This is a genomic window from Streptomyces sp. HUAS 15-9 (genome assembly GCF_025642155.1).
GTDB lineage: Bacteria > Actinomycetota > Actinomycetes > Streptomycetales > Streptomycetaceae > Streptomyces.
This window is the reverse complement of record NZ_CP106798.1, coordinates 339,600-451,510: the sequence shown is the minus strand read 5'-3', so window position 1 is coordinate 451,510 and position 111,911 is coordinate 339,600. Positions and strand designations below refer to the sequence as shown.

Below are 111,911 nucleotides of genomic sequence, written 5' to 3'. Positions count from 1 at the left end.
CTGTTCCGTGAGCGTGAGCGCCCGGGTGATGCCGTCGGCGAAGACCGGCACGTCCGGAACGGCCCAGATCCCCTGGCCGAGGGAGAGCGCACCGCACTTGCGCAGCTCCCGCCAGACCCCGACCCGGTGCCGGGTCGGCTCCGCGGGAAGTTTGATCACGAGGACGAGCCAGCGGCTCCCTGGTTCCATGTCCGCCACAAGAGCGAATGTAGCAGGCGTTACATCTACGCGCCGCTGTGAGCGTGCGGGGGCGTCGCGTGGTGCATGCGGATACGGCCTTTGCCCGCGGCCTTGGCCGCATACATGGCCAGGTCGGCCTGGTGCAACAACTGGTCCGGAGTGATGTCCGGTACCGCCACCGCTATGCCGATGGAGGCCGACACCATCACGTCCTTGGTGCCGATCGGGTACGGCTGTGTCAGCGCGGTCAGGATGCGCTGGGCGATGTCCTGTGCGCTCGAGGGATGTGCCCCCGCCTCCCGCTCCAGGAGGGCCGCGAACTCGTCGCCGCCGAGCCGGGCCACGGTGTCGCCCGCCCGTACGGATGCCTGGAGCCGACGAGCGGTGTGCCGCAGGAGGGCGTCCCCTGCGGCGTGTCCGGCCGAGTCGTTGACCGCCTTGAAGCCGTCCAGGTCGAGGAAGAGCACCACGGGCCCCTCCGCGCCGGGCGTCCGCTTCCGCAGGGCGCGACTGACCCTGTCGGTGAACAGGGCCCGGTTGGGCAGGCCGGTCAACGCGTCGTGGAAGGCGAGGTGTTCCAGTTGCACCTGCTGGGCGACGCGCTCGCTCACATCGCGGCTGATGAAGGTCATTCCCTCGGGGTGGTGACTGATCGTCGACTCGACGTGCCGCCATGTTCCGTCGGCGGCCATCACCCGGAACGACACCCTGAGGGCGGGCCCACGGGTGTCCGACTCGGCTTCCTGCCGCAGCGTCCGGACCGCTTGCATCAGTGTCTCGAGGTCGTCCGGGTGGCAGTACAGGGGCAGGCGAGCGCCCACGAGGTCCTCGGGTCGGTAACCGAAGACGGACAGGGCGGCCGGGCTGACGTAGAGCAGAAGCCCGTCCAGGGAGACGATGGTGATCACGTCGGAGGTGCGGTCGACCAGCGTTCGGTAGTGAGCCTCGCGCGCCGCGGACTCATGTGTGATCCGCAGGTGGTCGGCGTGGATGACGCCCTGCCGGACGCCGAGCGCGAGAAGGACCGAACCCGCCAGACCCGACATCACCGTATCGAGGGGACCTCCGGTGAGCGTATGCGCCGTGATGGCCAGCGCGCAGACGACCACGGGCACGAACGCCGCCACCACGCCGATGACGGGCATCATCCGCTGGTCGAACCCCACGACACTGACACCGCCCGGCAGCCAGGGCGCCGCGGCGACGAGGATCAGCCCCGTCACCGAGCATGCGGCCGTGAGGGGGACCGCGTGCCACATGTCCGGCCCGGGCCGCAGGACGCGAAGCACGTCGCCCGTGGTCAGGACCGCGAGCGCCAGGGCGGCCACCGTGGTCGCCGTGCGTTCCGCGTGCCGCAGGCCGAACCGCAGCGTGACCAGCAGGCCGAACACGAGGATGTCCGCCACCACGTGGGCGAGACCGAGAAACGATGCCGATACGTCGCCGCCGCGGTCGGCACGACGGAGCAGCAGGACCCAGCCCACCGTGAACAGGGACCCCGCGATCAACCAGCCGTCCAGGAGCCGCCGTAATCGGATCAGGGCCGTACCGTTCTCCGCGGCGGCCATGACCAGCGCGGCGACCGCGGCCCCCAGGCATACGGCGATCCCGGCGCATGCCGGCACCCGGACGAGAGGTTGGAGGTCACCCGCGGGAAGCGGTCGCGAGGCACCCACCTGATCTGCGAGGGCGTAGTGCAGTCCGCCTGTGGTCACCGAGATGACCGACAGCCTGAGGCGCAGACGGACTCTTCCCGTGACGGTCTGGGCGCGCGCGAGGAGGGACACGGCGGCTGCCACGTGCGCCGTCGGTACGGCGATGCCCGTCGGCACCACGAGGGCCACCAGCACGCCTGCTCCGACGGCGAACGCGACCGCGGCGCCCTCGGACAGGGCCCTGCCCGCTTTCGCGACATGCGTGCGGCCGACGCGAGCAATCCGGCCGAGACAGCCTCGACCGGCCCACGCCTGCATCATGCGAACCCCCCGACGATGATCGAGCCTGAAGAGCAGAGGCACACGACGTCCGGGACTGCTCGAGCGGTTACGAGAGTAGGACGATCACTTCGCGCGCCGCGCGGTCGACCGTAGGGTTTTCACCTGAAGTAGCGACAACTCGGCACGCTGGGCATGGCATTGCCCGGACACGGGTAACCGGGGTAATTCCACTGGCACTTGACATCTGACGTGCCGCACCGGCCCCCGCCTCGGGGTCCCGACGGATGAGATGGGCGGCATATCATCCATTCGGAGTAATCCGATCGTCTGCCGAGTCGCATGTCACCCATTCGGAGTGGTCGACGGGGAGAGACTCGCACGAGGAGATGGTCAGGAGCGCAGAACGCCGATTCCGTCCCCGAGGAGCTTCAGCCCGAACACGAAGAACAGAACGGCCATGACAGCCGTGTTGTGCCGCGCCGCCCATTCCTTCCAGTTGCCCAGCATGCTCTTGGCCCGCTCACCCATGACCAGGAAGACCCCGAGCGGAGTCAGCAGCCCGAGGGAGGCGATGACGACGAAGATCGCCAGCGTGGCGATCTGCTCCGCGACCGGCAGCCCCGACGCGCTGATGGACGCTGCCGCGGCAATGGTCAGCGGGGCGTTCTTCAGGTTCCCGGCCGACAGAAGAAGGGCGAGGAAGAAGATCTTCACCGGTGTGAAGCGATCGAGCGCGGCCATCCATTTGGGCAACTGCGCCTGTGTGACATCGGCAGGGCGATGACGCCACAGCCTCGCGGCAAAAAGAGCCAGCGCCACCCCCAGCGCGAGCTTGAGGACGCCGACCCAGTCGGCGGGCTGCCCGTGGGAGGTGGAATTCCCATGGCTGCCGATGGCCAGCATCACCGCGCCCAACGCCGACAGACCCACCACCCAGCCGAGGGCGAACACCAATCCGTTCACGCGTCCCCGAGGCGTGGCCAGCACGATGATGATGGCGATGATCGGAAGAGGACTGACGGCGACGCCGGCCGCCAAGCCCAGCACATCACCCAGTACCTCGCCCATGCGTGCCTCCGGCCCATCCAAGAACTGCACTCAGCGGTCTCTAAAGAATCAACGACAGTGCACGGTTCTCGCCGCATGGGCGCGCGGCGCACGAGTGAATGACGGTCACGGCCGCCGACCGGCTCCGGCACCGAATCGGCAGGGCGGCCCCTTTACCTTCCCGGGGTGCGGGTGATGTGCCTGCGGGATAGGCTTTTGACGGTCAGGTCAGGTTTTCTGGGCGGTTTCACAGACGCCGGTCGCCTTGTGCGCGACGATCAATTCCTTCCGTGGAGACCCGACGAGCGCGGTGCGCCCCTCGAACTTCCCAGGCGTGGGCAACGGCCGAATCCCATCTCTCGCAGCCCATCTCCCGCAGCCTGTCTCGCGCTTGGCGCGCCGGAGTGGCACCGGCTCCAGGGTCCGCGGCTTGCAGTCCCTGTGGAGGTCGGGATGAGAATTGTCGTTGATCTTTCCCGATGCGAAGGGTATGCGCAGTGCGCGTTCCTCGCTCCGGACGCGTTCCGGATGCACGGTGAGGAAGCGCTGATGTACGACCCGAACCCCGATGACAGCCGGCGCGAGCAGGTCCTGCGCGCCGCGGCTGCCTGCCCGGTCCAGGCGATTCTGGTCGACCAGCTGGAGGGACGGGACGTACCGGTGGAGGCGTCGACGTCATGACCAGCGCCGACACCCTACGAGCGTTCAAGCGCGACGGCCGCATCGTGGTCGTCGGGGCGTCACTGGCGGGACTGCGGGCCGCCGAGGCTCTGCGCGACGAGGGATTCACCGGATCGTTGACCATGATCGGTGACGAGTCGGGCGAGCCCTATGACAGGCCTCCCTTGTCCAAGCAGGTACTGACCGGGTGGGTGCCGGCCGACGGCACCACGCTGCCGCGACGCCGTGACGTCAACGCGGAGTGGCTGCTGGGCGTACCCGCCAGCGGGCTGGACCTGGCGACCAACCAGGTGCGTCTCGCCGACGGACGCGAGGTTCCCTTCGACCGGGTGTTGATCTCCACCGGGGTACGGGCCCGGCCCTGGTTCGTCGAGAGCGAGGCCGCCCTGGACGGCGTGTTCGTCGTGCGTACGCGCGAGCACGCCGAGGGCCTGCAGCGAGCCCTTGCCGCCGGGCCCTCGCGCGTCCTGGTGATCGGCGCGGGATTCACCGGCTCCGAGATCGCCTCCATCTGCCGAGAACGGGACATCCCGGTGACCGTCGCGGAACTCGCGCCGGCCCCGCTGGTCGGGGCGCTCGGCGCCATGATCGGTGAGATCGCGGCCGACATGCAGCGCGCTCACGGTGTCGACCTGCGCTGCGGTGTCAAGGTCACCCGGCTGGAGGGCGACGCGCAGGGGCACTTTCGCCGCGCTCACTTCGACGACGGCAGCACCGTCGACGCCGACGTGGCGGTCGTGGCACTCGGAGGCATCCGCAACACCGAGTGGCTGCGGGGCTCGGGACTGGCGGCCGGCGTCTGGGGCATCGCCTGCGACACGGGGTGCCGTGCCCTCGACCTCAACGGTCTGATCACCGACGACGTCTTTGTCGCCGGAGACGTGGCACGCTGCCCGAATCCGGTCTACGAGTACCGGCTCATCTCGCTCGAGCACTGGGCCAACGCCGTGGAACAGGCCGAGGTCGCCGCGCACAACATGGTCAGTGGCCAGGCGGACCGCTGGCCCCACCTGTCGATCCCGCTGTTCTGGTCGATCCAGTTCGGCGTCAACATCAAGTCCGTCGGCGTGCCGACCTTCGCCGACGAGGTGGTCGTCACCCAGGGCTCGGTGTCCGACCACCGTTTCGTCGCCGCATACGGCTATCGGGGCCGTGTCACCGCGGCAGTGAGCTTCAACAACGCGAAGTGGCTCGACCACTACCGGCAGTTGATCGAGACGGCCGCACCCTTCCCGCCGCCCTGCCCCACGCCGGACCAGCCCGTCGACATGAAACCCGTGCCCGTCGACTTCCCCGGCCCCGTCCTGCTCGCCCAGGGAGCCACCGTGGTCGTCACCGGTCACGACCCGGGTGAGCGGCGCGTCACGGCCGTACAGCAGCACCGGTAGGAGGGAAGGCGAGATGACCACGACCGAGATGCCCGACACGCTGCACCGGATCCTCGACTACTCCTCCCGGGCCGACCCGTACCCGCTGTACGCCGAACTGCGCGAGACGCCGGTGGCCCTCCAGGACGACGGCAGCTATGTCGTCAGCACCTATCGCGAGATCACGGACCTGCTGCACGACCCGCACCTGAGCTCCGACGTCCGCAATCTGTCACATCCGATGCCCGGGGCCGAGACAGGGGCCACACCCGCGTTCATCAACCTCGACCCGCCCGAGCACGACCGCCTGCGGCGCATGGCGATGCGCCACTTCGGCCCCCCGCACACCCCGGGGCTGGTGACCGGCCTGGAACCCGACCTGACCGCCATCGTCGGCCGTCTCATCGACGACTTCGCGGGCAAGGAACAGATCGACATCGTCGACGACTTCGCCTACCCGTTCCCCGTCACGGTGATCTGCCACCTGCTCGGCGTGCCACGCGAGGACGAACCGACGTTCCGCCTGTGGGTGAACGACATCATCAACTCGATCGACTACGACCCCAGGACCGACCCGAAGGAAAAACTGGACAACGGCGTGCAGGCTCGCCAAGCCCTGCGCCAGTACCTCGGCGGGCTGCTGGAGCAACGCCACGGCCGACCGGGTGACGACCTGTTGACCCGGCTGGCCAACGACGACGGGCCGGACGGGCGGATGACCGACGAGGAAATCATCAGCACCGCGAACCTGCTGCTGATCGCCGGCCACGAGACCACCGTCAACCTCATCACCAACGGCATGCTGACGCTGCTGCGCCACCCCGAGGTGCTCCAGCGACTGCGCGACGAACCGGGTCTGGTTGTCGCACTGGTCGAGGAACTGCTGCGCTACGAGCCCCCCGTGCACATCATTCCCTGGCGGGCGGCCTACAGCGACATCACCGTCGCCGAGACCGTCATCCCCAAGGGCTCGCAGATCATGCTCATGCTGGCCTCGGGCAGCCGCGATCCGAACCGCTTCCACGATCCCGACCACTTCGACCCCGATCGACGGGACAACCAGCACCTCGGCTTCGGCAGCGGTATCCACCTGTGCTTCGGCGGCCCGATGGCCCGGCTGGAGACCCAGATCGCACTGAGCGAACTGGCACGCCGCCTCGACGGGCCCAGCCTGGTCGCCGACCCACCGCCGTACCGGCGCAGCCCCGTTCTTCGCGGCCCGATCCATCTGCACATCGAGCAGACCTAGGGTGTCGTTCCGCAAGTCCTCGGAAATCGCGTAGGCATATGGAGCATGATCGAAATGCGGTGAGCGCCGCCCGCCTCGAGGATGGCGATGAAGGGCGGAGCACGAAGCTTGTGACGGCCGAGCGCTCTGCCGAGTCATGCGTCAGAGAAAGAGGAGAACATGACGGCAACGACGGAGACTCCCACCCGGGAAAAAGCAGGGGCAGGCGAGGAAGAGTTCGGCGAGGAAACCGGCTTGGGTCCGCTCCTGCTGGCAGCGATGCTGGCCCGTCATGAGGAGCGTGGTGAGGAGCCGATCATCGAGCACCCGCTTCTCCTCGCTGCGTTGATGCGCGGCCGTGAGGAGCGCGGTGAACCGCTGATCCAGCACCCTCTCCTGCTCGCCGCGCTGATGCGTCGTCGTGAGGAGCGTGGTGAGGGATCGATCATTGAGAACCCGCTTCTCCTCGCAGCGCTCATGCGCCGCCGTGAGGAGCGCAGTGAACCGCTCATCCAGCACCCCCTCCTCCTTGCTGCGCTGATGCGTCGTCGTGAGGAGCGCGGGGAGGAATCGATCATTGGACACCCGCTTCTCCTCGCTGCGCTGATGCGTGGCCGTCAGGAGCGCGGCGAATCGCTGATCCAGCACCCTCTCCTGCTCGCCGCGCTCATGCGCTGATGAGAAATGGTGACATCCCTGCCCTCCGGTTGTTGCGGTCGTCAGCACCGGAGGGCAGGTCCCGTACGACAATGGAAGACTTGAGGAGCCACAATGGCAGCTGAGTCCGGCGGAGAATCGGAACGGGACCCCGTGGAGGCCTTCATCGACGAGGTCTTCGAGGAAATTGTGCGCGAGGCCGGAATCCCGCATACCGGCATCGGCGTCAGGCATGGGAAGGACCCGCTGGCGGGAGCCCTGATGGAAGCGGCCGTGGCATCCCTGTCCCAGCCGCCCTCCCGTTCCTCGGAACTGGAAAGGGTGCTGTTCGCGCAGACCCTCGCGACCGCATTGGCGGAATCTCTCGCACCCGCCCTGGCGGACGCGCTGTCCTCGGAGATCATGAAGGTGCTGACCCAGCACGCCGCCTCTCAAGGCGGAGGCACCCACGAATCCGTCGGCGGGGCCGGCCGCAGCCACCGGGCTTCCGGCGGAAGCGGACGCTCCTGACCGACCGTCGGCCCGGCGCCCACATCACCGTCCACCCGCGCCCACCACTTCACAGGTGCGGGAGGGCGGTATCGGGCTTGCGTTGCCCGGCACTTGGGTCTGCCGTCGTGCGAGGGTGATGACAGCGCGGCCCGCGTAGCGCGCGGACCCGGACCCGGTACGTGGAGACGCTGAACAGGGGTGGTTGCGTACGGCGCGGGGACCGTGGCCCGCTACGATGCGCTGCCGGTCGCGCCCAAGGTGGCGCGGACCCGTTTCCGGAGGGGGATCACCTGTGTTCGTGCTGTCCATCCTGCTGCTCATAGCAGCGGTCGTGCTCTTTCTCGTCGGCCGCGCACGCGACGCCGGGAGCTGGAAGCTCGGTGCGGTGCTCAGCGCCGTGGCGGGCGTGCTGGCCGGCATCTTCACCTGCGTCCATGTCGTGAGTGCCTATGAGGTCGGCGTGCCGGTGACCTTCGGCAAGGTCGGTACGCCACTGTCCTCCGGCATCCACTTCAAGTCGCCCTTCACCGACGTCACGTCCTACTCCACCCGCCCGGTGGACCTCAACCTCTACGACAAGGACGTGGTCGAGGTCCGCTCCTCGCAGGGAGGCGTCCTGTACGCGGACGTCACCATCAAGTGGGCGGTGGTGCAGGGGAAGGCGGTCGCGCTGTACCGGCTGGCGGGCAGCGAGGAGTCGATCCAGGCGCGCCTGGTGCTGCCGGACAGCCGCGAGATCATCCGCAATGTCTTCGCGAAGCACACCAGCGAGGAGGGCTACGCCTCCGCCCGCGAGCGGATCGGCTCGGAGATCGAACGCCTCATCAAGGAGCGCCTGGCACCGCGCGGGATCGACGTCACGGCCGTCAACCTGCGCAATGTGAGGCCGTCGGACAAGCTGCAGGACCAGATCGACAAGAAGATCCAGCAGGAGCAGGCCACCGAACGGGCTGTCGAGGCGTCACGCACGGCCAAGGCGGAGGCGGAGCGCAAGCGGATCGAGGCGGAGGGCATCGCCCGCGCCAACAAGATCATCGAGACGTCGCTGAGCGACAAGGTGCTGTACAACCAGTGCCTGGAGGCCTACAGGGAGGCCGCCAAGGCCAACCCGGTGTACGCGGTGCCGTGCGGTACGGACTCGAACGGCACACCGGTCATCGTCGACAACGGCAAGAACTAGGACGTCGGCAACGGAAGACGGCCGGGCACGATCCGTGCCCGGCCCTCTCAACAGCCCGCGCTGTAGTGGATGCAACCGGATGACGGGGAGTGGTGGTTGTCCCACTCGTGCCGCGCGACCGCCAGCACCTGGCCTGTCAGGAGGGCCACCAGCAGGTGTGCGATCACAGTCCAGCGGGCACGGAACATTCCGGCGACAACTGCCAGGACGAGTACGGCGATCTGCAGCATCCGTACCCGCTCCATGTGCGCGAGGCCGGCCGCATCGATCCGCGCTCGGTCGCCTTGCGCTGCCCATACCTCCAGGCCGTGACCGTATGTCCAGTCCAGCACGAGCCACGCGGTCTCCAACAGGAACAGGGGGATCGCGAGGGCGAGGTCCACGCCCAGGCGTGTTCTGTGCGACCAGGGGAGTCGGCGTTTCGGGGCTGAAAGGGTGTCGGTCATGGGTGCAGGGTGCCGCGGCCGGTGCTGATGCGCATGAGCACGCGTACTCAACTCTGGCGTGACCTCGCTCTTGCTGTTCGGTGCTTGGCATGATCGACGCGTGACGAGTGAACCTGCGCGGCCCGGCCGCACGAAGTACGTCTTGTTCGATGTCGACGGTACCTTGATCGACGCGGTGAGCAACCAGCGCCGGATCTGGGGAACCTGGGCGCAGCGGTATGGACTGGATGCGGACGAGGTCTACCAGGTGGCTCTGCGGACACGGCCCATGGAGACCTTCGCCCAGGTCGCCGCGGACCAGGATCCGCGCGCGTGCTTGGCCACACTGCATGAGCTGGAGGACGACGACGTCCGGTCCGGCGTCTACGCGGCCTTCGACGGCGCATCGGAGTTGCTGCGCGGCCTGCCGCCGGGGTCCTGGGCACTGGTGACCTCGAACTACGAGCACCGGGTGCGCGGCCGTTTCCTGCGGAAGGGCTTGCCGGTGCCGGGCGTGATCGTGGACGCGGCCGCTGTCGAGGAGGGCAAGCCCTCTCCCGTTCCGTACCTGCGGGCCGCTGCGCGGCTCGGCGCCGAGCCGGGAGACTGCCTGGTCATCCAGGAACAGGGGGATCGCGAGGGCGAGGTCCACGCCCAGGCGTGTTCTGTGCGACCAGGGGAGTCGGCGTTTCGGGGCTGAAAGGGTGTCGGTCATGGGTGCAGGGTGCCGCGGCCGGTGCTGATGCGCATGAGCACGCGTACTCAACTCTGGCGTGACCTCGCTCTTGCTGTTCGGTGCTTGGCATGATCGACGCGTGACGAGTGAACCTGCGCGGCCCGGCCGCACGAAGTACGTCTTGTTCGATGTCGACGGTACCTTGATCGACGCGGTGAGCAACCAGCGCCGGATCTGGGGAACCTGGGCGCAGCGGTATGGACTGGATGCGGACGAGGTCTACCAGGTGGCTCTGCGGACACGGCCCATGGAGACCTTCGCCCAGGTCGCCGCGGACCAGGATCCGCGCGCGTGCTTGGCCACACTGCATGAGCTGGAGGACGACGACGTCCGGTCCGGCGTCTACGCGGCCTTCGACGGCGCATCGGAGTTGCTGCGCGGCCTGCCGCCGGGGTCCTGGGCACTGGTGACCTCGAACTACGAGCACCGGGTGCGCGGCCGTTTCCTGCGGAAGGGCTTGCCGGTGCCGGGCGTGATCGTGGACGCGGCCGCTGTCGAGGAGGGCAAGCCCTCTCCCGTTCCGTACCTGCGGGCCGCTGCGCGGCTCGGCGCCGAGCCGGGAGACTGCCTGGTCATCGAGGACGCCCCGTCCGGGGTGCAGTCCGGGCTGCGGGCCGGGATGACGGTGTGGGGAGTGAATGCCCCTGCCGCGGTGGAGGGCGTGCACCGCCATTTCGTCAGTCTGCGCGAGGCGGTCCCGCACATCCTGGCCCGCGTGTCAGGCCCTCACGGGACTGCCGCGGCCTGATCCCATCAGCGCCGCGGGGCCCGGTCGATCGCCCGCGCTTGGTCGGTGGCCGGTACGGACCGCGTGATCGTGCGGCTCACTTGATGCCGTCGTCGTCCTTGGTTGCCTCGACCAGCGCGTCCTGCACGGCGTCCTCGGCCGCCGCGAAGTCGGCTCCGCGGCGCACGAGAACGGCGAGCACACTCGGCGTGAGGCTCCGGAGCAGGGCCTGGTTCATCCGAGATGTCACTCCGTGATGGTGGGCGGCTCGGTGAAGAACGGGCGCACCTCGAGCCACTCGTGGATCGGCTTCCCGCCCGCGCCCGGAGCGGCCGACAGCTCCCCGGCCAGCTCGACGGCGCGTTCGTAGCTGTCGACGTCGATCACCATCCAGCCGGCGATGAGGTCCTTGGTCTCGGCGAACGGTCCGTCGGTGACCGGCGGGCGCCCCTCGCCGTCGTACCGGACCCAGGTCCCCTCGGGGGCGAGTGCCTGACCGTCGACGAACTCGCCGGTCTTCTCCAGCCGGGCCGCGAAGTCCTGCATGTACTGCATGTGCGCCGAGATCTCCTCCGGCTTCCACTGGTCCCTAGGCACGTCGCTGACCGGTGCCGGGGCGCCGCGGTAGTGCTTCAGCAGCAAGTACTTGGCCACTCGTACGACCCATTGTGGTCGCGTTCACCACGGGGACGGAGCCGCCCCCGGGTTCTCGACATCGCCGTCCGAAGTTTTTTGGGATCTCGTGAGACGCGGCTCGGGGAGCTTCGGTGACCAGGGGCTGCTCTCCCCTCTGACCTGCGGCGGTGGGTTCTTCCTCGATGCACGTACCGCCACTGCCCCAAACGGACGGCGGCGAACGGGTGGTCTCGCTGTGCGTGGAACGTGCCCCCAGCCGGCCCGTCGGCCGATACGGCAGCCGGACTCCGGCGGCGCTCCCGAGCGCGTGACCGTTCCCGCTGTGCAACTCGACTGCCACTCGAAAAGCTCAACGAGACATGTCGTCCGAAAGGCCCAACAAAAGTTGCGTCACTCGAACGCCGGACCTGCCATGCGGATAGTTGCCGCGCCGGGAAGCCTAGGATCCGTCACCGACAACGGGTCATCGTCCGCCGTGCCTGGGACGGGCGGGAGAATTGACGACTGAAGGAGACGGGATGTCGCATCGCGCAGGCAGAACTCGTTGGAGGCGCTTCGCGGCAATTCTCGTTCCCGGCGTCGCAGCCAGTGCAACTATTGCCGTCGCCATGGCACAGGGAGCACTCGCCGCGTCGTTCCTCATCTCCGGCCAGAAATTCCAAGTCTCGGCGGACACGATGACCGCCCGCGGAGTCAGCATCTATGGCATGGTCGACGTGACCCGGAAGGGTAAACTCGTGCCCGTCGTGGTCACAGGCACCCGGCACGCATCGATCACCGGCCTGTGCCAGTCCGTTGTGGTCGACATCCCGGTGATCGGCCCGTACACACTGAGAGTCACCGGCGGCAATGAACGGCCCGCCGAGGCGTCGAACCTCTTTCTCGACGCGACAAGTCAGACGGCCGACGAGGTGAAATTCAGGGACCTCGACATCGGAATCGCGCAGGGGGCGATCACCAAGGGCCCGATCAATCCCGGGGACAGGCACTCGCGATTCTTCGACCCCGATGGCGTCGGCCAGCAGGCCGAGTCGTCCACCCTGACCAATGTGCGCTGGACCACGGTCGCGGTCACCGCCGGCACATTCAGCATTCCCGGTCTGTTCACTCGGCTCAAGCCGGGCCTCCACGAATGCTTCTGATCCCCGGGCGGGCCGTGCAGCAGATCAGGACAGGACACGTGATCACCAACTTCTCCGGCAGACAACGCGAACTGCGCGCCGTAGTGGCAGACGCCCGGTGCACGTTCAGAGCCTGGCGTGGTGTACGCCCCTTCTGGGCCGGGCTGTTCACGCTCCTGGCCGGCCTGCCGATCCTTTACTGGCCGTACGCGAACATGGACTTGAGCGGAATTCCGCTGGCTCTGTCGACCACATCCGGTGCCGGATCACTGGTCATCGGAATTCTCCTCATGGCCCTGGGAATCACTCTCTGGTATCGCCCCGCTGTTCGCGTGTTCGCCGGGATCGCCACTCTGCTGCTCGCTCTCATCTCCTTTCCCGTCGCGAACTTCGGTGGCCTGTTCCTCGGACTGATCTCCGGCCTGATCGGCGGCTCACTGGCTTGTGCCTGGCTGCCACCCGTTGTCGACGATTCGGAGGCCGGGCTCAGGAGCGGGCCCTGAGGAATTCGATGAGGGCCGTGTTCACCTCCCTCGGGCGTTCCTGCTGAGTCCAGTGTCCGCAGCCCGCGAGCTTGAGGGGATCGCGCGACAGGTTGGGCATCAGGGCGGGGAGTCTGTCGATGAGTTCGGGCGTGCCGGGGAAAGCGGGGACGGCGTCGCGGTCGCCGTAGATGTACAGGCTGGGCCGGGTGACGACGGCGCCGTGCCAGGGAGCGGTCAGTTCCCAGTTGCGGTCGAGGTTGCGATACCAGTTGAGTGCCCCGGTGAAGCCCTTGGAGAAGCTCTCGGTGAGTGCGTCGAGATCGTCCTCGGTGAACCACTCCGGCAGGACCTCGGGGTCCGGCATGGTCGCCAGCCAGCCGCGCTCGGGATCGACGAGTGGCTGCTTGCCCTCGCCCGCTCCGGGAGCGTCACCGGAAGCCCCGTAGAAGAACTTCCGCAAAGCGGTGCGCGTGTCCTTCGCGAACTCGGCGTCGGCGACGCCCGGGCGGTTGAAGTAGTTCCAGTAGAAGCGCCCGCCGAATTGTTTGTCCAGGGCGGCCAGGGGAGGCTCTGTCCCCCGGAACGGGGGCGGCACGCTCAGCCCGGTCACCCCGAGCACCATGTCCGGTCGTAGCAGCGCGGTGTGCCACGCGACGGGCGCGCCCCAGTCGTGCCCGACGACGTACGCCTTCGCCTCACCCAGCGCCTGGATCAGTGCGACGACGTCGCCGACCAGGTGGAGGATGGTGTACGCGTCGACGTCGGCGGGATGGTCGCTGCGTCCGTAGCCACGCTGGTCCGGGGCGACCACTCGGAAGCCCGCGTCCGCCAGCGGCCCGAACTGGTGGTGCCAGGAGTGCCATGACTCGGGGAAGCCGTGCAGGAGCACCACCAGGGGACCGCTGCCCTGCTCGGCGATGTGAAGCCGAATGCCGTTCACATCGACCATTCGATGCTCAACCATGTGCATGAGCGTATGCGTCGTGATCTTCGGCCGGCGGTGTCGGCCCTGGGTCGGTCGCGAGCCTCCCCCGTTTGTCTCACAGAGGGTGCCGTGGGCTCGCCGCCTTCATACGGTGACATGCTGCGGTGCGCTCGACGTGATGTCGTATGCCTCGGGGTCGAATTCGGCCAGGCGCCGCCGCATACGACCGGTCGACCAGGGCCAGCTGAAGCTGTTGCGGCCGTTGTCGTCGAGGTAGTAGCTGGAGCATCCGCCCGCGTTGTAGACGGTACGCGGCAGAGCCTGCTGGACCTCGGCGCTGAAGGCGGCCTGGACCTCGGGGCGTACGTTCATGCTCGTCCAGCCCGACGCGCGGAAGTGACGCACCGCGGCTGTGACGTGGTCCAGTTGTGCCTCGAGGATCGTGTAGGCGGAGGAGTGCCCGGTCCCGAGGTGTGGGCCGAGCAGGACGAACGCGTTGGGGAAGCCAGTGACCGTGGTGCCCAGGTAGGCGTCCGGGCTGCCCTTCCAGTGGTCGTCGAGGCTGGCGCCGGCGGCGTCGAACACCCGGTGGGCGATGGGCATGTCGAGGATGTGGAAGCCGGTTCCCAGAATGATGGTGTCGACGTCCGCGTCGCTGCCGTCGGCGCCGATGACACGGCTGCCGCGGACGGCCGCGACAGCCGTGGCGTGGACGGTGACATTGGGCCGGGTCAGTGCGGGATAGTACGTGTTCGACAGCAGCAGCCGCTTGCAGCCCAGGGTGTAGTCGGGTGTCAGGGCCTGGCGCAGCCGCGGGTCCCTGACTGTCGCTCTGAGGTGGAGCGTGCCCACCTTCTGCACCGCGCGCAGGAGGGACGGGTGCCGGAAACCGACTCCCAGGGTCTCCAGCGCCGCGTATTCCACGTTCCGCAGGGCCCGTTGGGCTGCCGGAAGGCGTCGCATCAGCCATCGCTCGGCACGGGGCACATAGTGGTCGGGCTTGGGCAGCACCCATTGGGCGGTGCGCTGGAACAGGTGAAGTCGCCCGACGTGTGGCTGGATGGCCGGGACGAACTGGACGGCTGACGCGCCGCTGCCGACCACGGCGACACGTGTGCCCGTCAGGTCGTGGTCGTGGCGCCAGCGCGAGGAGTGGAAGACCTCGCCGGGGAAGTCGGCCAGGCCGGGGATGTCGGGGAGCAGGGGTTCGTGCCAAGGGCCTGCCGCCGCGATCAGGAAGCGGGCCGTGTAGCGGTCCCGGTTGGTCTCGACATGCCAGCGGGCCTGGTGGGGGTGCCATTGGGCACGTATGGCCTCGGTGCCGAAGTGGATGAGCGGGGTGATGCCGTACCTGGCCGCGGTGTCACGGAGATACGCGCGTATCTCCGGCTGGCCCGCGAAGGCACGCGTCCACTCCGGATTGGGTGCGAACGAGTACGAGTAGAGGGCGGAGGGGACGTCGCAGGCGCAGCCCGGATAGGTGTTGTCCCGCCAGGTGCCGCCGAGGTCGTCCGCCTTCTCTACAAGGACGAGGTCGTGGACCCCCGCCTGGCGCAGTCTGACGGCGGCTCCGATGCCGGACAGACCGGTGCCGATGATCAGGACCTCCACGTCGCGGATCTCGCCGGTGCCGGTTGCCGCTGGAGCGTTGGGCTGGGGCATGTCAGGCTCCCCTCCGAGCGTCGAGGCCGTGGGCGGCGGGGGTGTGCGGAGCGGGTAGGCCGGCCGACCGGAGGGCATCGCGGACGGTGGCTCGCGTCGTGCGCAGGGCCGTCTCGAGGACCGTCGGACGACGTCGGCCGTTCATGAAGTTGCCTCCCATCACCTTCAGGTCGGCGGCGGTGGGCTCGATCCGGATGACCCGTGTGCCCGCTGCCCGCAACGCGGCGCATTCGGCGTTCAGCGTGCGGGTCATGACGCGGCGGAGCAGCGCCTCCGCGCGGCCGAGCCCGGTGCGTGGTGCGGGGGAGAACGAACTCATCGGCGCCACGACGTACACCTCGTCGAGGCCACGGGACACCAGGAGGTCGGCCGAGGCGGTGGACATGATGCCGCCGTCCGCGTAGCGCCGTCCTCCGACGCGTACGGGTGGAAACCAGCCGGGGACCGCCCAGGACGCGCGCAGAGCGTCACGCAAGGCGACCGGCGGGGTGTCCGGGTGTCCGAAAACGGTACGTCGCCCCGTGTCGAAGTCGGTCGCCACCAACCAGGTCGCGGGATGGGCGACCCAGCCTCCGGCCGGGGCGAGGTAGTCCGCCAGGGCTGCCAGCCATTCCGCCGAAGCACGCCCTTGCGGCAGCAAGCCCGACAGGCCGGCGAGCGCGGGAGCCCTGCCGCCCAGCGCGCGGCGCGTCAGCCGGGGTGATCCGGGGAACAGCGCGGGCCGGGGCGGCAGGCCTCGGGGAGGGGACGCGAAGTGGTGGCGAAGTTCGGGTCGGGCGTCCGGGTGGCCGAGTTGGGCGGCGAGGAGTTGTGCCACGCCGAGGCCGCTGCCGAGCATGGCCGCCAGCTCCGCCCCGGCCGACGTGCCCACCAGGACACCGGCGTCGCGTGGGTCCCACTGCGCGATCTGCTCGAGTGAATGCAGAGCGCCGATCGTCCAGGCCGCGCCGAGCGTTCCGCCGCAGCCCAGCACCAGTCCGCGGGAAGGGGTCGTTCGCCTGCCAGTCATGGTCACTGAGTACTCCGCCCAATCGGGACATCGGGACATGGGGGACATGGGGCATCGGGACATGGACATCGGGAAACCGGCGAGATCGGGATACCAGTGGTATCTGGATTTGGGATACTAGCGGTATCCGAGCGGGGTGGACAGCCCGAGTCGGGGATAGGATCCGAGGAGTTCAAGAACGGCAGAGCCTGCTGGGCGAGCCGCGCAGGACGGGAGAGGGAACAGAGGCATGGCCCGTCTCAGTCGCGTCGAGAGCCAGGAGCGCACGCGTGAGCGACTCGTCGCCACCGCGCGGGACCTGTTCCTGCGCAACGGCTACGGCGCGACGTCCCTCAGCGAAGTGGCGGAGGCGGCCGGGTATTCGAAGGGCGCCGTCTACTCCAACTTCCGTAGTAAGGGCCACCTGTGCCTGGCCGTCCTCGATGACATCCGTGCCGAACAGCTGACCCTGCTCACCGACTCCGTCATGCATGACGCCCGGATCGACGACCGCCTGGCGGCGTTCACCGCGTGGGGCGAGGCGCACATCGGTGACGAGGCCTGGACCACGCTCGAGGTCGAGTTCCTCACCCAGGCCCGCCATGACGACGAACTCCGGCACGAGATCACGGCGCGCACCGTCGCGATCCGCGGGGCACTCGCTCACCTGCTCGAGGCCTTGGCCGAGGAGTTGGGTGCCTCCCTGGCCATGCCCGCCGAGCAGGCCGCGATGACTCTGCTCAGCCTCGGCATCGGACTCGGCGTCCAGCGGATCACCGACCCGGCCGTTCCCACCGGAGTCCTCACCGACACGCTGCGTCTCATCCTGCGCTGATGGCGGTGTGCACCGCGGTTGCTTCTGCGGTGCCCGGTGCGACACGGCTCCCGGCCTCCGGGTGAGGGCGCCGTCCGTGCCGTCCCGCGCCGAGCATGCAAACGAGTGGTCCGCAGTGACGTCGAGTGCCTCGTGGCCGTTCGCGTTGGTGGTGTCGCCGCGCCCGGATCGGCCCCTTTTTTCCTAACATCTGCTTGTGCGCAAAACCTTGCGGCGGCGGCCGCGCCATACCTAAAATGCTTTCGCTTCACCTCGCATTTGACGAAAGATATTCGGTGAACGGCTATCGGGAGTAGGTGTCTCCATGACGGTTGCTGCTGCGTCGACGGTCCATCCGGACGAGGTGCACGAGCGGCTGAGCCGCTATGTGCTGACCGACGGTTTCAAACTTGTGCTCGACCCGCTTGCCAGTCGCGGCTCGTGGATCGTCGATGCGCGCACCGGTGAGAAGTTCCTCGACCTCTACTCGTTCTTCGCGTCCGCCCCGTTGGGGCTCAACGCGCCGGGCATCGTGGACGACCCGGCGTTCATGACCCTGCTCGCGCAGGTGGCGGCGAACAAGCCCGCCAACCCCGACATCTACACCACGCACTACGCAGAGTTCGTCGAGACGTTCGTCCGCGTGCTCGGCGATCCCGACCTGCCTCGACTGTTCTTCGTCGAGGGCGGGGCTCTCGCCGTCGAGAACGCGCTCAAGACAGCGTTCGACTGGAAGAGCCGCCACAACGAGGCCGCGGGCCGCTCACCCGAACTCGGCACCAAGGTGCTCCACCTGCGGCGGGCGTTCCACGGCCGCAGCGGCTACACCCTCTCGCTGACCAACACCGAGCCCAACAAGACGGCCCGCTTCCCGAAGTTCGACTGGCCGCGCATCGACGTACCCGCCGTGCGATTCCCCCTCGAGAGCCACCTCGCCGAGGTCGAGGAGGCGGAGGGACACGCCCTCGAGCAGGCGCGCCGAGCGTTCGAGGACAACCCGCACGACATCGCCTGCTTCATCGCCGAGCCGATCCAGGGCGAGGGCGGCGACAACCACATGCGCCCGGAGTTCCTGCGTGCGATGCAGGCGCTCTGTCACGAGTACGACGCGCTGTTCATCCTCGACGAGGTGCAGACCGGGGTGGGAATCACCGGTACCACCTGGGCCTACCAGCAACTCGGCCTCGAGCCGGATATCGTCGCCTTCGCCAAGAAGGTCCAGCTCGGCGGCATCATGGCCGGCCGCCGGGTCGACCAGGTACCCGACAACGTCTTCCAGGTCTCCGGCCGGATCAACTCCACCTGGGGCGGCGGTCTGGTCGACATGGTCCGGGCACGCCGCATCCTGGAGATCATCGAAAGGGACGACCTGGTGGCCCATGCCGCTGCCGTGGGATCGTGGTTCCTGGCCGAACTGCGTGATCTGGAAGTCCGGCACGCATCGGTGGCGTCCAACGCGCGGGGGCGTGGACTGATGAGCGCCATCGATCTGCCCGACAGCGGCGTCCGCGACGAGGTGGTACGCCGGTTGCGAACCGAGGAGCAGGTGATCGCATTGCCGTGCGGTGAGCGTTCGGTGCGCTTCCGCCCTGCCCTGACCATCACCCAGGACGAGCTCGGGATCGCCCTGCGGGCTCTCGACCGGATCCTCGCCGGTCTGCAGTGACCCCGAACCACCCGACAAGGAGCAAAGTCATGGCCCGTTCCGTCGCCTCGATCGTTGCCGGCCGCGTGGTCGCCGGCGCACCCGGCGGGACTCTTCAGCGCCCCAATCCCGGTCGTACCTCCGAGCTGGTCTCCGAGGTCTCACTCGGTGACGCCTCGACGTTCGTCGAGGCCGCCAAGGCCGCGAAGGCGGCTCAGCGGTCCTGGGCGGACATCCCGGCGCCGGTGCGCGGATCCGCGATCGGAAAGATCGGCCGACTCGTCGAAGCCAACAAGGACCGGCTCGCCCGCATCGTGACCGAAGAGATCGGCAAGCCGTACGCAGAGGCACTCGGCGAGGTCCAGGAGATCATCGACACCTGCGACTTCTTCCTGGGCGAGGGCCGTCGGCTGTACGGGCAGACGGTGCCTTCGGAGATGCCCGACAAGCAGCTGTTCACCTTCCGCAACCCCGTCGGCTCGGTTGCCGTGATCACCGCGGGCAACTTCCCGGTGGCCGTGCCGGCCTGGTATCTCGTGCCGGCGCTCGTGACCGGCAACACCGTGGTGTGGAAGCCCGCCGAGTACGCCGCCGCGAGCGCCCAGGCACTCTTCGAGCTGTTCGTCCACGGAGGCGGCCTGCCCGACGGCGTACTCAACCTCGTACTCGCCGACGGAGAGCAGACCTATGCCGGTCTGGAGGCCTCCCTCGAAGCCGGGCTGGTCGACAAGGTCGGCTTCACGGGGTCCTCGGCCGTCGGCCAGAAGATCGGCGCCCTGTGCGGAAGCCATCTGCAGACCCCGTGTCTGGAGCTGGGCGGCAAGAACCCCCAGGTGGTCACCCCGAGCGCAAACCTCGACCTGGCGGTCGAGGGGGCGTTGTTCTCCGGGTTCGGCACCGCGGGACAGCGCTGCACCTCCCTCGGGACGCTCATCATCCACGAGTCGGTGAAGGAGGACTTCCTCGCCCGCTTCGACGCCGCGAGCCGCGCGGCCCGGATCGGCGACGCGTTCGAGGACGTGCTCTACGGCCCGATGCTCGACGAGCGGTTCGCGCAGCGCTACGAGACCTTCCTCGGGTGGATCAAGGACCACCACCGGACGTACGGCTCCGACGGCATCGGGCGGATCACGGCCGACAACCCGCGCAAGGGCTTCGTCGGGGACCCCGAAGCGGGCATGTTCTACCACCCGGTGATCGTCGACGGAGTGCGCCGCGACGACGAGCTGTTCCTCAACGAGACCTTCGGCCCCCTCGTCTCGGTGACCACCTACCGGGACTTCGACGAGGCCCTGTTTCTCGCCAACGCCCCCGGCTACGGCCTGTCCGCCGCCATCTACACCACCGATCCGCACGACGTGTGGACGTTCCGGCGCGGCATCTCCGCGGGCATGGTCAGCGTCAACAACACCACCTCCGGAGCCGAGGCGCACCTCCCGTTCGGCGGCAACGGCAAGTCGGGCAACGGCAGTCGCCAGTCGGGGCAGTGGGTGCTCGACCAGTTCACCCGCTGGCAGTCCATGAACTGGGACTACTCCGGCCATCTGCAGAAAGCGCAGATGGACGTGGGCACGCTCGAGCCCGACATGGCCTTCCGCCTGTGAACGGCGTCGAGGACCTGGACCGGCACTTCCGCGAGGAGGTGACCGGTCTCCGGTCCGCCGCCCGCGCCGCCGGCCCGGTGGTGCCGCGGGCGGTGCCGCCGGTTCCGGGCCGCTCGCCGGGAGCGCGGACGCGGCGATCCAGCCGCACCCCGGCGCGCTGGACAGCCGTACCGCACTGGACCTGTTCGACGCCCAGCTGGAGAGCCGGCACGCCGACGCCGCTGCGCGCTGGATGCAGCAGCAGGGCCGTGGCTACTACACCATCGGATCGAGCGGGCACGAGGGCAACGCCGCGGTCGCCCTCGCGTTGCGCCCCACCGACCCGGCATTGCTGCACTACCGGTCCGGCGCCTTCTACTGCGCCCGCGCCCGGCAGGCCGGCGGCATCGACGCGGTCAGGGACATGCTGCTGGGGGTGGCCGCCGGGGTCGACGAGCCGATCGCCGGTGGACGGCACAAGGTGTACGGGCGCCGCGAACTGGCCGTCATCCCACAGACGTCGACCATCTCCTCCCACCTGCCGCGGGCAGTCGGGGTGGCCTGGAGCATCGCCCGCGCCAAGCGGCTCGGGACCGAGTGCGCCTGGCCCGACGATGCCGTCGTCTGCTGCTCCTTCGGCGACGCCTCGGCCAACCACTCCACGGCGGCAGGCGCCATCAACAGCGCCTGCCACGCGGCCTACCAGGGCCTTCCGATGCCAGTGCTGTTCGTCTGCGAGGACAACGGCCTGGGAATCAGCGTGCCGACCCCGCACGACTGGGTGCGGCGCGCCTACGGCAACCGGCCCGGGCTCGCCTACTTCGCGGCGGACGGGTGCGATCCGTCAGCCGCCTTCGACGCCGCGCGCGAGGCAGTGGCCCATGTCCGCAAGAGCCGTAAACCCGCGTTCCTGCACCTGTCGACGGTGCGATTCCTCGGCCACGCGGGCTCGGACGCCGAAGCCGCCTACCGGATGCCTTCCGAAGTCGCCTCGGACGTGCGGCGCGACCCGCTGCTGGCCACGGCCCGGCTGCTCACAGCGACCGGCGTCCTGACACCGCAGGAGGTTCTCGAGCGGTACGACGAGGTGGCCGGGCGGGTGTTCGCCGTTGCCAAGGAGGCCCTCGACAGCGAGCCCCTGACCACCGCCGCGGAGATCGCCGCGCCCGTCGCCCCACGCCGTCCCGACCTCGTGGCGGCGGCGGCACGCCGTACGAACGACACACCCACAGCGCCCGTGGGCGAGCCCGTCACCGTCGCCCAGGCCATCACCCACACACTCGCCGACCTGCTCGGCAGCTACCCGGAGATGGTCGTCTTCGGCGAGGACGTCGGCCGCAAGGGCGGGGTCTACGGACTGACCCGGGGACTGCAGCGGCGTTTCGGTACGGCTCGGGTCTTCGACACCCTGCTCGACGAGCAGGCCATCCTCGGCCTCGCGCTGGGGGCGGGACTGTCCGGGCTGCTGCCGGTGGCAGAGATCCAGTACCTTGCGTATCTGCACAACGCCGAGGACCAACTGCGCGGCGAGGCCGCGACGCTTCAGTTCTTCTCCCAGGGTCAGTACCGCAACCCCCTCGTGGTCCGTATCGCCGGCTACGGCTACCAGCGCGGGTTCGGCGGTCACTTCCACAACGACAACGCGCTGGGCGTCCTGCGTGACATTCCCGGTCTGGTCATCGCCTCCCCGTCCCGCCCCGACGACGCCGCCGCGATGCTGCGTACCTGTGTGGCGGCCGGCAAGGTGGACGGAACGGTCAGCGTCTTCCTCGAGCCGATCGCGCTCTACCACACGCGAGACCTCCACACGGAGAAGGACAACGGCTGGCTCGCCGCATATCCGCCACCCGAACAGCACGTACCGATCGGCCGGGCACGCACCTATGGCACAGGTGCGGACCTGACCCTCGTGACCTTCGGCAACGGCCTGCCCATCTCGCTTCGAGCCGCACGCCGGCTGGAGCAGCAGGGCATCGCCTGCCGGATCGTCGACCTGCGCTGGCTGTCACCCCTGCCGGTCGACGACCTGCTGCGCGAGGCACGTGCGACGGGACGCGTCCTCGTGGTCGACGAGACCCGCCGTACGGGAGGAGTCTCCGAGGGAGTCGTCACCGCCCTGGTCGACGCCGGATTCACCGGTGCCGTCCGGCGGGTCGCCAGCGCGGACACCTTCATCCCGCTGGGGAACGCGGCGCAGTTGGTGCTCGTGTCCGAGTCCGACGTCGAGCGCGCCGCCGTCGAACTGCTCTCGGCGGACTCGTCTGCTCACCGGTGACGGTTGGTCAGTCGCGGCATCGCGTGGGCCCTCAACGGACGTACAAGCCCTCCAGCAGCGAGGTCAGATAGCGGCGGGCGGTCTCGACGCGGACTGCGGGGGTGCCGTGGACGTTGGCGGCGTAGGCGATGCCGCACATCAGCGGGACCAGATCGTCAGAGGTCAGGTCGGCGCGTACGACCTCGGCATCGCGAGCCCGCTCGAGCAACTGTCTGCCGACCGACGACAGGGTCCGCTTCAGTTCGGTGGTGCGCGGCAGGGCGTCCGTGGGGGCCGCGGTGACCGGGGACAGGGACGCATCGGTGACCTGCGCTTCGATGGTGCGGGTGAGAAAGCCGGCGAGGGCGCGCCCGGGGTCGCCGTCGGCCAGCGCCTGCTCGCCGTGGGCGGCGAGTGCCTCCAGGCTGGGGGTGGCCACGGTTTCCAGGAGTGCCTCGGCGGTGGGGAAGTGGCGATAGACGGTGCCCACGCCCATGCGGGCACGGCGGGCGATGTCGTTGAGCTGCAGTGGTGTGCCTTCGTCGACGAGATCGCGAGCCACAGCGACGATTCGTTCCCAGTTGCGGGCTGCGTCCTTGCGCAGGCGGGCGGCCGTCATGTGCGAAGTCTAACTGGATGGCTCATCCGAATCGCTGCGGAACGCGATCCGGATGAGCCACCTGTTTCCACTTCCGAGCGGCCTCGTGCTGACGCCGCGAGGTGGGCGCGAGGTGTTCACTGAGGTGGCGGACGGCTTCGGCGATGCGGGGGATCCGTTGCCGGGAGGAAGGGGGCGACCGGATGTGCCTGGGGTCCGATGACGACGCCGGTCCGGCCCGTCAGTGAGTCGTCGGTCGCGGCGAAGATCGAAGGCTCGGCCGCCAGGGATGCCGGGCCCGAGGCCGAGCGCTCGAACTTGCGCCGTAGCAGCGGCCAGAGCAGCCGCAGCCCCGGCGAGACGATCTTCGGATCGCGCATGGTCCCGTTGGTCACGTCGGTCGCGGCGCCACCGGGATCCGCCGCGAAGACCGACACGCCCGTGCCGTCCAGCCGGCCGGCCAGATCAAGCGTGTAGGCGAGGTTGGCGAGCTTGGCGCGGCCGTACCGGTGAAAGCCGTAGTAGCCCCCCGGCGGCTCAACGGAGTCGAAAGCGCGCTTCGCGACACCGGTCGCTCCCGAGGTGACGTTCACGATCCGGCTCGGCGCACCGGCTCGCAACGTGGCAGCAGTTCGGTGAGCAGATACGGCGAGAAGTGATTGACGGCGAACGTCGCCTCGATCCCGTCGGCCGAGTCCTGCCGGTCGGGGAACATTGCTCCGACGTTGTTGACCAGCACGGTGAGCGGGCCATCTGCGGCAATGCGGTCGGCGAGGGCGCGGACCGCGTCGAGTGAAGAGAGGTCGGCGGCCAGGAACCGGGCGGAGTGCAGGGGCGCCGTCGCGTTGATCCGTTCGACGGCACGGGCACCGCGCTCGGCGTTGCGCCCGACCACGGTGACCGCAATGCCGGCTTTGGTCAGCCCCAAGGCGGTCTCCAGCCCGATTCCCGCTGTCCCTGCCGTGACGACCGCTGTCTGCTTCATTGCGCAACCCGTTCTGTGTATCCGGATGAATTATCCGGTTGATTGATGCCGCCGTCGCAGATGCGGATGACCTATCCGGTTTGACGAGAGTGTTGTAGAACCCGCCCCCTGGGCCCTCGTCGTCGGGCTCGGTTGGTGGTGCCGGGGTCAGCCCAGACCGGGCAGGCTGCGCAGTTCTCCTATGCGCAGGAGTCGGGCGAGGAGGAGGAACAGCAGGGTCATCGTGATGGCGCCTGCTGCCAGCGCGATGGCCGGTGTCCAGGAGGTCGCTGCGGGGTTGTCGTTCAGGGCGCGGGTGATCAGCCAGCCGGCGGTCCCGGCGCCGGTGGCGGCCGTGGCCAGTTTGGCGTAGGTGCGGCAGATCCGGCGGCCGTCGAGCAGTCCCTCGGTGCGCCGCCTCAGACGCAGAGCCGTCAGCAGCAGGCCGATGCCGTAGGACAGGGCATAGGCCGCGGCCATCCCGGTGACGGCCCAACGGGGGGACAGCAGAAGATGGCAGGCCACAGCGAGCGCGATGTTGATACCGCCGATCCACAGCGCCATGCGGAACGGCGTGCGGGTGTCCTCGAAGGCGTAGAAGCCGCGCAGCAGGAGGTACTGGGCGGAGAACGGGATCAGTCCCAGGCCGAAGGCCTGCAGCATGTGCCCCAGAGGGACGGTTGCCGTGGCGTCGGCGGCCCCGTGGGCGAACAGCAGCTGTGCGATCCGCGGGCCGAAGACGACGAAGAAGAACGCCGCCGGGACGATGACGACGCCGCTGACCCGGAGCGCGCGGGACAGATCGGCGCGCAGGTCGTCGAGACGATGCTCGGTCACGGCCCGGCTCATGCGCGGCAGCAGCGCGGTCACGAGGGAGACCGTGACGATCGACTGGGGGAGCATCCATATCTGCTGGGCGTAGCTGTAGGCGGTGTAGCCGACGCCGTCGCGGGGCAGGGCGGCGTCCGCAGCTGAGGCCAGGCGCGTGACCACGGTGCTCGCCACGAGGTTGGCCAGGACGAACAGCAGGGTCCAGCGGGCCGCGTTCACGCTCTTGCGCAGCCCGGCGCCCCGCCAGTCGAAGCGCGGCCGCAACCGGAAGCCGGCCGCGTGGGCGTACGGGATCAGGGCGAGAGCCTGGAGGGCCAGGGCGAGGGTGGTGCCGATGCCCAGCAGTTCTACCTGGGCGTCGGTGATGTCCGAGACGTTCTCGGGGGCGGTCATCATGCCGAGGTAGAGGCCGAACATCGTGATCAGGACGAGGTTGTTCAGAACCGGGGTCCACATCATCGCCCCGAACCGGTTCCGGGCGTTGAGGACCTGCCCGAAGATGCTGAACACGCCGTAGAAGAAGATCTGGGGGAGCAGGAAGCGGGCGAAGACCACGGTCAGCTCGAACGCATCGTGCGTGGCGGGTGTGTCGCGCTGGTAGATGCTGATGATCTCGGGAGCGGCCCAGGTGGCCAGCGTGGCGCCGACACCGAGGACACACAGCACCAGGGTGACCAGGCGCTGCTCGAACGCGGCCCCGCCGTCGGGGTCCTGTGTCCGGGCCCGGACCAGTTGCGGGACCAGTACGGAGTTCAGCGCGCCGCCGATCAGCAGGAAGTACAGGCTGGTGGGCACCGTGTTGGCCTGGTTGTACGTGGTGGCCAGCAACCCGGTGCCCAGGGCGGCGGCTTGCAGTACTTGCCGGATCAGTCCGGTGACGCGCGAGACCAGGGTTCCGGCGGCCATCAGCGCGGACGACCGCCGTACTGTGCCGGCCTTGGCCCCCTTGGGGGCAGCGTGCTTACCGCGTCTCGTACTTGGGCGCTCCAACCGCTGGGGCGACGTCTCCTCGATCATGGGACCAATCTACGTCTGCCTTGACCGGACGGGCCTTGAGGTGGCGTGACGCGTGCGGTGCCACACGCCAGTCAGGATGCGTTCAGGTGTCCGGTGGCACGGTCGCTCTCCATGACCTACGAAACGTCTGAGACTTCCGCCGTCTCCGCGGCCGACAGGCCCGTCGCACCGGGGCAACGTCGGCTGCGCTGGAACAAGGTGCCCGAGGTCACTGTCTACTTCTGGATCATCAAGGTGCTGTGTACGACGGTCGGTGAGACCGCGGCCGACCTGTTGAACGAGAAGGCCGGCCTCGGCCTGACCGGTGTGTCGGTGCTGATGAGCGCGTTGCTGGCCGTGGTGCTGGTCGTGCAGTTCCGTACGAGCGCCTACCGGGCGGGCGTGTACTGGCTCGCCGTGGCCCTGATCAGCGTCGTCGGTACGCTGATCAGCGACAACCTCACCGACAACATGGGCGTGCCGCTGGAGCTGAGCACCACGGTGTTCGGGCTCGTTCTCGCGGTCGTGTTCGTCGTCTGGTACCGCCGTGAGCGGACGCTGTCCATCCACAGCATCGACACCGTCCGCCGCGAGTCGTTCTACTGGCTCGCCGTCCTGTTCACCTTCGCCCTGGGCACCGCGGCCGGTGACCTGGTCTCCGAGCGCATGGATCTCGGCTACTGGCTGTCCGCCGTGCTTTTCGCCCTGGCCATCGCCGCAGTCGCCGTCGCACACCGCGCACTCGGTCTCGACGCGGTCTGGAGCTTCTGGATCGCGTACATCCTCACCCGGCCGCTCGGAGCCTCGATCGGCGACTACCTCTCCCAGCCGACCGGTGACGGCGGAGCGGGTCTGGGCACGGTGATCACCAGCGTGCTGTTCCTCGCGGTCATCCTCGGTCTGGTCGTGTACCTGGCCGTCACCCGAAAGGACGTCACCGAGCCGGAAGGGGCCGCACGACAGGCAGTGTGACCTGCGATCCGCCTGTGTTCAGGATGCGTTCAGGATCTCTGTGCCACGGTCGAAGATCACGGCCGCCGCCGGCGGCCGACTCATCTCACAGGGCGCTCGTCCCGGTTCCTCAGGGGCGAGCGCCCTGTCGTTCGACCGGACAGGAGAATCCGAGTTGGAGAAATCCGAGGTCCTCACCGACCTCGACGTGGCGAGCACGTCGAAGACCAAGTCGGTGATGAAGAAACTGCCCGAGGTGACGCTGGCCTTCTGGATCATGAAGATCGCCGCGACGACCTTGGGCGAGACGGCGGGCGACCTCTTCGCGCAGACCCTGAAGCTGGGCTACTTCCTCACCACGATCGCGCTGTTCCTGGTGTTCGTGGTGACGCTGGTGGTCCAGCTGCGATCCAGTCGCTACAACCCGTTCTGCTACTGGACCGTGATCCTGTCGACCAGCATGGCGGGCACCACGATGTCCGACTTCATGAACCGCGACGCCAGCGCCAAGTTCCTCTCGAACGGCGCGACCAGGCTGGGCTGGGGCCCACAGGGCCTTGGCCTGGGCTACCCCGCCGGAGCGGCGATCCTGATCTCCGTCCTCCTGGCGATCTTCCTCGCCTGGAAGCTGAGCGGGATGACGTTCCAGATCCGCGACATCGTCACCTTCAAGGGCGAGGCCCTGTTCTGGTCGGCGATCCTGGTGTCGAACACCCTCGGCACCTCGATGGGTGACTTCCTGTCCGACAGCTCCGGCCTCGGCTACGCCGGTGGCGCGCTGCTCGTGACCGGGATGCTCGCCGTACTCGTAGCGCTCATGAAGGTGCCCACGGTGCCGAACGTGCTGCTGTTCTGGATCGCCTTCGTCCTGACCCGCCCGCTGGGCGCCACCGCGGGCGACTTCCTCACCAAGCCGGTCGCCAAGGGCGGCCTGGATCTGGGTACCGTGGGCTCGTCCGCCGTACTGCTCGTCGTTCTGTTCGGCCTGATGGCCTACGCCCACCAGCAAGAGCGTCGTACCGCCGCTGGACGGGGCCGGGAGGAGCGGGAATAGGTCACCCGGAAGGGACGCTGACCGTGAACCTGGCCCCGGGCGCATGCCCGGGGTCGTAGGAGACCTCGCCGCCGACGGTGCGGGCCAGACGTCGCGCGAGCGGCAGCCCGAGGCCCGCACCGTCGTGCCCGTCGTCGGCGTCGGCGCGTCGGCCGGGCTGGAACAACTCCGCCGTGAACGCCTCCGGTACACCGGGGCCGTCGTCGACGACATCGATCCGCACCGCACTGGGCAGGCGCCGCGCGGACACGGTCACGCTGGAGCGGGCGTAGCGGACGGCGTTGGCGAGCAGCGGGCTGAGGATGCGTTCGAGGAGAGCGGGTGCGACTCCCGCCTCCACTACCTGCGGGTCCGCCTCCACCGTGGTTTTGACTCGATCCGGTGGGTCGAGGTGCTGGAGCAGGCGGCTCAGGAGGGGCACGACGTCGGTCGTTGTGGCGGCCGTCGCCGGGTTGAGCGCACTCTCGCGGGCGTCGTCGAGGAGCGTGTCGCAGATCGTGCGCATGGACTGCGCGGCCTCCGCGATCACCTCATGGGTGGCGCGGGTCTGGGCGTCCGTGCGCGGACGGGCCTGCCACCAGTCGAGTTCCATGATGATCCGGGTGAGCGGCGTGCGCAGTTCGTGGGAGAGCTCCCCCGTCAACTGCCGTTCGTGGCGCAGTACGGTGCGTATGCGGTCCAGAAGTGCGTCCAGTGAGCCACCCAGGCGGGCGAGTTCGACCGGGTGATCCTCCGTGGCGAAGCGGTCGTCGGAGCCCGCGGCGCTCCACTGCGTCGCCCGGTCGGTCATCGCCCGCACCGGTCGCAGTGCCCGGCCGACGGACAGGCGCGTGAGTACGTACGTGCATCCGAGCATCACAGCGTCCAGGACCAGCGACCCCAGCAGCAGGGTGTCGGCCGAACTCCGGTACGGAGCCAGGTCCAGAGCGGTGACGACAGTGGCTCTGGCGTCGCGGCCGGGAAGCGGCTGGGAGCACAGCCGGACGGGCCGGTGACCGTCGACGGTCGTGCAGGCGTGCTCTCGCTGTGCGGCGAGCCGGTCGGCGGCCCGGGCCACCGGGCCCCCGACGGTGGGGGACGGCGGCTTTTCCAGCAGGTGGTTGTCGGCGTAGATCCACACGTTCGCGTCGAGGAGACGGTCGTTGACGGTTTCCAGGACGCGCACCCGGGGACCGCTGGTGTCGACCGTCGTGGTCACCGCTGCCGCTCTGGTGCGCAACTCGTCGTCGGCCTGGCGTTGCAGATGTTCGTCCATCACGGCGTTGAACGCCACGGTCAGGACCGTCATCAGCAGTGCGGCGGCGGCCAGTGCCACGAGGGAGAGCCGGCCTTGCAGGGTGCGCGGGGCCAGGCGACCGACGATGCGGGAAGCACGGTTCATGACAGGCGGTGTCCGACCCCACGCGCCGTATCGATCGTCAGACGGCTGCTCGCTGCGCGCAGTTTGCGGCGCAGTCGGCTCAGATACTGGTCCAGAGTGTTGTCGCTGACCTGCGCGCCCTCGGGCCAGCCGGCCCGCACCAGGTCACGGCGGCGCACGAGGGCCCCGTCCGCGGCAACGAGCGTGGCCAGCAGCCGGAACTCCGTCGGGGAGAGGTCGAAGCGCGCACCGTCGTGCACGGTCGCACTGTGATCCACCGCGTCCAGCACCAGATCGCCGGTGGTGGCGCAGGACCGCGGGGCGGCCCGTCTCAGCGCGGCACGCAGTCTGGCGGCGAGTTCGGCGAGGTGGAAGGGCTTGGGCAGGTAGTCGTCGCCCCCGGCGGAGAAGCCCGACAGACGGTCGGTGAGTTGGTGCCGGGCGGTCAGGAAGATCACGGGGGCGAAGAAGCCGTTGGCCCGCATGGCCTGGCACACGTCCCGTCCGTCCGCGTCCGGCAGGCCGACATCCAGTACGGCCGCCGCGATGCCGTCGGTCGCCAGCCGCAGGGCGCTGGCGCCGTCGGGGGCGAGGACGGGCTCGAAGTCCTCCTCCAGCAGGCCCCGCCGCAGCACGTCCCGCAGGGCGTGATCGTCCTCAACCACCAGGATCTTGGAGTGCATGATCCTCTGTCGGTCCTCCGGTCATGGTCGTAGGTGCGATCAGCAGTGGTCGTGCGCGACGAGCCCTTTCCGCGCATGCGGGAGCGCACAGGCCGAAAGGATGACTACAGGAATGTAGACCGTCTATGTCACTGTAGACGAACGACGGTCGAGGATCGTTCCCGAGCGACGGGCGCCGCGCACAGGCCATCCGTGGTCACACCGCCGGCCGACCCCGATCCTCGGAAACACGGGTAGGACCGGAACGGACGCGGGCGCCCTGGGGCTCCCGCGCGCTCAGCCCTCCTTGCGGGACGGCAGTCGCCATCCCGGGCGCGGGAAGTGGCAGGTGTAGCCGTCGGGGTAGCGCTCCAGGTAGTCCTGGTGCTCGGGTTCGGCCTCCCAGAAGGGGCCGACCGGCTCCACCTCGGTGACGACCTTGCCCGGCCACAGTCCGGAGGCGTCCACGTCCGCGATGGTGTCCTCCGCGATCCTCTTCTGCTCGTCGTCCACGTAGTAGATCGCCGAACGGTAGCTGAGACCGATGTCGTTGCCCTGGCGGTTCTCGGTGCTCGGGTCGTGGATCTGGAAGAAGAACTCCAGGAGCGCGCGGTAGTCGGTCTGCTCGGGGTCGAAGAGGATCTCGATGGCCTCCGCGTGGGTGCCGTGGTTACGGTACGTCGCGTTCGGCACGTCACCTCCGGTGTATCCGACCCGGGTCGCCGTCACGCCCGGGAGCCGGCGGATGAGGTCCTGCATCCCCCAGAAACATCCGCCCGCCAGTACGGCCCTCTGCGTCTGCGCTGCCATGTCGGCCCCTTCGATGTCTTTCGTCGGTCATCAGGGATTGTTCGGCTCGCCCGCCGTCGGTATCCCCTGCCTTCCTTCTGGCTCCATCAGCACCTGACGGGCGCAAACAATTCCGCGCCTGCCCGGCGCCTTTCTGATCCGGGGCGGTTGCGGCGGGGACGACGGGCAGCCCCCGGTGCGGCCACGGCTCAGTGCCCAACGGACCCCTCGGGACGTGCGTGGCGCGGCAGGAGGAACGCGAGCAGGAAAGTCAGGGCGAGCATGCCGTCGACGATCCACAGCAGTGTCTTCATGACGGAGCCGAAACCGGTCCGGAAGGCCGACGACGCGGTGGTCTTCAGCGCGCCGGGTATCCGCTCGCCGGCCTGGGGCGAGATCGCGGCGGAGCGGGTGTCCTTCTCCAGGCGCGCGCAGGACGCCGGTGTCGCGGCGGGATCCTTGGCCACGGCGCGGTCCGAGGTGCAGGTCCGCAGGTCCGCCACGATGCGCTCCTGAGCGGCGGGCGCGACGTGCGCCGCGGCAAGCTGCCTGCGCAGGCCGTCCGAGTGGTGGTCGACGGCGGAGCCGATCCCGCCGCCCAGCAGACCGAAGAACACGGTGCCGAGGACGGCTACGCCGAAGGCGCCGCCGAGCTGCTGTATCGCGGTCATCGTGCCGGACGCCGAGCCCGTCTCGTGCTGCTCGACACTGGCGAGCACGATGTCGAAGAACGGCGCCATGAGCAGGCCCATCCCGATGCCGGTGACGAGGAGGGACGGCAGGAGCTGCCAGGGGCCGACACCGCTTCCCACCATGTCGAGGGTCAGCCACACGCCGAACACACCGAGGGCCATGACCAGCGTGCCCGCCTGCAGGACGGCCCGTCCGAACCGGACGACACCCTGAGCGACCCCGAAGCCGACGATCATTCCGCCCGACCAGGGCACCATCACCAGTCCGGCCTTGAGCGGCGCGTAGCCGAGGCCGATCTGGGTGTAGAGGTTGAAGACCAGCATGAAGCCCTGCATGGTCGAGAAGAAGACCAGCCCGAGGGTCATGCCGCCGCTGAATCCACGCTTGCGGAAGAGGCTGGGGACGACCAGCGGGTCCCGGCCGGCCCTGCTGCGGCGCGACTCGTACCGGCCGAAGGCGACGAAGACGAACACCGAGGCGGCCATCATCAGGAACGTCCACATGGGCCAGTCGTACTCACGGCCCTGGACCAGCGGGAAGATGATGAGCAGCGCGGCCAGCGAGACCATGAGCATGCCGGGGATGTCGAGGCGCGGCTTGCTCCCGGACCGGCCCCTCGGCAGGTAGCGCAGGGCACCGAGGATGGCCGCGGCGCCCAGCGGCAGGTTGATCAGGAAGATCATCCGCCAGCCGGTGCCGAAGTAGTCGGCGTCGACGAGCCAGCCCGCGAGGATCGGCCCGCACACCGCGGACAGTCCCATGACCGGGCCGAACATGCCGAAGGCCTTCTGCGACTCCTTCGGCGGGAACATCTCCTTGATCATGCCGAGGCCTTGCGGCAGCATCACCGCCCCGAACAGTCCCTGCACGACGCGTGCGGCGATCAGCATCTCGGGTGACGCGGATATCGCGCACAGCAGCGACCCCAGGGTGAAGCCTGCGGCCCCCACCAGGAACATCCGGCGGCGCCCGTGGATGTCCCCGAGCCGCCCTCCGGTGACGAGCCCGACGGCCATCGAGAGCGTGTACGCGGCGGCGAGCCACTGCAAGGTGGAGGCACCGCCGCCCAGGTCGGCCCGCATGGAGGGGCCGGCGATGTTCGTGACGACGGCGTCGAGGAGGTCCATCACCTCGGCCGCGAGGATCACGAAGAGCGCAGCCCAGCGCCATCCGTAGGGCGCTGGGGAGTCGGTGGCTGTCTCGGCGGACGCGACACCGGTGGTGGACATCGGAACTCCTCGCGACAGGGCCGCGCCGAGGTGAGGACCCGTGGGCGCGGTGGGACGGATGGGTGTGGAATCGGGAGAACGCTGTTCACCATAACAGAACAGCGCTCACTTGGAGAACGGTGTTCATTAAGATATAGCGCAACTTTGCGCGCAGGCAAGATATATCGCGTTTGGGTGTGGCGGGTGAACGCCGCTCGCCCGGGAAGAACACTGTTCTCCCGACGCCTAGACTGTCCGTATGACCGACGCGGCCGCCGGCACCCCCGCATCCCCTCCGCCGTCCCCCTGGGAACGCGAGCGCCCCGCTCGTGCCCGCGTCGTCCCCGCGCGCGCCCCGCTGTCGCGCGAACGAGTCGTCGAGGCCGCCTTCGCCGTGCTGGACCGCCAGGGGCTGGACGGGCTGTCGATGCGTCAGGTGGCGGCCGAACTGGGCGTCGCGGTCTCCGCCCTCTACGCCCACGTCAGCTCCAAGGACGACCTTCTGGAGCTGATGTACACGCGCCTCTTCGACGGCTTCGAGATGCCCGCACCCGATCCGGAGCGGTGGCAGGAGCAACTGCGGGACTTCGCCCGTTCCGCACGGCAGCGCCTGCTGACCCACCGGGACATGGCCCGGATCTCCATGGGTCATGTCCCCTTCACCGCCGAACTGCTGCCGCACGTCGAGGCGTTGCTCGCCGTCTTCCGTACCGCCGGGCTGCCCGACCGTATCGCCGCGGAGGCCGGTGACCTCATCTCCACCTACATCGACGGGTTCGTCCTGGAGGAGGGCATGTGGCAGGACCGGGCCGCCCAGCACGGCGGTGACGATGCCTCCATGGCCCGCCCCGACTGGCGCGAGATGGCCGACGAGATGCAGAACTACTTCGCGTCCCTGCCCGCGACGGACTTTCCCCATCTGCGCGCCCTGTCCGGGCTGATGGTGACGGACTCCTCCGACGAGAGGTTCGACATCGGCTTGGAGATCATCCTCCGGGGCCTCGCGAGCTACCTTCCGGACCCGGACTCGAGGGCGTGCGTGAGCCCTGACGATCACCGGGCTCCGGACGCCACCTGATGGTGAGCCATGGATTCGGCGAAGCCCGCACCACCACGGCGACTTGCAGTCACGCGCACGGAAGTTGTGGCGGTACGCAGCGTGCCCCGGGCGGTCTCGTGCGGACACGCTACGGCCACGTAGCTTTACGGTTCGTACAGAAGTCCGAGTGCCTGGGAGGCCGTGATGGGAGACCCCCGCCCCTTAGTCATCGACGCGACCGGCGGTGACATCCACGCCGAGGCTGCCCGGATCCGCGAGAGGGGACCAGTCACCCTCGTGGAACTTCCCGGCGGTGTCGAGGCATGGGCCGTCAGCAGTCCTGAGCTGCTCAAACGCCTGCTCACCGACCCACGGGTGTCGAAGGACCCGCGCCGCCACTGGCCGCGCTGGATCAACGGTGAAGTGTCCCCGGAATGGCCGCTGTTCACCTGGGTCGCGGTGCAGAACATGTTCACCGCGTACGGCGGTGAGCACAAGCGGCTGCGCTCCCTGGTCGCCAAGGCGTTCACCGCCCGTCGCACGGCGGCGCTCCAGCCCCGGATCGAGGAGATCACCAAGACGCTGCTCGACGGACTGGAGGAGGCCGGGCGGCGGAATTCGGTGGTCGATCTGCGGGAGGGGTTCTGTTACCCCCTGCCGATCCAGGTGATCAGCGAGCTGTTCGGGCTGCCCGAGGAGCAGGGCGAGGAACTCCGGGCCGTCGTGGACGGCGTCTTCCACACCTCCGCCAGCCCGGAGGAGGTCACGGACATCTACGCCCGGCTCTACGCCGCGCTCGGTGAACTGGTGGCCCTCAAACGGCGGTCGCCCGGCGACGACCTGACCTCGGCCCTCATCGCGGCCCGCGACGACGAGGGCGACACCCGCCTGAGCGAACAGGAGTTGCTCGACACTCTGGCACTCATGGTGAGTGCCGGCCACGAGACCACGGTCAACCTCATCGACAACGCCATCCATCTGTTGCTCACCCACCCGGATCAGCTCGCCCAGGTCCGCTCGGGCGGCGCTTCCTGGGACGACGCGATCGAGGAGGCGCTGCGTGTGGAGGCGCCGGTCGCCAGCCTGCCGTTGCGGTACGCCGTGGAGGACCTCCGCATGGAGGAGTTCGGCGGCCCGGCCGGCGTGGTGATCGGCAAGGGGGAGGCGATCCTCGCCGCGTATGCCGCCGCCGGACGTGACCCCGAGAGGTACGGCGCGGACGCCGACAGGTTCGACGTCGCCCGCGCCGACAAGGAGCATCTGGCGTTCGGCTACGGCGTGCACTTCTGCCTCGGTGCCCCGCTGGGGCGGCTGGAGGCCCGGATCGCGCTCCCGGCGCTCTTCGAGCGCTTCCCCGGGCTCCGTCTCGCCGTCAAGGAGGGGGAACTGGAGCCCGTCGACTCCTTCATCTCCAACGGCCACCGCGTGCTTCCCGCACAGCTGTCCTGATCACTCCCCGCGCCACCAGGACCGCAGCCGCGCCAACCAGCCGCTGCCGGTGCGGCTTGCCGGCGGCGCGGTGGGCGGCCGTACGTCCGATGACGCACTCGTGTGCCGCGTGGACCGGTCGTCGTCCGTGGTGGACTCGGCGGGTGGCAGGAGTGGGGCCGCCGGATAGACGACGGGGAGTGCGGCCAGCGCCCGGTGGAACGGACCGGGCCGCCAGGTCAACTCCTCCACGGGGACGGCCAGTTCGACATCAGGGAGGCGGTCGAGCAGTTTCTCGACCGCCACCGCCGCGATCAGCCGGGCCGGAGTCTGGGCCGGGCAGGTGTGCGGGCCCGCGCTCCATGCCAAATGGGCGCGGTTGCCGGCGCGCTGATCCGACGTCAGCAACGGGTCGGTGTTGGCGGCGGCGAGGCTGACCACGATGGGGTGGCCGACCCGCAGGGTCACCCCGTCGTGGACGACGTCGTGCACGGGATAGTGCACGGCGTAGTTGGCCATGGGCGGGTCGGTCCACAGCACCTCGTCGAGGGCGTCCTCCACCGGCAGGCTGCCGCCGGACAGGGTGCCTTCGAACCGGTCGTCGGACAGCAGCAGCCGCAGACTGTTCGCGATGAGGTTCTGCTGGGGCTCGGTGCCCGCGCCCATCAGCAGGACCAGGCTGTGGACCATCTCCTCGTCCGTCAGTGCGGCAGGATGGGCCATGAGCCAGGACGTGACGTCCTGCCCGGGCCGGGCCCGCTTCAGCGTCACGAGGTCGAGCAGGGTCGTGGCGAGCAGTTCGTTCGCCTTCTCGGCGTCCACGCCGTCGAAGATCCCGGACATCCCCTCGACCAGCCGCACCCCGTACTCGGGCGGGCAGCCGAACAGCCGGTTGAACACCAGCAGCGGCAGGACCTGGGCGTACTCGCCGAGCAGGTCGGCCTTCCCGGCCGGCGCGATCCGGTCGATCAGGGTGTCGGCACTGGTCTCGACGTAGCCGCGCAGCGTGTTGGGATCGACCTGGGCCAGGCTGTCCGTGATCGCGTCGCGCAGTCTGCGGTGCTCGGCGCCGTCGGTCCACAGGGCGTTCGGCCGGTACATCATCATCGGGACGACCGGGCTGTCCATGGGGACGGTGCCGTCCGCCAGGTCCTGCCAGCGGCGGGGGTCCTTGGAGAAGGTCTCGGGGCTGCGCAGGACGTGCAGGGCCGCCTCGTAGCCGACGACGAGCGATGCGTGTACGCCGGGCGCGAGTTCGACCGGCGCGATGGGGCCCGCGGCCCGCAGCCGTCGGTAGGCGGCCGCGGGGTCGGCCGCGAACTCCGGCCCGTACAGGGGCTCGTGGGCGGGGCAGCGCGGTGGTGGTGTTGGCGAGGTCACGCGTTCTCCAGTGTGCCGGTGCGGGTCAGGAGGTATTCCACGAGGGCGATCAGGGCGTGTGTGGACGAGATCCGGTCGCGGGCGTCGCAGCGGACGAGCGGGGTCTCGGGGAGCAGGTCGAGGGCCTCGCGTATCTCGTCGAGGTCGTGCGAGGGTGCGTCGTCGAACTGGTTGAGGGCGACCGCGTACGGCAGTCCGAGCTCCTCCAGTACGCCCATGACCTCGAATGACTGGTTCAGCCGCCGGGTGTCCGCGAGGACGAGGGCGCCGAGCGCGCCGCGGGTCATGTCCTGCCACAGCTGGGTGAAGCGCTGCTGGCCGGGGGTGCCGAAGAGATAGAGCACCAGGCGGTCGTTGAGGGTCAGACGGCCGAAGTCCAGGGCGACGGTGGTGGTCGTCTTGTCCTTCATGCCGGCCAGGTCGTCGACGAGTGCGCCGGCCTCGGTCATGACCTCCTCGGTGCGCAGCGGCCGGATCTCGGAGAGCGCGCCGACGAGGGTGGTCTTGCCGACCGCGAAGTGGCCCACGACCAGCAGCTTGGCCGCGGTCTGCACGCTGGGGCGCAGATAGAGGTTTCCTGCGGCGTGTTCAGAGGCGGGCGCGGAGCCCATCGAGCACCTCCTGGAGGATTCGGGCGTCGGTCGGCCGGGCCGCGGGGATGGGCGCGCGGGTGACGATGTGACCGCTGTCCATGAGGTCGGCGGTCAGGACTTTGGTGACGCCGACCGGGAGGCCGAGGTGGCCGGCCACCTCGGCGACGGACAGCGCTCCCGGCCGGCACAGTTCCATGAGCCTGCGCTTTTCCGGGTTGAGCCCGGTCAGCGGCAGATCGTCGGTGGCGATCAGCAGCGTGACCAGGTCCAGGGTGTTGCGGGAGGGCTGGGCGCGGCCGTCCGTGATGACGTACGACCGCACCAGCCTGTCTGCGGGGCGGCGCCGGGGAGTCATGCCGGGCTGCCGGTGTCCTGCCGGGCCGGGCTGGTCAGCTCCTTGCCGAGCCGGTCGACGAGCTTGTGCATGCGGTACGTCACCGCCTCCATGTCCACGTCCTGGCTGGTGGAGACCGCGAGGTAGGCGCCTTCGCCGGCGGCGACGAGGAACACGTAACCGTGCGCGAACTCGATCAGGGTCTGCCGCCACGGGGTGTGCGGGGTGCCGCAGAACTCGGCCGTGCTGCGGCTGATCGACTGGACTCCGGACAGGCCCGCGGCCAGCCGCTCGGCATCGTCCCGGTCGATGTCCTTGGAGTAGGCGCGGAGCATGCCGTCGGCGGAGAGCAGGATCGCGTGGAGCGCCTCCGGCACCTTCAGCACGTCGTCCAACATCCAGCCCAACTCGTTGTTGGTGGGCCCGGTCATTCGTGGCTGTTCCCTTCGTCTTCCTGGGGGGGTGTGCTGGGCGGACCGGCCAAAGCGGGTGCCGCGGGCGAAGGCGCCCATGCGCCGGGCGTTCTCCTCGGCCGAGCGTCCACCGACCTCGTCGGCGGGCGGGGGAGCGGGCTGTACGGCGGTTTCGCGCAGGGTACGGCGGCGTCGTTTCGGCAGGCCTCCGGAGGTGGTCGCCTCCGCGGTGCCGGGGCCGGGTTCCGGGTCGGCAGCCGGTACCGCGCGCACCGTCGGCGCTGCCGTGGGCGCGGCAGGGGACACGGTGGGGGAGTCCGGGGTCCGGGCGGGCGTCGCATCAGGGGTGGGTGCGGCCGGCGCGCCGGACGGCTGCCGCTCGGGCGTCGCGTCCAGGTGTGTGAGCAGGGCGGACGGCAGGAACAGTACGGCGCGTACGCCGCCGTAGGGGGAGACCGTGTCCACGGAGACGTTGAAGCCGTAGCGCCTGGCGAGTACCCCGATGACGGCGAAGCCGAAGCGGGGTGGGTCGCCGAGCCGGGTGACGTCGGAGGTGTGCCCGCCGCTCAGCAGCTCGGCGGCATGCCCGGCGGCCTGGCCGTCCATGCCGACGCCGGCGTCGTCGATGACCACACAGGCGCCGTTGTGCACCGCCTGGATGGTGACCTCGACGGTCGTGTTGGGCTGCGAGTGGCGTGCGGCGTTGTCGAGCAGTTCGGCGACCGCGAGCACCACCGGCTCCACCGTCCTGCTGGCCACGGCGATGGCGACCTCGCCGTGGATGCGGATGCGCCGGTAGTCGCGGATGCGGGAGGTGGCGCCGCGTACGACCTCGATGAGTGCGGAGGTGGCGCGCTGCCGGCCGGGCCACGAGCCGCAGAGCACGGCGATGGCTTGGGCCCGGCGCCCGAACTGGGCGTTGGTGTGGTCGATCTCGAGCAGGTCGCGCAGCACATCGGGGTGGTCGTGCCGGTCCTGCATCTCCGCGATGGATACCTGCTGTTCGTTGGCCAGGGCCTGGATGGATCGCATGGACGCCTTCAGGGCGGCCTTCGCGGACTGGTCGGCGCGGGACTGCGCGTGTTCGACGGCTCCGGCGAACCGTGCCAGGACCTCGTCCAGGCACTTGCCGAAGTCGGTGTCGGCGAGCCGGATGTCGAGCCAACCGACGGCCGGGGACTGCTGCCGGGCCGCATCCTCCAGGGCCGGCAGCCGGGCGGACACGAGGTGACGTACCTCCTCGTCCCGCGCCCGCAGGCCGTCCGCGAGTTCGACGTTGCGACTGCGCTGCCGTGCGGTGATCCCGCGCTGGCGCACCAGCAGCACGGTGACGGCGAACAGGCTTACGGCCAGGCACCAGAACACCGCTTCCGGTATCTGTTCGGTCATGAAGTCCTCAAAGACGGACGTGAGTTGACGGGCGCTTGACGGTAGCGACGGTTCCGCGTCCGTACTTGTGCGTGTGCGCAAGGAAGTTGTCACCAGGCGCAAACAGGCCGGATGAGACGTTTCAGGCGACCGGCTTCCCTTTGGCATATGCCAAACGGCAGGGATTGCCCTACGGAGACCGGCTGTTGCCCTAGTCTGACTACGCGTAACGGTCGATGGCGGCGCGGAAGCGCGACGCCGCTCACCAAGCACCGTCGTGACGCGTCGCAGCGGAGGAGATGGGTTGTCCGCGGGAAGCTACTTCGTGGAGACGACCAGGACCGGCGAGGTCTCGTCGCGTGAAGGGACGGACCTGTGGAGCGAGCGCATCGACGTGTACCAGACGCGCATGGACTACCGGTTCACCCGACCCGACACCTTCCGGGGCGAGCTGGTCCGGCAGCGCAGTGACAACTACCAGCTCGTCAAATGGTGCAGCGACCAGATCGAGTACGTCCGCACCCCCGGCCTGATCCGCCAGAAACCCGACCCCGACTACCGGTTCGTCCTCCCGCTCGCCGGTGAGGTGGTCCTGCGCCAGGACGACCAGGAGACACGTCTGACGCCGGGGACGGGCAGCCTCCTCACGCTGGGCGCGCCCTTCGAACTGCTCCACGACGCGTCCTTGCACGGATTCATCCTGTCGATCCCGGCCCGTGAGATCGACAGCCCGCTGAACCGGAAGGCCCCGCTGGCCACCGGAATCGATCTGGCCCGGGGGCTGGGCCGCATCGTGCTCGGCATGGTGCGCACCCTGCACGAGGAGCGTGACCACCTCACCGCAACAGCGTTCGACGCGATCTCCGACCGCATCGTCGAGCTGCTGTGCATGCTCGCCTGCGGCGACGACCGCCCCGACGTCCCGGGCCATCTCATCGAGGTCGAGGCGCTCGTCCGCCGCTACGTCCGCGACCACGCCGCCGATCCCGGCCTCACGGGTGCGTCCATGGCACTCGCCCTCGGCTGGTCCCTGCGCCAGATCCAGCTGGCCCTCCAGTCCGTGGGCACCACTCCCCGCGGACTGATCCGTGAGGAGCGCCTGCGCCTGGTTCGCGATCGCCTCCAGTGCGCCGACTGCGAACACATGACGATCACGGAACTGGCCTACGCCTCGGGGTTCTCCTCGGCCAGCGCGCTGAGCACCGCCTTCCGTCAGCGCTATGGCCTCAGCCCCCGGGAGATGCGCGACAGAACCCGTCGGGCGTGTGTGCCGAGGCCGGCCGACGGGGACCTGCGCTCTGTGTGAGCGACCGGTGGCGGCACGGTGTGGCGACGGCCCGGGTGACGACCTGGTCAGCCGACCTTGATGAGCCCGGCTTCGACGACGGCGCGGCCGTAGGGGCTCGCGAGTTCTGCAAGACGCTCGCAGTCGGTGTCTCCCAGGGCGGCGTAGGCGGGCAGGGCCAGGCGGTCGGTGCGGTCCTCGATGTGCTGACGCAGGCGTACGCCTTCCGGGCTGAGGGAGTCACCGTCGAGGAGACCTCGCGTGCGCAGGCGCTCTGTGGTGGCCGCCCACTCGTCCTCGGGCCATGCGCGGCTCGCCCTGAGGAAGTCGACGGGAACCTCGGCGGTGGCAGCGTGCAGAATCAGGGCCTCCAGGCCTCCTATGCCCTCGGTGAGCAGGCAGGCGACATGCCCGTCTCCACGGAACTCCCGGAGCAGCGTCTGGGCGTGCCAGAGCCGCAGCACCGGTTCGTCCGGCCAGGGCAGCGCGGCATGCGCGGCGAACAGCGGGCGGCCGTGAGCGTGCTCGCCTGCGGCGTCGGCGGCCCTGCGCGTCAGCGCCAAGACCTCGTCGAGAGCGGGGAGTTCATGGATCCCGGCCCGCCGCAGGGCCTCACTCGCGCCCGCGTACCGTGCGTCCAGCACCTGCTGTGGTGTCGTCGCGTCCCAGACCCCGTGGACGGCCTTCCGCACCAGATCGGGGTTGAAGTTGTAGAAGGTCGCGATGACGAGCTCAGCGGATGCCCGGCCGAAGGCGGCGCTGCGGGAAGCGAAGTACCCGGCCCGTCCGCTCAGTCCGAGCTCCGCGTACCGCCGCCGTGCCTCGGGGGCGAAGTAGATCATGCCGTGTACGGGCTCGAGTCGGCGCCAGGCTGCTCGCGCTGTCTTCACTGGGGTCACCTTCCGGGATGTGCAGACGGGTGTTCGCTGTGGTCCTGGTTTCCCTACTCGCCGTGCGCGCGCAGATGGTCGAGCAGCAGACGGCTCAACGTCTCCGGCGCCTCCTCGGGGACCCAGTGGCTGACGCCCTGGAGGGTCTCGAAGCGGTACGGCCCTGTGATCCAGTGCCCGGTCTCCTGCGCGGCCGCCGGGCCGAACGCGCTGTCCTCCGTGCTCCAGACGTACAGCGTGGGCACGTCGATGGTGCCGATCTTGCCGTCGGGGCGGCCGGACCGGTACCAGTTCAGCGCCGCGGTGAGCGCGCCCGGCCGGGAGAGGTGCCGCACGTAGGCCTCGACACTGTCCTGCGGGACCTTTCCGGCATAGACGGAGCGAAGCGCCTCGGCGTCGTGGGCGAGCATGAGCTCTTCCGTCGCGGGCGTTTCGCGCCAGTCGATCATGTAGCGCGAGCGTTCGCGCTGGTCCGGGTCGGTGCGCAGAGTGGTGGCGAGGGCGCCGGGGTGCGGGGTCGAGACAACCGTCAGGGTGCGTACGCGGCCGGGGTGGGCATGGGTGGTCCACCACGCCACCGCGCCTCCCCAGTCATGACCGACCAGATCGAACGAGGCCCAGCCCAACTCCTCCGTGATCGCGACCACATCGTCGACCAGGACGCTCATGCGGTAGTCCTCGGGCCGTTCGGGGCGGGCCCCGGGGGAGTACCCACGCTGGTCGGGCGCCACGACCCGGTATCCGTGCGCGGCGAGCGTCTCGATCTGCTGTCGCCATGCCAGGCCCGTCTGCGGGAAGCCGTGCAGCAACAGCACCGGGCGGCCCTCGCGCGGACCCGCCGCGACCGCATCGAACAGGCCCGCAGCAGTGGAGATGCTCAACTCGGTCACGGTCCGCCCCTTCATACCGACTGGTCGGTCAGCATTTCAGCTGTGCGAGGGGGTTTGTCAAGGGCGAGGGCACACACAGGGAAGTCCGTGTCCTGCGGCGTCTGCTGTGCCCCAGCCCCCGTCCCGGCCTGTCACCCCAGGTAGGCGGGGGCGACAGCGGAAGTCATCAGCCGGCGGGCCGTGCCGGTGCCGTCGGCGGGGACGGTCCACAGGTCCGAGCCGTAGTCGCCGGGAAGGGCGTAGACGAGGGTGGAGCCGTCGCGCCACAGGGCCTGGTCGTCGATGTTGCGCCGCTCGGCGGTCGCCGTCTCCTTCATGGTGTGCAGGTCGAGGACGTACAGCCGCCACGGAGCATCGGACGAGGCCCCCGGGACGCGCTTCTTGTAGGCGATCCGGGTGCCGTCGGGCGAGAGGGAGGGGCATTCGACGTTGCGGTGCACGGTGGTCAGGTTGCGTGCCGCGACGTCGCCCCGCACGAGGTACGTACGGCCGCCGGTTGCCAGCGTGGCGTAGAAGCGGTTGTCGTCGGCGAAGGTGACACCCCAGACGTTGGTGTCCGCGGCACGGTAGGTCCGGCCGTCCTTGATGACGCGGAACGTCTCCAGATTGTCGTCGATCGTCCAGGTGCGGGTGTCCACGATGGCGGTGCGGGTCGAGAAATTGGTGCCGGCGTAGGAGTCCCCGCTGACGAAGACCGTCCAGGCCACCAGGTGGCCGGAGGGTGAGACCCGGGCCCGGGTGGGGATGCCTGCCGCCGGGAAACGGTGCAGCTCGTGCAACTGCGAGTCGAGCACCACCGCCCGGTAGGTGTCCCGCAGCGTGCCGTGCACGGCCTGCAGGCAGATACCGGTACCGGCCGCCGCGTGGAATCGCAGGCACTTGACGCCCGACGCGGTGCGCGGCCCCTGCGGATCACCGGCCGGCACGATGGCGATCTCGTCACGGTGCGGGCCCCAGACCAGATTGCGTACCAGCAGCCGACGGCCACCGGCCGGACGGAGCGAGACGGTACCGGCCCGCACGGTCGGACCGTTCGCCTGCTGCTGGTCACGCATGCTCGACCGGTGGGCGGCGTACAGCACCGCCCCGGTGCCCACGCTCCCGAGCACCACGAGGGCGACCAGCAGGATCACGAGGCGGGTGGTTCTTCTCATGCGGGCACCTCATCGGCGGTACGGAGGACGAACCAGGCCACGACGGCGCTGACGGCCAGTGCGACGGCGGTGACGGCCAGCGCGTTGCGCCCGCCCCACAGGCTCCAGGCCGCGCCGAAGGCGAGCGAGCAGGCGAATCGGGCCAGCGCCTGGCCGGTGCCGACCAATGCCTGCCCGGCACCCTGGTGCTGCGCCGGGACGGCCCCTGCGGTGGCGGCCGCAAGGACTCCGTCGGTGGCCGCGTAGAAGGTGCCGTGCAGCACGAGGACGGCGACCACGGCCGGGACACCGTGCCAAGGGCTGAGCACCAGGCCGTAGCCGAGCAGCAGGACACCGTGGCCGGCCAGGAAGAGCCGGCGGCGGCTGATGCGGTCGGCGAGTGCGCCCAGCGGGACGGCGAGCAGCAGGAAGACAGTGGCGGTGCCCAGCGGCAGCAGCGGGAACAGGTCGGCGGGCAGGGCCTCTTCGCGCTGGAGCAGCAGATAGAGGAAGGAGTCGCTGACGGTGGTCAGACCGAGCAGAGCCGCGCACACGGTGAGCCGGCGCAGCTGTGGGCGGCGCAGCAGCCCGATGGCGGCGCGCAGCGTCGGCCGCTCCGACTCGGGCGGCTGTGCGGGACCGGCGGGGGAGATGTGACGGGGCACGAACAGCACCAGCACCAGGACCCCGAGCACGGCGACGCAGCCGCTGACCGCGAAGACCGCGTCGTAGCCGTCGACGGTGGCCCGCAGTACGGCGAAGGCGACGAGCGGGCCGAGCAGCGCGCCGGTGGTGTCCATGGCGCGGTGCACCCCGAACGCCCGCCCCCGGTGCTCGGGTTCGGTGGCCAGCGAGATCATCGCGTCCCGGGGTGCCGTGCGCAGCCCTTTGCCGGTGCGGTCGGCCGCGAGCACGGCGCTGATCACGGGGAGGGTGTGGGCGAGCAGCAGCAGCGGCTTGCACAGTGCGGACAGGCCGTAGCCGACGCCCGCCACGATCTTGTGGCGGCGGCCTCCCCGGTCGGCGAGGTGGCCGCCGGCCAGCCGGACCAGGGCTCCGACACCGTTGTTGATGCCGTCAAGGAGGCCGAACCCGAGGGGGGACAGGCCGAGGCCCGCCACCACGTAGAGCGGCAGGACGGCCGTGACCATCTCCGAGGAGACGTCCGTGATCAGGCTGACCGCACCCAGGGCCAGCACGGTACCGGGCACCGCGCCCTGCCGTCGCCCCGGACGGGTGTCCGGGGCGACGGCGGGCTTGGTGCCGCGGGAATCCGCGAGATACACGGGCGTCAGTTCCAGATGCCGCTGATGTCGGATGCCGAGGCGGCGTTGCCCGCGTGCGTGGTCAGACCGGCCAGGTCCTCGACCGTGCGCAGCACGTTGTAGTGGTTGTAGGTGGTCGAGCTGGAGCTGCCGGGAGCGACGTGCTGTCCGTAGAAGACGGTGGGGATGCGGTTGCCGGACAGCCTGTTGTCCTCGTCGAAGGTGACGGCGAGGATGCTGTTGTGGGTCTTGGCCCACGTGGCGTAGGCACCCAGGTTGTTCTTGATCCAGGTGTCGCCCGTGGAGACCGAGCAGTCGTGCATGTCACTGCACAGGTTCGGGATCACGAAGGAGACCTTCGGCAGCGTCGTGTAGTCGCTCGGGAACTGCGTCATGGTCTTCGCGCTGCTCGTCGGCACGTTGGAAAAGCCGAACCACGGGTTGTGCTTCTGCGCGTACTCGCCGCTGCTGCAGACCGTCGAACCCTGGCTGGGCAGCGACTCGTTGTAGCTCGCCCACGTCTTCCCCGCGGCGATCAGCTCGGAGGCGAGGTTGGGCGCGGAGATGGAGCCCACCGGGACGCAACTGTCGTCGGTGCGGCCCTGGTTGGAACCCGAGAAGAGCATGTAGTAGTTCGGCTCACTGGGGTGCGTGAGGCCGTAGGACTGGGTCAGGTTGGCGCCACCGGCCTTGAGGGTGTTGTTGATGTACGGGGCGCTGGAGCTGCCGATGACCTGCGAGTAGGCGTGGTTCTCCATCACCACGACCACCACGTGGTCCGGGGTCGGGAGAGCGGCGGCCTGGGCCGGGGAGGTCGTCGCGGCCCACAGACCGATCGACGTGGCGGTGAGGGCGACGGCCCCGGCGAGTGCGGCGAGCGGGCGACTGGTGCGCTTGGGAGCCTTGACGGCGGTCATGACTGTCCTCCGGGCAGAGGTGACGGTCGTATGGGGAGCGGCGCGGCAACCCTAGGAGGCCCAAGCAGGGTCTGCGTGAAGGACAGACGAACGGCGGACTCCGCCAAGCAAAGGTCATGTACAAGTCATGCAAAGCAAAGGCTTGCTGAGTGGGCGTCAGCCATCGGCCGGCACAGGACCGGGCCCGGCGTCGCGGTTCAGCCGGGCGGAGTCGACAGGTGGGTGAGGATGCCGCACACCTCGTCCACGATCTCCCGGGCCTCTGTCTCGTCCGCGCAGTCGCCCAGCTCGCGCGCCGCTCCTCCGATGACCGTGGTCAGCACGATCACCCTGACGCGGCCTGCCCGCTGCCGCTCGTCCACCTGCAGGAGTCTGGCGTTGCGCCGTACCCAGGCCCGGTCCCATTGGCGGCGCAGCGTGTCGAAGCCGGCCGGGCCGTCGTCCTCGGCGACGAGTCTGCCGAGTGGCCGGTTGTTCCAGATGCCGTCCAGGTAGGCCCGCGCGCCCGCGGTGAACACGGCGACGGGGTCGTCCACCCCGCGGCTGCGCGCCGCGGCCAGCGCTGTGGCGGTCCGGCGTTCCTGCTCCTCCCGGAACTCCTCCCACAGCGCCAGATACAGTCCGCGCTTGCCGCCGTAGTGCTGGAAGAGGCTGCCCACGGGGATCCCGGAGTGCGCCGCGATCTCGGCGAGGCCGGCATCGGCGTAGCCGCGCTCGGTGAACACCTTCAACGCCGCGTCCAGAAGGGCGCGTCGGAGGGGAAGGTCCGGCTCGCCGGGTTCCTCCGGCACGCCGGACGTCCCGTGCTCGCCGGGCCGACGGCGTGCCGCCACCTCGGTCTCCACAGGCTCAACGATGCCGCTCACGGGCAGTCCTCACCTTCCCCGGCCTCGTCGTGGATGGCGAGGGCGACCAGCAGTTGCAGGAGGTCCGCGATCCGGCGTGGATTGCATCCGGTGCGTTCCTCGATACGGCGCAAGCGGTAGTGCGCCGTGTTGTGGTGCACCCGCAGCCGGTCGGCGGCCAGCCGCAGGTTCAGGTCCGCCTCTGCGAACGCCCGTATGGTGGCCGCCAGCGTGCCGCCGCGTCTGCGGTCCTCGTCCAGCAGCGCACGCACCCGGGGATCGACGAGCTGGCGGGCGAGGTCGTCGGCGCGCAGCGCCAGGTAGTCGAAGGGGGACAGCCGCGGCAGCGCCGCCACCCCGCCGCCGATCGGCACCAGGTCGAGGGCGGCCCGCGCCTCCTGGTAGGCGCGCGGCAGTTCGGCCGTGCCCCGGGCGACCGTGCTGATGCCCATGGACAGCACGGTTCCCTTGCGGCCGAGCCGCTGCTGCACGCCCTCGAAGTGGCTGCACATGTCCTCTTCGTCCATGCCGGCGCGCATCACGGGTACGGCCACCACCTCGCCCTGGCGCACGACGACGAGGGTCCTGCTGGCCCAGACGCCGGCGACGCTGATCGCCGCGCTGGTGGCGTAGCCGCTCTCGGCGGCGGCGAGGTCCCCACTGGAAATGTCGCTGTCGCAGACGGCCACCACCACCATCATCGGTGAGCGCGGCCCGATGCCGTACGCCTGCGCCGCGGCCAGCAGTGGACCACGCGTCGGTGCCACGCCCGCCAGGAGCTGCTCCAGCAGGTCCCGGCGCTCGCGGTCCGCGTCCGCGACGACGTGCTGTTGGTACTCCACGTAAGCCTGCGCCGCATGCGTGCTGGCGTAGTCCACGTACCGCATCATCGGGGTGACCAGGGACAGTGCGGCCTGGTGTGCCGCCTCGGAGGTGCCCACGGCGGCCATCATCGCGTCCCAGAAGACCTGTCGGCCGATCCTGAAGGCGCTCATCCAGTCCTCCAGGGCGAACCCCGCGCGCGCTCTGCGCATGGCTGCCGCGCGGCTGAAGCCCAGATCTTCCGGGGCGATCTCCCGGTCGTCGGCCAGCGCTGCCAGCTTGATGCGGTAGTGCGTGAGTACCTGGTCGCGTACGTCGTCGAAGAACGGCTCGCTCTGGAGCGCGTACGAGGGGATCTCGGCACGCATCACGGCGACGGCGGTCTCCACCACGTCGTCGACCCGCTTCTCGAGGGCGCGCAGGAGCCGCCGCCGCTCCTGGAGCAGCGGTTCGGACAGACCTGGGGTGCCCAGGGTGAGACCGCGAGGCATGCGCAGATGGTTGCCGTCTCCTCGTGTCCCGTCAACAGGCTCGGCGAGGGAGATGTCCGAGGGGTTGTGCGCCACGCACAGGTCGGCGGACCCGAAGTTGGGTGCTCGCACCCAATGTGCGCCGACAAGGCCCCCACCTACTGTGACGCTCGCCCACATCCCAGCACGTCAAAAGGGGCGTCACTCATGCTCACGGTCGACGGTATCACCGTGCGTTTCGGCGGCATCACGGCACTGGACGGTGTCGGGTTCACCGTCGAGCCGGGCACCGCCGTGGGGCTCATCGGGCCGAACGGAGCCGGCAAGACCACGTTGTTCAACTGCCTCACCCGGCGCTGCACCCCCGACGCGGGCACGGTGTCGTTCGACGGTGAGGACCTGCTCGCCCTGGCGCCGCACGCCGTGGCCGGGAGCGGCATCGCCCGCACATTCCAGAACCTTGGCCTGTTCCCGCGGCTGACGGTCCGGGAGAACGTCATGGTCGGCGCCCACAGCCAGGGGCATACCGGACACCTCGCCGCGGCGCTCCGGCTGCCCCGCGTCCGGCGGGAGGAGGCGGAACTGCGTGATCGGGCGGACGACCTGCTGCGACGGCTGGGCCTGGAGGACGTCGCCGGCCATCCCGCCTCCGGGCTGCCGTTCGGCACGCTCAAACGCGTCGAACTCGCGAGGGCCCTCGCGGTTCGGCCCCGGCTCCTGCTGCTCGACGAACCCGTCAACGGCCTCAGCCACGGCGAGGTCGGCCAATTCGCGGATCTGGTCCGAGTGGTGCGCCGGGACTTCGACGTCACGCTCGTGGTGGTCGAGCACCACATGGGGTTCGTGATGGGTCTGTGCGACAAGGTCGTGTGCCTCGATTTCGGGCGCAAGATCGCCGAGGGCCCGCCGAAGGAGATCCAGCGCGATCCGGCCGTCATCGAGGCGTACCTGGGGGTGGCGGCATGAGCGGGCCTCCCATCGCCGGCGCCGAGGCGGGGCAGACCGCGGAGCGGGACTTCCTGAAGGTCTCCGGCCTGCACGCCGGATACGGCCAGGCCAGGGTGCTCCACGGCCTGGACTTCTCCGTCGCCCGGGGCGAGGTGTGCGCGGTCCTCGGACCCAACGGCGCGGGCAAGACCACCACTCTGCGGGCCCTGTGCGGCATGATCCGCGGCCGCGGATCGGTGACCTTGAACGGTGCCGAACTGCTGGGCCGTTCCCCGGAGCAGGCCGCCCGGCTCGGTGTGGCGCACGTGCCCGAGGGCCGCGGCACGTTCAATGACCTGACCGTCGAGGAAAACCTGCGCATCGGCGCGCACCTGCGCACCCGGGGCCCGTGGCGCGACCGCAACGAGCGCGCGGCCGTGGCGGCGGACCTGGAACGGATCTACGACTACTTCCCCAAGCTGCGCCAGCGGTCCCGGCAGGCCGCGGGCAGTCTCAGCGGCGGCGAGCAGCAGATGCTCGCCATCGGCAGGGCGCTGATGCTGCGGCCCGCGCTGCTCCTGCTGGACGAGCCGTCGCTGGGGCTCGCGCCCCTGGTCACGCGTGAGCTGTTCGAGATCGTCCGCACCGTCAACGAGGAGGAGCGCACCACCGTGATCGTCGTCGAGCAGAACGCCCAGCTCGCGCTGGACATCGCGCATCAGGCCCATGTGCTGGAGGCCGGCCGCCTGATGCTGTCCGGACCTGCCGCGCAGATCCGCGAGGACGGGCAGGTCGCCGAGGTGTATCTCGGAGTCCCGGCCCGCTCCGGTCAGGGCGGGTGAGCGCGTTGACGGACCTGCTCCAGCAAGTGGTGGAGGGGATCGGCTCCGGAGCCGTGTACGCCAGCCTGGCACTGGCCCTGGTGCTGATCCACCGGTTCACGGGGATCGTCAACTTTGCGCAGGGCGAGCTCGCGATGCTCTCCACGTACGTGGCCTGGCAACTGACGGCGTCCGGAATGCCGTTCTGGCTGGCCCTGCCGGTCACCCTGGCGGTGTCCTTCGTCGGCGGCATGCTGGTGGAGCGGATCGTCATCCGCCCCGTACAGGGTGCCCCCGAACTGACGGTGGTCATCGTCACCGTGGGCCTGTTCATCTTCGTCAACGCGGCGGCCGGTCTGATCTGGTCGTTCACCGTCAAGGACTTCCCGCAGCCGTTCCCCGACGGCGGGATCGACCTGGGAGGGGTGAGCATGGACTGGTCCACCCTCGGGATCATCGGCGTGGTGGCCGCTGTGATGAGCCTGCTGTATCTGCTCTTCCAGCACACCTCGATCGGCCTGGTGATGCGGGCGGTCGCCTGCAACCCCGTATCCGCCCGACTGTCGGGCATCCGCGTCAGCCGCGTGCTGATGCTCGGCTGGGGGCTGGCCGCGACGGTCGGCGCGGTGTCGGGCGTGCTGGTCGCTCCGGTGCTGTTCCTGGAGCCGAACATGATGGGCGGAGTGCTCATCTACGCGTTCGCCGCGGCCACCCTCGGGGGCTTCGACAGTCCTGTGGGCGCGGTCGTCGGAGGCCTGTTCGTGGGAGTGGCCGAGACGCTGGCGGGGGCGTACGTGGACGTCATCGGCGCCGATCTGAAGGTCGGTGTACCCCTGGTGATCATCCTTGCGGTGCTACTGGTGCGGCCCCAGGGCCTGTTCGGGCGGGCGGCGGTGGAGCGGGCATGAGAACGACGACCGCGGTCCTCGACCGCACCCGGCACGCGCGGCTCGCGCTCACCGTGATGCTCGCGGCGGCCGTCGCCCTGGCCGTGCCCTTCTACTTCGCCCCCTTCCAGGTCTTCCAGTTGAGCATGGTGCTGGTGTACGCCGTGGCACTGGCCGGACTGAACCTGCTCGTCGGATTCGGCGGACAGATCTCCCTCGGCCACGGCGCGTTCTTCGCGGCCGGCGCCTACACCGCGGCGATCATGCTCGACCGGTACGACACCGGGCACCTGGCCACCCTGCCGGTAGCGGCCGCGGCATGCTTCCTGCTGGGACTCGGCTTCGGGGTGCCCGCACTGCGGCTGCGCGGCCTGTACCTGGCGCTGGTCACCCTCTCCTTGGCCGTGTTCCTGCCACCGCTGCTCAAGCGGCTGGAGGCCGTGACCGGCGGCTCCATGGGTCTGACGGTGGAAAAGCCGCAGCCACCGGCCTGGAGCGGACTCGCGGAGGACCAGTGGACGTACTTCGTCGTCCTCGCCGTCGCCGCGGTGGCGCTGCTGCTTGCCCGCAACCTGCTGCGCTCCCGGGTCGGGCGCGCACTGCTCGCGGTACGGGACAACGAGAGCGCGGCCGAGGTCATGGGCGTGCGGCTGTCGCTGCACAAGACCCTCGCCTTCGCCTGGAGCGCGATGTTCGCGGGCGTCGCCGGGTGCCTGTACACCTGGGTGATCGGCTTCGTCTCGCCGGACTCGTTCAGCTTCGTCCTGTCCATCACACTGCTGGCCGGCCTGGTGGTCGGTGGGCTCGCTTCGCTGTACGGGCCGCTGCTCGGTGCGGCGTTCGTGATGTACGTGCCGAGCGTGGCCCAGGACCTCAGCGAGGCGGCACCCGGTGTGGTGTTCGGCCTGCTGATCATCGCGGTGATGTTCGTGGCTCCGACCGGGCTGGCCGGCCTGGCGAGCCGGGCCCGCGGTGCCGTCGCCCGTCGCCGCGCCCGCGCAGCCGCATCCGACCGATCGCCGCTGGCAAAGCCTGCGCCCCAGCCCACGTCCGAACCCTCCGCGCCCCCCACCCCTGCGGATCCCGCATCTGTCGAGGCCGAACCCGTGGGCGCACCGCCCCGCACGGAAAAGGAATGAATCACATGCGCAACATCACCGCTCTGCGGGCGGCTGCGGCCGCGACCGCCGCGCTGCTCACCGCGACCGCCTGCAGTACCCAGCGAGGGCAGGACGACCCAGGCACCGTCGCCGGCGGCGCGTGCAAGGGCCAGCAGACCACGGGTATCACCGACAAGACCATCAAGCTGGGCGGGATCTACCCGCTGTCCGGGCCGGCCTCCGCGTACGGCACGATCAGCAAGGGCGCCGCCGCCTACTTCAAGTACGTCAACGACCATGGCGGCATCGGCGGCCGCAAGGTGGAGTTCGTCGTCCGTGACGACGGCTACCAGCCGCCCAAGGCGGTGGAGGAGGCCCGCCGGCTGGTCGAGCGGGAGAAGGTCTTCGCCGTCTTCCAGACCCTGGGCACTCCCTCCACGGCGGCCGTGTGGGACTACCTCAACCAGCAGAAGGTGCCACAGCCCTTCGTCGCCACGGGCGCCTCCGTCTGGGGCACGGACGCCAAGCACCCCTGGACCATCGGCTGGCAGCCCAACTACGTCGCCGAGGCGCGGATGTACGCCAAGTACCTCAAGGACGAGAAGCCGAAGGCGAAGGTCGCGGTCCTCTACCAGAACGACGACTTCGGCAAGGATCTGCTCGGCGGGTTCAAGAAGGCCGTCGCCGGCAGTGGCGTCAAGGTGGTCGCGGAGGAGAGCTACGAGGTCACCGACCCGTCCGTCTCGGCGCAGATGACGAGTCTCGCCCGCTCCAAGGCGGGCGTGCTGCTGGATGTCACCACACCCAAGTTCGGCAGCCAGGCCCTTGCCGCCGATGCCAAGAACACCCGGTGGAACCCGCTGCACATCGTGAACAACGTGGCCTCGTCCGCCGCCGTGCTCAAGCCGGTCGGCTTCAAGAACGTCCAAGGGGTGGTGTCCGCCACGTACTTCAAGGACCCTGCCGACCCGCGGTGGGCGCAGGACCCGGAGGTGAAGACGTATCTGGACGCGATGCACAAGTACGCACCGGACACCGACCCGGCCAACCAGTTCAACGCCTACGGCTGGGCCGTCGCCTCGAGCCTGCACAAGGCCCTGGACGCGATGAAGTGCCCGACCCGCGAAGGTCTGCGGGACGCGGTGCGCAACCTCAAGGACGTGAAGGTGGGCATGCTGCTGCCCGGTGTCACCCTGTCCACCGGGCCGGACGACGCCTTCCCGATCGAGACACTGCAGTTGATGCGGTTCAAGGGCGAACGGTGGCAGCTCTTCGGCCAACCGGTGGACACCCGCAAGGAGTTCGGTCCGCTCACCGGTTGAGCATGGGTGGGTCCGGGGGCGGATCGGCCGCCCCCGGACGCCCGGGACATACCGACCAGTCAGTATTGCATTCGGGTGTCAGTTCTGGCAGCCGCAACCGGATGCTGTCTTGGCCTCCGTGACGGTGAGCGTGGGATCGGCGGAGGCCTCCGCCGGTGTGCAGCAGGCGCTGACCCCGCAGCATGCCTCACCGGACGCGGCCTGGGCGGCGGTGTCCTCGGCGTCGACGGGCTTGACCGCGCGGACAATGGCGGAGTGCATGCCGTCGGCGACCGGGTGGGTCGGAGTGATGGTGATGTCGGTGAAGCCGGCGGCCTCCAGACCTGCCCGGTACTCGGCGAAGGACAACGCGCCGGCGATGCAGCCGACGTAGTCGCCGCGCTCGGCGCGCTGCGCGGGGCTGAGTGCGTCGTCGGCGACGACGTCGGAGACGCCGAGGCGGCCGCCGGGCCTGAGGACGCGGAACGTCTCGGCGAAGACGGCGGGCTTGTCGGTGGACAGGTTGATGACGCAGTTGGAGATCACCACGTCGATCGTGTTCGCGGGCAGCGGGATTGCCTCGATGGTGCCCTTGAGGAACTCCACGTTCGTGGCGCCCGCCTTCTGCGCGTTGGCGAGGGCCAGAGCGAGCATCTCGTCGGTCATGTCGAGTCCGTAGGCCTTGCCGGTGGGGCCGACGCGGCGGGCGGACAGCAGGACGTCGATGCCGCCGCCGGAGCCGAGGTCGAGGACCCGTTCGCCCGCGCGCAGTTCCGCGACGGCGGTGGGGTTGCCGCAGCCGAGCGAGGCGGCCACGGCCTCGGCGGGCAGGGCGTCGCGCTCGTCCGCGGCGTACAACGTAGAGCCGAAGTTCTCGTCGGCTTCGACCGGCTGCGGCCCGCAACAGCCGGCGCTGCCCTCGGTGACCTGCACGGCCGCCGCCGCGTACCGCCGACGGACGGATTCACGCAGGTCGGTGGACTGCTCGCTCATGACTCACTCCCAGGTGACGGGGCCCAGCACGGCCCCGGGAACGGCCTGTATTGACGTTCATTGATACAAGCTTGCGCCTTGAATCGAAAAACGTCAACATAGAGGCATGTCGAAACAAGAGCTTGAGGTGATCGGCCAGGACGCCGCCTGCTGTCCGGGCCTGTCCACCGCGCCGCTGGACGAGGACCAGGCGACCGAGCTGGCCAAGGTCTTCAAGGCCCTGGGCGATCCGGTCCGGCTGCGCCTGATGTCGATGATCGCCTCACGCGGCCAGGGCGGCGAGGTCTGTGTGTGTGAGCTGACCCCCGCCTTCGACCTGTCCCAGCCGACGATCTCCCATCACCTCAAGCTGCTGCGTCAGGCCGGGCTCATCGACTGCGAACGCCGCGGCACGTGGGTCTACTACTGGGTGCTGCCCGGTGTCCTGGACCGACTAGCCGCGTTCCTGACCACGTCCCAGAACGCCGGAGCCACCGCGTGAGCGCGCCGCTCGTCCGCCGCGCCGCGGCCGAGGCGATCGGGACCGGGCTGCTGGTCGCGGTGGTGGTCGGCTCGGGCATCCAGGCCACCGAACTGTCGCGAGACGTCGGCGTACAACTGCTCGCCAACTCCCTTGCCACCGTCTTCGGCCTGGGCGTGCTGATCGCCCTGTTCGAGCCGGTCTCCGGCGCGCATTTCAACCCCGCCGTCACCCTCGCCGCCTGGTTCACCGGCCGCCGCGACGCCGGCGGCCTCACCGTTCGTGATGTCGCCGCGTACGTGCCCGCCCAGATCTGCGGCGCGATCGGGGGTGCCGTCCTGGCCGACGCGATGTTCGCCAAGCCGCTGGTGAAGCTCTCCACCCACGACCGGTCGGCCGGCCATCTGTGGCTCGGGGAAATCGTGGCGACCGCCGGGCTCGTCGCCCTGGTCCTCGGCCTGGAGCGCATCCGCCGGGCCGCCCTCGGACCGGTCGCGGTGGCCGGCTACATCGGGGCCGCCTACTGGTTCACCTCCTCCACCTCCTTCGCCAACCCGGCGGTGACCGTCGGCCGGGCCTTCACCGACACCTTCGCCGGGATCGCCCCCGCCTCCGTCGCCCCGTTCATCGCCGCCCAACTGCTGGGCGCCGCACTCGGTTTGGGCATCGTGGCCGCCGTCCACGGCCCGAACCCCACCCCGGTGCGCCGCGAGGCCGCCGCGCACGGCGAACCCGAGCTCGCCTCCTCCTGACCACACCTCACGCTTCGAGAAGGACCCCGCCATGAGCACTTCCGCCCCGCGCCCGTCGGTGCTGTTCGTCTGCGTCCACAACGCCGGCCGCTCCCAGATGGGCGCCGCCTTCCTCACCCATCTCGCCGGTGACCGGGTCGAGGTCCGCTCGGCGGGCTCCGCGCCCGCCGACTCCGTCAACCCGGCGGTCGTGGAGGCGATGAAGGAGGTCGGCATCGACATCTCCGCCCGGACGCCGAAGGTCCTCACCACGGAGGCAGTGCGGTCCTCGGACGTGGTCATCACCATGGGCTGCGGGGACGCCTGCCCGGTCTTCCCCGGCAGGCGATACCTGGACTGGCAGCTGGACGACCCCGCCGGCCAGGGCGTCGACGCGGTACGGCCGATCCGGGACGCCGTCGAGCAGCGCGTGCGCGGCCTGCTTGCCGAGCTCGGCATCGCGGCCTCCGCATGACGTCGCGCAGGCCCCCGCAGCCGCGGGTGCGTCGTCGGCCAGGAGCCCAGGGAGGGCGAGGACAGCAGACACCGGCAGGGTGATCGCCACCTCCCGTGACGGACCGTCGATGGCATACTGCTGCTGCGATGAGCGAACGAACCGTGGCGGCCCGACGCCCCCCGACCAAGCGCGACGACCAGCGGGAGGCCTCCCGTCGCAGGCTCTTGGACGCGGCGTTGGAGATTCTCGCGGAGCAGGGTTACCGCGGCCTCACGGTGGCGAAGGTCGGCGATCGTGCGGGCGTCAGCCGTGGCATGGTCAACTACCACTTCACGTCCAAGGCCGGGCTCGTCGAGGCCGTTGTCGCGGACATCCGCGAGTCGTTCATCGACCTGCTCCGGGCCCGGCTCGGGTACGCCCGGATGAGCGGACTGGAGGTTGTGCTGGCCAAGCTCGACCAACTCTTCGCCCGTCTGGCGGAGCCCGAGCCGGGGGTACGGGCGCGGGCGTTGCTGGTGCTGCTCGTCGAAGCGGTCGGTAGCGATGACGGGGTCAAGGGTTTGATGGCCGACCATCTCAGTCTCGTACGCAGTGGCGTCGAGGAGGACATCCGAAGGGGCATCTCCGACGGGAGCATCCGCCCGGACGTGGACGTGGTCGCGCAGGCGTTCTTGGTGGAGAGCATCGCTCGGGGTGTGCTCCTGCAGCACCAATTGGACTCTGCACGAACCCGCCTGGCGGACATCGGACGCGCCGCCCACGAGATGCTGGTGCTCGGGCTTTCGCCGACGCGAGGCGACGGCTGAGCCGCCGGTCGGCCGCCGCGTCGCAGCGTGCGGCGGCCGACGGGGGACGAAGGACGGGGACAATGCGCGTCACACGGCGCTGAGCCCGCCATCGACCACCAGGCTCTGGCCCGTGATGTACGAGGCGCGGTCGGAGAGCAGAAACGTGACAGCTTCCGCGACCTCCCAGGCGCTGCCCTGGCGGCCCAGCGGGATGCGCTCGAAGGAGGCCGCTCGGGAGGCCCGCTTGGTGGTGGCCTGTCGTCCCATCGGGGTGTCGATCAGGCCGGGAACGACCAGGTTGGCCCGGATACTGCGCGCCGCTCCCTCCTTGGCGACATGGCGGGTGAGCCCGAAAAGACCGGCCTTGGAACTGTCGTAGGCCGGTGAGTTGGTGGCGGCACGCAATCCGGCGACCGATCCGATGAAGACGAGGGAGCCTCCGTCGGTCATGACGGGAAGCCCGTGGCGGGCGGCCAGAAAGGGCGCGCGCAGGTTCAGTGAGAGCACACGGTCCCACTCCTCGGGCGACGAGCCCTCCAGCCCGGAGCCGAGACCCACGCCCACGTTGACCACGAGCGAATCCAGACCGCCCAGCCCGCGGACCGCCTCGGCGACCATGGCCGCCGACTGTCCGGCATCCGTGGCGTCACCCGCCACGGCGATACCCGACGTCCCTTCGGCGCGGACCAGTTCGGCAGTCGCGACGGCGGCCGGAACGGCCACGTCGGCGCAGGCGACGTCGGCGCCCTCCCGGGCGGCGAGGACGGCGATCGCGCGGCCGTTGCCGACGGGCGCGTGCGGGTCGCCGTCGGGACGGGTGCCGGCGCCGACCACCAGTACTTTGCGGCCGGCCAGCCGACGGGCCGCCTGTTCGAGGTTCCTTTCACCCATGGGTTGGGCCTCCTTCAGCAAAGCCTGTGCTGTCGAAACCCGGATCCAGTTCCACGCCGGTGGTGTTCAGGAAGAACGCCACCATGTGGTACTGCCCGACCAGCATGACGATCTCGATCAGTTCGGCGTCGGTGAAGTGCTCGGCCAGAACCTCCCAGGTGGCGTCGGACAGCCTCGCGTGGCCGTTCAGTTCGTCCGCCGCCCGGATCAGGTGTCTTTCGAGGTCTGTCCAGCCGCGGGCCTCGGGTCCCTCGGTGAGGCTGTCGATGTCCGCATCCGTGATACCTGTGGCTTTGGCGAGAGGAAGGTGTCGTCCCCACTCGTACTGGGCGCCGGTGTTGCGGGCGGTACGCAGGATCAGCAACTCGCGGAGCCGGCCCGGCAGGCGCCCGCTACGGAGCAACTGACCCCCGAAGGGCATGAACTGCTCGTAGAGGTCGGGATGGCGCACGAGCGTGGTGAAGATGTTCGGGATCCGGCCCCCAGGGTCGCGAGCCGCGGTGGCCAGCAGCGTTCGGGTCCGTGCGTCCCAGTGCTCCTCGGGGAGTGGCATCAGCCGCGGTTGAGCCTGCTCGGCGGATTCGTGGGGCTGTGACATCGAGACCTCCAACGTGAGGTGCGGAGGCGCCCACGATAGGAGACTGGCTGAACGCTTAGCAAGCCAATCGCTGAGAGATCGGTTTTTGCACCCCGAGCGGTGTTCGGTTATCGGAGCACGGGTACCGTGTATACGACAGTCACGGCGCTACCAAGAGGGGGCGCGGGGCGATACGGGGGTGCAGCGGTGGTCCGACCGATCAGGCCGATCCTCAGCCGGGCACGGATCTGCGCCGCGGCACTGGCCATCGTGGACCGTGACGGGCTCGGCGAGTTGTCGATGCGCAAACTCGCCGGGGAGCTCGGCGTCCAGGTCTCCTCGCTGTACGAGCACGTCAGGACCAAGGACGACGTCCTTCACGATGTCGCCAACACCATCATGGAGAGCGTGGACGTCTCCGCCTTCGAGACCCGCGACTGGCGGCACGCCGTGGCGTCCTGGGCCCGGTCCTACCGCGCCGCCCTCGCCGCCCATCCCCACATCGTGCCGTTCCTGGCGTACGGACCGGCCCGCCGTGAGGCATCGCTGCGGCGCGCCGATGCCGTCCACGGCGGTCTGGTGGGGGCCGGATGGCCGCCGCGGTACGCCACGATGATCGGGGCCTCGACCAAGTATCTGGTGATCGGATCGGCGATGACCTCGTTCGCGCGCGGGTTCGAGGGCGAGGCGCAGGTCTACGTCGAGCGCTATGCGCACCTGATGGACGCGCACCGCCTGCGTGACCACGCCGACACCATCGACCGGGACAGTTTTGAACTGGCCCTGGAGATGTTCCTCGACGGCCTCGACCGCCTGCACACGCGCGTCGCCACGCCTCAAGGGTCCGTCGAGGGCGCTTGAGGACGTCCGGGCGGCTGGACCGCCCGCACGGCTTGCGGCCCCGCCCTGCCCGTCACCGACTTTCCGCCGACGTTACGCACCTATGCCTTGTACGGCGGTGCGACCCGCTCTAAGCTCCCACAACCGAACGGCGTTCGGTTGTGGGGTGCAAGACCCCGGTGCGGACACGACCACGCGCCACCGCTCTCAGCAAGGAGTTGATGTCGTGTCCGGAATCCATGAGCCGACCCACGGGCTGCACGAGCCACGAAGACGACCGCCGTCCCCCATGGGGCGAACACCCGAAGAGGGCCCCACGTCCGAGGCGATGGCTTCTCTCGCCGGACTGCGCGCCGCGCGCCGCTCCCGGATCGCCCCCGTCGCCGTCGCCGTTGTCGGCCTGTACCTGCTCAACGCCGTTCTGGCGAGCACGGCGGCAGACGTGATGGCGCTCAGAGTCGTCGGTCATGTGAACGTCGGGCTGGCGCTGGCGCTGCTGCAGTGCGGCACCACGCTCGCGGTCTGCCGGTGGTACGCGCGATACGCACGCACCACCGTGGACCCGCTCGTCGAAAGGGCCCGCGCCGGGCTCGGGTACCGCGGGGAGGAGCGTTGAACACTGCCTCCGTGCTCGCCCAGGCGACCCACACCGGACTTGTCATCACCGTCTTCGCGGTGTTCGTCGTAGCCGTCGTGCTCATCTCCCTGCTGGACGCCTCGCAAGCGGACACGCCCCGCCGCTTCTTCGTCAGCGGTGGCCGCCTGTCCTCCGCCCGCAACGGGATCGCGTTGTTCGGTGACTTCATCTCCGCCGCGACGCTGTTGGGCACTCCCGGGCTGATCGCCCTCGCCGGGTTCGACGGCATCCCCTATCTGCTCGGCCCCATCGTCGCCTGGGCCGTCATTCTCCTGCTGATCGCAGAGCCGTATCACAACACGGGCCGCTTCACGGTCGGCGACGTGCTGGCGCACCATCTCCGGCCTCGCCCCGTCCACTTGGCCCTGGGGCTCGCCACCCTGGTGATCTCCCTGTTCTATCTGACCGCGCAACTGGTGGGCGCCGGCGCCCTCGCCGCCCCTCTGCTCGGCATCACCGGATCAGTCGCCCAGCACTTCATGATGCTGTTCCTCGGCATCCTGATGATCATCTACGTGGCCCTCAGCGGTATGCATGGAGCGACGCTGGTGCAGTGCTTCAAAGCCGCCTTCCTGATGGTCGCCAGCGCATACCTGGCCCTGCTCGTACTGGCGAAGTTCGGCTGGAACCCCAGCGACCTGCTCGAGGCCGCGGCCCACCGCAGCGGCGTCGGCGAGCACTACCTGGCGCCCGGAGCACGGTCCCTGGGCGGTGACACCGAAAAGCTGGACTCGCTGAGCCTCCAACTGGGCGCGGTGCTCGGGGCTGCCGGCCTCCCACATCTCCTGCTGCGCCTGTGCGTGGTGCCCAACGCACGCGCCGCCCGACGTTCCGTCCAATGGACGGCCGTCCTGACGTGCGTCTTCTGTCTGATCGCCGGAGTACTGGGGTTCGGCGCGGCAGCCGTACTGGGCCCCCAGGCGATCACGAGCGGCAATACCTCCGGGAATACGGCCACTTTGCTGCTGGGCGGTTCCCTCGGTGGGTCACTGCTGCTGACGGTGATGTCCTGCGTGGCGTTCGCGACCATCCTGGCCGTCGTGGCGGGCGTGGCCCTGGCAGCCGCCACCTCGGTGGCGCACGACATCTACGGTGTGGTGATCAGGAAGGGCCGAGCCACCGACTCCCAGGAAGTGCTGGTGGCCCGGGTCTCGGTGGTGCTGATCGGCTGCACGGCGACGGCCCTTTCCCTGTGGGCCACGCGCCTCAACGTGTCCTTCGCCGCCGGGCTGGCCTTCGCCGTCGCCGCTTCGGCCATCCTTCCCGCGCTGCTGTACGGCCTGTACTGGCGGGGCTTCACCACCACCGGAGCGGTGTGGAGTATCTACGGCGGCCTGATCTGCTCGGTGTCCCTGGCGGTGTTCTCCCCAGCCGTGTCCGGAACCCCGTCGGCGTTGTTCCCCAGCATGGACTTCGCCGTGTTCCCGCTGAAGTATCCGAGCATTGTCTCCATCCCGCTGGCCTTCGTGCTCGGATGGCTCGGCTCTGTGCTGGGCAGGGGCAGACCCCACCCGGCTGCCCGTTCGGCGTTCGAACTCCGCATGCTCGCGGGTAGCGACGCCTCGTGAAACGCACCGCTGTGAAAGGGAAGGCCCCAGCACCGGCCCGGTGATCAGTCGGCGTCTCCGTCCTTCGTAGAAGACGGACTGGCGCAGGCCTCCGGAACGATGGCCCCGGAGGCCTGCGCCACACGTTCGGACTCTGAATGTTCGGCGGAACGGTGTGCCTGCCGAACATGCCTGAGTGCTTCGAGCACGCTCCTTGGGAGCGCTGCGGATGTACGAGGGGGAGTTGGCACGCCGGCGGACCGCGGCGGATGTTAGCCGCATGTTAGATCTCGGCGCCGAATCTTGATGGGCCAGGCGGGCGGCCGCATGCTCATGCGCACTCCCCGTCAGGGGCATCGTTCACCGTCCCCCGAACCGTCCGGACCGGAGCCGCCATGTCCTCCTTTGCCGTCATGCCCGAAACCTCGCCCGAGGCCCGAGCGAAACGCCGGTTCGCGCTCATCGGGGGATCACTGGGCAACCTCGTCGAGTGGTACGACTGGTTCGTCTACGCCAGCTTCGCGATCTACTTCGCCGACTCCTTCTTCCCGGGCGAGAATCCCACCACCCAGCTCATGAACACCGCGGGGATCTTCGCGGTCGGCTTCCTGATGCGACCGGTCGGCGGCTGGGTGCTCGGCCGCGCCGCCGACCGGCACGGCCGCAAGAGCGCGCTCACGCTCACCGTGGCCATGATGACGCTGGCCGCCCTGCTGATCGCCGTCGCACCCGGCTACGACCGGGCGGGCTGCCTCGGGGCCGTGGTGCTGCTGCTGGCGCGACTGTTGCAGGGTCTGAGCATCGGCGGCGAATACGCTGCCAGCGCCACCTACCTGACCGAGGCCTCGGCCCGCAACCGGCGCGGGCTGGGCTCGTCGTTCCAGTACGTGTCGATGACCTGCGGCCAGCTGCTGGGCCTGGGAGTCCTGATCACGCTGCAACACACCCTCACCACGGACCAGTTGGAGAGCTGGGGCTGGCGCATCCCGTTCGCGCTCGGGGCGCTCTTCGCCGTGGTGGTGTTCTGGCTGCGGCGCCGACTGCAGGAAACCGACGCCTTCACCGAGGAATCGGACACGGGCCATGACGACAGCGGCCGCGGCACGCTGGCCCTGCTGTGGCAGCATCGCCGCCAGGCGGGCCTGGTCATGGCGCTCACTCTGGGCGGCACCGTCGCCTACTACACGTACACCACGTATCTCACCAAGTACCTCATCGGCAGCGCGGGCATGGCCAAGAACACCGCCACCCTCGTGAGCTTCGCCGCCCTGTCCGTCTTCGCCGTGCTGCAGCCCTTCGCCGGGATGCTGTCGGACCGTATCGGCCGCCGTCCGCTCCTGATCACCTTCGCGGTCGGCTGCACCGTCGGCACGTACCCGATCATGACCGCGCTCGGGTCGGTCTCCTCCTTCTGGCAGGCGCTCGGCCTGTCCCTGCTGGCCCTGGTCGTCGTCACCGGATACACCTCGATCAACGCGGCCGTGAAGGCGGAGCTCTTCCCCACCCGGGTGCGGGCCCTGGGCGTGGCGCTGCCGTACGCGATCGCCAACGCCCTGTTCGGCGGCACGGCGGAATATGTGGCGCTGTGGTTCAAGGACGCCGGCCACGAAAAGATGTTCTTCTGGTACGTCTCCGGCTGCGCGCTGGTCTCCTTGATCACCTACGTGCTCATGCCGGACACCCGCACGGCAGTCCTCAGCCGCGCCGAGGCCGACGCCGACACGCCCTCCGCCCCGGCAGGCTCGGCGTACCGCGCCGAAGGCGTCCGCTGATCGCGCCGGTGACCTGGGCCGGCCGTTTCCGTAAGCTGCGGTCCAGGTTGTCCAGGTCACCGCTCCCCAAGGACTCCCCATGCACGCCCTGCTCATCGAGGACGACGACCGTATGGCCCAGGCGCTCGTCACGGCCCTCGCCCAGCGCGGACACAGCGTCCGCCGGGTCGGCCGGGCCCTGGACGCCCTGCGGCATGTCCGCGAGGCGCAGTTCGTCCTTCTCGACCTGGGCCTTCCCGACCTGGACGGACTGGAGCTGCTGCGGCGCCTGCGCACCGTCTGCGACGCCCCGCTGATCGTCGTCACGGCCCGCTGCGAGGAGCGGGACATCGTCCAGGGGCTACGCGCCGGAGCCGACGACTACGTGGTCAAGCCGTTCCGCATGGCCGAGTTGATGGCCCGGATCGACAGCGTGCGCCGCAGGACCGCGTCGCCGCCCGGACGCCCGGACGGCGGCGCCGCGTCCTGCGTCCGCGCGGGCGACGTGGAGATCGACCTCGCGGGCCGCACCGTCACCGTGGCCGGCGCGCTCGTGCGGCTCACTCGCCGCGAGTTCGACGTCCTCGCCTTCCTCGCCGAGCGGCCGGACCAGGTCCACTCCCGGGAGGAGATCCTGGACCGCATCTGGGGCGACGCCTTCCTCGCTACATCCCGTTCGCTGGATGTGCACGTGGCCGGCATCCGAGCCAAGACCGGCCGGGCCGCTCTGGTGCGCACCGTCCGCGGCTTCGGCTACCAGCTCGGCTCTCCCTCGGCCGACGGGGCAGGGCACGGCGAAGGCCACGCCGGCGGATGAGACGCCGACTGATGATCGTCCTGATGGTGCTCATGGGAGCGGCGATGCTGCTGCTGTCCCTGCCGTTGGCCGATTCCTACGCGAGCGGACGCACCGAACGACTGCTGCTCCAAAGACGCTCCGAGGCGGTGCGGTTCGCCGATCTGGCCGACCGGGTGCGCACACGGGCCGACCGTACCGAGCTGTCCGCCGAGATCAGCCGCTACGCGGAGTTGTACGGCGCCTCGGTGGTCGTGGTCGACACGACAGGGCGTACGGTCGCACGGGCCGGGACGGCCCCCACCGTCTCCGCCACTTCCACAGCGGGGGAGGCCCTGCGCCGTGCGCTGACCGGCCGCTCCACCGAACAACTGCCCACCGTGCGGCCCTGGGGGCCCGACACGGTGATCCTCGCCGAGCCGGTCGGCCAGGACGAGCGCGTCAGCGGCGCGGTGCTCGTGGCGGCGCCCACCGACGCCGCCCGCCGGGACGTGTCTGTCCGCTGGTCCCTCATCGCCGCCGGGGCACTGGCCGCCTTCTCGGCCGCGGCACTGGCCGCGGTGGCCATCGCCCGGTGGCTGATGCGGCCGGTCCGCGACCTGGACCGGGCCGTGGAGGGCCTGGCCGCCGGGAGTCTCCAGACGCGGGTGGTCACCGAGAGCGGCCCGCCGGAACTGCGTCGGCTGCGCAAGCACTTCAACGTCATGGCGGAGGCCGTGGCCGACTCCGTCGGCCGTCAGCGCGACTTCGTCGCCGACGCCTCGCATCAACTGCGCAATCCCCTGGCCACCTTGGTGCTCCGGCTGGAGAACGTCGAGCCGCACCTGCACCCCGGCCCCGGCAGGGACGAGCACGCCCGAGCACTGGAGGAGGCGGAACGCCTCGAGGAACTGCTCGACGGCCTGCTCGCCCTGGCACGGGTGGAGTCGGGCGCGGCGCAACCGGTCGACCAGGACGTCTCCCGGGCGGTACGGGACCGGGTTGCGGCCTGGGGGCCGGTCTTCCGCGACGCCGGGCTGGAACTGACCGTCACCGCGCTCCCGGACGGCCTGACCGCACGGGCGCTGCCCGATGCGGTGGGCAGGTTCCTGGACGCCGTCCTCGACAACGCCACCAAGTTCATACCCCCCTGCGGCCATGTGGAGGTGCGGGCCGTACCGCGGGACGACGAGGTGACCGTACGCGTCTGCGACGACGGCCCGGGCACCGACGAGGAGCAACTGCCCCTGCTGCTACGGCGGTTTGCCCGCGCCCCCGAGCACCAGAACGTCCCCGGCAGCGGTCTGGGCCTGGCCATCGCCGACGAGATCGCCCAGCTCAGCGGCGGCCGGCTCACAGCGGCCCGCAACCTCCCGCACGGCCTGGTCCTGGAACTGACGCTTCCGTCCAGCTGACCGGTCAGCCGTACACCGAGCGGTAGTAGGCGACCGCACCCGGATGCAGGGGCACCTCACCGGTGGAGATGGCGAACCGGGGCTCCAGCCGCGCTCCCGCCGTCACCTCCCGCAACAGAACCCGCCACTCGTCGAACACCACCTGCAGCACCTCCCGCGCCGCACGCTGCGGCACCTTGGCCCGCGCCATGAGGTAGTTGCCGACCCCGATGGTGCCCACCGGCTCCTCCAGTCCGTAGGACCCTGCCGGAAGCGTCACCGCCGTGTAGACAGGTCCGTACCGCTCGCGCAGTTCGCTCACCTGCCCGTCCAACGGCGGGAACCGCAGCGGCAGTTGGCGTGCCAGGACCGATAGCGCGGGCGTGGGCACGCCACCGGACCAGATCAGCGCGTCCACCGAGCCCGCGCGCAGCGATGCCACCGACTCCGCGAGCCCGAGCTCCCGCTCCCGTACCGACCTGCGTCCGGTCAGTCCGGCCACCCGCAACAGCCGCCGTGCCACCACCTGCGCCCCCGAGCCCGGAGCACCGACGGCGACCGGCCTTCCGGCGAGATCCTGAACGGTCCGCACGGGCCCGTTCGCCGGCACCACCAGGTGCGTGTAGTTCACGTAGACCCGCGCAAGCGCAGTGACCGCGGCCGGGCGGGAGAAGGGTGGCAGGCCCCGTACGGCATCCTGCGCACTGTCCGCCATGGCGAGCGCGAGCTCGGCCGAGCCGTCGTCCAGCATGCGCAGGTTGTCCACGCTCGCCGCCGTACTCACCGGACCGATCCGCAGCCGGCCCGTGCGCCGAGCGACCGCCGTCGTCAAGGCCCTCCCGAAGGCGTTGTACGGCCCGCCCTCCGGGCCCGTCGCGAACCGCAGCCGCCGTACCGGTTCCGAGTACTGGGAGCAGCCGGCCAGCGCGGCGGCTGCGGCCGTGGAGCATGCTGCTCCCAGCAGCCGTCGGCGGTTCGCCTCTGCCCCAGTCACGCCGGAAGCGTAACCGCATCCTGGCACGCACCAGCGCCGACGGCCCTTGAGGGCGAAGGGGTTACCCGTTGCCTGTGACTGGCCCTCAGACGTGCCGACCTTCGGAAGCGCTGGCGCGCTCGTTCCGGTAGGCGGGGGGCGGGGCTGTGGTGGCCCGGGGGATCAAGTGCGTGGGGAGGACGATGTGTTGCTTGTGGTCCGCGTCGGATTCATGGATCAGCTTCAGGGCCAGTTCGCCGGCCAGGCGGCCCATCTCCGAGGGGGACTGGGCGACCGTGGACAGGCCGGTCCACTGTGCTATCTGGTGGTCGTCAAAACCTATGACGGAGATCCGCTCGGGCACCTGGATCCGGGTTTGGCGCAGGAAGTGGATGACGGCGATGGCCAGTTCGTCCATCTCGGCGAAGATCGCGGTGGGCGGCTCCCGCAGGCTCAGCAGCTTGCCGACCCCCTCCGTGATGCCCCGCTTGTCCTCGAACGACATGGTGACCACCAGGTCGTCGTCCAGCGGGATGCCCGCCTCGGTGAGCGCCTGCTGGTAGCCGAGCAGCCGTTCGCGTGAGCTGAAGCAGAAGCCGCTGGCGCCCACGGTCGGCGCGAAGGCGATCCTGTGGTGCCCGAGGTTGAGCAGGTGCCGGGTGGCTTTGCAGGCTCCGGCCACGTCGTCGACGTACACGCTCGGGCGGCCTTCGGCGTGCTGGCTGACGTAGATGACCGGCATGCCGAGGTCGTCCAGCCGCAAGGTCTCCTCTTCGGTGAGGTCGAACCCGAACACCACCAGCGCGTCGGCGTTCCGCCGGGCCGGGAGGCGCTCGAAGAACGCGGTGCGCTCGGTCATGTCGGGTATCACATAGACGGACAGCTCCATGCCGGCCGCACGCAGCAGCGGGCCCAGTGTGGACAACGCCGACCCCATGAACCACGAGTTGAGCGTGGGCACGAGCGCCGCCACGACCCCGGTCCTGCCCGTGACCAGACTCGCCGCCTGTCGTGAGACCGCGAAGTTCAGCTCGCGGGCGGCCTCTTCGACCCGGGCGCGGACCTCCGGCGAGACGGTGGGCAGACCGCGCAGAGTGCGCGAGACGGTGGATGGGGAAACCCCTGCCCGTTCGGCGACGTCGGCCATCGTGGGGAGCCGTTGAGCGGATGACATGAGCGGAAGTTAGCACAGATCCGCTTGTCTGTTCAGTGTCTTGTGACAGCGCTGTCACGGGGTTTAATTCGTTCCTTTTGCCCTGGTTTAGTAACTTATTAAGGTGTGCTGCTCATCTAAATCCGTCTGTGCTACCGGCAAGTTACGCATTGACTTCCCGTAGGTGCACTCCTAGCGTGCAAGCGTTGTCTCGGCGGGATCGATCCCGTTTCCGGGTGGCCATCCACTGGCTCATTGACCAGTACTTTTCATTCCCGAAACGTCGTGACAGCACTGTCAGCCGCTGCTTCGGTTTCGCACGACCAGGAGAAAGACAGTGAAGACCAGGACCACCAGAGCCCTTCAGTGTTCGGCAACGCTCGCCACCGCCGGACTGCTCCTCAGCGCCTGCGGTTCGTCCGGGGGCAGTGGCTCCGGGGAGCAGGCCGGGAGCCCGTCGTTCCAGGGCCGTGGCCCCATCACGTATGTGGCCGGCAAGGACACCTCCGGCGTCGTTCCGAAGGTCATCGCCCGCTGGAACGAGCTGCACCCGAAGGAGAAGGTCACCTTCATCCAGCTGCCGACGGACGCGGACTCACAGCGCCAGCAGATGATCCAGAACGCGGAGACGAAGTCCGACGCCTACACGGTGCTCTCCCTCGACGTCGTGTGGACGTCGGAGTTCGCCGCCCACCAGTGGATCGACCGCCTGCCCGAGAAGCAGTTCCCGCTGCGGAACATGCTGAAGCCGGTGGTGGAGACGGCGAAGTACCGCGGCAACCTGTATGCGGCACCGGCGAGTTCGGACGGCGGAGTCCTGTACTACCGCACCGATCTGCTGAAGAAGGCCGGAGTCGGCAAGCCTCCGGCCACGTGGTCGGAGATGACGGCCGACTGCGCCAAGGTGAAGAAGCTGCCCGAGGCCAAGGACATGTCCTGCTACGCCGGCCAGTTCCAGAAGTACGAGGGCCTGACGGTGAACTTCGCCGAGGCCGTGAACTCCGCCGGCGGAGTCGTCACCGACGCGAACGGCAAGCCGAACGTCGACACCCCCGAGGCGAAGAAGGGCCTGGACTTCCTCGCCGGCTCCGTCAAGGACGGCACGATCCCCAAGGAGGCCATCACCTACCAGGAGGAGGACGGCCGTCAGGCGTTCCAGTCCGGGAAGCTGATATTCCTGCGCAACTGGCCGTACATGTACTCCCTGGCCCAGAAGGCCGAGGTGGCGGGCAAGTTCGCGGTCGCACCCCTGCCCGGCCTGAACGGACCCGGCTCCTCCAGCCTGGGCGGGCACAACCTGGCCCTGTCGTCCTTCGCCAAGAACAAGGCCACGGCCCTGGACTTCATGAAGTTCTTCAGCAGCAAGGACAGCGCGAGCACGTTCCTCAAGGACGCCTCCCTCGCCCCGCCGTACACGGACCTGTACGACGACCCGTCGCTGGTCAAGCAGTACCCGTACCTGCCCGTCCTGAAGGAGTCCATCCTGCGGGCCGTGCCGCGTCCGCGGGTGGTGCAGTACGGCGATGTGACATCGGCGATCCAGCAGGAGACCTACGCCGCTCTGACGGGCAACAAGAGCAGTGCGCAGGCGCTGAAGGACCTGCAGAACGACCTGCAGAAGTCCACGGCGCAGTGAGGAGCGGGGCCATGGCCGACACGAAGACCCCGCCCGATACCGCCGAGGACGAGCCCGGCAGGGCGGCCGACCGTCCTTCAGGACAGTCCTCCAGGCCGACGAGCCGTCGGCGCACGCGGACCAGGGCGACCGCGGGCTCGGGGCGGATGGCGGCACTGCTGGTGTCCCCGACGCTCCTGGTGCTGTCGATCGTCGTGCTCTATCCGACGGTGATGGCGCTGAAGGAGTCGCTGTACGGGACCAAGGGGCTGGACCCGAAGACCGGCTTCATCCGCACCAGCGAGCCGTTCGTCGGGCTGAAGAACTACACCGAGGTCTTCGGCGCGGCCGGGGACCGGTTCTGGAACGCCTTCTGGAACACCACCTTCTTCAGCGTCGTCACGGTGGGGCTGGAGACGGTGATCGGCGTGGCCATGGCCCTGATCATGCACAAGGCGTTCCGGGGCCGGGCTCTGGTACGGGCCGGCATCCTCGTGCCCTGGGCGGTCCCCACGGCCATCTCGGCCCTGCTGTGGCGCTGGATCTTCAACAGCAACGGCATCGCCAACGCCGTCGTCGGCCGCCAGATCCTGTGGACCACCGAAGGCTTCCACGCCAAGGTCGCGGTGATCATCGCCGAGGTGTGGAAGACCGCCCCCTTCATCGGACTGCTGGTCCTGGCCGGTCTCCAGGTGATTCCCGAGGAGGTCTACGAGGCGGCCAGGATCGACGGGGCAAGCGCCCTGCGCCGGTTCTGGCACATCACCCTGCCCCTGGTGAAGCCCGCGCTGCTGGTGGCGGTGCTGTTCCGGTGCCTGGACGCGCTGCGGATGTTCGACCTGCCGTACATCCTCGTCGGCGCACAGAAGAACTCGGTGGAAACCCTGTCCATGCTCGCGCAGAACGAGGCCTCCAACGTCCGCTTCGGTCCGGCCTCCGCCTATGCGGTACTCCTCTTCCTCTACGTCTTTCTCATCGCGCTCGCCTTCGTCCGGCTCCTCGGCGCCGACCTCGTAGGTGGCGGCGCCGCACGCGGCAGCGAAGGCAGGAACAGGCGGCTGCGTATCACGGCGCCGCGCCGCGCGGAGGTGACGGCATGACCATCACGGCGAAATGGCGAAGCCGGCTGCTGTACGTGGGTGTTGCCGCGGTGGTGGCCTACTGCCTGGCCCCGTTCTACTGGATGCTGGTCTCCAGCCTGCGGCGCACCTCGGACATCTTCGACACCTCGCTGCTTCCCTCCCGGCCGTCGCTCGAGAACTACCGGGCGGTGTTCGACCCGTCCCAGGGGTTCACACGAGCGCTGCTCAACAGCCTGATCGTCGCCGGCATCACCACCGCACTGGCGCTGCTGCTGGCCACGTTCACCGCCTATGCGATGGCTCGGCTGGAGTTCCGCTTCAAGCGGCTGATCCTCACGCTGATCATCGCCACCTCGATGTTCCCGGTGGTGTCGATCGTGGTCCCGCTGCTGAAGCTGTTCACGGACATCGGCTGGATCAACACCTACCAGGCCATGATCGTGCCGAGCATGTCGTTCGCGCTCCCGCTGGCGGTGTGGAACCTGACCACGTTCTTCCGGCAGATGCCGGACGAGCTGGAGCACGCCGCCATGATCGACGGCTGTACCAGGGGCCAGGCCTTCCGCAAGATCATCATTCCGCTGGCCGCACCGGGCATCTTCACCACGGCGATCATCACCTTCATCGCCGCCTGGAACGAGTTCCTCATCGCCCTGTCGATGACGAACAAGCCCGCCATGCAGACGGCCCCCGTCTCCATCTCCAAGTTCTCCGGCGCCACCCAGTTCGAGACCCCGTTCGGCAGCCAGATGGCAGCGGGGGTCCTGGTCACCGTCCCCCTGGTGGTCATGGTGCTGCTCTTCCAGCGCCGTATCGTCGCCGGACTCACCGCCGGCGCGGCGAAGTAGACCCCGGGCGGCACGCCGTCCTGCCCTCATCCTCCAAGGAGTAACGCAGCCGTATGTCCGGTACCGCACCGTGGTGGCGCAGCGCCGTCATCTACCAGGTCTACATCCGCAGTTTCGCCGACGGGAACGGTGACGGTGTCGGTGACATCGCCGGCCTCCGCTCCCGCCTGCCCTATCTCAAGTCCCTCGGCATCGACGCCATCTGGATCAACCCGTGGTACAAGTCACCGATGGCGGACCACGGTTACGACGTCGCCGACTACCGCGAGATCGACCCGCTGTTCGGCACCCTGGCCGAGGCCGAGCAACTCATCGAGGAGGCGCACCGGCACGGGATCCGCGTCATCCCCGACATCGTGCCCAACCACACCTCCGACCGGCACGCGTGGTTCCGGGCGGCGCTGACCGCTGGACCGGGCAGCCCCGAGCGGGAGCGCTACGTATTCCGGCCCGGCCGGGGACCCGGCGGCGCCGAACCACCCAACGACTGGGTTTCGTGCTTCGGCGGCCCGGCCTGGACCCGACTGCCCGACGGGGACTGGTATCTGCACCTGTTCGCCCCCGAGCAGCCGGACCTCAACTGGGAACACCCCGAGGTGCGGGCCGAGTTCGAGTCGGTACTGCGGTTCTGGTTCAGCCGGGGGGTGGACGGGTTCCGTATCGACGTGGCCCACGGACTCGTCAAGGACCCCGAACTGTCCGACCTGCCGCCCCGCCAGGAGCAGGCCCGGCCGGGTCCGCCCGTCTCCCGCGAACCCGCGCGGGAGCAGGCCCGGCAGCACGTCGATCACCCCCACTGGGACCGTGACGAGGTGCACGACATCTACCGCGCCTGGCGCAAGGTGGCCGACGAGTTCCCCGGTGACCGGTCCTTCGTCGCCGAGGCATGGGCCGACACCCCTGAGCGGCTCGCCGCCTACGTCCGCCGGGACGGCCTGCACACCGCCTTCAACTTCGACTTCCTGATGTCGAGTTGGAACGCGAAGGATTTGCGCGCCGTCATCGACGACTCCCTTGCCATGCTCGGCGCGGTGGGCGCACCGGCCACCTGGGTCCTGTCCAACCACGACGTCACGCGCCACCCCAGCCGTTACGGCCGTGGGACGGTCAAGCAGTGGGTCGCCAACGAGCCCTACCGGCCCGAAGGCCCCCTGGACCTCGAACTGGGTACGCGGCGCGCCCGCGCCGCCGCCCTGCTGATGCTCGCCCTGCCCGGCGGCGCCTACATCTATCAGGGCGAGGAACTCGGCCTGCCCGAGGTCGAGGACCTGCCGGAGGCGGTGCTGCAGGACCCCATCTGGGAGCGGTCCGGACACTCCGACCGCGGGCGCGACGGCTGCCGGGTACCGATCCCCTGGTCCGGCCACAGCGCCCCGTTCGGCTTCAGCCCCGAGGACGCTGCGGCCGCCCCCTGGCTGCCGCAGCCGGCGGGCTGGGGGGGGCGGAGCGTGGCGGCGCAGACCGGGGACGCGACGTCCATGCTGGAGCTGTACCGCACGGCCCTGCGCCTGCGCCGCGCACACCCCGCTCTCGGCGACGGCGGCTTGACGTGGCTGGACGCCCCGACCGGAGTCCTCGCCTTCCGGCGCGAACCGGGCTTCGTCGCCGCGGTCAACCTGGCATCCACGCCCTACCGGCTCCCCGACCACACCACGGTCCTGCTCGCCAGTGGCACCGTGGAGGGCGGCCTGCTCGCGCCCGACGAGGCAGTCTGGCTCGCCGTGTAGCCGTTCACCTGTCCCACAGGTCCGCTGCGTGCCCCGCTCAGACTTCCGGGGCACGCAGCCGAGGGTTCGCCGACCAAGCGGCGGAGAGCGGTTACGGAACAGCCCCGAGTTCGGGTTGCAGTTCCGCTTGCCGTACTGGTACGGCCTTCGGTTCCCACAGCTTGGTGGTCCGTACATAGCCGTAGATCACCGACGTCATCGCCAGAATGAGAAGCGGGCCGAACACCAATGGATACCTGGCCATTTCCATCGGCAGATAGCGATACGACAGCAGGAGCGCGGCGAAGACCGTTGTGCCGTAGGCGACCAGCTGGATTCCCGACCGCTCCCAGCCACGTTCCTGCAAACGCAGTGCCGACTCGATGGTGAGCGTGAACACCACGCCGGCGACGAGATCCGCGCCGTAGTGGTAGCCGAAGCCGAGCGTTGCGCCGAGCGTGGCAATCAGCCAGAACGTGCCCGCGTGTCGCAGAGCCCGTGGCGCCTTGCGGGAATGAATGAAGATCGTGGTGGCCCACGCTGTGTGCAGGCTGGGCATGCAGTTGCGTGGGGTGATCTCGTCGAATCCCATCGGGTGCGGGGCATTGACCGGCGGCGGCGTGCCCGGCCACAGGTCGGCCAACGCCCAGTGCCCGCCGTCGGCGCCGTAGGCGAAGACCGGTCCGACCACCGGGAAGAGCATGTAGATGCCGGGCCCGAGGAGGCCGATCGCCAGGAAGGTGCGCACCAGATGGTGGCGCGGGAACCGGCGCTCGGCCGCCACGTTGCGCAGCTGGTACAGCGCGATGATGACGGCGGCCACGGCAAGCTGGCCGTAGACGAAGTCGAGCACATGGGCGCCGATCGGACCGGTGGCCCCGACGAACCGGCCCACCAGCCACGACGGATTGCCCAGTGCGTGATCGGCGATCGCCACGTACTGATCGAGCACCGTCGGGCGGGACTTCGACGTGATGAGCAGCCAGGTATCGCCGGTCTTACGGCCGGCCACCAGCAGCAGGGCCAGCCCGACGCCCTTCAGCAGCAGGACACGTTCCTGGCCGGTGCGGCGAGTGAGGGCGATGACCGCATATCCCAGGACCACCCACAACGCGCCGTTGCCGAAGGGATGGCCCTCGGTCAGCTCGGCGCCGACCGCCCACCGCACCGACAAGAAGACGACGTCGATGCCGATCGCGACACCGGCCGCGACGAACCGCTGCCGCCGGGGTAGCACCACCATCATCAACCCCAGGCTGGCGTACAGCAGGAACCCCGACTTGGGCGGGAATATCACCTCTCGCACCTGATTGGTCATCGGCCCTGGGAGGCCGTAGCGACGTGCGGCGATCTCCAGAGCGATGAGGAATCCGAGGGCCACCGCACCCGCGCCGGTCCACAGGATCGCCCGTGGTCGACGCCATGCGGCGAACGGGATTCTGCTCTTTATTTGTGAAAACACCCGGGATGCTATTGATATCAACTGTTTGGCCAGTTTTGTTAGAAGTCGGTAACTAGGGGTTGTGTCGTACCAGATGGCATGGGTTTCGGTGAAGGGCGGACAAGAGCGATCATCGTGAGTTAGAACATGTTAACGGGGGAGAGCGCGAGGGTGGCGCTGGTATTACGGTCACGACCATGGTCGCTCAGACGGCGACGCTCGTGGGTGTCTCGTCGTCCATGGCTCAAACCGGATCACGGCCCGTGAACGAGGGAGTCCCCTGCCAGGGTGCGCCGATGCCATCGATCAACCGGACAACCCTTCGCGGACGGTGATGCTGCCGAACGCATCCAGCAGGTGGACGATGATGCCATCAGCTTCGGCGCGGGCGAGCACGGTGTCGAATGCGGCGGGTGTGTCGTCGATCAGTTTGCGGTGCAGCGGAAGGCCCTCGCGTGCCGGGCGGAAGAAGTCGTTCCAGTGGGTGGGGATGACAATGGCGGGTTGCACGGCGCCGATGGTTGCGTCGAGGAACCCCTCGCTGAAGCGTTGTCCGGCGCGTCCGAGACCGCCGATGCCGAGGAACAGCGCATCGGCGTGAACTCCGGTGAGCGTGCCGGGGATCCAGTTCGCCGAACCTTTGAACAGGATGCTCGTCTCCGGTGTCGCCACGAGGAAGTCGTAGGTTCCGCCCTCCTTGTATGCGCTGATGGGCGCAGGTTGCGGCAGAGGCTCGTCGATGGTCGCGCCCTCACCGCCCATCGGGTTGGGGGAGTGTTTGGAGACGATGGTGCGCACAGTGAAGTTGCCCACCTCGACCGGATTCTCCGGGTCCAGGAGTGCCAGGCGGTCCTCGGGGACGTTGCCGCCCCTGGCGATGTTCAGCGTGGACGGTGAGCCGTGGACGGTGGCTCCCGTGCGGGTCGCGATGTAGGCGACGTCCAGCGCGTGGTCATGGTGGGAGTGGGAGATGAAGATGGCGCGCACGCGATCGGCCCCCACTTTGTCGAGCGCGGCGTCCACTGCGTTGCGGTCGGTGGAGACCGGCCGCCCGAGCGCGGCGTCGAGAAGCGCGGCCGGGGTGATGAACGCGTCGATGAGAATCTGAGTCGTGCCGTCGTCGACGAGCATCATGGTGGTGCCGAGCGAGGTCACCTTGACCGAGTTTTCGTCCGGTGCACCGGGATCATCCACGAGAAGGTCTCGGTAGTCGTCGAGGTCTCCAGAGCGGCGGACCTTGGTTTGCCACACCACACCCAGGGCCACGGCGGTCGTCAGCTTCAGCGCGAGGGCGATCGAGAGGACGCGGTGTTGCCGCACGGCTCCGACCAACCGTGTTCGTAGACCCGGGGTGAACCCGCTGGTGCGTGGCATGAAGTCTGTCTCCTTGCTCATCCTCGCGGCGCTGTCGAGACGGGTGCCCGCCATGATGCCTGCTTCCCGCTGCTGGGGATGTCAGCGGCATGGGCTTGACTGGCCGCCATGGGAATCAGCGCATTCGTCGACAGCGTCTGGCGTGGAATCGAGGGCAATCCCCCTGGTCGGGACCGCCCCGTCATCATGGAAGCCCCGCAAGGCACGGATCTGCATGAACTTGTCGCGGAGATCGGTTCGTGGGCAGGGCAGCACCGGAACCTGGCAGCGGGCGCGTTCGTCGATCCGTCGCTGACCGAACGTACCGGCCTGCCGCTGGTCGAGCCTTTTGGGGCAGGGGAGTTGTTCGAGATGCGGGGCTGGGGCTACCGGAACCGCTGGGTCGGGTGCGGCATGGTGACCTCCCCGCAGGGGCCCCGTACGGTCGCCGTGATCGCCCACCGCGAGGACCCGGCGCTCGCAGGTTTCCCGGAGAGCGCGTCCTGGGCAGAGAAACTGCGCATCGTCACCGGCTGGGAACTGATACCCGGGCCCCGCATCGACTGGCCCACGATCGAGGCCGACCTTGGCACACGGCTGCCCAGCGACTACAAGGAGATCGTCGATCTGTTCGGTGCGGGCAGCTTCGACGAGTACGTCGAGTTTGCCGTGCCCCGCGATTCCGGCGCCGGCCGCAACCCGTGGAAGAGTGACGGATTCGACCCGGCACGCGGCGGACTCCTGCCTTTCGGCTGGTCCGAATACGAGCTCCTCATGTGGAGGACGGGCGCGACCGATCCCGACTCGTGGACCGTGGTCACGCAGTCCCATGACGGCGACGATCAGGGATTCGATTGCGGGGCCGGTGAGTTCATTCTGCGCATGCTGACAGATGTGCAGCTGGGACACTCCATGAGCCACGCCTCCGGCCACTTCTTCGTGAGCCATGGCGAGCCGGACTTCTGAGAGCGATCACTGAGTCGGCGTGATCCCGGACCTGGGGCCCGCAGGTGGTGGGTGCGGCGCCTGTCTCGCGCAGTGCGTCCGCTGTCCGGCGGCATGGGTCCACGGGCGGACCGACGCCGCCGGACCGGGGCGCCGTTGTGCTCTGGGCGTACCAGGGCACCCCCGTGGCCCTGGCACGCCGTCGGGCACGTGGGCCTGTTGAGCGACCGGGATCAATGATGCGTGAGTGCGTCGAGGGTTGTCGTTCGCACAGCGTCCACGGCCGTGTGCACACCGTCCACGGCTGGTCGGTTCAGCGCCTGGTCCCGCAGCTCACTGGGTGCCATGCCATGCGCGGCACGGAAAGCCCGGGTGAAGTCGCCGGGGCGGGAGTAGCCCCAACGGGCGGCCACGGCGTGGACGGGGAGCGTGCGCAGGCCGGGGTCGGCGAGGTCTCGGCGGGCGTTGGCCAGCCGCTGGTCGCGTATGTACGAGGCCACGGTCAGGCCCTCGTCCCGGAAGAGGCGGTACAGGTAGCTGCGCGAGATGTGGTGGGCCGCCGCGATGTTCGCGGGGGTCAGCTCCGCATCGCCCAGATGCCGGCGGATGAAGGACTTGATGCGCAGGGTCAGGGTGCGGGCGTGAGTCTCGGGCGGCAATTCCGGCTCCGCGTCGAGGGCGTGGGCGAAGACGGCGGTGACGAGATCGGTGACGACCATGCCCAGCCGCTCCGCGTCGGCTGCCCGGTACGAGGAAGTGTCCGAGGTCAGTTGCACGAGCATCCCCGCGAGCAACGCACCCATCCCCTCCCGGCCGGACACCCGGTGTCCGACCACCCGGTCCGCACGGCCGGCCGGGAGATCCAGGGCCGCGCGCGGTATCTCCACCCCGACGATGGTGACCGGTTCGTACCCGGTGGATATCTCGTAGGACCGGGACGAGTAGTTCACGTGGAAGTCGTTGAGCCGGTACGCCACCTGCTGCCGGCCCCAGCTCGCCACGGCGTCTCCGTGCCGCAGCAGGGACAGGTGGAACACCTCCGGGTCGGACCGGCGCACCAGCCTGGGCGTCCGGCGGAAGACCAGGTGGTCGAAGGTCGCGGGCCACACAGTCACGTCGCCCAGCCCGATCACGCGCTGGTGTCCCCGGTAGTCCGCGGTGCGCTCGCTGCTCAGCTGCATCGGCGCGTGGGTGCGGCCCAGTTGCTCCGACCATGCCTCGAAGCGGTCGTTCGCCGGCAGATCCTGAGTGGTGAAGACGGTTTCGGACAACACGGTGGTAGTCAATCACGTCCTCTGCGATGGAAGCCGACACGCAGACGGGACCGCCGACTCCGGCGGGGTGGGAAGTGTCCGCCCCAGGCGGGCGAGTGGGGACAGGGCCATCAGCGCCGGCGACAGCAGCATGCCCGCGGCTGTTGCCAGGAGGCTGGTGCGCGTCCCCCACACGTCCGCGAGAAAGCCGCCGAGCAGCGAGCCGAGCGGGGTCAGCCCCATGCCGACAAAGTTGATCGTCGCGGCCGCGCGGCCTTGCATCCCGTCCGGAGCGACGGTCTGCCGCACGGCCATGACCGTGACATTCACCAGCTGGCTGAAGGTCCCGAAGACGAAGTTGACCGCAAGGAGCGCGGGAACCGTCACCGCACAGGAGCCGTGCAGTGCGGGCAGCGAAAGGAACACACCGTCGCTGAGTGCTGCCGCGGACACGAGCACAGCGCCATGTCCGAAGCGGCTCGGCAGGCGGGCGGCCAGCAGCGAGCCCAGGAGCGCGCCCGGCCCCGTCGCCGCGAGTGCCAGCCCGACGGCGGTGCCCGACAGATGCAGGTCGCGCCGGTACCGATGGGTGCGACGGGAGCGGAGGCACTGAAGCGGGTGTGGCAGGTGCTCCTGCGCGCGTTCCCCGACATCCACGTCGCCGTCGAGGAGACGATCACGGAGGGCGACAAGGTCGTCTCCAGGAACACGGTGACCGGGACCCACCGGGGTGAGTACCAGGGCCTGCCGCCGACGGGCAAGACCGTCACCTACAACGAGATCTTCATCTTCCGCTTCACCGACGGGCGGATCACCGAGATCAGGGGCGTCGTCGACGTCCTCGCGCAGCTGCGCCGGCTCGGCGTCTTCCCGTCCTGACGAGGCCCGAGAGCGCCGACGCCGTGCGGCGGTCCGCCCAGGCGGACGAGCGAGGACCGGAGGCCGGAGACGTCCCTGTTCCGTAAGGGATCAAATGTTCCGAAACGGCCTCGTGGCCAGTGGGATGGAGGGTATGAAACTGCGTGTCTCTCCGCCGGTGTTCAAGGGCAGGCTGCACGATGCCCGCACCGCGACCTCGATCGGTCGGTGGCTGGGTGTGGCGTTCGTCGTGTGCTTCGTCACCGGTCTGATCAGCCATGTCATGCAACATCCGCCGAGTTGGGCGACCGACGACATTCCGAGCCGTCCGGCATGGGGCTATCGGGTCACCCAGGGCCTGCATGTCGCCTCCGGCATCGCGGCGATTCCGCTGCTGCTGGCCAAGCTGTGGACCGTGTATCCGCGCTTGTTCGAGTGGCCGCCGCTGCGGTCGGTACGGCACGCGCTCGAGCGGCTGTCGGTCGCGGTGCTGGTCGCCGGGGCCGTCTTCGAGCAGGCCACAGGGCTGCTGAACACGGCCCAGTGGTACCCGTGGCCGTTCTCGTTCGTGCCGGTGCACTACGCGGTGGCGTGGCTGGTGGTGGGGGCGCTGGTCCTGCACATCGCGGTCAAGGCGCCCGAGATCCGGGCGCACTGGAGCCGATGGTCGCCCGGGACTCTCGCCCTGCCCGCGCAGGACGGTCCCGACCGGCGGTCGCTCCTGGCAGCGGTGGGCGCGGCCGTCGGGGCCGTCACGCTGACCACGGTGGGTCAGTCCTTCACGCCACTGAAGGACTTCACCCTCTTCGCGCCCCGCCATCCGGACCACGGCCCGCAGGCCCTGCCCGTCAACCGGACCGCTGCGGCGGCCGGAGTCGGCCGGATCGCCGACGAGGAGTACCGCCTGGTGGTGGCCGGGCCGCGGTCGTACACCCTGACGCTGGACGAGCTGCGTGCTCTGCCCCAGCACAGGGTGGAGCTCCCGATGGCCTGCGTGGAGGGCTGGAGCAAGTCGGCGCAGTGGACGGGCGTCCGTATCGTCGATCTGCTGGAGCGGGCGGGCGCGCCGCCGCATGCGCGCGTGAGGGTGGTGTCGTTGCAGCTGCGCGGCGGCTACCGGGTGTCGGAGATGGGGCACGAGCACGCCCGCGACCCGCTGACCCTGCTCGCCCTGCGCCTGAACGGAGAGCAACTCGACCCCGACCACGGCTACCCGGCGCGCCTCATCGCCCCCAACCGTCCGGGCGTGCTGCAGACCAAGTGGGTGGGCCGGCTGGAGGTGCTGGCATGAAGGTGACGCGCTACCTCACGGGTGCGGTCGGCGTGGCGCTGATGGGCGTCGGCGCGTGGCTGCTGCTCGACGTCCGTGACGTGACGGACGTACTGGTCTGGCTGGGCGGGGCGATCGTTCTGCACGACACGTTGATCGCGCCGTCGGCGCTGCTGGTCGGGCTGGTACTGGTCCGCGGTGGCGCGCGCGGGCCGGTCCGCGGGGCGCTGCTGGCCGCGGGCACGTTGACGGTGGTGGCGCTGCCGGTTCTGCTGCGCCCGGGGCCGCGCGCCAACGCCTCGGTGCTTCCGCTGGATTATCCGCGCAACTGGCTCATCGCGCTGGTGGCCGTGGCCGCGGTGACGGCCCTCGTGGTTGCCGTGCGGGGGTTCACCCGCAGCCGACGGCCACCGTCGTGAGGGCCGCCGTATCCCAACTCTGGGGATGTTCGAGGCACGGCGACGTCAGCGGTCCGTAAGAACACCAAATCCCTTATGCCCGCTTTGTGTTCGTAGGGTGAGTGGGGTGATCGAGACATCCCCCTTCCTTGTGGAGCCCTTCGTCGCCGAGCCCGGTGAGCCCTGGTCGGACGACCCCTACGCCCGTGCTCTGCGTACCGGAAGCGGTCCGCTGTACCTGCGCCGTATGGCGCCACGCACGCTCGGGGCGGCGGAACTGCTCCCCCTGGACGTGGAGCGGTGGTGCGCCGCCCCCGACACTGCCGACACCGGCGTGCTGCACCGCTGCCTCGGCCCTGTCCTGGACGTCGGCTGCGGACCGGGACGCCTGGTGGCCGCCCTGGCCGCGCGCGGCGTGCCCGCACTCGGCGTGGACATCAGCCCGGCCGCCGTCGCCAGGACCCGGCGCCACGGCGGAACCGCCCTGCGGCGGTCCGTCTTCGACCGCCTGCCGAGAGAGGGCCGCTGGGGCACCGTCCTGCTGATGGACGGCAATGTGGGGATCGGCGGCGACCCGGTGGCGCTGCTCGTGCGCATGCGGGGCCTGGTCCGCCCCGGCGGCCGTCTGCTGGTCGAGGCGGCAGGCGACGATGTCGACGAATGCCTCACCGTCCGCGTCGAGGACGCTCACGGGCGGCACGGGCGGCCGTTCGCCTGGGCCCGCGTCGGCACGACCGCCCTGCTGGATGCCGCCGGCGCTTCCGGCTGGACTCTCACCCGCCGGTGGACGACCGGCGGCCGCCCCTTCGTGGAACTCCACCGCCCGAACCCGGGGCCCGACGAGCCGTCCCCGGCCCAGGAAGCGCACTCCACAGGACGTCGGGCCCTCCGCGACGCCGCCGCCTCGTGAGCTCGCCGCACCCGCGAACTGCCGGAGGGCCGGGGAGGAAGTCATCGATCAGAGCACTTAGGGTATTGGTGAAGATTTAGCTATTTGTCTACATGAACGAGTGTTCCGTGACGGAAGAGCAGCAGACGCCCGAGTTGCCTGGCGCACTTGGCACAGAGCAGGCCGCGGACCTGCCGTACCAGCAGTCCGCCCTGGACGCTGCTCGGGCTGTGGCTCAGGGCGCAGCCGTCGTGGCCGCTGTGCTGGGCGCGTCGGGTCTGTCCGGCTGGATCCTCGGCATCGACGTCCTGAGGCGCGTGCCGGGGGCCGACACGACCATGAACGCGAACACCGCCGTGGCCGTGCTGGCACTCGGCGTTTCCCTGTCCTTGGTGACTCGCGGATGCGTCACCCCGTGGATGATCAACGTGGCCCGTGCGGCAGCGGCCCTGGCCGCCTTGATCGGTGGGCTCACCGCTGCGGAGTACGTGACCGGTGTGGGTCTGGGCATCGATGAGCTGCTCTTCAGGGACGACACGATGCGGGTGGCGACAGAGGTGCCCGGACGGATGGCGCCCAATACGGCTCCGGCGCTGATGCTGGGGGGAGTGGCGGCTCTGTGCGCGAGCACGTCCCGGCTTCCCGCCTGGACCTGTCAGGTTCCGGGCCTGGCCGTTCTCACACTGGGAATGCTGCGGCTGTACGGGTTCGCGTACGCCGTACCCGCACTGGAACGGTTCGGCGCCTACAAGGGCATGGCCCTGTACACCGGCCTGGCGCTGGTACTGCTGGGCATCGCCGCCTTCCTCGCCCAGCCGGACCGGGGTCCTGCCGGACTGCTGATGAACGCGGGTACGACGGGGGCGCTGGGACGCCGGCTGTTCGCCACCGTCCTGGTCGTACCGCCGCTGCTGGGCTGGCTCGTTCTGGCCGGTGAGGACGCGGCACTGTTCGGGACGCGTCTGGGTACCGCCCTGCTGGTGTGCGGGCACGTGGCCGTGTTCGCCGCGGTCATCTTCTCGGCGTTGGTCGTGGGCCGCCGTATCGAGGTGGCGCACGCCCGTGCGGAATGGCAGGTGCGACAGAACGAACTGCTGCAGGCGTTCATGGACCACACACCCGCGGTGGTGTTCATCAAGGACCTGGACGGGCGCTACCTGGCGGTCAACACGACGTTCGAGGAGAGCCTGGGCCTGTCCCGCGAGCGGGTACTGGGCCGCCGGGACCGGGATGTCATGCCGCACGGGCTCGCGCGTCAGGCGCGGGCCGCAGACCTCGCCATGCTGGTACGGGGCGTCCCTGTGCAACGGGAGGAGCAGTTCGTCCTGCCGGGCGGTCCACGGGACTTCCTCACGAGTCTGTTCCCGCTCAAGACCCCGTCCGGCAGGCCCTATGCGGTATGCGGCGTGGTCACCGACATCACCGAACGAGTCGCGGCCCAGCGCGAGGTCCGGCGGGCCAACCGGCGCTTCCTCGCGCTGCTGGAATCGGCGCCCGACGCCACGCTGATCACGGATGGCCGAGGCACCGTCGTCATGGCCAATGCGCAGGTGCAGTCATTGTTCGGTCGTACGGCCACCGACCTCCTGGGCACCGACATCGTGGACCTGGTCCCCGGCCCGCGGCGCCGACGGCACAAAGCCCTCCTCCATGCCTACCTGCGGCAGGCGGACCCGAAGCCGATCGTCCTGGACCAGGGTCTGTTCGGGCTGGACGGTGCCGGCGGTGAGTTCCCCGTCGAGGTGAGCCTCAGCAGCCTCCAGGCCGAAGAGGAGACGCTCGTGTTCCTGACCGTAAGGGACATCACCGAACGCAGACAGGCCGAGGCCGAACGCGCCGAGCGCTACGAGGAGCATCGACGCATCGCCTACACCCTGCAGCACAGTCTCATGGGCGAGCCGTCCCGTCTGCCCTACTTGCCCAGCGCCCACCGGTACCGGGCGTCCGTCCAGGACCCCGGAGTCGGCGGCGACTGGTTCGACATCATTCCCCTGGACCGAGTGCGTACCGGCGTCGTCGTCGGCGATGTGATGGGCCGGGGCCTGGAGGCGGCTGCCGTCATGGGCCAGCTGCGTGCGGCCTCCCACGCGCTCGCCCGCACGGGCATATCGCCCAGCCGTCTCATGACCGGTCTGGACGCGTTCGTCGGCGACCTGGCGGACCAGCTCGTCACCTGCGTCTACCTGGTGATAGACCAGAGTGCCCACGAGGTCACCCTGTGCTCGGCGGGACACCCGCCGGTCATCGTCCTGCCCCCCGACGGGCCCGCTCGTCTGCTGCACGCACCGGTCGGTGTGCCGCTGGGCGTCAACGATTCGTGCGGCGGCGACGTGCCGTTCCGGCAGACGACCCAGCCACTGCAGCCGGGCACCACTCTCGCGCTCTACACCGACGGACTGGTCGAGAGGCCCGGTACCGACATCGAGGCCCAGATCGACATCCTCGCCCACACCCTCAACGACGCGCTGAAGGGCGCTCCCACAGATCCGGACAGCCTCGACCAGGCCGCGGAGCGGCTGATGAGAACCCTCGTCCCGGACACGACCACGCATGACGACGACGTGACCCTGCTCCTGATCGGGCTGCCCGAGCCCGATCGCGAAGACTCCCGCAGCATGCGTGTCCGCCCCGGTGCGGGCAGCACCGACAGCCGGTATCGATGAAAATCTGTACCTTTGTGTAAGAGGAGCTACGGCTCTCAGGTGTGCGATGGTCGCGCCCGTACTCATGAACCTCGCAGGCGAGGACAACATGGTCGAGTTGAGTGCGCCGATCGTGGCCATATTCCTCGTGTATGTGGCCGTCATGATCGGAACAGGAGTCTGGGCCCGCAGCCGCACTCGTACCTTCGCCGACTTCGCTCTCGGGGGCCGCAGACTCAGGGCATGCGTCGCCGCGCTGTCCGCAGGAGCCAGCGACATGTCCGGCTGGCTGTTCCTCGCGTTTCCCGGCGCGGTGTACGCGGCCGGCGTCGGCGCCGCCTGGATCGCGGCCGGTCTGATGCTCGGTACCTATCTCAACTGGCTGTTCGTCGCGCCCAGGCTGCGCACCTACACCGAGCGGGCGGGAAACGCCGTGAGCCTGTCGGCCTATCTGGAGGAGCGGTTCGAGGACCGCACCCGGATGCTCCGGATGGTCTCGGCGGCGGTCACGCTTGTGTTCTTCACCGTCTACGTCGCCAGTGGGCTGGTCGCCGGCGGGCTGCTGTTCGAGCACATCTTCGGCGTCGGATTCGGGCTCGGAGCGACCCTGACCGCCCTGGTGATCGTCGTCTACTCATGCCTGGGCGGCTTCCTCGCCGTGAGCCTCACGCACGTCATGCAGGCCACGCTGATGTTCCTCGCCCTGCTCGTGCTCCCCGTCGTCGGCATCGGAGCGCTCGGCGGCCTCGGCGCACTGCGCGACACCCTCAACAGCAAGTCACCCGGCCTGCTGGACATGGGTGCCAGTGTCGACCTCACGGACGGACGGTGGTCGGCAGGCGGGTCGCTCGGCGTGGTCGCGATCACCTCCCTGCTCGCCTGGGGTCTCGGCTATTTCGGTCAGCCGCACATTCTGGCCCGTTTCATGGGCATCCGCAGCACTGGTGCCATCCCCACGGCCCGCCGTATCGGAACAGGGTGGGTCATCGTCGTGCTGACCGGCGCCACGCTCGTCGGCCTGGTGGGCATCGCGCAGAGCGGCGCGCCGCTCAGCGACCCGCAGACGGTGTACATCACGCTGAGCCGGACACTGTTCGATCCCTGGGGCGCCGGGGTGATGCTGATCGCCGTACTGGCCGCGATCATCTCGACCGCGGACAGCCAGCTCCTCGTGTCGTCCGTCGCTCTCACGGAGGACTTCTACCGCGCGTTCCTCAACCGGCGCGCCTCGGACAGGGCACTGGTGTGGGTCGGTCGCGCCGCTGTGGTCGTCGTGACCGTGGTGGCCTTCGCGATCGCGCTCAGGGGCGACGGGTTGCTGGGCATCGTCGCCTATGCCTGGGCAGGCTTCGGAGCCGCCTTCGGGCCGGTCGTCCTTCTCTCTCTGTACTGGCCGCGCATGACGTGGGCCGGAGCCATGGCCGGGATCGTGTCGGGTGCGGCGACCGTGCTGCTGTGGAAGAAGATCAATCCGCTGCTCGGCCCCCTCGAGTCGGGCGTGTACGAAATGGTCCCGGGCGTCCTGGTGGCCACGGTCGCCGCGCTGGTCTTCGGCAGGTTCGTCGGCCGGCCCCCGAAGCGGGCCTTCTGGCGCATGCCGGGCGGCGGGGTGAGCCAGCTGATGCTCACTCCCTTCCTCACCCACGCGCCGGTCGGCATCGCCGTCCTCGACACGGACCTGCGGTACGTGTGGGTGAACGAGCCGCTGGACCGCCAGATCCCCCTTGAGCGACGGCTGGGCCGGCGGATGGCGGAGGTACTGCCGAAGGGGGAGGCGGAGGCCTTCGAGGAGAAGATGCGTGAGGTGCTGGAGACCGGGGCTTCGGTGATGGACTTCGAGTACCGCGGCCCCAGTCACGTGGACCCGGATGCCGGCCGTGCGATCTCCGCCTCCTTCTTCGCGATGAAGGACCGTCACGGCCGGAACGTGGGTGTCTGGTACATGGTCATCGACGTCACCGAGCGCTGGCGGGCGCAGGAACGTCTGGCCCTGCTCAACGACGCTGCCGCCCGCATCGGCAGCACCCTGGACGTGACCCGGACCGCGCAGGAACTGGCCGACGACGCCGTGCCCTCCGTCGCCGACTTCGTCGCCGTCGACCTGCTGGACTCCGTCATGAGGGGTGAGGAGCCGGCCCCCGGGCCGGTCGGTATGGCGCCCGTCATCCGGCGCGCGGGGCAGCAGTCGGTGCGTGAGGGCTGTCCCGAGGCGACTCTGGCCGTGGGGGAATCGGTCCGGCGCGCGCCCTTGTCTCCCGTGACCCGCTGTCTGCTGGAGAGCAGGACCCTGGTGGAACGCATCCTGGACCACACGGCCAGCCCCTGGGTGACCGAGGACGAGTCACTGGGCGCCTCCCTCCTCGGTTACGACTTCCGATCGGTGATGGTGGTTCCGGTGCGGGCACGCGGCGTCACCCTGGGCGTGGCGACGTTCGCCCGTTCCCGGCGACTGGGCCCCTTCGAGGAGGACGACGTACGTCTCGCCGAGGAACTCGTCTCCCGCGCCGCGGTGTGCATCGACAACGCGCGCCGATTCACCCGCGAGCGCACCGCGGCCCGTTCCATGCAGCGCTACCTGCTGCCCCAGGACCTGACCGGAGGATCCGCTCTTGAGGTGGCGTCGTGGTATCTCCCGGCGGATGCCCCCAGCGGTGTGGGCGGCGACTGGTTCGACGTGATTCCGCTCTCCGGCGCACGGGTCGCCCTGGTCGTCGGGGACGTGGCCGGGCACGGCATCAACGCGGCGGCGACCATGGGACGCCTGCGCACCGCCGTACGCACGCTCGCCAACCTCGACCTGTCCCCGGACGAACTGCTGGCTCATCTGGACGACCTGGTCATCGGCCTCATGGGGGCGCACGACAGTGATGCCTCGACGGCGGCCGAGGGCGCGGCCGCGGGCACGGCCTTCATGGGAGCCACCTGCCTGTACGCCGTCTACGACCCGGTCAGCAGGCGGTGCACGCTGGCCCGGGCAGGTCACCTCCCGCCCGTGGTCGTCGGTCCCGACGGCGGCGCCGAGATCCCGGACCTGCCCGCCGGACCGCCACTCGGCCTCGGGTACCTGCCCTTTCAGTCCGTCGAACTGGAGCTGGCCGAGGGCACCCTCATCGCGCTCTACACCGACGGCCTCATCGCGTCCTTCGACCGGGACATCGACGTCGCACTCTGCCGGCTGACCGATGTCCTCGCGGCACCCCGTCCGGCATTGGAGGAGACGGGCCGCAAGGTGATCGACGATCTGCTGATCGGCCCGCCGTCCGACGACGCGGCACTGCTCCTCGCCCGGACCCATGCCCTGGCCCGGGACCGGGTCGTCTCCTGGGATCTGCCCAGCGATCCGGCCACCGTCGCGCACGCCCGCGGCCTCGCCGCCCGGCAGCTGACGGAGTGGGGCATATCCGATCTGACGTTCACCACGGAGCTCATCGTCAGCGAACTGGTCACCAACGCCATCCGCCATGCGAGAGGACCGGTCTGCCTCCGCCTGATCCGGGACCGCAGCCTGATCTGCGAGGTCTCCGACGCCAGCAGCACCTCGCCACGCCTGCGCCATGCCCGGACCACGGACGAGGGCGGACGGGGTCTGCTGATCGTGGCCCAGCTCGCCCGCCGTTGGGGCACCCGATACACGACGACGGGCAAGATCATCTGGTCCGAACAGGCCATTCCGGACGACGCCGTCGCCTAGCGACCTCGAAGCGGTACCGGGTCCGCGAGGTCGCCGAGCGGAGCACACCGTGCGCTCCTTCCCGGGTGGGTTCAAGCTGGAGACAGATCTCCATACGGGCACTGGGCAAGGGAGAGCAATCATGCGGGTGGGAGTGCTGACCGGGGGCGGCGACTGCCCCGGGCTCAATGCGGTGATCCGCAGTGTCGTACGCAAAGGCGTACAGGAGTACGCCTGGAAGTTCGTCGGGCTTGTCGACGGGTGGAGCGGCGCGGTCAAGGACGTGACCATGCCCTTGGACGTCCAGGCCGTGCGCGGCATCCTTCCGCTGGGCGGCACGATTCTCGGCTCCTCTCGCACCAACCCCCTGCGGCTCGACGACGGCATCGACCGCATCAAGAACACGCTCGGCGGGCACAAGATCGATGCTCTCGTGGTCATCGGCGGCGAGGACACGCTCAGCGTCGCGACCGCACTGTCCGATGCCGGGGTCAACCTGGTCGGTGTGCCCAAGACCATCGACAACGACGTCAGCGGCACCGATTACACCTTCGGCTTCGACACTGCCGTCAGCATCGCGACGGAGGCCATCGACCGCCTGCACACCACCGCGGAGTCCCACAAGCGCACGCTGGTCGTCGAAGTGATGGGACGCCACTCCGGGTGGATCGCTCTGCATGCCGGCGTCGCCGGGGGCGCGAACGCCATCCTCATCCCGGAAGTGGAGTTCGATCTCGATCAGGTGTGTGCCTGGGTGGAGAAACGCTTCGAGATCAACTACGCCCCCATCGTCGTCGTGGCGGAGGGGGCCGTGCCCAAGGCCGGGCAGATGGTGGTCAAGGACGAGTCGCGCGATGAGTTCGGGCATGTGCGCCTGTCCGGGATCGGTGACTGGCTGGCCCGGCAGGTCGAGCACCGGACCGAGAAGGAGGCCCGCACGACGGTTCTCGGTCATGTGCAGCGTGGTGGCACGCCGAGCGCGTACGACCGGTGGCTCGCCACACGCTTCGGTCTGCACGCCGTGGACGCGGTCAAGGACGGCGACTTCGGCACGATGATGGCGCTGCACGGCACGTACATCACACGTATCCCGCTCGCTGACGCGACGAAGGCGACCAAGCGGGTCCCGCAGGAGCTGTACACGGAGTTCGACGTCTTCTTCGGCACCTGACGCCGCCACATGGCGTCACCCGTGCGGTACGACGACCACCGGGCAGCGAGAGTGATGCAGGACGGCGTGGGCCACCGGGCCCAGCCGCCGCTCCGCCGCCCGCGGGCCCGAGCGTCGGCCGAGGACGAGCAGATCGGCCCGCTGGGAGGCGTGTACCAGGGCGTAGGCCGGGTGGAGGAGGACGACATCAGGCAGCACCGTGACGTCCGGATACTTGTCCTGTCGGCCTTCGAGCACATCGGACAGACGTTGGACCTCCTCGTCCTCCCACGCTGCCCGGTCTTCTTCGGGCACTCCGTGCGCACTCCACGGAGCGGGGCCGGAGAGGGACCACGCGTACAGGGCACGCAACCGGGCGCCGCGGAGCTGAGCTGCACTGAACGCGAAGTCCAGGGGTGGCCCGGCCGCGTGCCACGCGTCGGCGCCGACGCACACCTCGGCATCGTGGGCAGCCGCGGGCGGGTTCCCGGGCACGATCGCGACGGCGCAGGAGGCGGTGCCCGCCGTCGCCAGCGCCGTCGAGCCCACGACGAGACCGTCGAACCCGCCATCCCCTCGTGCCCCGACGACGAGCAGTTCGGCCGTCTCGGAAGCCGAGAGCAATGCGGGCGCGGCCGAATCGGCCATCTGTACGACGCTCATCGCCACGCTGGGATACCGACCGGCCAGGTCGGCCTGCGCACGATGGAGCAGTTCCTCGCCTGTCTGCTGCCAGGTCAAGGCAACCGGCCCATCGGCGGACTCACGGACGGGGGCGGGCGCGGCGTGCACAAGACGTAGCGGGAGGTCTCGAAGGGCCGCCTCCCTGGCCGCCCACTCGGCCGCGACGAGACTTTCTCGGGAGCCGTCGATCCCGACCACGACAGAGCGGGTCATCCCGTACTCCTTCCCGGCACTGCCGCGTGCCGCTCCTCGTGACCATTGTGAACGCGGAACCGCGGTGACACCCCCCGAGCCGGCCGTGCCGCCGAGGACGACGGCGTCCGTCTCGGCCTGCGGAGCCGGATACGCTGGAGGGATGATCGAGAATCTTCCCCCCTGTCCGAAGTGCAAGTGTGAGTACACCTACGAGATGAACGCCTTGGTGGTGTGCCCCGAGTGCGGCCACGAATGGGTTCCCGCCGAGGCCGGTGCCGAGGGCGGCGACGTCGCCGGAGAGCGCGTCGTCAAGGACGCCGTCGGCAATGTGCTCCAGGACGGCGACACCGTGGTGGTCGTGAAGGCGCTCAAGGTCAAGGGCAGCCCCTCCGGGATCAAGGCCGGGACCAAGGTGCGCAACATCCGGCTGGTCGACGGGGTTGACGGCCATGACATCGACTGCAAGGTCGACGGTTTCGGAGCGATGCAGCTCAAGTCGAGCGTGGTCAAGAAGGCCTGATCCTCCCGAGCGGGGGCCCCTGGAGGGTTTGTCCGGGGCGCCACAGGATGCAGAATTGCAAAAGTTCGCAATTGGTTAGATGCTGTGTTTGCTGCGTTCGCAGGTAGCCGCGGGCGCAGCCTTTCGCGTCTGCCCCCGCAGTGGGGTCTCGTAGGGAAGCCGAGGAGTCGTGTCCGTTCCGCTGTACCAGGCCAAGGCCGAGTTCTTCCGGATGCTGGGGCATCCCGTGCGGATACGAGTGCTGGAACTGCTCCAGGACGGGCCGATGCCGGTGCGGGACCTGCTGGCCGCCATCGAGGTGGAGGCTTCGGGTCTCTCGCAGCAGCTGGCCGTGCTGCGCCGCTCGGGGATCGTCACCTCGACGCGTGAGGGCTCGACGGTTGTCTACGAACTGGCCGGCGGCGATGTCGCCGATCTCATGAAGGCCGCGCGGCGGATCCTCACCGAGATGCTGGCGGGGCGGACCGAGCTGCTCGCCGAGCTGCGGGAAGCCGAGGTCGTTGCCCAGTGACCTCGGCATTCGGCCGGGCCTGGGCCCGGATCATGGTGTTGCTGCCGAACCGTTCCGACCTCGCGGAGATCCGGCGCGACCCGCGCCGCGACCTGCTCGCCGGTCTGACCGTCGCGATCGTCGCGCTGCCCCTCGCGCTCGGCTTCGGCGTCTCCTCCGGCCTCGGCGCCGAGGCGGGCCTGGCGACCGCCGTGGTCGCGGGAGCGCTCGCCGCCGTGTTCGGCGGATCCAACCTGCAGGTCTCCGGCCCGACCGGAGCCATGACGGTCGTGCTGGTGCCGATCGTCGGTCAGTACGGGCCGACCGGAGTGCTGACCGTCGGGCTGATGGCGGGCGTGCTGCTCGTCGGTCTGGCGGTGCTGCGGGCCGGGAAGTACATGCAGTACGTGCCCGCCCCGGTGGTCGAGGGCTTCACCCTCGGGATCGCCTGCGTGATAGGCCTGCAGCAGATCCCGAACGCGCTGGGCGTGCCCAAGCCGGAGGGCGACCGGGTGCTGGTGGTGACCTGGCGGGGGGTGGAGGAGTTCGCGAAGGCTCCGAACTGGACGGCGGTCGGCTTCGCCGTCGCGGTGGCCGCGGTCATGCTGATCGGTGCCCGATGGCGGCCGACCGTGCCGTTCTCGATCGTCGCGGTGATCGCGGCGGCGATCGTGGCACAGCTGGCCCACCTGGACGAGGCGAAACCGATCGGCGACCTACCGGCGGGACTGCCCGTGCCGTCCCTGTCCTTCCTCGACCTCGGCTCGGTGGGGAACCTGCTCGCTCCCGCCGTGGCGGTCGCGGCCCTCTCCGCCCTGGAGTCCCTGCTGTCCGCCTCGGTCGCGGACGGCATGACGGTGGGGCAGAAGCACGACCCCGACCGGGAGCTGTTCGGACAAGGACTGGCCAACATCGCCGCCCCGCTGTTCGGGGGCGTGCCCGCGACCGGCGCCATCGCGCGCACCGCGGTCAACGTCCGTACGGGCGCGGGCTCCCGCCTCGCCTCCCTCACCCACGCCGCCGTTCTCGCCGTGATCGTCTTCGCGGCGGCGCCCCTCGTCTCCCGGATCCCGCTGGCCGCGCTCGCCGGTGTCCTGCTGGCCACCGCGATCCGTATGGTCGAGGTCGGCTCGCTGAAGGCCATGGCGAGGGCGACCCGCTCCGACGCGCTCATCCTTGTCCTGACCGCCGTGGCGACGCTGGCCCTGGACCTTGTGTACGCCGTCATCATCGGCCTCGTCGTGGCCGGCGCCCTCGCCCTGCGCGCGGTGGCCAAACAGGCGCGCTTCGATCAGGTGCCGCTCGACCGGGGCGACCACAGCGCCGAGGAGCACGCGCTCCTGGCCGAGCACATCGTGGCGTACCGCATCGACGGCCCGCTGTTCTTCGCCGCCGCCCATCGCTTCCTGCTGGAGCTGACCGAGGTCGCCGACGTCCGCGTCGTCATCCTGCGCATGTCCCGGATCTCCACCATGGACGCCACCGGCGCCCTGGTCCTCAAGGACGCGGTGGAGAAGCTGCACCGCCGCGGCATCGTCGTCCTGGTGTCGGGCATACGCGCCGGACAGCGCCAGGTCCTCGACTCCGTCGGCGCGCTGGAGTCGCTGAGCGCCGAGGGCCGCGAGTACGCCTGCACCCCCGACGCGATCCGGGCCGCCCGTGACCATCTGGAGTGCTCCGGCGTCCTGCCCGTCCTTCCCGTACCGAACCCCCGAACCCCGAGCGAGGAAGCCCTGCGATGAGCACTCTTCCCGCCAACCTTCGTATGGTCGAGGTCTCCGGTGCGGAGGCCCTGTGGCTGCTGGAAGGCAGCAGTCTGGGGCGGCTGGTGTACGCGCAGCGGGACCTGACCGTGATCCGGCCGGCTCGGCACGTATGGGAGTACGGCCGCCTGGTCGTCCGTGCGCCGGCCCCCGCCTCGGCGGTGTCGACGACGGCGACGTACCAGGTGGACGACATCCGCGCCGTGTCCGGCACCGGCTGGACGGTCACCGTCTCCGGAACGGCCGAGGTGGTCACGGACCCCGATGAGGCCGCCCACTACCGGCGCAGCCTGACCGGCTGGGCGCACGGCCCGCACGACACCCTGCTGCGCCTGCACCCCAAGACGGTCACGGGCTTCCGTCTGGCCCGCGGGGAGGCCTGAGTGATGTCGACACAGCTGGAAGCCCTGCCCTACCGGCACGTGCTCACCCTGCCCGCCGAACCGTCCGCCGTACGCATGGCCCGCGAGACGGCCGAGCAGGCACTGGTCGAGTGGGGGATCGGGCTGCGTCACCCCACCGTGGACCCGGCCCTGCTGATCCTCGCCGAGCTGGTCACCAACAGCGTGCGGCACGCCGCCCTGGTCTCCCCGCAGTTGACGGTGATCTACGCGGCGGGCCGGGACTGCCTGGCCCTGGCCGTCCACGACCGCCACCCGTACCAGCCCCCGTTGTACGGGTCGGTCACCAGCACGGGCACGGGCACCGGCACCGGCGGTCTGGCGACCGTCATGGAGCTCACGCTCGGCCTCGGCGGCACCGCGGTGGTCCGCGCGGATGCCGACGGCGGCGGCAAGAGCATCTGGATCACCCTCCCCCTCTGAACCCCGGGCAGCAGACTTCGACTGCCCACCCGCGCAAGGAAGTTCACCACCATGACGATCGACTGGCGCTACACCGTCGAGGACAACTTCGGCATCCTGTCCGTCGCCGGATACCTGGGCCCCGACGCGGTCCGGCGCTTCACCGGCGCGGTCGGCTGGGCGCTGGCGCGCGGCACCGGCCCGGTCGTCGTCGACCTGACCGAGCTGCGCAGCTGGTCGGCGGAGGGACAGCTGGCGATCACCGAGGCCGCCCGACGCCTCAAGGACGCGGGCCGCAGCCTGGAGCTGGCCGCGATTCCGGCCGATGGGTCACTCGTCCCCACCGGGGACGGCCCGCCGATCCCGGTCCACCCCGATCTGGCCGCCGCGCTGGCCGTTCACGGCCCGGAGCGCGCGGAACAGGCGGAGGGGCGCCAGGAGTGGCGCACCACAGGATGGCCGGCCGGACAACAGGCAGGCGAGTGACCTCTTCGGCTCGACCCTGGGCGAAAGCGCCGTCGCCGTCCCGTACGGGCGCGACGGCGCAGGCATCGTCCTCGGTTCAGCCGCCGTTGCGCCGGGAGGCCGACTGATCGGGGTGGCCGCCCAGGGACAGCTTCAGCAGCCGGGTGTTGCCGCAGCGGGGGCAGGAGCCGCCCGGGGCCAGGGCGGTGGGCCGGCACTTGAGCCGGCAGGCGGGGCACTTGTGCCAGATGACGCCGGTGCCGCGCAGCGGGGTGATCCTCACGTAAACCTCCCTCATACGACCTCAGCAGTTGCTAATCTTAGCAATTGCTGAGGTCGTCACCTCTGGGTCGAGTGGCTCTCCTGCTCAGTGCGGGTTCGGCCTGGCCGGGGCCGCACGTGAGGATGGGCCGCATGTTGTTGACGAACGGGTGGACGGTATGCGCCGAGGCACGGCCGACGGGGCCGTGCCGATGCACCGGGGAGGTGACGGCACGGTGAGCACGCCGCTGTATCAGCTCAAGGCCGAGTTCTTCAAAACCCTCGGCCACCCGGCCCGCATCCGTGTCCTGGAGCTGCTGAGCGAGCGCGAGCACGCGGTGTCGGAGATGCTTCCCGAAGTGGGCATCGAGCCCGCCCATCTCTCGCAGCAACTGGCCGTGCTGCGGCGGGCGAACCTGGTCAGGACCCGCAAGGAGGGCCTGAGCGTGTACTACTCGCTGGCCAGCCCGCACGTTGCCGACCTGCTCCAGGTGGCCCGCACGATCCTGTCCGGAGTACTGGCCGACCAGGCCGAACTCCTCGCCCATCTGCAGGCCGCGCGGGGCGAGGGAAAGCCACCGCCGTAGCCACGGCCTCCTCCCGAACCCGTACGAGTTCGACCAAGCACGCAAAACCACGGCAAAGCACCGTAACTTCACTCGCGGGATGGCGCGTTGGTCAACTCGCAGACAAGTCCGCACCGTGTCAGGGAGGGGCTCATGGGCCTGTTGCGCAAGATCCGCACCACCGGTCGGGTGGCCGAGCCCGCACCGCCGCCCCCGGAGGGTGAAGTCCTCGACCAGGCAAGGGAGTTCGGCGGATCGGTACAGGTGCGGTGCGTGGACGCGGGCTCCTGCAACGGCTGCGAGATCGAGATCACCGCGGCCTTCAACCCGGTGTACGACGCCGAGCGGTACGGCGCCCGGCTGGTGGCCTCGCCCCGGCACGCGGACGTGGTGCTGGTGACCGGGCCCGTGACCCGGAACATGGCCGAGCCGCTGCGGCGCACGGTGGCCGCGACGGGCGAGCCGCGGCTGACGATCGCGGTGGGGGACTGCGCGATCAACTGCGGGGAGTTCGCGGGCGGGTACGGCGTCGAGGGCGCCGTCGCCGACGTCGTACCGGTCGACCTTGCCGTGCCCGGGTGCCCGCCCGAGCCGGGCGAGATCGTGGCGGCGCTGCGCAGAGTGACGGGAAGGTGAGCGTGATCCCGGCCGCCCTGGCGACGGCAACGGCACTGGGCGGCGCGGGCGCGCTGGCCGGGTTCGGGCTGCCGTATCGGCTGCGCGTGCCGGTCGTGGGAGTGCTGACCGCGGGCGTGGGGATCGGTGGTAGTACGGCGGGTGTGGCCGCTCTGGGCGGAAGCCGCCGGTCGGCCGACTTTCCCGGGCTGCTGCCGCTGGCAGGGTCGTATCTGGCGGTGGATGCGCTGGCGGGCCTGTTCATGGCGGTGGCGGGCGCCGTCGTGGTCGCGGTCGCGGTCTACGGCATCGGCTACGCGGCCGGGCACGGCCGGCACGGACTCGGCTCGCGGACGGCGCAGGCGGTGCTGCCGCTGTTCGCGCTCACCCTGGTGCTGGTGCCCGTGGCCGCGTCGGTGTCCACGTTCCTGCTGCTGTGGGAGCTGATGGCGCTCACCTCGCTGATGCTGGTCCTCGCCGAACACCGCGAGCGGGCCTCGGTGCGGCAGGCCGCCGTCTGGTACGCGGTGATGACGCACCTCGGCCTGGTGCTGCTGCTCGCCGGGCTCGCGCTGTTCGCCGCCGAGGCGGGCGGCGAGACCTTCACCGCACTGCGAGCGGGCGTACACGCCGTCTCGCCGACGATGCGGGGACTGGTCTTCGTACTGGTGGGACTGGCGTTCACGTCGAAGGCGGGCGCGTTGCCGCTGCACGCCTGGCTGCCCCGGGCCCATCCCGAAGCACCCAGCCCCGTCTCGGCGCTCATGAGCGCGGCCATGGTCAATCTCGGCGTCTACGGCCTCGTCCGCACCGGCCTCGACCTGCTCGGCGGCGGTCCGGCGTGGTGGTGGCTGGCGGTGATGGCGGTCGGCGGGGCCAGCGCGGTGTACGGCATCCTGCAGGCGGCGATCGCCTCCGATCTGAAGGTGCTGCTGGCCTACTCGACGAGCGAGAACATGGGCCTGGTCCTGATCGGAGTCGGGGCCTGCGGGCTGTTCGCCGCCTACGGCAATCAGCCGCTGGCCGCGCTGGCGCTGGCGGCGGCGCTGCTGCACGTGGTCAACCACGCGGCGTTCAAGGCCCTGTTGTTCTGCGCGGCCGGATCCGTACTGCGCGCCACCGGCCGACGGGACCTCGACCAGCTGGGCGGACTGCGCGCGCGGATGCCGGCCACCGCCGGACTGTTCGCGCTGGCCGCACTCGGAGCGGTGGCGCTGCCGCCGGGCAACGGGTTCATCAGTGAGTGGCTGCTGCTGCAATCCCTGATCCACGGACTGCAGGTCCCGGGCATCGCGGTGGCGGTCGTACTGCCCCTGTCGGTGGCGCTGATCGCACTGTCGGCCGGCGTCGCCGCCGTCGCGTTCGTCAAGGCGCTCGGAGTGGGCTTCTTCGCCCGGCCGCGCAGCTCATCGGCGCAGAACGCGCGGGAGGCGCCGCCCCTGATGATCGCCGGGATGGGACTGCTCGCCGCCGCGTGCGTGACGCTCGCGCTGGTACCGGGGCTGCTCGGCGACGGTCTCGACCGGGCCGTGAGCGCGGTCGGGCTGCCGGGCACCGGCGCGGTGTCGGGCGGCGGAGTGCGGGTGCGGCTCGCCGACATCTCCGCGTCCCTGTCACCGGTATGGGTCGTGGCCGCCCTCGCCGCGGCACTCATGCTGGCCGCGGCACTGCCCCGGCTCCACGGCCGCCGTCGCCGCCGGGCGAACGCCCGGTTGTGGGACTGCGGCGGCGGGGCACCGACGGCGCGCATGGCATACACCGCGACCTCGTTCGCCGAACCGCTGCAACGGGTCTTCGACGACGTCCTCGCCCCCGAACAGGACCTGAACGTCACGCCGGTGCGCGAGTCTGCCTACCTGGTGGAACGGGTGCGCTTCCAGCGCCGGGTGCCCGACCGGATCGAACACCGGCTGTACGAACCGGTGTTGTCCGCCCTGGCGGGCACCGGACGGGCCGCCCGAAGGCTGGCGAGCGGCAGTGTCCACCTCTATCTCGGCTACGGCTTCGTCGGCCTGGTCGTCCTGCTCGTGGCGTTGGTGGTGGGCTGGTGAGAGCGAACAGATGACTGCTGTCGGATACGCAGCCGTGGCCGGTCAGATCATCGTGGTCGGCGCCGGGGCGCCCCTGGTGACCGGGTGGATGCGGCAGGTTCGGGCCCGCCTGGAGGGCCGGGCCGGTGCGGGGGTGCTCCAGCCCTGGCGGGACACCCGCAAACTGCTGCGCAAGGAGCCGATCACTCCCGTGGGGAGCGGGCCCGCCTTCCGTACGGCCCCGGCGCTGCTGGTCGCCACCACCGTCGTGGCCACCGCCCTCGTACCGCTGCTGTCCACCGACACCCCGGTCAGCTCCCACGCGGACCTCATCCTGGTGGTGGCACTGATCGCGCTGGGCACCATGGCCCTCGCCCTGGCCGGTCTCGACACCGGCACCGCCTTCGGCGGGATGGGCGCCTCGCGGGAAATGACGGTCGCCGCGCTGGTCGAGCCGACCCTCCTGCTGTCGGTGTTCGCCCTGTCGATACCGGCCGGGACGACCAACATCCCCGCCATCGTCACCGGCGCGGTCCATGAGCCGGCCCGCCTCGCCTCCCCGGCCGGGCTGCTGGCCACGGCCGCCCTCGCGGTCGCCGTGCTCGCCGAGACCGGGCGGATCCCGGTGGACAACCCCTCCACGCACCTCGAACTGACCATGATCCACGAGGCGATGGTGCTGGAGTACGCCGGTCCGGACCTGGCACTGGTCGAACTCGGCGCCCAGATGCGGCTCACCCTGCTGCTCGGCCTGCTCTCCGCCCTGTTCGTGCCCTGGGGCATCGCCACCCATGCCTCCTGGGCGGCCCTCGCCGTGGCGCTGGTGCTGTTCGTGGTGAAGGTCTGTGTGCTGGGCGCGGTGCTCGCGGCGGCCGAGGTGTTCTGGGCCAAGGTCCGGTTGTTCAGGGTGCCCGAACTGCTCGCCGGCTCCTTCCTGCTGGCCCTGCTCGCCGTGACCGTCTCGTACTTCCTGAGCGGAGCGTCATGAGCAGCGGCCTCTACACCCAGCTTCTCGATCTGGCCTGCGGCGCCTTCCTGCTGGCCGCCGTCATCGTGCTGTGGCGACGTGAACTGGCCTCGATCGTCCGCGTCTTCGCCCTGCAGGGCATCGCGCTCGCCGCGATCGCCGTCCTGCTCGGCGCGCACGAGGAACGCTGGGACCTGATCGCCGTGGGACTCGGCATCGGCGCCCTCAGAGCGGGCCTGCTGCCGTATCTCATGCGGCGCGCCCTGGCCGCGCTCACCCAGGACCGGCAGTGGCACGGCGACGGGGGAGCGGAGACACGCGAGACACAGCCCCTCGTCAACGTCGCCGCCTCCCTGTTGACCGCTGCACTGCTGACCCTGCTCGCCTACGCCGTGGCCCGGCCGCTGACCGAGCTGAACCCGACCCCCGCCACCCGCGCCCTGCCGGTCGGCCTCGCCGTCGTCCTGATCGGCTTCTTCGTCCTGGTCACGCGCCGCCGGGCGCTGGCCCAGGTGGTCGGGTTCCTGCTGCTGGACAACGGCATCACCGCCACGGCGTTCCTGGCCACCTCCGGGGTGCCACTGATCGTCGAACTCGGTGTCTCCTTCGACGTACTCCTGGCGGTGCTGGTGCTGCAGATCCTCACCACCAGGATGCGGGCGGCGTTCGGCACCACCGACATCGACGACCTGCGGGAGCTGCACGACTGATGAGCCCTACTGCTTCCGCGCTGCTCCTCACCGCGCCCGCCACCGTGCCACTGGTCGTGGCCGGCGCGTACGCACTTGCCGGACTGCGCATCCGCTCGACCTCCCCGGCACTCCCCGCCACCCTGCAACGAGCACCCGCACGGGGCACCGTACTGGTCGCGGAGGCACCGCCGCCCGACAAGGCCCCGAAGCGCCACCCGCTGGACTGGGCGGGGCTCGTCTCGCCCGCCGTGATCCTCGCCTGCGGCAGCGTGCTCGCGGCGGACGTCGTCGAAAAGGGACCGAGTACGGCGTACTCCGGTCTGCTGCGCGCGGACGCGCTGACCGCGTGGATGCTGCTGGTGGTCGGAGCCGTCGCACTGATCGCCTGCGGCTGTGCCCCCGGGTATCTGAGAGGCGAGCGGGCCGCCGGACGGACGAGTGACGAGGCCGCGTGGCGCTACCACGTTCTCGTGCAGGCGTTCCTGGCCGCGATGTGCCTGGCCCTCGTCACCGCGAACCTCGGCGTGCTGTGGGTCGCGGTCGAGGCCACCACCATCGTCACCGCGTTCCTCGTCGGCCACCGCCACACCCGCGCCTCCGTGGAGGCCGCCTGGAAGTACGTGGTGATCTGCTCGGCGGGCATCGCGCTCGCGTTCCTCGGCACCGTGCTGATCTACTACGCGGCCAGACAGGCGGGCATCGCCGAGGCGTGGGCGCTCGACTGGCCCACCCTCGTCGCCCGTGCCGACCGCCTCGACCCGGCGGTGACCCGGCTCGGCATCACGCTCGTCGTCCTCGGCTTCGGCGCCAAAGCCGGCCTGGTCCCGCTGCACGCCTGGCTGCCCGACGCCCACAGCCAGGCCCCGGCGCCGGTCTCCGCGCTCATGTCCGGGGTCCTGCTGTCCGTGGCGTTCGCCGCGGTCCTGCGCTACCGGGTCATCGCGGACGCGGCCCTCGGCCCGGACTTCACCCGCGTCCTGCTCGCCGGGATCGCCCTGCTCACCCTCGCCCTGGCAGCCGGACTCCTGCTCGCCCAGCGCGACTACAAGCGGATGCTCGCCTACTCGTCCATGGAGCACATGAGCCTGATCTCCCTGGCCGCGGCGATCGGCAGCCCGCTCGCCCTGTCCGCCGCGCTCCTGCACATCGCCGGTCACGGGCTCGCCAAGTCCGTCGCGTTCTGCGCCTCCGGAAGCATTCTGCAGGTGACCGGCACGGCGCGGATCAGCCGCGTGCGCGGGCTGATCGCCCAAGTGCACCGGACGGCCGGAGCGTTCGGGCTCGCGCTGGCGGCGCTGATGGCGTTCCCGCCGTTCAGTCTCTTCGCCTCCGAACTGGGCATCGCCCGTGCCGGCTTCGCCGCCGGGGCGGGCCTGCGCTGGGCCATGGCGGCGGCCCTGCTGTTCGTGCTGGTCGCCTTCGCCGCGCTCGCCGCCCGCACGGCCCGGATGCTGCTCGGACCGGGAACTCCGGCCGAGGAGGACCCGTCCGCCGTAGCGCCCCTGATGCTGGGCCTGGCCGCCTGCGCCGCCCTGGGCGTGGCCACCGGCCCGCTCACCGACCTGCTGGACGCCGCCGCCCAAGTGATCGGAGGCCACTGAAGCGATGCGTACGACGTACCAAGTGAGCCCTTCCGCACTGCCCCGGCACGCCGAGGACCTGCTCACCAAGAACCACCGACTCGCCCTGGTCGCCGCGCACATCGACGAGACCGGGCCACGCGTGGTGTATCTGTTCATCTCCGGCCCGCCCGACACCCGCACCGAACTCCACGTCAGCCTCCACCCCGATCACCCCGAGGTTCCGACGCTTGCCGATCTTTCCTTCCCCGCGGGCCGGTTCGAGCGCGAGATGCGCGACCTGTTCGGCATCGTCCCCCGCGACCATCCACTGCCCCGCCGTCTCGTCCGCCACTTCCACTGGCCGCGCGGCTGGTACCCCATGCGCCCCGACGCCGGACCGGCGCCGACCTTCAGCGAACAGGAGGGGCCGTACCCCTTCCTGGAGGTCGAAGGCGACGGTGTGTACGAGATCCCCGTCGGTCCCGTGCACGCCGGCCTGATCGAACCCGGCCACTTCCGCTTCTCCGTCGTCGGCGAGACCATCCTCAAACTCAAGGCCCGCCTCTGGTTCGTCCACAAGGGCATCGAGAAACTCTTCCAAGGCCGCTCGATCGCCGCAGGCCTCCCGCTGGCCGAGCGCATCAGCGGCGACACGGCAGTGGGCCACTCGCTCGCCTACTGCCTGGCCGTCGAGGAGGCCACCGGCACCGAGGTGCCGGACGCGGCACAGCGCGCCCGCGCGATGCTCCTGGAACTGGAGCGCATCCACAATCACGTCGCCGACCTCGGCATGCTCTGCAACGACGCCGGTCACGGCATCCTCAACGCCCATGCCCAGCGAGTGCGCGAACAACTCCTGCGCCTCAACCGGGAGATCACCGGCCACCGGTTGCTGCGCGGCGGCGTCGTGCCCGGCGGCGCCGCCCTGCTCGCCCTGCCCGATCCGGCGCAGCTGAAGGCGATCGGCAAGGACATCCGGGAGATCGCCGACCTCGCCCTCGGCCACTCCACCGTCCGTGACCGCTTCACCGGAACGGCCATCCTGCGCACCTCCGCCGCCCGTGAGATCGGCTGCCTCGGCTACGTCGCCCGGGCCAGCGGCATCGCCGACGACACCCGCGTGGCGCACCCCTTCACCGCGTACGGTACGCGGTTCGACGTACCCGTCCAGGACAGCGGTGACGTCCTGGCCCGCTTCCTCGTCCGCGCCGAGGAGATCGAGACCTCCCTCGCCCTGATCGAGCAGTTCGTCGACGGACTGGACGCCCCCAGGGCGATGCTCGCCGCCCAGCCGTCGGCCGGCGCGGGCCCCGGCACCGGCGTGGGCCTGGTCGAGGGCTGGCGCGGCACCATCGCCACCCGAGTAGAACTCACCCCGGACGCCACCCTTGCCCGGGTCAAGCCGGTCGACCCGTCCTTCTTCAACTGGCCCGCGCTACCGGTCGCGTTGGCGGACACGATCGTCCCGGACTTCCCCCTGACCAACAAGAGCTTCAACCTGTCCTATGCGGGCAACGACCTGTAGCCCACCCGCGGTTCAGTCTGCCGCGGAGGCGCGGGCGCGGTGCTCACGGATCTCTCGTCCGGCCAGGGCGATGGAGGCGATGTTGCAGGGGAAGGCGATCAGGCGGGCGGGTTCGGGGACGTCGACGGCTCGCAGCAGGCTGGCTCCGGCCGCGGCCAGGAGAAGGGCCAGGGGCAGAAACCTGCGCCAGAGCGGGATGTCCGACAGACCGGCTGCCTTGAGCGTGTAGCGCAGGGCGAGTGCGAAGAGCACGGTGAGCAGGGCGAGCGGTATCAGCATGTGGGTCGCTTCTAGGGCTCGATGAGGCCGACGCGGATCGCGTAGCGGGTGAAGCGAAACCCCGGTCATCCTCAGCATCCTTGTCCTCGAAGACCTCTCCATGGCCGTCTACCTGCCCATCATCACCGCCCTGCTCGCCGGGGCCGGACTCGCGGCGGGCAGCCTCACGCCGGCCGTTGCCCTCGGTGTCGCCGGACTCGTCCTGCTCACCGCGGTGCGCTACGGACGCCACATCTCCCGGTTCGTCTCCAGCGACGACCCCGAAAAGCTCCTGCTGGTCGTCCTCGGCCTCACCCTCCTGGTCGCCGGAATCGCCCAGCAGCTCCAGGTGTCCGCCGCCGTCGGAGCCTTCCTCGTCGGTATCGCGCTGTCCGGCGAGGTCGCCGAGGGTGCCCACAACCTGCTGGCCCCGCTGCGGGACCTGTTCGCCGCCGTGTTCTTCGTCTTCTTCGGGCTGCACACCGACCCCGCCGACATCCCGCCGGTCCTGCTGCCCGCCCTCCTGCTGGCCGTGGTCACCGGACTGACGAAGATCGCCACCGGCTACTGGGCGGCCAAGCGAGCCGGAATCTCGGCCAAGGGCCGCTGGCGCGCCGGCGGCGCCCTGGTCGCCCGGGGCGAGTTCTCCATCGTCATCGCCGGACTCGCCGTCACCGCCGGCATCGAACCGAGCCTCGGCCCGCTCGCCACCGTCTACGTGCTGATTCTCGTGGTTCTGGGCCCGCTCACCGCTCGCTACACCGAACCGGTCGCCGCCTGGATCGGCCGGCGCCGCACGCTGTCAGGGCCGAGCCCGGCCGCGATGTCCCCTGTGGAACCGGCCTCGGAGACGGTGCAGGACCAGGGTCCTGTCGGCCCCGTGTGAGCAGGGCAGGGCCATCTCCTCCGGCTACGCCCCGAAGTCGTAGGCGTGGTCCCGTGCCCAGGTCTCGAAGCTTCGGGCCTCATGCCCGGTCAACTGCTCCACGGCCGCCGTGAGTTCGACCGGGCGGCCGTCGGTGGACTGCCACCGGTCCAGCAGCGAGTCGGCGAACGCTGCCGGGATGTGCCCGGCGGTCTCCTGCTTCCACTCCTCTCGGGTCACTGCCCGCACGGGGACGGAGCGGCCCGTCACCCGGCTCAGGATGCCGATCTGTTCGGTGAAGGTGAGTGACTCCGGGCCGGTCAGGGTGTATGGGCGTCCGCCCAGGGCGGGTTCGGTGAGTACGGCGAGGGCGGACTCGGCGATATCGGCCTCGTGGATGGGGTCGCTGTGGGACCCGGGACAGGGCAGGCTGATCGGCCGCCCCGACCGCAGGTTCCGGCTCCAGGTGAGCGCGTTGCCCGCGAACGATCCGGGACGCAGCGCGGTCGTATGCAGCGACGAGGCGTCGAGCGCTCTCTCCACGTTGACGTGGGACTTGGCGACCGGGTTGCTCTCGGCGTCCGGGGACAGTACGGCGGAGGAGGACAGCAGTACGACGTGCTCGACGCCCGCTGCTGTGGCCTCCTCGGTGAACTCGCCGATCCGCGACGGCTCGGCATAGAGGAAGACGGAGGTCGCGCCTTTGAGGGCGGTGGCGAAGGTGGACGGGTCGCTCAGGTCGCAGTCAACGACGTCCGGGCCGCGCGGTGTGCTGGAGGCGGCCCGGACGGGAAGTCCGCGCTCGCGCAGCAGGCGGATGAGGGTCTGGGCGACGGCGCCGCGGCTTCCGGTGACGAGAACGGTCATCTCGACCAGTCCTTTCAGAATGTTCGGTAGGCGGCGAGAGGAGCGGGCCTTTTCGATGCTGCCGCACGCATCTTCGCGACACATTATCTGCGTCACGCAGATAGATTGCTGTCGGGAGGTGTCGGATGTCAAACGAGATGTCTCCCGGGCGCGCCGGACCCTCGCGACGCAGGCAGCCGCCCAACCGTTTGGGGCCTGCTCAGACGCGGTTCCGGATGGCCGAGAGCAATCGTTCGCAGCGCGCGCCCATGTCCTGTGCGGACAGCTCGGGGTGGGAGACCCACCAACCGACCAGAGCGCTGACCGTACCCGTCCACACATGCTTGAGCGCGTCCGCGTCCAGGGGGTCGACGTTGCCCTGGTCGTGCAGCAGCGCGGCGGTGCCCGAGATCGCCAGTTCGTCGATGACCTCACGGTGGCGTCGGGCCGCGCGCCATGGTTCGGAACCGTGCAGCAGCGTCCGGTCGTAGAGGACGAACCATGCGTGCCGCCGGTCTTCAAGTGCCTTGAACACCGCTGTGAGCACGGTGACGGGGAGCCGGTCCTTCGGCGGGCTCGCCTCCACGGCTTTGCGCATCGCTTCGAGGAGCAGGGGGCCGATGCGGTCGAGGCAGGCCACGTACAGGCCGTCCTTGGAGCCGAAGTAGGTGTAGAGCATCGGCTTGGTGACGCCCACGCGGCGGGCGATCTCGGCCATCGACGCCGCGGCGTGTCCGTGCCGCCCGAACTCCTCGAGGGCCGCGCCGAGGATCTGCTCCTCCCGCAGCGCGCGCGGGACGCCCTTGGTCCCGGCGCCGTGGCCTCTGCTTCGGCCCCCTTCCGAACCGCAGACCGGATCCGACGCGGCCGAGGCCCTTGCAGTCGTCATGCGCGGACTATACGTTACGGAAATTACCGAACGGTAAATTACCGAGGAGTCAATTCATATGGACGACCGAAGCGCACCACCCGCGTCCACCCATGACTCGTCCCCGCTCCGCTCCTGGTGGGGCTGGGGAGCCGCGGACCAGGCACTGCCCGACGCGGACTGCGTCGCCCTCGGATCACTGGTTCCCGGTGCGGCACAGAGTCCGCTGCCCGTGCCCGATGTCTGCGCCCTCGCACTCCCGAAGGTGCGTATCGATCCGCCCCGCGCACTCGCCCCCGTGATGTCGTCCGCGCCCCGGGAACGGGCCTCGCACACGTACGGCAAGGCGTACCGCGACGTGATCCGCGCCCTGAACGGCGACCTCGCGGCAGCGCCCGACCTGGTCGCCCGCCCCCGAAGCGAGCAGGAGGTCATCGACATCCTCGACTGGGCGGCGCACGCGCACGTGGCCGTCGTGCCCTACGGTGCGGGAAGTTCGGTCGTCGGCGGAGTCGAGTACCGCGCGGACCGGCATCGCGCTGTGGTGTCCCTGGATCTCTCCTCCCTCGACCAGGTGCTGGAGATCGACCGGATCAGCCGGGCCGCCCGGATCCAGGCCGGCGCCCTCGGCCCCGGTCTGGAGGCCCAACTGCGGCCGCACGGACTCACTCTGCGCCACTTCCCGCAGAGCTTTGAGTTCTCCACCCTGGGTGGCTGGCTCGCGACACGGGCCGGCGGCCACTATGCCACGCTGTACACCCACATCGACGACCTCGTGGAGTCGCTGCGCGTGGTCACGCCTGTCGGGGTCAATCAGTCGCTGCGCCTGCCCGGTTCGGGAGCCGGTCCGTCTCCCGACCGGCTGTTTTTGGGCTCCGAGGGCACGCTCGGTGTCATCACCGAGGCCTGGATGCGACTTCAGGAGCGGCCGCGTCACAAGGCGTCGGCCACGGTGCTCTTCGACGACGTCCATCAAGCCATGGACGCCGTACGAGCCATCGCGCAGTCAGGTCTGCACCCGGCCAACTGCCGGTTGCTCGACCCCGGGGAGGCCGCCCTGGCCGGTGTCGCACGGGACGGCCACAGTGCGCTCGTCCTCGGCGTGGAATCGGCCCATGTCCCTGTCGGGGGACGCCTGGCGGAGCTCGTCACCCTGGCCCGCGACCACGGTGGCTCGCCCACCCCGACAGTGCCGGGCTCGGCGGACGCCGCAGCGAACACATGGCGTTCGGCGTTTCTGAGAATGCCGCACCTCCGCGATGCGCTCGCCCGGATGAGTGTGGTCACCGAGACGTTCGAGACAGCGTGCACCTGGGACCGTGTGCCGCAGTTGTACGAGTCGGTGCGCGGGCAACTGGCCGACGTCGTCAAAGAGGTGACGGGCCACGAGGGCACGATCAACTGCCGCTTCACCCACGTCTATCCGGACGGGCCGGCGCCCTACTTCACCGTAATAGCACCGGGGCGGCGCGGTGAGGAAGTCGCGATGTGGGACCGGATCAAGTCAGCCGCCATGGAGATCCTCGGCAACCTGGGCGCGACCGTCACCCACCATCACGCGGTCGGCCGCGACCACCGGCCGGGCTACGACCGCCAGCGTCCGGAGCCGTTCGCTCTCGCACTTCGTGCCGCGAAAGGGGCCCTCGACCCGGCGGGGATCCTGAACCCGGGTGTACTTCTTGACCCGTTGCCGCGGGTGGGAACCGACCGGCGGTGACAACCCCCGTCGGGTCACACCTCGGCTCGTTGGGTGACGGCTGCCTCGGTGCGGTCTCCCAGGAACTCGTGCCACCGGCGTTCCAGGCAGACGTAGCGCACGTCCGCTTCGACGAGGCTGGGGAATCCCGACACCGTCTCGGTGAGACGTTGCTGCAGCCCCGGGTCGGCCGGCGTTCCGTCCTCGGCGAATGCCTGGTAGCTGTCGGCCAGGCTGAACATGTCCGGGTAGACGCGGGTGCCCAGGTGTTCCAGGGGAATCCTCAGGGCCCACAGCCCGCGGTTCCCGCCGACCAGGGACGGAGAGGCGGGACGAGCATCGCGTGCTTGGTCTTGAACGGCTGCGGCCGGACACGTGAGACCCAGTCGAGCGCGTTCTTCAGCACTCCCGGCAGGGAGGCGTTGTACTCCGGCGAGGAGATGACGACGGAGTCGCTCTTCTCGAGCCGCTCGCGCCGGGCGAGGGCGCCGGGCGGCAGCCCTTCGGTGGCTTCCATGTCGCCGCCGTACAGGGGCATGTCGAAGTCGCGCATGGCGGCGAGGTCGACGGTGGCGCCGGTGTCGGAGATGAGCCGGGCCAATGGGGAGGCGAGGCGGGCGTTGGCCGAATCGGCCCGCAGGGCGTCGACCCTGCCGCTCGGCGACCGGCTGCTGTACCGGGTCGCCGACGTGGTCACGCTGGCCGTGGTGTGGTGGGCACTGCGACTGCTGCCCGGCCTGCTTCATCCGGACCACGGCGCCGACGATGGCGGCAGGCGCGCTCTGCGCAACCGTGCTGGGTCTGCTCGCGAGTCAAGTGCTGCACATGGCGATGGACGACACCGGCACCGTATGGGGCCCCGTGCATATGTTCTAGGACCTCGGCGACGGCGTCCCGGCCGCTCTCACCTTCGGTATCACGGCCGGGATCGCGGCCCTACGGCTGGCCGGCGACCGTGACACCGGCACGGCCCGCGGTGAGGGAACGCCTGACGTTCTGTCGCAAGATCGACAGACGTGATCCCCTCTCGATAGGCCGCGGAGGGTCCCGATAGGCTGCCGAGGGCAGGGATCAGCCATTGCCCGCATGCGAGCGGAAGGCACAGGGGTATGGGCGTCGCGCTGTTCACGCTCGGCGGCACGATATCGATGACGAGCCACACGCGGGGCGTCGAAAGCGGACCGGTGGTCAGCCGGTTGAACGGCGCCGACCTCGCCGCGGCCGTGCCCGGGCTCGACCGGCTCGGAACGCCCCTGGACATCCACGACATCGAGGCAGTCCCCAGCGCGGATCTGACGTTCGCGCACGTCCTGGCCCTGGTGGAAGCCGCGTCACGGGCGGTGCGGGCCGGGGCTTGCGGGGTGGTGGTCACCCAGGGGACCGACACTCTGGAAGAGACCGCGTTCCTCATCGACCTGGTCTGGCCGCACGCCGAGCCGTTCGTCCTGACCGGGGCCATGCGCAACCCGACACTCGCGGGACACGACGGCCCCGCGAACCTGCTCGCCGCCGCCCGTACCGCCGCCTCTCCCGCGAGCCACGGCCTGGGAGCACTGGTCGTCTTCAACGACGAGATCCACGCCGCCCGCTGGGTGCGCAAGACCCACAGCACCAGTACCGCCACGTTCGCCTCGCCCAACACCGGCCCGATCGGTCACGTCATCGAAGGCCAGGTCCGAGTACTGACGGCGCCGGCACGCCGCTGCGCGCCGTATCCGCGGCCTGAAGCGCTGGACAAGACCCGAGTCGCGTTGCACACCGTCACCCTCGACGAGGACGCGGACGTCGTCACTGCCGTCGCCGGGGCGAGTCAGGGCCTGGTCGTCGCCGGCTTCGGCGTCGGCCATGTACCGAGCAAACTCGCCGATCTCCTGGGAACTCTCGCCGAACGCATGCCCGTTGTGCTCACCTCCCGCACCGGCGGCGGATCCGTACTGCGGCACACCTACGGCGCCATCGGATCGGAGACGGACCTGCAACGCCGCGGCCTCATCAACGGCGGCCTTCTCGACCCTTACAAGGCCCGCATCCTCCTCCGGCTCATGCTGGCCGGCGGCGCCGATCGCGAGGCGATCATCGCAGCGTTCGCTGAGCACGGCTGAACGCAGCCCCTGAATACGTCACCGATGCGGTTGGTGATACTGCCGTGGCGCACTGTGACGCGGTCGGCGCTCTCGGGCTGCCCCTGCCAGGGCCCTGGAGAGAGCCGGAGGAGGGCGTGGAACGTGATGCCACCCATAGGAGCCAGATCACGTCCTACCCGGCATCGTAGAGTCACCCCGCCGTGAGCAGTACATAAAGCCGCCAGAATGGCAGATTTAAGACATTCCTCCTTACCCGGGTAGTAAGTCACATTCTTGCGCCCGCTTCCGCCCGCCGCTAACCATGTCTGTCGTCGCCGCAAGCAGCGGGACGGACCGGACGTACACCGCCGGGCCCGCCCGCACTCGCCCGGCAGCACGGGGCCCTCGCCCCGACGCCCTACAGGCCGCGACCGATACGGCCGGCGCCTCTAAGACGTCCCACAGGAGAGTCCCTTCCCATGACCGCGATCACCGCCCCCCGCCGCCTTGCCCGCCTGCGCACTCTCGCCCTGACCGGCCTCGCCACCACCGGCGCCGCAGCCGCTGCCCTCACGCTGATGCCGGCCTCCGCGCAGGCCGCCGAAGCGCCGCAGTCCGCCCACAGCGTCACGGCTCCCTCCGGCAACAGCAACACCGACCCCAAGGGCGGCACCGGCACCGCGGGGAACCTCGACGGCTGGATCAAGCAGTCGCTGGCCATCATGAAGGAGAAGGGCATCCCCGGCAGCTACGACGGCCTGCACCGCAACATCATGCGTGAGTCCGGCGGCAACCCCAGCGCCCAGAACAACTGGGACGTCAACGCGCAGAACGGCACCCCGTCCAAGGGCCTCCTGCAGGTGATCGAACCCACCTTCAACGCCTACCACGTCGCCGGCACCGCCCAGAACGTCACCGACCCGGTGGCCAACATCACCGCCGCCGCCAACTACGCCGCGCAGCGCTACGGTTCCATCGACAACGTCAACTCCGCGTACTGACCTGGCCCTGTCGTCCTCGGTGTATGAGCAGGGCGGCATGTGACAACGCGCCCCGGATCCGTGCTCCGGGGCGCGTTCGGGCGTCGGCCCCCGCGGCTACTTGGTGAGGGGAGCCAACTTGGGGTCGTTGGCGTAGGCCTCGGCCGCGTTCTTCTTGGTCACGATGACCGGCGGGAGCAGGTAGGCCGGGACGACCTTGGAGCCGTTGTTGTACGACTTGGTGTCGTTGATCTTCGGCTTGTCGCCCTTCTGCAGGGACTTGACCATGTCGACGGTCTCGGCGACGAGCTTGCGGGTGTCCTTGTTGATGGTCGAGTACTGTTCACCGGCCATGATCGACTTGACCGACTCGACCTCGGAGTCCTGACCCGTGACGACCGGGACCGGCTTGCCGGCGCCCTTCACCGAGGTGATGATCGCGCGGGCGAGGGTGTCGTTCGGCGACAGCACGCCGTCGAGCTTCTTGCCGCCGTTGTAGGTCGAGGTCAGCAGCGAGTCCATGCGCTGCTGCGCGTTCTCGGCCTTCCAGCCCTGGATCGCGGTCTGCTTGATGTCCTTCTGCCCCGATCCGACAACGATGTCGCCCTTGTCGATGTAGGGCTTGAGCACGCTCATCGCACCGTCGAAGAAGACCTTGGAGTTGTTGTCGTCCGGCGACCCGGAGAACAACTCGATCGTCCACGGCCCCTTCGGCTTCTTCGCCTTCATGCCGTCGACGAGGGCCTGTCCCTGCAGCTCGCCGACCTTGAAGTTGTCGAACGCGACGTAGTAGTCGACGTCGGGGGTGTTGGTGATGAGCCGGTCGTAGGCGATGACGGTCGCTCCGGCCTGCTTGGCCTGCGCGACCTGAGTGGCGAGCTGCGAGGCGTCGGTCGCTCCGATGACGATCACCTTCGCGCCCTTGGTGACCATGGAGGATATCTGCGACTGCTGATCGGCGACGGTGGTCGAGGCGCCCGCGTACTGCACGTCGGCCTTGAAGCCTGCCTTCTTGAGGCCGTCGGTGAACAGGTCACCGGCGAGCACCCAGTTCTCCGACGTCTTGGCCGGAAGCGCGACACCGATGAGGGAGTCCTGCGCGAAGCCCTTGGCGTCCTTGCCACCGGAGCTGCCGGAGCCCTCACGCTCGTTGGAGCATGCCGTGCCCAGGGCGAGCAGTGCGACGGCGCCGACCGCGGCGATGCCTCTGGTGATGATTCTGCGCATGGTGAGATGAGCCCTTCTTGCAGTGGTGCGGAGGTCGGGCGCCGTGGTGTCCGGCGCCCTCGGTGGCGGCCTGACGGTCAGCCTGCGACCGGAGCCTTGTCGGGATCGGAGCTCGGAGCCGGTGGTTCGACCGTGGTGGCCGGCTCGTCCTTCCGGAACGGACGCATGAGCGATCCGATGATCGAGAAACGTCCCTGACGCTTGCTGTACACGTCGAACGCGACGGCGAGAAGGAGGACCAGGCCCTTGATGATCTGGACCATGTCGGAGCCGACGCCCTCCAGTTGCAGACCGTTGTTGAGCAGAGCCATGACGAGACCACCGACGATCGAGCCGCTGATCGTACCGAGGCCACCGGTGACCGCCGCACCGCCGATGAACACGGCCGCGATGGCGTCGAGTTCCCAGCTCAGACCGTCCTGCGGGCCGGAAGCCGCGGACCGCGCAACGAAGATCATGCCGGCCAGGGCGGCCAGGACGGACATGTTCATCATGACGAGGAAGTTGACCCGCTTGAGCTTCACGCCCGACAGTTCGGCCGCACGGGCGTTGCCGCCCACGGCGTAGATGTGCCGTCCGCCGATGGTGTTGCGGGTGTAGTACGAGTACGCGAGCACCAGGACGATCAGGATGATGCCGGAGATCGGCAGGCTGGTGCCGATACGGCCGCCGGCGAAGCGCAGTGTGGCGAAGACGATGACACCCAGCATCACGACCAGACGGACCACCGTGATCCACAGCGGCGCGACGTCCGCCTTCATCTCACGCCGGGTCTGACGTGCCCTCCACTCGCGCCACACCATGCCGGCGCAGGCGGCCAGACCGAGCAGCAGCGTCAGGTTGTTGTATCCGGTGTCCGGCCCCACCTCGGGCAGGAAGCCGGCACCGATCTTGCGGAACCCGGCGGGAACCGGCACCGTGTCGGCGTTGCCGATGTACTGGTTGCCGCCGCGGAACAGCATCATCCCGGCCAGGGTCACGATGAACGCCGGCACTCCCACGTAGGCGACCCAGAACCCCTGCCAGGCGCCGATCAGCGCGCCGACGAGCAGGCCGAGCAGGATGCCCACCGGCCAGGGAAGCGAGTGCTCCTGCATCGCCTTGGCGACGACGATGCCGGTGAATGCCGCGACGGAGCCGACCGAGAGGTCGATGTGCCCGGCGACGATCACCATCAGCATGCCGATGGCCAGGATCAGGATGTAGGAGTACTGGCTGACGACCGCGATGAGGTTGCCGGAGGTCAGGGTCAGGCCTCCGGTCCAGATCTGGAACAGCAGGACGATCGCCACGAGGGTGAAGATCATTCCGAACTGGCGGGCGTTGGAGGTCGTGCCTCCGAAGAGGTTCTTCTGCAGCTCTTTTATTCGGCTCATGAGGTTGGGCTCTTCTTCGTAGCGGTCTTCGTGGCGGTCATCTGCTTCATCAGGAGTTCCGGGTCGGCATCACGGCGCTCCACCTCGCCGGTGATGGTGCCTTCGAACACCGTGTAGATGCGGTCGCACAGACCGATGAGCTCCGGCAGCTCCGAGGAGATGACGACGACGCCCTTTCCCTGGCCGACGAGCCGCTGGATGATCCCGTAGATCTCGTACTTGGCGCCGACGTCGATGCCGCGGGTCGGCTCGTCGAGAATGAGAAGGTCCGGATCGGTGAACATCCACTTTGCCAGGACGACCTTCTGCTGATTGCCGCCGGAGAGCTTCACGACACCCTCGTCGACGCCGGGGGTCTTGATCCTCAGACTCCCGCGGTACTCCTCGGCGACGCGATGTTCGCGTACCGGATCGACGACTCCGCGCCTGGCGATCTTCGACAGCTTGGCGGACACCATCGAGGTCTTGATGTCGTCCAGCAGATTGAGCCCGATCGACTTGCGGTCCTCACTGACATAGGCGA

The 111,911-nt window shown here is 69.6% G+C and carries 104 protein-coding genes and 7 pseudogenes (2 of these 111 cut by a window edge); 64 read left to right on the top strand and 47 right to left on the bottom strand.

Going from position 1 to position 111,911, the window contains the following annotated elements; translation table 11 throughout:
* The 3 genes from N8I87_RS01925 to N8I87_RS01915 all read right to left on the bottom strand — a co-directional run.
* Positions 1–189, bottom strand: the 5' portion of a protein-coding gene (locus N8I87_RS01925) for a Chromate resistance protein ChrB (RefSeq protein WP_263204941.1). It extends 369 nt beyond the left edge of the window; 189 of the gene's 558 nt are visible here — the first part of the coding sequence; it begins with the start codon at positions 187–189; its stop codon lies off the left edge, out of view.
* A gap of 35 nt (positions 190–224) precedes the next feature.
* Complete coding sequence (locus N8I87_RS01920; protein ID WP_263204940.1) at positions 225–2,156, bottom strand: sensor domain-containing diguanylate cyclase; 1,932 nt, start codon at positions 2,154–2,156, stop codon at positions 225–227.
* Positions 2,157–2,507: 351 nt separating this feature from the next.
* The gene (locus tag N8I87_RS01915; protein WP_263204939.1) at positions 2,508–3,185 is read right to left on the bottom strand and encodes a GAP family protein; all 678 of its coding nucleotides are present in this window, start codon (positions 3,183–3,185) and stop codon (positions 2,508–2,510) included.
* A 432-nt stretch (positions 3,186–3,617) separates the two neighbouring features.
* Here N8I87_RS01915 and N8I87_RS01910 point away from each other — a divergent pair, with 432 nt between their 5' ends.
* The 6 genes from N8I87_RS01910 (at position 3,618) to N8I87_RS01885 (ending at position 8,769) form a co-directional block, all read left to right on the top strand.
* The gene (locus N8I87_RS01910) at positions 3,618–3,845 is read left to right on the top strand and encodes a ferredoxin (protein ID WP_263204938.1); all 228 of its coding nucleotides are present in this window, start codon (positions 3,618–3,620) and stop codon (positions 3,843–3,845) included.
* Entirely contained in the window at positions 3,842–5,233 is a 1,392-nt protein-coding gene (locus N8I87_RS01905) for an NAD(P)/FAD-dependent oxidoreductase (protein ID WP_263204937.1), read from the top strand. The genes N8I87_RS01910 and N8I87_RS01905 overlap by 4 nt, the downstream gene beginning before the upstream one ends.
* Positions 5,234–5,246: 13 nt before the next feature.
* The gene (locus tag N8I87_RS01900; protein WP_263204936.1) at positions 5,247–6,461 is read left to right on the top strand and encodes a cytochrome P450; all 1,215 of its coding nucleotides are present in this window, start codon (positions 5,247–5,249) and stop codon (positions 6,459–6,461) included.
* Between the two features lie 159 nt (positions 6,462–6,620).
* Positions 6,621–7,118 (top strand): hypothetical protein, encoded by a 498-nt coding sequence (locus tag N8I87_RS01895; protein WP_263204935.1) that lies wholly within the window; start codon positions 6,621–6,623, stop codon positions 7,116–7,118.
* Between the two features lie 93 nt (positions 7,119–7,211).
* The gene (locus N8I87_RS01890; RefSeq protein WP_263204934.1) at positions 7,212–7,607 is read left to right on the top strand and encodes a hypothetical protein; all 396 of its coding nucleotides are present in this window, start codon (positions 7,212–7,214) and stop codon (positions 7,605–7,607) included.
* Positions 7,608–7,881: 274 nt separating this feature from the next.
* Entirely contained in the window at positions 7,882–8,769 is an 888-nt protein-coding gene (locus N8I87_RS01885; RefSeq protein WP_263204933.1) for a prohibitin family protein, read from the top strand.
* Between the two features lie 47 nt (positions 8,770–8,816).
* Here N8I87_RS01885 and N8I87_RS01880 read toward each other — a convergent pair whose 3' ends face one another.
* The gene (locus tag N8I87_RS01880) at positions 8,817–9,215 is read right to left on the bottom strand and encodes a DUF6234 family protein (protein WP_263204932.1); all 399 of its coding nucleotides are present in this window, start codon (positions 9,213–9,215) and stop codon (positions 8,817–8,819) included.
* Positions 9,216–9,315: 100 nt separating this feature from the next.
* Here N8I87_RS01880 and N8I87_RS01875 point away from each other — a divergent pair, with 100 nt between their 5' ends.
* Positions 9,316–9,894, top strand: coding sequence for an HAD family hydrolase (locus tag N8I87_RS01875; protein WP_263204931.1), 579 nt, complete (start codon positions 9,316–9,318; stop codon positions 9,892–9,894).
* A 115-nt stretch (positions 9,895–10,009) separates the two neighbouring features.
* Complete coding sequence (locus N8I87_RS01870) at positions 10,010–10,678, top strand: HAD family hydrolase (RefSeq protein ID WP_263204930.1); 669 nt, start codon at positions 10,010–10,012, stop codon at positions 10,676–10,678.
* A gap of 97 nt (positions 10,679–10,775) precedes the next feature.
* Here the strand turns inward: N8I87_RS01870 and N8I87_RS01865 are convergent.
* Both N8I87_RS01865 and N8I87_RS01860 read right to left on the bottom strand, forming a co-directional pair.
* Positions 10,776–10,895: pseudogene (locus N8I87_RS01865) on the bottom strand (RNA polymerase subunit sigma-24); the annotation flags it as partial.
* 8 nt (positions 10,896–10,903) lie between these two features.
* Positions 10,904–11,311 (bottom strand): YciI family protein, encoded by a 408-nt coding sequence (locus N8I87_RS01860; protein ID WP_263204929.1) that lies wholly within the window; start codon positions 11,309–11,311, stop codon positions 10,904–10,906.
* 500 nt (positions 11,312–11,811) lie between these two features.
* On the opposite strand from N8I87_RS01860, the gene N8I87_RS01855 reads away from it, so the two are divergent.
* A complete protein-coding gene (locus N8I87_RS01855) occupies positions 11,812–12,435 on the top strand; it encodes a DUF6230 family protein (RefSeq protein ID WP_263204928.1) in 624 nt (207 codons plus the stop codon).
* A gap of 38 nt (positions 12,436–12,473) precedes the next feature.
* Entirely contained in the window at positions 12,474–12,917 is a 444-nt protein-coding gene (locus N8I87_RS01850) for a DUF6114 domain-containing protein (protein ID WP_411577177.1), read from the top strand.
* On the opposite strand, the gene N8I87_RS01845 is transcribed toward N8I87_RS01850, so the two are convergent.
* The 3 genes from N8I87_RS01845 to N8I87_RS01835 form a co-directional block, all read right to left on the bottom strand.
* Entirely contained in the window at positions 12,901–13,863 is a 963-nt protein-coding gene (locus N8I87_RS01845; protein WP_263204927.1) for an alpha/beta fold hydrolase, read from the bottom strand. The genes N8I87_RS01850 and N8I87_RS01845 overlap by 17 nt on opposite strands.
* Before the next feature lie 105 nt (positions 13,864–13,968).
* On the bottom strand, positions 13,969–15,486 hold the full coding sequence (locus tag N8I87_RS01840) for a flavin-containing monooxygenase (protein ID WP_263204926.1): 1,518 nt from the start codon (positions 15,484–15,486) through the stop codon (positions 13,969–13,971).
* A gap of 1 nt (position 15,487) precedes the next feature.
* Positions 15,488–16,495: a patatin-like phospholipase family protein gene (locus N8I87_RS01835; RefSeq protein ID WP_263204925.1), complete on the bottom strand. Its 1,008-nt coding sequence runs from the start codon at positions 16,493–16,495 to the stop codon at positions 15,488–15,490.
* Positions 16,496–16,724: 229 nt separating this feature from the next.
* Here N8I87_RS01835 and N8I87_RS01830 point away from each other — a divergent pair, with 229 nt between their 5' ends.
* The 4 genes from N8I87_RS01830 (at position 16,725) to N8I87_RS01815 (ending at position 22,791) form a co-directional block, all read left to right on the top strand.
* Positions 16,725–17,309 (top strand): TetR/AcrR family transcriptional regulator, encoded by a 585-nt coding sequence (locus N8I87_RS01830; RefSeq protein WP_263204924.1) that lies wholly within the window; start codon positions 16,725–16,727, stop codon positions 17,307–17,309.
* Between the two features lie 304 nt (positions 17,310–17,613).
* Positions 17,614–18,954, top strand: a complete 1,341-nt coding sequence (lat, locus tag N8I87_RS01825) for an L-lysine 6-transaminase (protein WP_263204923.1) — start codon at positions 17,614–17,616, stop codon at positions 18,952–18,954.
* Positions 18,955–18,983: 29 nt separating this feature from the next.
* Positions 18,984–20,537 carry an aldehyde dehydrogenase family protein gene (locus tag N8I87_RS01820; protein ID WP_263204922.1) on the top strand — a complete coding sequence of 518 codons (1,554 nt, stop codon included), beginning with the start codon at positions 18,984–18,986 and terminating at the stop codon, positions 20,535–20,537.
* A 136-nt stretch (positions 20,538–20,673) separates the two neighbouring features.
* The gene (locus N8I87_RS01815) at positions 20,674–22,791 is read left to right on the top strand and encodes a thiamine pyrophosphate-dependent enzyme (protein WP_317633552.1); all 2,118 of its coding nucleotides are present in this window, start codon (positions 20,674–20,676) and stop codon (positions 22,789–22,791) included.
* Between the two features lie 31 nt (positions 22,792–22,822).
* Here N8I87_RS01815 and N8I87_RS01810 read toward each other — a convergent pair whose 3' ends face one another.
* From N8I87_RS01810 to murJ, 3 genes and pseudogenes are all read right to left on the bottom strand, one after another.
* A complete protein-coding gene (locus N8I87_RS01810; RefSeq protein WP_263204921.1) occupies positions 22,823–23,389 on the bottom strand; it encodes a TetR/AcrR family transcriptional regulator in 567 nt (188 codons plus the stop codon).
* Between the two features lie 22 nt (positions 23,390–23,411).
* Positions 23,412–24,353, bottom strand: a pseudogene (locus N8I87_RS01805) (SDR family NAD(P)-dependent oxidoreductase).
* A 147-nt stretch (positions 24,354–24,500) separates the two neighbouring features.
* A complete protein-coding gene (murJ, locus tag N8I87_RS01800) occupies positions 24,501–26,180 on the bottom strand; it encodes a murein biosynthesis integral membrane protein MurJ (RefSeq protein ID WP_263204920.1) in 1,680 nt (559 codons plus the stop codon).
* Positions 26,181–26,291: 111 nt separating this feature from the next.
* On the opposite strand from murJ, the gene N8I87_RS01795 reads away from it, so the two are divergent.
* Together N8I87_RS01795 and N8I87_RS01790 are read left to right on the top strand one after the other, a co-directional pair.
* Positions 26,292–27,131, top strand: a complete 840-nt coding sequence (locus N8I87_RS01795; protein WP_263204919.1) for a COG4705 family protein — start codon at positions 26,292–26,294, stop codon at positions 27,129–27,131.
* A 154-nt stretch (positions 27,132–27,285) separates the two neighbouring features.
* Positions 27,286–28,164, top strand: a complete 879-nt coding sequence (locus N8I87_RS01790) for a COG4705 family protein (RefSeq protein ID WP_263204918.1) — start codon at positions 27,286–27,288, stop codon at positions 28,162–28,164.
* Between the two features lies 1 nt (position 28,165).
* Here N8I87_RS01790 and N8I87_RS01785 read toward each other — a convergent pair whose 3' ends face one another.
* The 4 genes from N8I87_RS01785 to N8I87_RS01770 form a co-directional block, all read right to left on the bottom strand.
* Positions 28,166–29,545, bottom strand: coding sequence for a sensor histidine kinase (locus tag N8I87_RS01785; protein ID WP_263204916.1), 1,380 nt, complete (start codon positions 29,543–29,545; stop codon positions 28,166–28,168).
* Positions 29,542–30,207, bottom strand: a complete 666-nt coding sequence (locus tag N8I87_RS01780; protein ID WP_263204915.1) for a response regulator transcription factor — start codon at positions 30,205–30,207, stop codon at positions 29,542–29,544. Before N8I87_RS01780 ends, N8I87_RS01785 begins: the two co-directional genes overlap by 4 nt.
* Before the next feature lie 276 nt (positions 30,208–30,483).
* Positions 30,484–30,996 carry a peptide-methionine (S)-S-oxide reductase MsrA gene (msrA, locus tag N8I87_RS01775; protein WP_263204914.1) on the bottom strand — a complete coding sequence of 171 codons (513 nt, stop codon included), beginning with the start codon at positions 30,994–30,996 and terminating at the stop codon, positions 30,484–30,486.
* Positions 30,997–31,184: 188 nt separating this feature from the next.
* Positions 31,185–32,897 (bottom strand): MFS transporter, encoded by a 1,713-nt coding sequence (locus N8I87_RS01770; RefSeq protein ID WP_263204913.1) that lies wholly within the window; start codon positions 32,895–32,897, stop codon positions 31,185–31,187.
* A 238-nt stretch (positions 32,898–33,135) separates the two neighbouring features.
* On the opposite strand from N8I87_RS01770, the gene N8I87_RS01765 reads away from it, so the two are divergent.
* A complete protein-coding gene (locus N8I87_RS01765) occupies positions 33,136–33,954 on the top strand; it encodes a TetR/AcrR family transcriptional regulator (RefSeq protein ID WP_263204912.1) in 819 nt (272 codons plus the stop codon).
* A gap of 165 nt (positions 33,955–34,119) precedes the next feature.
* On the top strand, positions 34,120–35,364 hold the full coding sequence (locus tag N8I87_RS01760) for a cytochrome P450 family protein (protein WP_263204910.1): 1,245 nt from the start codon (positions 34,120–34,122) through the stop codon (positions 35,362–35,364).
* Here the strand turns inward: N8I87_RS01760 and N8I87_RS01755 are convergent, their stop codons facing one another.
* The 5 genes and pseudogenes from N8I87_RS01755 to N8I87_RS01735 all read right to left on the bottom strand — a co-directional run.
* On the bottom strand, positions 35,365–36,723 hold the full coding sequence (locus tag N8I87_RS01755) for a cytochrome P450 (RefSeq protein WP_263204909.1): 1,359 nt from the start codon (positions 36,721–36,723) through the stop codon (positions 35,365–35,367). It lies immediately after the preceding gene.
* Positions 36,720–37,334 (bottom strand): GTP-binding protein, encoded by a 615-nt coding sequence (locus tag N8I87_RS01750; protein WP_263204908.1) that lies wholly within the window; start codon positions 37,332–37,334, stop codon positions 36,720–36,722. Before N8I87_RS01750 ends, N8I87_RS01755 begins: the two co-directional genes overlap by 4 nt.
* A complete protein-coding gene (locus N8I87_RS01745) occupies positions 37,312–37,671 on the bottom strand; it encodes a DUF742 domain-containing protein (RefSeq protein WP_263204907.1) in 360 nt (119 codons plus the stop codon). Before N8I87_RS01745 ends, N8I87_RS01750 begins: the two co-directional genes overlap by 23 nt.
* Positions 37,668–38,033 (bottom strand): annotated as a pseudogene (locus N8I87_RS01740) (roadblock/LC7 domain-containing protein); the annotation flags it as partial. The pseudogene N8I87_RS01740 and the gene N8I87_RS01745, both read right to left, overlap by 4 nt.
* Before the next feature lie 87 nt (positions 38,034–38,120).
* Positions 38,121–39,452 (bottom strand): annotated as a pseudogene (locus N8I87_RS01735) (ATP-binding protein); the annotation flags it as partial.
* A 283-nt stretch (positions 39,453–39,735) separates the two neighbouring features.
* Here N8I87_RS01735 and N8I87_RS01730 point away from each other — a divergent pair.
* Positions 39,736–40,737, top strand: coding sequence for an AraC family transcriptional regulator (locus N8I87_RS01730; protein WP_263204906.1), 1,002 nt, complete (start codon positions 39,736–39,738; stop codon positions 40,735–40,737).
* 47 nt (positions 40,738–40,784) lie between these two features.
* Here the strand turns inward: N8I87_RS01730 and N8I87_RS01725 are convergent, their stop codons facing one another.
* The 7 genes from N8I87_RS01725 to N8I87_RS01695 all read right to left on the bottom strand — a co-directional run bounded on the left by N8I87_RS01725 (position 40,785) and on the right by N8I87_RS01695 (position 48,080).
* A complete protein-coding gene (locus tag N8I87_RS01725) occupies positions 40,785–41,606 on the bottom strand; it encodes an SCO6745 family protein (RefSeq protein WP_263204905.1) in 822 nt (273 codons plus the stop codon).
* Between the two features lie 53 nt (positions 41,607–41,659).
* Positions 41,660–42,496, bottom strand: coding sequence for an alpha/beta fold hydrolase (locus N8I87_RS01720; protein WP_317633438.1), 837 nt, complete (start codon positions 42,494–42,496; stop codon positions 41,660–41,662).
* Between the two features lie 131 nt (positions 42,497–42,627).
* Positions 42,628–43,650, bottom strand: a complete 1,023-nt coding sequence (locus N8I87_RS01715) for a TolB family protein (RefSeq protein ID WP_263204904.1) — start codon at positions 43,648–43,650, stop codon at positions 42,628–42,630.
* Positions 43,647–44,915: an MFS transporter gene (locus N8I87_RS01710; RefSeq protein ID WP_263204903.1), complete on the bottom strand. Its 1,269-nt coding sequence runs from the start codon at positions 44,913–44,915 to the stop codon at positions 43,647–43,649. Before N8I87_RS01710 ends, N8I87_RS01715 begins: the two co-directional genes overlap by 4 nt.
* Positions 44,916–44,920: 5 nt before the next feature.
* Positions 44,921–45,811, bottom strand: coding sequence for an alkaline phosphatase family protein (locus N8I87_RS01705; protein WP_263204902.1), 891 nt, complete (start codon positions 45,809–45,811; stop codon positions 44,921–44,923).
* A gap of 197 nt (positions 45,812–46,008) precedes the next feature.
* Entirely contained in the window at positions 46,009–46,677 is a 669-nt protein-coding gene (locus N8I87_RS01700) for a TetR/AcrR family transcriptional regulator (RefSeq protein ID WP_263204901.1), read from the bottom strand.
* Complete coding sequence (locus N8I87_RS01695) at positions 46,674–48,080, bottom strand: PucR family transcriptional regulator (protein WP_263204900.1); 1,407 nt, start codon at positions 48,078–48,080, stop codon at positions 46,674–46,676. The genes N8I87_RS01700 and N8I87_RS01695 overlap by 4 nt, the downstream gene beginning before the upstream one ends.
* 75 nt (positions 48,081–48,155) lie before the next feature.
* On the opposite strand from N8I87_RS01695, the gene N8I87_RS01690 reads away from it, so the two are divergent.
* From N8I87_RS01690 to N8I87_RS01670, 5 genes are read left to right on the top strand one after another with little or no spacing between them, the layout of a single operon-like run.
* Positions 48,156–48,914, top strand: a complete 759-nt coding sequence (locus tag N8I87_RS01690; protein ID WP_263204899.1) for an ABC transporter ATP-binding protein — start codon at positions 48,156–48,158, stop codon at positions 48,912–48,914.
* Positions 48,911–49,717 carry an ABC transporter ATP-binding protein gene (locus tag N8I87_RS01685; RefSeq protein ID WP_263204898.1) on the top strand — a complete coding sequence of 269 codons (807 nt, stop codon included), beginning with the start codon at positions 48,911–48,913 and terminating at the stop codon, positions 49,715–49,717. The genes N8I87_RS01690 and N8I87_RS01685 overlap by 4 nt, the downstream gene beginning before the upstream one ends.
* Positions 49,714–50,604, top strand: a complete 891-nt coding sequence (locus tag N8I87_RS01680) for a branched-chain amino acid ABC transporter permease (protein ID WP_263204897.1) — start codon at positions 49,714–49,716, stop codon at positions 50,602–50,604. Before N8I87_RS01685 ends, N8I87_RS01680 begins: the two co-directional genes overlap by 4 nt.
* Positions 50,601–51,722 carry a branched-chain amino acid ABC transporter permease gene (locus tag N8I87_RS01675; RefSeq protein ID WP_263204896.1) on the top strand — a complete coding sequence of 374 codons (1,122 nt, stop codon included), beginning with the start codon at positions 50,601–50,603 and terminating at the stop codon, positions 51,720–51,722. Before N8I87_RS01680 ends, N8I87_RS01675 begins: the two co-directional genes overlap by 4 nt.
* 5 nt (positions 51,723–51,727) lie before the next feature.
* Entirely contained in the window at positions 51,728–53,005 is a 1,278-nt protein-coding gene (locus N8I87_RS01670; RefSeq protein WP_263204895.1) for an ABC transporter substrate-binding protein, read from the top strand.
* A 78-nt stretch (positions 53,006–53,083) separates the two neighbouring features.
* Here N8I87_RS01670 and arsM read toward each other — a convergent pair whose 3' ends face one another.
* Complete coding sequence (gene arsM, locus N8I87_RS01665) at positions 53,084–53,977, bottom strand: arsenite methyltransferase (protein ID WP_263204894.1); 894 nt, start codon at positions 53,975–53,977, stop codon at positions 53,084–53,086.
* Positions 53,978–54,083: 106 nt separating this feature from the next.
* Here arsM and N8I87_RS01660 point away from each other — a divergent pair, with 106 nt between their 5' ends.
* The 4 genes from N8I87_RS01660 (at position 54,084) to N8I87_RS01645 (ending at position 56,431) form a co-directional block, all read left to right on the top strand.
* Positions 54,084–54,458, top strand: coding sequence for an ArsR/SmtB family transcription factor (locus N8I87_RS01660; RefSeq protein WP_263204893.1), 375 nt, complete (start codon positions 54,084–54,086; stop codon positions 54,456–54,458).
* Entirely contained in the window at positions 54,455–55,189 is a 735-nt protein-coding gene (locus tag N8I87_RS01655) for an aquaporin (RefSeq protein ID WP_263204892.1), read from the top strand. The genes N8I87_RS01660 and N8I87_RS01655 overlap by 4 nt, the downstream gene beginning before the upstream one ends.
* Positions 55,190–55,220: 31 nt before the next feature.
* Complete coding sequence (locus N8I87_RS01650; protein WP_263204891.1) at positions 55,221–55,643, top strand: arsenate reductase ArsC; 423 nt, start codon at positions 55,221–55,223, stop codon at positions 55,641–55,643.
* 128 nt (positions 55,644–55,771) lie between these two features.
* Positions 55,772–56,431: a TetR/AcrR family transcriptional regulator gene (locus N8I87_RS01645; protein ID WP_263204890.1), complete on the top strand. Its 660-nt coding sequence runs from the start codon at positions 55,772–55,774 to the stop codon at positions 56,429–56,431.
* Positions 56,432–56,500: 69 nt separating this feature from the next.
* On the opposite strand, the gene N8I87_RS01640 is transcribed toward N8I87_RS01645, so the two are convergent.
* Together N8I87_RS01640 and N8I87_RS01635 are read right to left on the bottom strand one after the other, a co-directional pair.
* Positions 56,501–57,304 carry an SDR family NAD(P)-dependent oxidoreductase gene (locus N8I87_RS01640; protein WP_263204889.1) on the bottom strand — a complete coding sequence of 268 codons (804 nt, stop codon included), beginning with the start codon at positions 57,302–57,304 and terminating at the stop codon, positions 56,501–56,503.
* Positions 57,297–57,902 (bottom strand): carboxymuconolactone decarboxylase family protein, encoded by a 606-nt coding sequence (locus N8I87_RS01635; RefSeq protein ID WP_263204887.1) that lies wholly within the window; start codon positions 57,900–57,902, stop codon positions 57,297–57,299. The genes N8I87_RS01640 and N8I87_RS01635 overlap by 8 nt, the downstream gene beginning before the upstream one ends.
* Positions 57,903–58,088: 186 nt before the next feature.
* Between N8I87_RS01635 and N8I87_RS01630 the strand changes: the two genes are divergently transcribed.
* The 6 genes from N8I87_RS01630 to N8I87_RS01605 all read left to right on the top strand — a co-directional run bounded on the left by N8I87_RS01630 (position 58,089) and on the right by N8I87_RS01605 (position 64,846).
* Entirely contained in the window at positions 58,089–58,742 is a 654-nt protein-coding gene (locus N8I87_RS01630) for a TetR/AcrR family transcriptional regulator (protein ID WP_263204886.1), read from the top strand.
* A 205-nt stretch (positions 58,743–58,947) separates the two neighbouring features.
* Positions 58,948–59,337 carry a DUF485 domain-containing protein gene (locus N8I87_RS01625; RefSeq protein WP_263204885.1) on the top strand — a complete coding sequence of 130 codons (390 nt, stop codon included), beginning with the start codon at positions 58,948–58,950 and terminating at the stop codon, positions 59,335–59,337.
* Positions 59,334–60,926, top strand: a complete 1,593-nt coding sequence (locus N8I87_RS01620; protein ID WP_263204884.1) for a solute symporter family protein — start codon at positions 59,334–59,336, stop codon at positions 60,924–60,926. Before N8I87_RS01625 ends, N8I87_RS01620 begins: the two co-directional genes overlap by 4 nt.
* Positions 60,927–61,318: 392 nt before the next feature.
* On the top strand, positions 61,319–62,677 hold the full coding sequence (locus tag N8I87_RS01615; RefSeq protein WP_263216265.1) for an MFS transporter: 1,359 nt from the start codon (positions 61,319–61,321) through the stop codon (positions 62,675–62,677).
* A gap of 79 nt (positions 62,678–62,756) precedes the next feature.
* Positions 62,757–63,473, top strand: coding sequence for a response regulator transcription factor (locus tag N8I87_RS01610; RefSeq protein WP_263204883.1), 717 nt, complete (start codon positions 62,757–62,759; stop codon positions 63,471–63,473).
* Positions 63,470–64,846 (top strand): sensor histidine kinase, encoded by a 1,377-nt coding sequence (locus N8I87_RS01605; protein ID WP_263204881.1) that lies wholly within the window; start codon positions 63,470–63,472, stop codon positions 64,844–64,846. The genes N8I87_RS01610 and N8I87_RS01605 overlap by 4 nt, the downstream gene beginning before the upstream one ends.
* Positions 64,847–64,850: 4 nt before the next feature.
* Here the strand turns inward: N8I87_RS01605 and N8I87_RS01600 are convergent, their stop codons facing one another.
* Together N8I87_RS01600 and N8I87_RS01595 are read right to left on the bottom strand one after the other, a co-directional pair.
* Positions 64,851–65,819 carry a TAXI family TRAP transporter solute-binding subunit gene (locus N8I87_RS01600; RefSeq protein WP_263204879.1) on the bottom strand — a complete coding sequence of 323 codons (969 nt, stop codon included), beginning with the start codon at positions 65,817–65,819 and terminating at the stop codon, positions 64,851–64,853.
* Positions 65,820–65,904: 85 nt separating this feature from the next.
* The gene (locus tag N8I87_RS01595; protein ID WP_317633437.1) at positions 65,905–66,972 is read right to left on the bottom strand and encodes a LacI family DNA-binding transcriptional regulator; all 1,068 of its coding nucleotides are present in this window, start codon (positions 66,970–66,972) and stop codon (positions 65,905–65,907) included.
* Between the two features lie 316 nt (positions 66,973–67,288).
* Between N8I87_RS01595 and N8I87_RS01590 the strand changes: the two genes are divergently transcribed.
* From N8I87_RS01590 to N8I87_RS01575, 4 genes are read left to right on the top strand one after another with little or no spacing between them, the layout of a single operon-like run.
* On the top strand, positions 67,289–68,587 hold the full coding sequence (locus tag N8I87_RS01590; protein WP_263204878.1) for an ABC transporter substrate-binding protein: 1,299 nt from the start codon (positions 67,289–67,291) through the stop codon (positions 68,585–68,587).
* 11 nt (positions 68,588–68,598) lie between these two features.
* Complete coding sequence (locus tag N8I87_RS01585) at positions 68,599–69,666, top strand: carbohydrate ABC transporter permease (RefSeq protein WP_263204877.1); 1,068 nt, start codon at positions 68,599–68,601, stop codon at positions 69,664–69,666.
* Positions 69,663–70,496, top strand: a complete 834-nt coding sequence (locus N8I87_RS01580; protein WP_263204876.1) for a carbohydrate ABC transporter permease — start codon at positions 69,663–69,665, stop codon at positions 70,494–70,496. The genes N8I87_RS01585 and N8I87_RS01580 overlap by 4 nt, the downstream gene beginning before the upstream one ends.
* Before the next feature lie 53 nt (positions 70,497–70,549).
* Positions 70,550–72,223, top strand: a complete 1,674-nt coding sequence (locus tag N8I87_RS01575) for a glycoside hydrolase family 13 protein (RefSeq protein WP_263204875.1) — start codon at positions 70,550–70,552, stop codon at positions 72,221–72,223.
* Between the two features lie 91 nt (positions 72,224–72,314).
* Here the strand turns inward: N8I87_RS01575 and N8I87_RS01570 are convergent, their stop codons facing one another.
* Together N8I87_RS01570 and N8I87_RS01565 are read right to left on the bottom strand one after the other, a co-directional pair.
* Complete coding sequence (locus tag N8I87_RS01570) at positions 72,315–73,607, bottom strand: phosphatase PAP2 family protein (protein ID WP_263216263.1); 1,293 nt, start codon at positions 73,605–73,607, stop codon at positions 72,315–72,317.
* A 342-nt stretch (positions 73,608–73,949) separates the two neighbouring features.
* Complete coding sequence (locus tag N8I87_RS01565) at positions 73,950–75,071, bottom strand: MBL fold metallo-hydrolase (RefSeq protein WP_263204874.1); 1,122 nt, start codon at positions 75,069–75,071, stop codon at positions 73,950–73,952.
* A 54-nt stretch (positions 75,072–75,125) separates the two neighbouring features.
* Between N8I87_RS01565 and N8I87_RS01560 the strand changes: the two genes are divergently transcribed.
* Complete coding sequence (locus N8I87_RS01560) at positions 75,126–75,962, top strand: SMI1/KNR4 family protein (protein ID WP_263204873.1); 837 nt, start codon at positions 75,126–75,128, stop codon at positions 75,960–75,962.
* Positions 75,963–76,174: 212 nt separating this feature from the next.
* Here the strand turns inward: N8I87_RS01560 and N8I87_RS01555 are convergent, their stop codons facing one another.
* Positions 76,175–77,215, bottom strand: coding sequence for an AraC family transcriptional regulator (locus tag N8I87_RS01555; RefSeq protein ID WP_263204872.1), 1,041 nt, complete (start codon positions 77,213–77,215; stop codon positions 76,175–76,177).
* A 12-nt stretch (positions 77,216–77,227) separates the two neighbouring features.
* Positions 77,228–77,770: pseudogene (locus N8I87_RS01550) on the bottom strand (MFS transporter); the annotation flags it as partial.
* Here N8I87_RS01550 and N8I87_RS01545 point away from each other — a divergent pair.
* The 7 genes from N8I87_RS01545 (at position 77,660) to N8I87_RS01515 (ending at position 88,092) form a co-directional block, all read left to right on the top strand.
* Complete coding sequence (locus N8I87_RS01545; protein WP_263204871.1) at positions 77,660–78,073, top strand: ester cyclase; 414 nt, start codon at positions 77,660–77,662, stop codon at positions 78,071–78,073. The pseudogene N8I87_RS01550 and the gene N8I87_RS01545 sit on opposite strands and share 111 nt — an antisense overlap.
* A 124-nt stretch (positions 78,074–78,197) precedes the next feature.
* Positions 78,198–79,343 carry a molybdopterin-dependent oxidoreductase gene (locus tag N8I87_RS01540; protein ID WP_263216261.1) on the top strand — a complete coding sequence of 382 codons (1,146 nt, stop codon included), beginning with the start codon at positions 78,198–78,200 and terminating at the stop codon, positions 79,341–79,343.
* Positions 79,340–79,741, top strand: a complete 402-nt coding sequence (locus N8I87_RS01535) for a hypothetical protein (protein ID WP_263204870.1) — start codon at positions 79,340–79,342, stop codon at positions 79,739–79,741. Before N8I87_RS01540 ends, N8I87_RS01535 begins: the two co-directional genes overlap by 4 nt.
* 106 nt (positions 79,742–79,847) lie before the next feature.
* Entirely contained in the window at positions 79,848–80,630 is a 783-nt protein-coding gene (locus tag N8I87_RS01530) for a class I SAM-dependent methyltransferase (protein WP_317633436.1), read from the top strand.
* A gap of 107 nt (positions 80,631–80,737) precedes the next feature.
* The gene (locus tag N8I87_RS01525) at positions 80,738–83,272 is read left to right on the top strand and encodes a SpoIIE family protein phosphatase (RefSeq protein WP_263204869.1); all 2,535 of its coding nucleotides are present in this window, start codon (positions 80,738–80,740) and stop codon (positions 83,270–83,272) included.
* Positions 83,273–83,318: 46 nt separating this feature from the next.
* On the top strand, positions 83,319–86,942 hold the full coding sequence (putP, locus tag N8I87_RS01520) for a sodium/proline symporter PutP (RefSeq protein ID WP_263204868.1): 3,624 nt from the start codon (positions 83,319–83,321) through the stop codon (positions 86,940–86,942).
* Positions 86,943–87,063: 121 nt separating this feature from the next.
* On the top strand, positions 87,064–88,092 hold the full coding sequence (locus N8I87_RS01515) for a 6-phosphofructokinase (RefSeq protein WP_263204867.1): 1,029 nt from the start codon (positions 87,064–87,066) through the stop codon (positions 88,090–88,092).
* A 15-nt stretch (positions 88,093–88,107) separates the two neighbouring features.
* On the opposite strand, the gene N8I87_RS01510 is transcribed toward N8I87_RS01515, so the two are convergent.
* Entirely contained in the window at positions 88,108–88,968 is an 861-nt protein-coding gene (locus N8I87_RS01510) for a universal stress protein (protein WP_263204866.1), read from the bottom strand.
* 142 nt (positions 88,969–89,110) lie between these two features.
* On the opposite strand from N8I87_RS01510, the gene N8I87_RS01505 reads away from it, so the two are divergent.
* The 6 genes from N8I87_RS01505 to N8I87_RS01480 all read left to right on the top strand — a co-directional run bounded on the left by N8I87_RS01505 (position 89,111) and on the right by N8I87_RS01480 (position 93,012).
* The gene (locus N8I87_RS01505) at positions 89,111–89,470 is read left to right on the top strand and encodes a zinc ribbon domain-containing protein YjdM (RefSeq protein ID WP_317633435.1); all 360 of its coding nucleotides are present in this window, start codon (positions 89,111–89,113) and stop codon (positions 89,468–89,470) included.
* A gap of 169 nt (positions 89,471–89,639) precedes the next feature.
* Positions 89,640–89,981, top strand: a complete 342-nt coding sequence (locus tag N8I87_RS01500) for an ArsR/SmtB family transcription factor (protein ID WP_263204865.1) — start codon at positions 89,640–89,642, stop codon at positions 89,979–89,981.
* Positions 89,978–91,702, top strand: coding sequence for a SulP family inorganic anion transporter (locus tag N8I87_RS01495; RefSeq protein ID WP_263204864.1), 1,725 nt, complete (start codon positions 89,978–89,980; stop codon positions 91,700–91,702). The genes N8I87_RS01500 and N8I87_RS01495 overlap by 4 nt, the downstream gene beginning before the upstream one ends.
* Positions 91,699–92,106 carry a pyridoxamine 5'-phosphate oxidase family protein gene (locus tag N8I87_RS01490; protein WP_263204863.1) on the top strand — a complete coding sequence of 136 codons (408 nt, stop codon included), beginning with the start codon at positions 91,699–91,701 and terminating at the stop codon, positions 92,104–92,106. Before N8I87_RS01495 ends, N8I87_RS01490 begins: the two co-directional genes overlap by 4 nt.
* A 3-nt stretch (positions 92,107–92,109) precedes the next feature.
* Positions 92,110–92,547 (top strand): ATP-binding protein, encoded by a 438-nt coding sequence (locus tag N8I87_RS01485; RefSeq protein WP_263204862.1) that lies wholly within the window; start codon positions 92,110–92,112, stop codon positions 92,545–92,547.
* A 51-nt stretch (positions 92,548–92,598) separates the two neighbouring features.
* Positions 92,599–93,012 carry an STAS domain-containing protein gene (locus tag N8I87_RS01480; protein WP_263204861.1) on the top strand — a complete coding sequence of 138 codons (414 nt, stop codon included), beginning with the start codon at positions 92,599–92,601 and terminating at the stop codon, positions 93,010–93,012.
* 76 nt (positions 93,013–93,088) lie between these two features.
* Here the strand turns inward: N8I87_RS01480 and N8I87_RS01475 are convergent, their stop codons facing one another.
* Entirely contained in the window at positions 93,089–93,274 is a 186-nt protein-coding gene (locus tag N8I87_RS01475) for a hypothetical protein (protein WP_263204860.1), read from the bottom strand.
* Positions 93,275–93,488: 214 nt separating this feature from the next.
* Between N8I87_RS01475 and N8I87_RS01470 the strand changes: the two genes are divergently transcribed.
* From N8I87_RS01470 to N8I87_RS01440, 7 genes are all read left to right on the top strand, one after another.
* Positions 93,489–93,839 carry an ArsR/SmtB family transcription factor gene (locus N8I87_RS01470; RefSeq protein ID WP_263204859.1) on the top strand — a complete coding sequence of 117 codons (351 nt, stop codon included), beginning with the start codon at positions 93,489–93,491 and terminating at the stop codon, positions 93,837–93,839.
* A 132-nt stretch (positions 93,840–93,971) separates the two neighbouring features.
* Positions 93,972–94,454: an NADH-quinone oxidoreductase subunit B family protein gene (locus N8I87_RS01465; RefSeq protein WP_263204858.1), complete on the top strand. Its 483-nt coding sequence runs from the start codon at positions 93,972–93,974 to the stop codon at positions 94,452–94,454.
* Complete coding sequence (locus N8I87_RS01460) at positions 94,451–96,484, top strand: proton-conducting transporter transmembrane domain-containing protein (protein WP_263204857.1); 2,034 nt, start codon at positions 94,451–94,453, stop codon at positions 96,482–96,484. Before N8I87_RS01465 ends, N8I87_RS01460 begins: the two co-directional genes overlap by 4 nt.
* Positions 96,485–96,494: 10 nt before the next feature.
* Positions 96,495–97,451 carry a respiratory chain complex I subunit 1 family protein gene (locus N8I87_RS01455; protein ID WP_263204856.1) on the top strand — a complete coding sequence of 319 codons (957 nt, stop codon included), beginning with the start codon at positions 96,495–96,497 and terminating at the stop codon, positions 97,449–97,451.
* Positions 97,448–98,140: a hypothetical protein gene (locus tag N8I87_RS01450; RefSeq protein ID WP_263204855.1), complete on the top strand. Its 693-nt coding sequence runs from the start codon at positions 97,448–97,450 to the stop codon at positions 98,138–98,140. Before N8I87_RS01455 ends, N8I87_RS01450 begins: the two co-directional genes overlap by 4 nt.
* Entirely contained in the window at positions 98,140–99,723 is a 1,584-nt protein-coding gene (locus tag N8I87_RS01445; RefSeq protein WP_263204854.1) for a proton-conducting transporter transmembrane domain-containing protein, read from the top strand. Before N8I87_RS01450 ends, N8I87_RS01445 begins: the two co-directional genes overlap by 1 nt.
* 22 nt (positions 99,724–99,745) lie before the next feature.
* Positions 99,746–101,209 (top strand): hydrogenase large subunit, encoded by a 1,464-nt coding sequence (locus N8I87_RS01440; RefSeq protein ID WP_263204853.1) that lies wholly within the window; start codon positions 99,746–99,748, stop codon positions 101,207–101,209.
* A 12-nt stretch (positions 101,210–101,221) separates the two neighbouring features.
* Here the strand turns inward: N8I87_RS01440 and N8I87_RS01435 are convergent, their stop codons facing one another.
* The gene (locus N8I87_RS01435) at positions 101,222–101,488 is read right to left on the bottom strand and encodes a hypothetical protein (RefSeq protein ID WP_263204852.1); all 267 of its coding nucleotides are present in this window, start codon (positions 101,486–101,488) and stop codon (positions 101,222–101,224) included.
* 55 nt (positions 101,489–101,543) lie between these two features.
* Between N8I87_RS01435 and N8I87_RS01430 the strand changes: the two are divergent.
* Positions 101,544–102,353, top strand: a pseudogene (locus N8I87_RS01430) (cation:proton antiporter); the annotation flags it as partial.
* A 24-nt stretch (positions 102,354–102,377) separates the two neighbouring features.
* On the opposite strand, the gene N8I87_RS01425 reads toward N8I87_RS01430, so the two are convergent.
* Positions 102,378–103,199: an SDR family oxidoreductase gene (locus N8I87_RS01425; protein WP_263204851.1), complete on the bottom strand. Its 822-nt coding sequence runs from the start codon at positions 103,197–103,199 to the stop codon at positions 102,378–102,380.
* A 199-nt stretch (positions 103,200–103,398) separates the two neighbouring features.
* Complete coding sequence (locus N8I87_RS01420) at positions 103,399–104,067, bottom strand: TetR/AcrR family transcriptional regulator (protein WP_263204850.1); 669 nt, start codon at positions 104,065–104,067, stop codon at positions 103,399–103,401.
* 58 nt (positions 104,068–104,125) lie between these two features.
* On the opposite strand from N8I87_RS01420, the gene N8I87_RS01415 reads away from it, so the two are divergent.
* Positions 104,126–105,763 carry an FAD-binding oxidoreductase gene (locus N8I87_RS01415; protein WP_263204849.1) on the top strand — a complete coding sequence of 546 codons (1,638 nt, stop codon included), beginning with the start codon at positions 104,126–104,128 and terminating at the stop codon, positions 105,761–105,763.
* A 14-nt stretch (positions 105,764–105,777) separates the two neighbouring features.
* On the opposite strand, the gene N8I87_RS01410 is transcribed toward N8I87_RS01415, so the two are convergent.
* Entirely contained in the window at positions 105,778–105,984 is a 207-nt protein-coding gene (locus N8I87_RS01410) for a hypothetical protein (protein WP_263204848.1), read from the bottom strand.
* A 41-nt stretch (positions 105,985–106,025) separates the two neighbouring features.
* Positions 106,026–106,439, bottom strand: coding sequence for an NADPH-dependent FMN reductase (locus tag N8I87_RS01405; RefSeq protein ID WP_263204847.1), 414 nt, complete (start codon positions 106,437–106,439; stop codon positions 106,026–106,028).
* Between N8I87_RS01405 and N8I87_RS44240 the strand changes: the two are divergent.
* The 3 genes and pseudogenes from N8I87_RS44240 to N8I87_RS01390 all read left to right on the top strand — a co-directional run.
* Positions 106,399–106,762, top strand: a pseudogene (locus N8I87_RS44240) (hypothetical protein); the annotation flags it as partial. The gene N8I87_RS01405 and the pseudogene N8I87_RS44240 sit on opposite strands and share 41 nt — an antisense overlap.
* Before the next feature lie 89 nt (positions 106,763–106,851).
* Positions 106,852–107,844, top strand: a complete 993-nt coding sequence (locus N8I87_RS01395; protein WP_263204846.1) for an asparaginase — start codon at positions 106,852–106,854, stop codon at positions 107,842–107,844.
* 440 nt (positions 107,845–108,284) lie between these two features.
* Positions 108,285–108,806 (top strand): transglycosylase SLT domain-containing protein, encoded by a 522-nt coding sequence (locus tag N8I87_RS01390; protein WP_263204845.1) that lies wholly within the window; start codon positions 108,285–108,287, stop codon positions 108,804–108,806.
* A gap of 96 nt (positions 108,807–108,902) precedes the next feature.
* On the opposite strand, the gene N8I87_RS01385 is transcribed toward N8I87_RS01390, so the two are convergent.
* The 3 genes from N8I87_RS01385 to mmsA all read right to left on the bottom strand — a co-directional run.
* A complete protein-coding gene (locus N8I87_RS01385) occupies positions 108,903–110,012 on the bottom strand; it encodes a substrate-binding domain-containing protein (RefSeq protein ID WP_263204844.1) in 1,110 nt (369 codons plus the stop codon).
* Between the two features lie 77 nt (positions 110,013–110,089).
* Complete coding sequence (gene mmsB, locus N8I87_RS01380) at positions 110,090–111,388, bottom strand: multiple monosaccharide ABC transporter permease (RefSeq protein ID WP_263204843.1); 1,299 nt, start codon at positions 111,386–111,388, stop codon at positions 110,090–110,092.
* Positions 111,385–111,911 carry the 3' portion of a multiple monosaccharide ABC transporter ATP-binding protein gene (gene mmsA, locus N8I87_RS01375; protein ID WP_263204842.1) on the bottom strand. It continues 1,033 nt past the right edge of the window, so only the last 527 of its 1,560 coding nucleotides appear in the window; its start codon lies off the right edge, out of view; it ends in the stop codon at positions 111,385–111,387. Before mmsA ends, mmsB begins: the two co-directional genes overlap by 4 nt.

What these genes read in the sequence shown, in the direction of transcription:
- N8I87_RS01880 (WP_263204932.1), bottom strand. Translation starts at nt 9,215, where the DNA reads ATGACCGACACCCTTTCAGCCCCGAAACGCCGACTCCCCTGGTCGCAC.
- N8I87_RS01660 (WP_263204893.1), top strand. Translation starts at nt 54,084, where the DNA reads ATGTCGAAACAAGAGCTTGAGGTGATCGGCCAGGACGCCGCCTGCTGT.
- N8I87_RS01890 (WP_263204934.1), top strand. Translation starts at nt 7,212, where the DNA reads ATGGCAGCTGAGTCCGGCGGAGAATCGGAACGGGACCCCGTGGAGGCC.
- N8I87_RS01595 (WP_317633437.1), bottom strand. Translation starts at nt 66,972, where the DNA reads ATGTCATCCGCTCAACGGCTCCCCACGATGGCCGACGTCGCCGAACGG.
- N8I87_RS01840 (WP_263204926.1), bottom strand. Translation starts at nt 15,486, where the DNA reads ATGCCCCAGCCCAACGCTCCAGCGGCAACCGGCACCGGCGAGATCCGC.
- N8I87_RS01580 (WP_263204876.1), top strand. Translation starts at nt 69,663, where the DNA reads ATGACCATCACGGCGAAATGGCGAAGCCGGCTGCTGTACGTGGGTGTT.
- N8I87_RS01425 (WP_263204851.1), bottom strand. Translation starts at nt 103,199, where the DNA reads ATGACCGTTCTCGTCACCGGAAGCCGCGGCGCCGTCGCCCAGACCCTC.
- N8I87_RS01490 (WP_263204863.1), top strand. Translation starts at nt 91,699, where the DNA reads ATGAGCACTCTTCCCGCCAACCTTCGTATGGTCGAGGTCTCCGGTGCG.
- N8I87_RS01795 (WP_263204919.1), top strand. Translation starts at nt 26,292, where the DNA reads ATGACCTACGAAACGTCTGAGACTTCCGCCGTCTCCGCGGCCGACAGG.
- N8I87_RS01385 (WP_263204844.1), bottom strand. Translation starts at nt 110,012, where the DNA reads ATGCGCAGAATCATCACCAGAGGCATCGCCGCGGTCGGCGCCGTCGCA.
- N8I87_RS01455 (WP_263204856.1), top strand. Translation starts at nt 96,495, where the DNA reads ATGACTGCTGTCGGATACGCAGCCGTGGCCGGTCAGATCATCGTGGTC.
- N8I87_RS01515 (WP_263204867.1), top strand. Translation starts at nt 87,064, where the DNA reads ATGCGGGTGGGAGTGCTGACCGGGGGCGGCGACTGCCCCGGGCTCAAT.
- N8I87_RS01510 (WP_263204866.1), bottom strand. Translation starts at nt 88,968, where the DNA reads ATGACCCGCTCTGTCGTGGTCGGGATCGACGGCTCCCGAGAAAGTCTC.
- N8I87_RS01450 (WP_263204855.1), top strand. Translation starts at nt 97,448, where the DNA reads ATGAGCAGCGGCCTCTACACCCAGCTTCTCGATCTGGCCTGCGGCGCC.
- N8I87_RS01745 (WP_263204907.1), bottom strand. Translation starts at nt 37,671, where the DNA reads ATGACTCCCCGGCGCCGCCCCGCAGACAGGCTGGTGCGGTCGTACGTC.
- msrA (WP_263204914.1), bottom strand. Translation starts at nt 30,996, where the DNA reads ATGGCAGCGCAGACGCAGAGGGCCGTACTGGCGGGCGGATGTTTCTGG.
- N8I87_RS01420 (WP_263204850.1), bottom strand. Translation starts at nt 104,067, where the DNA reads ATGACGACTGCAAGGGCCTCGGCCGCGTCGGATCCGGTCTGCGGTTCG.
- N8I87_RS01895 (WP_263204935.1), top strand. Translation starts at nt 6,621, where the DNA reads ATGACGGCAACGACGGAGACTCCCACCCGGGAAAAAGCAGGGGCAGGC.
- N8I87_RS01645 (WP_263204890.1), top strand. Translation starts at nt 55,772, where the DNA reads ATGAGCGAACGAACCGTGGCGGCCCGACGCCCCCCGACCAAGCGCGAC.
- N8I87_RS01435 (WP_263204852.1), bottom strand. Translation starts at nt 101,488, where the DNA reads ATGCTGATACCGCTCGCCCTGCTCACCGTGCTCTTCGCACTCGCCCTG.
- N8I87_RS01750 (WP_263204908.1), bottom strand. Translation starts at nt 37,334, where the DNA reads ATGGGCTCCGCGCCCGCCTCTGAACACGCCGCAGGAAACCTCTATCTG.
- N8I87_RS01565 (WP_263204874.1), bottom strand. Translation starts at nt 75,071, where the DNA reads ATGGCGGGCACCCGTCTCGACAGCGCCGCGAGGATGAGCAAGGAGACA.
- N8I87_RS01675 (WP_263204896.1), top strand. Translation starts at nt 50,601, where the DNA reads ATGAGAACGACGACCGCGGTCCTCGACCGCACCCGGCACGCGCGGCTC.
- N8I87_RS01540 (WP_263216261.1), top strand. Translation starts at nt 78,198, where the DNA reads ATGGAGGGTATGAAACTGCGTGTCTCTCCGCCGGTGTTCAAGGGCAGG.
- N8I87_RS01640 (WP_263204889.1), bottom strand. Translation starts at nt 57,304, where the DNA reads ATGGGTGAAAGGAACCTCGAACAGGCGGCCCGTCGGCTGGCCGGCCGC.
- N8I87_RS01910 (WP_263204938.1), top strand. Translation starts at nt 3,618, where the DNA reads ATGAGAATTGTCGTTGATCTTTCCCGATGCGAAGGGTATGCGCAGTGC.
- N8I87_RS01770 (WP_263204913.1), bottom strand. Translation starts at nt 32,897, where the DNA reads ATGTCCACCACCGGTGTCGCGTCCGCCGAGACAGCCACCGACTCCCCA.
- N8I87_RS01410 (WP_263204848.1), bottom strand. Translation starts at nt 105,984, where the DNA reads ATGTTCAGCCTGGCCGACAGCTACCAGGCATTCGCCGAGGACGGAACG.
- mmsB (WP_263204843.1), bottom strand. Translation starts at nt 111,388, where the DNA reads ATGAGCCGAATAAAAGAGCTGCAGAAGAACCTCTTCGGAGGCACGACC.
- N8I87_RS01505 (WP_317633435.1), top strand. Translation starts at nt 89,111, where the DNA reads ATGATCGAGAATCTTCCCCCCTGTCCGAAGTGCAAGTGTGAGTACACC.
- N8I87_RS01415 (WP_263204849.1), top strand. Translation starts at nt 104,126, where the DNA reads ATGGACGACCGAAGCGCACCACCCGCGTCCACCCATGACTCGTCCCCG.
- N8I87_RS01760 (WP_263204910.1), top strand. Translation starts at nt 34,120, where the DNA reads ATGGGAGACCCCCGCCCCTTAGTCATCGACGCGACCGGCGGTGACATC.
- N8I87_RS01465 (WP_263204858.1), top strand. Translation starts at nt 93,972, where the DNA reads ATGGGCCTGTTGCGCAAGATCCGCACCACCGGTCGGGTGGCCGAGCCC.
- arsM (WP_263204894.1), bottom strand. Translation starts at nt 53,977, where the DNA reads ATGAGCGAGCAGTCCACCGACCTGCGTGAATCCGTCCGTCGGCGGTAC.
- N8I87_RS01390 (WP_263204845.1), top strand. Translation starts at nt 108,285, where the DNA reads ATGACCGCGATCACCGCCCCCCGCCGCCTTGCCCGCCTGCGCACTCTC.
- N8I87_RS01395 (WP_263204846.1), top strand. Translation starts at nt 106,852, where the DNA reads ATGGGCGTCGCGCTGTTCACGCTCGGCGGCACGATATCGATGACGAGC.
- N8I87_RS01445 (WP_263204854.1), top strand. Translation starts at nt 98,140, where the DNA reads ATGAGCCCTACTGCTTCCGCGCTGCTCCTCACCGCGCCCGCCACCGTG.
- N8I87_RS01705 (WP_263204902.1), bottom strand. Translation starts at nt 45,811, where the DNA reads ATGACCGCCGTCAAGGCTCCCAAGCGCACCAGTCGCCCGCTCGCCGCA.
- N8I87_RS01810 (WP_263204921.1), bottom strand. Translation starts at nt 23,389, where the DNA reads ATGACGGCCGCCCGCCTGCGCAAGGACGCAGCCCGCAACTGGGAACGA.
- N8I87_RS01685 (WP_263204898.1), top strand. Translation starts at nt 48,911, where the DNA reads ATGAGCGGGCCTCCCATCGCCGGCGCCGAGGCGGGGCAGACCGCGGAG.
- lat (WP_263204923.1), top strand. Translation starts at nt 17,614, where the DNA reads ATGACGGTTGCTGCTGCGTCGACGGTCCATCCGGACGAGGTGCACGAG.
- N8I87_RS01765 (WP_263204912.1), top strand. Translation starts at nt 33,136, where the DNA reads ATGACCGACGCGGCCGCCGGCACCCCCGCATCCCCTCCGCCGTCCCCC.
- N8I87_RS01690 (WP_263204899.1), top strand. Translation starts at nt 48,156, where the DNA reads ATGCTCACGGTCGACGGTATCACCGTGCGTTTCGGCGGCATCACGGCA.
- N8I87_RS01610 (WP_263204883.1), top strand. Translation starts at nt 62,757, where the DNA reads ATGCACGCCCTGCTCATCGAGGACGACGACCGTATGGCCCAGGCGCTC.
- putP (WP_263204868.1), top strand. Translation starts at nt 83,319, where the DNA reads ATGGTCGCGCCCGTACTCATGAACCTCGCAGGCGAGGACAACATGGTC.
- N8I87_RS01575 (WP_263204875.1), top strand. Translation starts at nt 70,550, where the DNA reads ATGTCCGGTACCGCACCGTGGTGGCGCAGCGCCGTCATCTACCAGGTC.
- N8I87_RS01785 (WP_263204916.1), bottom strand. Translation starts at nt 29,545, where the DNA reads ATGAACCGTGCTTCCCGCATCGTCGGTCGCCTGGCCCCGCGCACCCTG.
- N8I87_RS01585 (WP_263204877.1), top strand. Translation starts at nt 68,599, where the DNA reads ATGGCCGACACGAAGACCCCGCCCGATACCGCCGAGGACGAGCCCGGC.
- N8I87_RS01900 (WP_263204936.1), top strand. Translation starts at nt 5,247, where the DNA reads ATGACCACGACCGAGATGCCCGACACGCTGCACCGGATCCTCGACTAC.
- murJ (WP_263204920.1), bottom strand. Translation starts at nt 26,180, where the DNA reads ATGATCGAGGAGACGTCGCCCCAGCGGTTGGAGCGCCCAAGTACGAGA.
- N8I87_RS01830 (WP_263204924.1), top strand. Translation starts at nt 16,725, where the DNA reads ATGGCCCGTCTCAGTCGCGTCGAGAGCCAGGAGCGCACGCGTGAGCGA.
- N8I87_RS01820 (WP_263204922.1), top strand. Translation starts at nt 18,984, where the DNA reads ATGGCCCGTTCCGTCGCCTCGATCGTTGCCGGCCGCGTGGTCGCCGGC.
- N8I87_RS01615 (WP_263216265.1), top strand. Translation starts at nt 61,319, where the DNA reads ATGCCCGAAACCTCGCCCGAGGCCCGAGCGAAACGCCGGTTCGCGCTC.
- N8I87_RS01715 (WP_263204904.1), bottom strand. Translation starts at nt 43,650, where the DNA reads ATGAGAAGAACCACCCGCCTCGTGATCCTGCTGGTCGCCCTCGTGGTG.
- N8I87_RS01545 (WP_263204871.1), top strand. Translation starts at nt 77,660, where the DNA reads ATGTCCGAAGCGGCTCGGCAGGCGGGCGGCCAGCAGCGAGCCCAGGAG.
- N8I87_RS01650 (WP_263204891.1), top strand. Translation starts at nt 55,221, where the DNA reads ATGAGCACTTCCGCCCCGCGCCCGTCGGTGCTGTTCGTCTGCGTCCAC.
- N8I87_RS01835 (WP_263204925.1), bottom strand. Translation starts at nt 16,495, where the DNA reads ATGACTGGCAGGCGAACGACCCCTTCCCGCGGACTGGTGCTGGGCTGC.
- N8I87_RS01535 (WP_263204870.1), top strand. Translation starts at nt 79,340, where the DNA reads ATGAAGGTGACGCGCTACCTCACGGGTGCGGTCGGCGTGGCGCTGATG.
- N8I87_RS01635 (WP_263204887.1), bottom strand. Translation starts at nt 57,902, where the DNA reads ATGTCACAGCCCCACGAATCCGCCGAGCAGGCTCAACCGCGGCTGATG.
- N8I87_RS01920 (WP_263204940.1), bottom strand. Translation starts at nt 2,156, where the DNA reads ATGATGCAGGCGTGGGCCGGTCGAGGCTGTCTCGGCCGGATTGCTCGC.
- N8I87_RS01605 (WP_263204881.1), top strand. Translation starts at nt 63,470, where the DNA reads ATGAGACGCCGACTGATGATCGTCCTGATGGTGCTCATGGGAGCGGCG.
- N8I87_RS01915 (WP_263204939.1), bottom strand. Translation starts at nt 3,185, where the DNA reads ATGGGCGAGGTACTGGGTGATGTGCTGGGCTTGGCGGCCGGCGTCGCC.
- N8I87_RS01905 (WP_263204937.1), top strand. Translation starts at nt 3,842, where the DNA reads ATGACCAGCGCCGACACCCTACGAGCGTTCAAGCGCGACGGCCGCATC.
- N8I87_RS01485 (WP_263204862.1), top strand. Translation starts at nt 92,110, where the DNA reads ATGTCGACACAGCTGGAAGCCCTGCCCTACCGGCACGTGCTCACCCTG.
- N8I87_RS01560 (WP_263204873.1), top strand. Translation starts at nt 75,126, where the DNA reads ATGGGAATCAGCGCATTCGTCGACAGCGTCTGGCGTGGAATCGAGGGC.
- N8I87_RS01855 (WP_263204928.1), top strand. Translation starts at nt 11,812, where the DNA reads ATGTCGCATCGCGCAGGCAGAACTCGTTGGAGGCGCTTCGCGGCAATT.
- N8I87_RS01670 (WP_263204895.1), top strand. Translation starts at nt 51,728, where the DNA reads ATGCGCAACATCACCGCTCTGCGGGCGGCTGCGGCCGCGACCGCCGCG.
- N8I87_RS01480 (WP_263204861.1), top strand. Translation starts at nt 92,599, where the DNA reads ATGACGATCGACTGGCGCTACACCGTCGAGGACAACTTCGGCATCCTG.
- N8I87_RS01845 (WP_263204927.1), bottom strand. Translation starts at nt 13,863, where the DNA reads ATGGTTGAGCATCGAATGGTCGATGTGAACGGCATTCGGCTTCACATC.
- N8I87_RS01780 (WP_263204915.1), bottom strand. Translation starts at nt 30,207, where the DNA reads ATGCACTCCAAGATCCTGGTGGTTGAGGACGATCACGCCCTGCGGGAC.